This window comes from Paenibacillus tengchongensis, from assembly GCF_008973665.1.
In the GTDB taxonomy this organism is placed as follows: Bacteria; Bacillota; Bacilli; order Paenibacillales; family Paenibacillaceae; genus Paenibacillus_AQ; species Paenibacillus_AQ tengchongensis.
The window spans coordinates 56203-154985 of sequence record NZ_WACP01000017.1 but is presented as its reverse complement, the minus strand read 5'-3'; the positions used below and the strand labels follow the sequence as shown (position 1 = coordinate 154985).

Genomic DNA, 98783 nt, shown 5'->3' with positions numbered 1-98783 from the left:
TGAAACTGACGAGAATAAATTCTCATTTGTGGAATCACTTTATTGAAACCAATAAGGTGAATTCCGATACTCACTCGTTGTTCAGTTTTCAAAGATCAATGTCTCTTTTTCTTCACCGCCGTTTGTCAGCGGCGACTTTTATAATATATCATGTTACCCTCATTTTAGTCAACCCTTTTTTTAAATTTCTTTTTTAGGGCTGATTCCCGGCTGCTTCTCAGCAGTTCTCCGTACCGGAGGGACGAGTTATAATTTAACACAGCAATAACATTAGAGTCAACAACAAATATTGGATTGTTGCTGTCCGCTCCCCATCGGGACAAATAAAAAAAGAGAGTCCACGCCTCTCTCCAATTTCAATATTTGTTACACTGTATACCGAACTGCATGGCCGTCGCCGAGATCATCGGCCCATGAAGTAATCTCCCTAACCATTGAACGCGATACCAGCTTGCGTAACACCAGCGGCAACTCCGCTTCCAGAGGTCTCAATGCAGGGTGCTGCAGCAGTTCACCGATGCTCCACGAAGTTTTGCGGCTCCGCAGAATGCCCAGCAGCAAAGAACAGCAGTCCGATAACTTGGACATCAGTGCAAACTCACATGCCAGCATAATGAGTTCCACCCGCTGTTCCAGAGTCTCGGTGCTGACAGTCAATTCTTCATAAAGCTTATGCACCGGAGAATTCATGCTCTTGACTTGTTCCCAAACGGCGGGATCGGGAAAATATCCGGCCTCTCCGACTTCGATTCTAGCCCAATGGTACAACGCCATAAGTACGCAATTGTATGAGTCCATAATACAGCCCACTTCCAGATAGCGTCTGGACTTCACATACATATGCAAAAAGCGGGCATACTCTATAAACAAGATCCGTTCTTTGAGAGGTCCTTGAAACTCAATAATTTCCTGGCGCATTCCCGCCAGTATGCCTTGGGGGTCCCAAATCACATCACCGGCCACCAGGCTGGTAAGTAACTCGTTGTTGTCTCCGGCCATAACCGCCTTCTCCAGCTCAGACATGCGCACATGGACAGTCTGTGTACGTCTCTCGCCGGCTATCGTATGAGTGATGATGCGTGCCTGCTCTTGTTCCTCATGCAGCATCAATACCACCACATCAAAATCGTGAAGAAGCGCGCTTTGAAAAGGAGCATTGCCTTGCTGACGCACAGCTACGGCACCCAGCACATTTTCATCAAACGTCTCTCCGCTCATCAGGGTCAAATTGGACAGTTCCATACTTCCCTCCATCAAATTTGGCGATTTGCGTCCCTACAGTATTCCCTAAAATTCTTAATTACAAATATTCTACGCATGAATGACAGTTCCTTCTGGACAAGCGAACTATATTTTTTAATGGGAGTTAAAGCCCACCTAACCCGGCGCGCTTTGATAACAAAATAACGCCGGGGTAATTCCTCAAGCCATTATCCCGGACGGCACTGAAAGTTCTCTGAACATAAATGAAAGAGACTCCGTCAGGAGCCTCTTTCATTTATGGCTATTGTATAATATTTTGCAAAGCTTCCCAGGCTTCCTGATTGCCAAAGCTGCGGTTCCACGCAGCTACGCCGCCTAAACTATATTCCTTGGCAAGCGCCACTCTTGCGTCCAGGGACAGCTTGTCCTCAATCCAAATTTTGCGCAGAACACCATCCTCTTTGTACTCGACATAATGCTGCCCCGCAGTTGCGTCAAGCTTGGGGGTTAACTTCTTGTCAGCAATGATTTCCTGTACCGCATTCATACTGACAGCTTTAGAGCTTACTTTAGTCTTTCCGTTCTCCGTCGTTTCCGACCAGATTCGGGTATAGAGGGGCACGCCTAGGATCAGCTTCTCGGCAGGCACATCGTCCTCTTCTATAATTTTGCTGATGGAGGCCTCCACCCAAGGCAGCGAAGCCACCGAGCCGGCAGTCGGACTAGATGCCCAGTGCTCGTCATAAGCCATTACCATCATAAAATCCACTACCTCACCCAGAGCCCTCCGGTCCAGAAACAACGACCACATTTCACTGTTTGACTTCGGAGTGACATCAATGGAAACGATCAAATTCTTGGCCTGGGCCATCGGCTTAAGCTCCCGCATAAACTGCGTCACATTCGGACCGTCTTTGGTGTAGACATTCTCGAAGTCAATATTAATACCATCCAAATCATAAAGATCGGCATATTCCAGCATCTGTGCAATCGTATTGATACGTCTGTCATAGGTAGAGAGGGCCTCCGTTGTAAGATCCGCCTCAAAGCTGTTGCTCAGCAGCCCCCAGACTTCCATCCCCCGCTGATGAGCCCAATCCACATAGGCATTGTCCGCTTTTGCACGTACATTTCCATCCGTATCGATAATACTGAACCAGGTCGGGCTGGTGACATTAACCCCCGGCAGCTCTCCGAACGTGGAAGGATCAGGCTTACGCTCATATACAGCCTCCCAGAACATATTGACGGGCTTGCCCTTCCAGCTTCTCTCCGCCCTCGTCGGTTCACTCTTCGGGGGCTCGACTGTCTTCTGGCCGGCCGATAGAATGTCACCAGCTTTAACATATCCGGTGTACCCGCTGTCCATCTGCACATACAGCCAGTCCTCAAGCTCCGATTTCCAGATGCTCACGACCTCTCCCGGCGGCATATCAGCGACAATCGGCGCATGAATGGTAGGTTCGTTACGCAAGGCACGCGTCCGTTCTCCTTCATCGCCCTTAACCTTGCCGAGAGGAACGCTTTCGCCCGCTTTCATAAGCAAGACAGCGCCGGTAGCCGTATCCTCCTGAATCTCGAACCCGTACAGCTCCCTCAGCGTATCCGCAGGCAGATAAGTAACCCCTTCCTGCTCTTCGGGCGCGAGACGCAGTTGAAGCGGCTGGTTATTAAGGCTTGCTTCCGTCGTGTTCTCCTGCATATATAGCAGCTCGCTGGCCGTGGTCAAGATCACTGACTTTGTCTCTTCTTCGTAACGGATGGACTCATCCACATGCTCCTGCAGCAGCGGCAACGGCAGCAGAAGGTTGTCTCCGGTTCCCGAAGCCGAATAGCCGGTGAGTTCTCCCTGAACAAAAATCGGCTGCTTCAGCCCCTCCCAGTCCGGATCTATGTGTGAACGGTTCGGCAATACGTAAAATACAACCCAATAGACTGCCGCAGCGATAACGGCCAACAATACAAAACGGCGAAAACGGCTGCCGCGCTTCTTCGAACGCCTGTGACTTTGTAGTCTGCTCAAAATATATCCTCCAAAAATAGTAAAGTATAAAAGGATGGTCAATTGTAAGTATACGCGATGAAACCTGCTTAGGTTGCGCAAATCTGTTGGAAGGTTAGGGAGATTTTAGTGTCGGGCCTGGTAACAGTAAACAAAAGGATAAACAAAAAAAACGTGAGGACCCGCCAGCGGTCACCCCACGTTATTCCAGTGATATTCAGATTCACAAAATACACTTAGTGTTTCTTACTGCTGCAGCTTGGACAAACCCCGTGCAGTTCCATACGCAACCCATGAATTTTGAAGCCTGTCACCTGCTCTGCCCGTTCTTCCACCTCATGCAGCGAAGGATAGCTGAAATCTTCAATCTTACCGCACTCTTGGCAAATCACATGATAGTGATCCGATACATTGGCGTCAAAACGGCTGGAGCTGTCGCCATAGGTCAACTCGCGGACCATACCGGCTTCCATGAACATCTTGAGATTATTGTATACAGTTGCCACGCTCATACTTGGAAATTGCGGCTCAAGCGCACGGTAAATTTCATCCGCCGTCGGATGATTCAGCGAATCCATCAGATACGTAAGAATCGCATGACGCTGGGGCGTAATTCGGACACCGGTAGTCTTCAGTTGTTCCAATGCATGCTGTACGCCACTACCCATCATTTCCACCGCCTTTAAATAAACACACTAATTAAATTATACAGACATTGTAAGATCCAGCTTTTCCAGTTGTCAACGGAACCTATCGTTTATATTTATTATTATATAATAAATATTGTTTTTTTCAATATATCTTCACATCTAGGTTGCTGTTTCCTTCTACCTGGAGCTGGAATTCGCCGGTGCCGACGGTTCCGGAAATGGTTTTTTTGTCGATGGTCAGGGCCGGTATGTCCGAATAAATATTTCCGTAGCCGCTGGAGCCCTTCATCTCGTAATGCCCATCAGCGGGCAAATGCAGCTCAATGTCACCGACAGCACTGTAAATGTCCCAATCGCCTCCGAATTCGGATGAGCGGATGTCAATCGTACCATTCAACGATTCCGCTTGCAGCCCTGATCTTGCACCGTTAACCAGAAGATTGCCATTTTTGCTGGACAGATTTACTTCGGCTCCGCTGCCCGTAGCTGAGATGTTCCCTACGGCCGTCGTCAGTTTAAGCGAACCCTCTACATCCCAGGCATCCATACTTCCGCCGCTGGTCGCAAGCTCTACATTGCCATTAACCGCTCTTGCCCGTACCGCTCCGTTCAGTGTTTTGCCTTTTACATTGCCGAAGATGCGGTGGAGAATCAGTTCCCCGTTCCCCGTCTCCAAAGAGATATCCGCAATGGCCTCCACATTCTGCAGAGTGAGGTCTCCATTCATAGTCCGTACATCCAAATTAAACCGGCGGTCTTCCGGCAACGATATATCGAGGTCCATCCGCGGCTGGCGTTTGCCCGACTCGCCGTAGGCCTTGCCATGTGGGATGATTTTGATCGTCGCTCCTTCGGTCACTTCTACGAACGACTGCTCTGCTACGGCTTCGGAGAGCACCCCTTCCAGCTGATCGACCCATACGGTGGCTGTAATCTCTACATCCTCGACCGCTGCCCGGTGGATGAGGATATCGCCGTTGATAGCGTCAACGGTAATCTTGGAGGTATTCAGTTCAACCGGCACAATAAGGGGCGCCTTCTCGAAGCTGCTGCCCTCAGCTTCTCCATAATCCACTGTTGCTGCGGTCAAATTCAGGCTGACCTTATTCCATAGATGCAAATAATGCTCCTGTTCGGCAACCAGAAAAACGCTGGCGGCAATAACAATGGAGGACAGCAGGCCACGCAAATCCATCCGGGATCTCCGCTTTGACTGCCCTTTGACTCTGCGCCTTGCAAAAAAACCGATCAGCACATATTCGGCTCCCCACAATACAGGGATAAGCGGCCACCACTTCAACAGCTGCAGCATGCGTTCCGTTTCATACAGGGAGTCCAGCAGCAGTAAAGCGCCTACTCCGGCAAGAATGACTGCAGCGGTATATCTGCCTGCCCGGCGAACAGAGGATCCGCCGGAACGGTAGGTGATCCATCCTTTCGAAATCTCACGGACGGCAAGCAGCAGGCCGGCTGCTATGAGCACAACCGACGCAGCCAGCCCGGCATCATTCTCGATAAAGGTCTGCAGCCAGGGGGGTTTCAGGCGGAACAGAAACATCATCACGCCTCCAATGAGCAGCAGCAGGCCAAAAGCTATGCCAGGCTCGCTGATAAAGGAACGCTTGGGTTTTGATTTGGAGTGGTCTGCAGGAGCTGGGGTGTGCGTTCTGGATGCCAACAGAAGCCGGTCTGCCGATTGCAGCACATCATAAAGATTATAGAAATAGACCACCGGAATCAGAAACGCCAGCAAAATCAAAAGCGGTACATTGATTTGCATTCCGATGGATGAGAAATACAGCATGGCGGCGATATCCAGCAGGATAATAAAGATCACGGAAATTCCTTTGCGGAGAAGACCCAGATAGAGATGTCCTGTTCCGGGAATGAGGGCTGCCAGCAGTCCGGCGATAAATTTGCGTTTACGGAGACGGCGGCGTTTCTGACGCCGCGGAATAACCACAGGTGCCTCTTCTATGGCGTCGGCGTTCCCTCCGTCGTCCGGACCATTCTCCAGTGTCAGCCGTTGCAGAGCCTCATCCCGGGGTTCCGAATTCATGACGGTCTCCTCCTTTCGATACATATTTACATTGCAGCAGATTAATTCCGCCCGCTGCGGTGAAATTCGATAAGTTCCACACCCGGTGCTACCTCCTCGGCAGAGACAGGGATGAATCCGTATTTGGTATATAAGGCGACTGCAGGTGAATTAAGCTTGCCGGTAGATACGATAAACTGCTCCATCCCCGAGTAACGGTCAAAAAGATACTCAAGCAGGCTTCCGGCAACCCCTTGGCGAAAACACTCCGGATTCACCATCATACGGGTCACTGTCAGCCGGCCCGGTGTTTCTTCCATGACTGCAACCGCCCCCATCAATTCCTCGCGGTCGTCGAAACGGCCGAAAAAGGTTTCTTTGGAGCTTCTCAGCATCTCCCGGGTTTCGAGCAGCGGAGGGATCTCGCGGAAGCCAATCAGTTCAGCCTCAAGGCGGTAAGCCTTATGCTGCAGACTCCACAGTTCGTCCACCGTATAGCCGTCCTGCAGATCCAGCCTGGTTATTGTCGTTGTCATTCCCACAATCCCCTTGTATGCCGCATCAGGGCCTGCCGTTGCCGACAAGCCCTGAGCGTTGTTATTCCTGTTATTTATTACCCAAAAACCATATTTAGCCGTTCAAAAGTTCAGCCAGCAGCGAGTTCACCAGTCCCGGATTCGCCTTGCCCTTGCTTTCCTTCATAACTTGTCCGACCAGGAAGCCGATAGCCTTCTGCTTGCCGGCTTTGTAATCCTCAACCGATTGCGGGTTGGCTGCAACAACGGACTCGACAATCGCTTTAATGGCACCTTCGTCGCTGATCTGCACCAGCCCCTGTTCTTCCACAATGACGCCCGGCAATTTGCCGCTCTCCAGCATTTCTTTGAAGACAGTCTTGGCAATCTTGCTGCTGATTGTGCCGGCGGAGATCAGGCCAACCATCTCACCGAGGCCCTGAGGTGTAATCTTTACCTGGGATAACTCCAGGTTATTGCTGTTCAGATAGCCGAGCAAATCCCCCATCATCCAGTTGGCGACTGCCTTGGCATCCTTCGTAAAGGCCAGGCTGCCTTCAAAGAAATCCGCGAGCGGCTTCGCGGAGGTCAGCACGCCGGCATCATAGGCAGTCAGGCCGAATTCTTCGGCATACCGGACTTTACGGGCGTCGGGAAGCTCCGGAATTGTAGACCGGATCGACTCTTTCCACGCATCGTCGATGTGCAGAACGATCAGATCAGGATCGGGGAAATAACGGTAATCATGCGCTTCTTCCTTGCCGCGCATGGACAAGGTCTTGCCTTGCGTCTCATCCCAGCGGCGGGTCTCCTGCTCGACGACACCTCCGTCGTCCAGAATCTCTGCCTGGCGGATTTGCTCATACTCCAGACCGCGCAGCACGCCGCGGAAGGAGTTCATGTTCTTCAGCTCTGCACGGATGCCGAACTGCTGCTGGCCTGCCGGCCGCAGGCTGATATTTGCATCGCAGCGCATCGAGCCTTCTTCCATCTTCACATCGGAGACATCGCAGTATTGCATGATTGCCCGAATCTTCTCCAGGTAAGCGCGGGCTTCCTCCGGTGAACGCAGATCGGGCTCTGAGACAATTTCGATCAGCGGCGTGCCTACCCGGTTGAAGTCCACCAGCGAAGCAAAGCCGCCGTCTACGTGGGTCAGCTTGCCGGCATCCTCTTCCAGGTGCAGGCGGGTAATGCCGATCCGCTTCGTCTCGCCGTTCACTTCAATATCAATCCAGCCGTTCAAGCCGATCGGCTGGTCAAACTGCGAAATCTGATACGCCTTGGGCGAGTCAGGATAGAAGTAGTTCTTGCGGTCGAACTTGCTGACATCGCCGATAGTACAGTTCAGCGCCATGGCCGCCTTCATCGCATATTCCACCGCCTGGCGGTTCAGGACAGGCAGCACGCCGGGATGCCCGAGGCACACCGGACAGGTATGCGTATTGGGCGGCGCACCGAATTCCGTGGAGCAGCCGCAGAAGATTTTGGACTTGGTATGAAGCTCGACGTGAACCTCCAGCCCGATGACTGTTTCGTATTTAGACAATGTTCCTATTCCCTCCTTAAAAAGACCGCAAGTTATAGCTGTGGCCGGGCTTTGTGGTGTTCTGTATGCTGTTCATAAGCATGTGCTACACGCAACAGCGTAGTCTCGTCGAATTCTTTGCCGATGATCTGCAGTCCGACCGGCATGCCTTCGGCAAATCCGCATGGAACGCTGACCGCCGGAATCCCTGCCAGACTGACCGGGATGGTCAATATATCGTTCAAATACATGGTAAGCGGGTCTTCGGTTTGCGAACCGAGCTTGAATGCCGTCGTCGGAGCGGTCGGTCCGATTACCACGTCGTAGTTCTTGAACACGTCGTCGAAGTCCTGTTTGATCAGGGTGCGCACTTTCTGCGCCTTTAAATAATAGGCATCGTAATATCCGGAACTCAGGGCATACGTACCCAGCATAATCCGCCGTTTGACTTCAGGGCCGAAGCCGCGGCTGCGGGAGTTATGGTACAGATCAAGCAGACCGCCGCCCTCGTCGACACGGACGCCGTAGCGTACCCCGTCAAAGCGGGCCAGGTTGGAAGATGCCTCTGAAGAAGCCAGTAAATAATAGGCGGCCACTGCATATTCGGTATGCGGCAGGGAAACTTCCTCCCAAACGGCACCCAGGCCTTCCAGCACCTTGAGTGCGGCCAGCACAGATTCACGGACGGCAGGATCCACACCTTCTCCAATGTACTCCTTCGGCACTGCGATTCTCAGCCCTTGGATATCGCCGGTAAGCGCGCCGAGATAATCAGGAATGGCTAGTTTGGCCGAAGTGGAATCCTGCGGATCATATCCGGCGATGGCTTGCAGCACGTAGGCGGAATCTTCGACATTCCGCGTCAACGGACCGATCTGGTCCAGCGAAGAGGCAAAAGCGACCAGGCCAAAGCGCGAGACCAGGCCATAGGTTGGCTTAAGGCCGACTACACCGCAGTACGATGCCGGTTGACGAATCGAACCGCCAGTGTCGGAGCCCAGGGCAAAGAAGACTTCGCCGGAAGCCACCGCCGCAGCGGAACCGCCGCTGGAGCCCCCGGGAACGCGTTCCAGATCCCATGGGTTGCGTACGGGTCCGTAGCTGGAGTTCTCATTCGAGCCGCCCATGGCGAACTCATCCATATTCAGCTTGCCAATGGTCACGGCATCCGCCTGGCGGAGCTTCGTCATTACAGTCGCATCATAAATCGGCTGGAAATTGTCCAGGAACTGGCTGGCACAAGTCGTGCGGAGCCCCTTGGTGGAGATATTGTCTTTAATCCCCGCAGGCAGGCCAAACAACAGACCGCGGGCGGCACCGGAAGCCAGCTTGTCGTCCAGCGTACGCGCCGTCAGCTTTGCTTCCTCTTCATTCAGGGTCAGAAAAGCATGCACCCGGCCATCAAGTGCGGCGATATTCTTGAAGGCTTCTCCGGTCAGCTCGCTGACCGAAAGCTCCTTATTCTGCAGCAGTTTATGTACTTCAGGCAAACGATATTGAAACAAACTCAACATTCTTCCTCCTCTCAGGTGGGTTACTCCAGCACCGCAGGTACTTTGAATTGTCCTTCTTCATCCTCCGGAGCATTCAGGAGGGCGGCTTCCTGGGTAACGCTTTCCTTTACGATATCCTCACGCATCACATTGCTGACATGAAGCACATGTGTTGTGGGTTTAACATGATCCGTATCGAGCTCATTGAGTTTCTCGGCATATTGTAAAATAGCATTCATTTGTTCGGTAAAAACAGCCTCTTCTTCCGGGCTTAACTGCAGACGGGCCAGCTTGGCGACATGCTGCACATCTTTGACGGTAATGCTCATCGGAAATATCCCTCCTGTTTAAAGGGCTAAAGCGCCCGGATAATGTTTTTAATTATATTGTAGAAGCCTGGACAATTCAATGAGCTTGTACGTGAGCCGCTCGAAACAAAAAAGCCGGCATACGCCGGCCTGCTTTAATCGATCAGAGAATATATTGGGAGTCCCCGCAAATGACTTGAACAGCTTCTATGCAAGGGCTCCGCGATGTGGGGGTATTTTAAATCCAGGCGCGAAGGTTCACCTGCTTGATGAATTCCGCCTGGGACATATTCTCTTTGGCTACCGCTTCATTCTCCGCGGGCTCTGCCTCACCGTTCATCAGTTGATGAAACAGCTTCTCGTTATGCGTCGACAGCGCATAATCTATCAATGCAGCATGCGTCGCCTTCTCGGCTTCCACTACCAGTAATTGTTCTTCCGCCTCAATATCTTCTGCCGTAACATAGAAGTTACGGTTGGCCTGAGGTACACGAATGACATAATCAAACGCATTGTCAGGATTGCGGTCGTAAGCAATCAGGTAGCCGTAGTCTCCGACAGGAAGACTCTGCTCAAAAGCATCTGCGACAATGACAATCTTCTCACCTAAACGCAGCATCGTCCTACCTCCTGACCAAATCTATCATCGTTCTGCTTGATTCAACAGTCTACTAGAAAAAACTAGACCTGTCCAGCAGCAGGAGGAACGTTCATTGAAATGTCGCAGAAAGTTTCTGAAAAACGCAGAAAAAGACAGGGTTTTCAACGGCTGCTATGTTCCAAAAGGGGGCCAGCAGAACCTGTAGCCCCCTTAACGGCCAGTTTAACCCTGGTTACCTCATTCCTAACGGCCCCCCCGCTTCTTGCGGTCCGGAAGCATGACAAACAGCAAATAACAAATGGTGGGGCTCGGCGCACCGGTAAGGCCCCATATTCCCCAGAACCAGGCTGCCTTTCCCTTGTCTCTCTTCTGGGCATCCCGGAATAGACAGACAGCCTGTACAGAAAGAATGATCGCGACAAAGATCCACAGCCAGACAGGGACTTCCCGCAGCTCGTTCATTCATCCGCACCTTCTCTTCTTCTGGCCAGGCGCAAAGCCCCCAATCCAAGGAGCACGACGGCGGGAAATGCAATCTGCAGCAGCAAAAAAAGCACCGGCGCGTATCCCAATACGGCCAAGAAAATACTGAGCAGCACCAGAGCCGCCATGATGAAAAGCAGCAGTTCCCTGCGCTGGCGTCTCTGTCTGCGGAGAAGCTCCTCCGCCACAAAGCGTTCCATATCAGCCACTGGCGGTAAAGAAATCTCATCGTACAGCTCATCCAGCCGCTCAAGCTCCGTCTGCAGCTTCTGCAGCAGCTCAGCGTCACCGGGCTTCGTCATCGTCCCTCAGCTCCTTCCTTAGTCGGTCCAGTCCGGCAGCTACCCGCGATTTGACGGTACCAGCCGGTACCTGCAGCATAATTCCCGCTTCCTCATAGCTGTAGCCGTAATAATGTTTAAGCAGCACGGCCATCCGCTGCGGCGTTGACAGCCGGGACAGCGCGTCAAGCACATCGCTCCACTCCAGATTGCGGCTCTCGAATTGCCAGCGGATCGCCTGCCGTCCCTGCTCCTGCTTCCGCCACTGCGTCTCCAGCTTCCAGCGCCGCTTCCGGTCAATATAAAGCCGGGTTGCAATGGTAATCAGCCAGGAGGAAAAAGCAGACGAGCCGTTATAGGTGCCGATTCTCTCCATGCACCTGACCATCGTATCCTGGGCAAGCTCCTCCGCCAGCGAAGGATCCATCGTTGCTTTGATTAAATATTTGTACAGAAAAGGATAATGCTCCCGCAGCAGAGCGGCCAGCGCCGCAGTGTCCCCTTGCTGCGCCTGTCTGATCCTCCCCAGCGCAACCTCGCTCATCATGCTCCTCCCCCCGGTCTTTGATAAACCCGTCTGTAATACGGTTATGTATGCGGAATCGTTCAGTCGCGCCCGATTTTATTCTGCAAATCCCAGAGCTTCCGCCTCCAGGGCTGAACCGCCCGTTTGCCCTCGGTATCTCTCCAGAACAACGTTTGCCCGGAATCCGCCCTGGCATTTGCGGGTGCATGATCGCGTAAAGGTTCTTTGTTGGGTCCAAAGACAGGCATATGTCCGTAATCCAGCCGATACTTCAAGTCACTTTCCATTCATCATTCCTCCAGCGGTAATCTGTATTCAGACAAAAAAAGAACGCAAACCGGGATAAATTCCACAGTCTGCGTGCTTCGCGAGGTAAATGTTACATTTAATTAACGTTATTCTATCAACTTTGTAGTCTCTTGTCCAGCCGTATGAAGCAGTTTCTTGTCCGAAAATGTCATTGTGCCGGGACGTATGGATTATTCCGCTTCTCAAAACCGATGGATGTCCGCGGCCCATGGCCCGGGTACACCTTCACTTCCTCATCCAGCCGATACAGCTTGCCGCGGATGGAGTCAATCAGGTCACGCTCCCGTCCGCCCGAAAGATCGGTCCGCCCCACACCCAGCTTGAACAGCACGTCGCCGGAGAACAGGTCATTGCCGCACAGGAAGCTTACACTGCCCGGAGAGTGGCCGGGTGTATGAAAGACCTTAAAGCTCAGTCCCAGCAATTGCAGCACCTGCCCTTCGGCCAGATCATATTCCGCAGGTGCCGTACTGATCGGCGGCGATGTTTCCGGCCACATCAGGGAGCCGTTCAATTTGGGGCTGCCCAGCCAGTCGCTCTCCAGGGCATGGACATATACAGGGCATTGCTTGAGCTTGCGCAGCTCGTCCACTCCGCCGATGTGATCGAAATGGGCATGCGTCAACAGGATCGCCTCAATCTCCATGTCCTGTACCGCGCGCAGCAGCGGTCCGGGATTCATACCTGGATCGATAACAATTCCGCGCTTCGGGTCGGCTCCGGTCAGCAGATAGGCATTGGTCTGCAGCGGCCCGAGATTATAGGATCGTACATTCAGCATTGGTCTAAAATCCGGAAATCAGGCTGCGCAGCTCAGCTGCAATTACAGCATGTGATTCCGTTCCCTCTCCGTAGGCTTGCCCCATGGCCTTGCGCACTTCGGCCATATTAGCCTCATAATCGGGCGCTTCGCGGTCCGGGTTCTCTTTCTTGAAGGCGGTCATCAGCCCCTGCACATGTGCAGGCCGCGGGCCCCAGCGTCCAAGTACATAGCCGCCGGTATCCGCAAAGATGACGACCGGCACAGAACGGCCGCCGTTCGTCAGGAAGTGATCCATCAGATCCTGATGCTCCTCCAGAATCAGCACTTCGGTCTTGATGCCCGCCGTCTCCATGAGGCGAAACACGACCGGTACATTGCGGACCACATCACCGCACCAGTCGGCGGCCAGAATCAGGACCCGCAGGTCATCCCTGTGGTTCAGACTCTCGAAGAATTCACGGTCGCTCTCATTCTCCCAGGCAAACTTCTCGTACCAGCCCTCGAAAGCCTGCTGGTTCTTGGTCATACTCTCCACAAACTGGCGCGGAGTCAGGCCTTGGCCGAATTTGGCGGCTACATTCTGCATTATGCTGCACTACCTTTCTTTTTGGATTTGTACCATTTGAATACAAAATAAATGACAATTATGGCAATGGCGCCGAGAATCAGCTCATTCGTGTATTTAGCGGCAACTTCGTCGATGGTCTCCCAGCGGTCGCCGAGGGTGTATCCGAGGTATACAAAAAGCGCGCTCCATGGAATCACAGCCAGGGTAGTCAGCATTGTAAATTTGCCCAGCGGCATACGCGAGATCCCGGCCGGTACGGAAATGGCATGGCGGACTACCGGAATGAACCGGGCGGTAAAAATAACACCTGTTCCATATTTATTAAACCAGTCTTCCGCGTGATCAATATGGTGCTTCTTGATAAATATATATTTTCCGTATCTCTCCAGCACTGGCCGGCCGCCGTACCGTCCGATCCAATAGACGAATATCTGGGCGATCACCCCGCCTACAGTTCCGAAGACAACCGCTCCAAAAAAGTTGATATCGCCCTGCGATACCAGAAAACCGCCGTAGGCCAGTACAATTTCACTTGGTATTACCTCAATCATCAGTCCGATCATGATCCCGAAATAACCGAGGCTTTGAATCCACTCAAACAGCTGCGAGACCAGATCAGAAAAAAAGTGCACCTGCAGCTCCTCCTCCCGTTTAATGCGATATGCGCAGCAAAACGATTGCCCGGCGTTTGAACCGGTGCCGCTCTTCGCTCTATGTATCCAGCTTATCCTAGACTATTCTAGCATAAGCGGCCTTAATACTTCTACTTGGCCAAATATTATTAAGAAGAGAAGGAGATGCTGACTGTGATCACCTGAACAGGCAGAGGAATTGCTGCCGGGGCGCAGGAATAAAAGCCGATAAAGCGTCCGTAAGCTTATCCAGCCGGAGCTGGAGGGCTTCGGCCGGAGCGCCGGCGGTGAAGCGGCGGTCGTTATGCCGCAGCCCATGACCGGCCTCTGCTTCAGCCAATAAGCGGTATTGCCACATCAGTTCCCTGCTTGCGGCTATGCCGCCTGCAGCCCTCTCCAGTTCCTTCTCCGCCAGGTTCTGCTCACTCCGGGTCAGCATTGCAGCAATTGCCGCCTGCCATTTGGCGGCGTTGAACCGGTCAAGCGCCAGCGCTCGCCGGACCTCCATCATTCCCCGGCCCGGATAGCCTTCCTGCATATACCTCCCGGCCAGCTCCCACTGCAAAGCGGCATTCTCGGGTGAAGCGGCCAGCGCATCCTGGAGCAGGCGGATTCCTGCGGATGCCGGGAGCATCCCGGATAAGCTTAAAGCCGGACGCGGATCAAACGGATTGCGCTCCCGGGAGCTAAGCAGCAGTTCCAGACGCCGGACAGGTTCGTCTGTCCCTATCGCCTTGCTGTAATCACCGGCGGCCTGCAGAGCCCGTAAGCAGACCAGACTAAGCAGCAGACATATACAGCAGGAAAACACGGTAACTGTAATAAGCCGTCTTCTTACCGCCGCTCTGCTGGCATCCTGCAGGTGAAGCTTAATGGGCGAAAGTGCAGGACGCGGACGAACAGCGGCTGCCGCCGGATTATCAAAGGAGCCGGAAAGGGGCTGAATTCCCGATATATTGCAGGATGCCTGCGGTAAGTTCGCCTGAGTTACCGCAGGATCCGCCCTTCTCCGCTCCCGAAGGGGCAGGGAAGACGGAGGAGGCAATGAGCTGCCAGTGCCTGCGCTCTCCGCAAGGCCCCGGCTGCCCATCCGATCGGCCCGTGCCAGAGCAGGCAGCAAAAGCAGCAGCAGCCACATCAGCCCGTAGCTCCAATCGAAATCGACCGCCGCATGGAGCGCAATCACGAGCAGCGGGGCCAGCAGCCGCGGACCCGCTTGCGCACACAGCCACCCTGCAGCCAGCAGCATCAGCAGGGTCAGGGCCAACCCGACGATTCCAAGATTAAGCAGGGTATCGAGATAACCGCTGTGCACCTGGCTGCCTACATAGGGGCGGGACTGCGCGGCCAGGTACTGGCTCCGCCAGCTCCCGCCCCCGCGCCCCAGCCAGGGCGCTTCCCCCGCGAGGCGCCAGGCGTCGCGGTACAGCAGCCCGCGAGCAAGGGCCGTCGGGGACGGCCCGCTGATCCGCTCGCGGATCTGCCACAGGGCGGCGCCCCCCGCCGCCGCCCAGCCAGCTGCCGCCGCAGCAGTCACGGCGGCGCGGCCCCTTCCCGCCGCGCGCTGCCGGCGGCGGCACAGCCACAGGCCGGCGAACCATGCGCCGGCCCACAGCCCGGCCAGCTGCGCGAGGCCGGGCCAAGGCTCCGCCGCCAGCATGGCAAGGGCCAGCTGGCGGTACACCAGCGCCGCGGCCAGCAGCGGCGCGGCGCCTGCGGCCAGCAGCGGCGCGAAGAGCCGCGGCTGCCGCAGCAGGGCGGCCGCGCAGGCTGCGGCCGCGGCCAGCCACGCGCCGCGCGACTCGCTGAGGAGCAGCGCGGCGGCGTACGGGAACAGCGGCAGCAGGCGCAGCGCCGCAAGGCTGCGGACTGCAAATGCCGCCCCAGCATAGGTGGTACCCGGTCTTGCCGTAACGCCTGATCCTGCACCTGCACGGCTTTGGACTGCTGTGGCTTCGCTCACCCACTCTGCCTCTGTTCCCGCCGCCCCTGCATAGGCACCCGGCCCTGCCGTAACGCCTGACCCGGCGATCACCGCCGCTGCGGCGAATAGTCTCTCCAGCAGAAAGACGGCCATTACCGCACCGAAGGTGTTCGGATATTCCAGCAGCCCCGCCAGCCTGGCTCCTGTAGCGCTGACAGAAGAGGAAGAACTGTAAGCAACGGCATACGGCAGATTTAGCCCGCCGTATACAGCAAGTAAAGCGCTCAGGCTTAAGAGCATGCCGGTCAAATGCCAGAGTACAGCCAGCAGGCGGCCTCCCCGGAAGGTGCCTGCGCAGGAATACGCCAGAACAGCGAAGCTGCCGTACAATCCCCAGCGCAGCAGTTCATGCCAGGTGTCCTGCAGCGAAACCGGGCTGCGGAGCAGCTGCAGGACGTAAAGCAGCATAACGATAAAGGGACAGCACAGCATCAAGAATGAGATGCGGCCCTGCGCCCAGCGTGCACTGAACGGTCTGCGCAGGTCTGCAGGTTCTGCCGGTGCAGCGGCTGCCCGCCCTCCGAGCCACAGTGCAAATAAGATAAACCATACAGCCAACAGTGCGTACATTTCCTCGCTGAAAAACAAGCCCCGCTTCAAACAGGCCGCCAGCAGCATACTGCACAGCAGTACAGCCCCGCCCGTTTCCGGCATTATTTGTCTACACCGCACCTGCACACCCCCCTATGTTTGAATCTTCCGGATTCTACGGCCTATACTCATAGTCTTGCCAGATGCAGCCCGTGACAAAAGGAGCAGCACCAAACAAGGACAGCAGGCTTCCTGACGGAAGCCTGCTGTCCTGTTCGCTTTGCTCCATATGAAATTTACGAAAGACCTTATTCCGCCGGATCAGCGGAAGGCAGAAGATCACCGCATGCCCGTTCCAGATAAGGCTTCGCGCCCAAGAAATCGCGGAAGGCGCTATACTCCCGCCATTTGGCCGCCCGGTCGCCTCCTGGGCTGCGTACCGCGCGGATCAGAATGTTCTTGGGCGTATGCTCCATATCGATGAACTCCAGCAGCTGGCTGCGGTAGCCCATCAGATCAAGCAGCTTGGCACGGATCGCATCGGTGGCCAGCGCCGAGAAGCGCTCCTTCAGAATGCCGTGCGAGAGCAGCGGACTCAGCACATCGTTCTCAATCTGCCCGTACAGCTCATGCTGGCAGCAAGGAACGGACAGGATGACGGAGGCGCCCCAGCGGACCGCTTTTTCCAGCGCGGCATCGGTTGCCGTATCACAGGCATGCAGCGTGACGACCATATCGACAGCATCCAGCTCGTCATAATCGGCGATGTCGCCGACGAGAAAGCGCAGGTTGTCGTAGCCCAGCTTGGCGGCCAGCTCGCTGCAGTGCGCAATGACGTCAGCCTTGAGATCAAGACCGACAATATTCAGCTCTCTGGCTGCGCGGACGGCTAGATAATGGTATAGGGCAAAGGTTAAATAGGATTTGCCGCAGCCAAAATCTACAATGGTCAGCGGCCTGCCTGCCGGCAGATCGCCCAGCACATCCTCCACCATCTCCAGGAAGCGGTTGATCTGCCGGAACTTGTCGTATTTCTTGGCCAGCACCTTGCCCTCGGCGTTCATGATCCCCAGCTCCACCAGGAAGGGGACAGGTTCACCCTCATCCAGCACATACTGCTTCCGCCGGTTATGGGCCAGATCCGCGGCCTGCTGCTTGGTGGGGGATTTGGTCAGAATGGACACTTTATACTTCTTGCTGATCAGCACCTGATAGTCGGCATCAGTAGTACAGAGCAGCGCCTGGCGGAAGGTCTCCCGCAGCAGCTCCAGCATTTCCCCGGCAGCCTCTTCGGCCGGGATATTGCGGTGCTCTACCTTGGGGCCGACAGTATAAGCAAACTGATAATGCAGCCGCCCTTTCAGCTCCACCGGCTTGATCTGGACTTTCGTAAACGCCGCGCCCCCTTTGCTGCGCAGCTGGCTGAAGGTGGCCGTAATCAGCGTACGGCCACCGGTAATCTGTTCAAGTAAGGCTTTCAGGGATTCCACAGGGTACATCTCGCTTTCACTTATATGATAATTCAGGGTCAACCTGAAGCAGCCCGCTGACCACAGTTACGGCATTGCCAGAAAGGATCACTTGCTCCGGGCTAACCTGCAAATACAGTAAGCCTCCGCGCGCCGAGACCTGGTAAGCGGTAAGTTCACTGCGGCCGAGCCGCTCTGCCCAGTAAGGGGCGAGAGCCGTATGCAGCGAGCCGGTCACCGGGTCTTCGTTCACCCCGATTCCCGGAGCGAAGAAGCGCGATACAAAATCAATTCCGGGCGTGCCGCTCTTTGCGGTAACTCCCACCGCCCTTGGCTCCAGCGCCGCAAGCCGGATATAATCCGGGCGGAGGCCGCGCAGCAGCGCTTCATCGCCCAGCCGTACCAGCACATTGTCGGCATAGCGTACAGTCTCCAGCACCTGCTCCTCCGCAATGCCCAGCGCGGCGGCCAGTCCCGGAATTGGCGGGGATGCTGCGAGCCCGTAAGGCGGAAAGAACAGCGATATGCCTTGCGGTGTCTGTCTAGCCCGCAAGAGGCCGCTGCGGGTAAGAAATCTCGCCTCCTCCTGCGGATCAAGCCGTCCGGACTCCCACAGCACATGGGCGCTCGCCAGGGTAGCATGGCCGCACAGGTTAACCTCAACTGCCGGTGTAAACCACCGTAGCCGGTACCCGTCCTCTTCCGGCCACACAAAGGCCGTCTCGGATAAATTCATTTCTGCAGCCGTCCGGGCCATAAAGTCTTCATCCGCCGGCCGCTGCAGCAAGCATACGGCAGCCGGATTGCCCGCATAAGCCTGATCGGCAAAAGCATCCACAATATAAATAGGTGTATTCACCGCTGTCCCACCTCCTCATTCTGCAGCTGCTGCTGCACCTCCAAGGCAGCGGTCAGCCGGTTCCATTCCTCCTGGCCCTGCCGGACCTCCTCAAGCGGAAGAGCGCCGTGCTCCAGAGCTTCCGGCGGCTGGGCCAGCAGGCGCGCGTATAGCTCCCGTCCTTCATCCGCGACAGCCTCCCCCTGCTCCCATAGCCGGTAGAGGCTGTCTTCAGCTTTGGCATAGCGGCCCAGCGATTCCATATACGGCATTAGCAGCCGTTCGGTCTTGGCCGGAAGGCGGTACCCTTCTACTTCTCCGAGCAATTCGTCGACCGCCGCCGTCAACTCCAGCAATTCCCGGTCAGCGCCCTGCAGATCGGCGTACAGATACAGATGCAGCGAGCGCATCTCGCGGAACAATGCCTCATCAGTGCTGCCCGCAGTCCGGTATATATCGGCTTCTTCCTTCAGCAGACGGGCCACGCCCTGCAGCTTGTCCGATTCCACTACACCGCCCAGGCGAAACATATCAATAATATCCTCCACGGACAGAGAATTTAACAATCGCGAATTCAGCCGGAAATGCCGATTCAGCAGTTCATCCACTTCCCACAGGGCTTCGGTCGTCTTCCGTTCCTGCTTCAGCGTCAGCACTTTGGCCACCATCGCCGTCATATCCTCAATCATCCGCACGATATAATCCCTTCTGAACATCCGCCAAGCACTCCTCTCCCTTCCGCAGCCTGATCGGCGGCGGTTGCTAGCCTTGTGTAACCATCTTATACGATTCCTGCGCCAGGCGCCACCGTGGGGCTGCGTCGGCAGCTGAATGCCGCAAATTAATTCTTGACGGAAAAAGCAGCGTTCAACTATACTCTGTGTAACCAATCTGGATTCCAGATCGGCTGTGAGCTTATACATAACTGCTTAATAAATCTGCAAAGGAGTGAAATTCAATGAATGACACAAGGCCATCCGAAGACGCGCAGATTCCTCCGCAGCGGCTCGCTGCACCGCCAGAAGCGCTTCAGGTTACCCCCGCGCAGGGCAAGCTGCTGGAAAGTGCGCTGCGGATCAAAATCCTGCACACTCTGGCGGAAGAACCGCTGACCTCCAAGCAGGTTGCCGAGAAGCTGGGCAAGACACCCGGCAATGTTCATTATCATATGATGAAGCTGCTGGGTGGCGGACTGCTGGAGCTGGTACGTACAGATGTGAGCGGTGGCGTAGTCCAGAAGTTTTACCGGTCCGTGGCCACCCTGTTCCGCTTGGAGAGCTTTACCGGCTTTCAGTTTGCGGCGGAGCACAAGGTGGAGCATTTTAAGACAAGGCTGACACTGTCGCCCGAAGAGCTGGAAGATTTCCGCCGGGACATGCTGAAGCTGATCACCTTCTGGGAGAGCAAAGCGACAAGCGGCGGAGAATACGGTGTGGAAATGATTATCGGCCAGCTGCCCCAGGCGGACAGCGATTCGGACCGGGAGGTGAATTCCTAGATGATTCCTGCAGCTTCCTCCAAACGAAAGAGCCAGAGCCCCTTGGGAAGGTTTGCCGAGCCTTTTGCCCGGTCGAAAGCCTTCCCCTATCTGTGGCTGGGCCACATCATTTCCTTCCTCGGCAGCTCGGTAACCATGGTAATTCTGCCTGTGCTTGTCTATTCGCTCACCGGCTCCACAGCCACTATGGGCATGGTCATGGCGGTCTACATGCTGCCCAATGTCATTATGCTGCCTATATCAGGTTATATTGTTGACCGTTATGACCGGGTCAAAATTATGATAACCGCCGATGTAGCGCGCTTTGCCGTGATGGGAGCCATTGCTGCGCTCGCGTTATCCGGTGTCCTTACGATTCCCATGCTGTACGTTCTGGTCGGCCTCTACGGCCTGTTCGACGGACTGTTCCGTCCCGCATATTCGGCAGTGCAGGCATCCGTATTTACTCCCGAGATCCGGGTGGCCGCCAATTCGCTCTCGCAAATGAGCATTCAAACCATCCGCCTGATCGGGCCCTCGCTCGGAGGCCTGCTCGTCACGCATCTGTCGGCCGGCTTCGGCTTTGGCCTGGATGCCCTGACCTACCTTTTGTCGCTGGTATGCCTGATCTATCTGCGCAAGGCGCTGTTGTCGGCAACGCAGCCCCAGTCGCCGGCACCGCCCGTGCCGGACACGGCTTCCACCGACTGGAAAGCCGATTTCAAGGAAGGCATCGCCGTATTGCGCAGCCATCCTTGGCTGTGGATTACGATTCTGGCCTTCTGCTTCGTGAATATCTGTTATTCGGGAGTAAGCAGCATCCTGCTGCCCTGGCTGTTCAAGGTTCACCATGGCTGGGATTCTTATGTGTATGGCCTGGCCGTAACCTTCTCCGGCGTCGGAGCGATTCTGGCCGGCTTGCTGTACGGCATGCGGAAGCAATGGCGGAAGCGCGGGCTCATGGCCTATGGCGGAGCCCTGGTGAGCGGCGTTGCGCTGCTTCTGCTGCCTTTTGCCCCCGGCCCCGCCAGCGCTGTCGCGCTGTTCGCCCTGGAGGGCTTCGGGCTGATGATCTTCGGGCTGATCTGGGAGATCAGCCTCCAGGATCTCGTGCCGAAGGAAGCCTTCGGACGGGTGGCCAGCCTTGATCTGTTCGGCTCCTTCGCCCTGCTGCCGGTCGGATACATCGTGGTCGGCTGGCTCGCGGACTGGATCGGCGGCGTCGCGACTATCGCCATCTTCTCCAGTCTCGGCATAGCCTGCATTGCGCTGGTGCTGTGCGTACCGGCAATCCGTAAATTCCAATAGAACGCGTTCAGCACAAAATAGAAAAGAGGCAGCATTCCGCCGGACGGATGCTGCCTCTTATTTCACTTCAATACCCTTCTGGCAGGAATCAATGCTGCACCGGTACGGGTATGAAATCCTTGATAATTTCGGCTAAACGCTCCGGGGCTTCGAACATGCTCATATGCCCCGCCCCGGCTATGGTCGCCTTCGTTACATTGGCTTTATCGGAGGTGAATATCCGCCCGGGCGGCACCACTCCGTCCTCCGTGCCGGCAACGAGCAGCACCGGCAGCGGCGTTGCCGAGATGACGTCGCGGCGGTCCGGACGCTCCCGCATCGCCAGCGCTGCACCGGCCGCGCCTTGCGGCGGTGTCCGGTAGCCGATTTCCCTGGCGCGCTGCAGCAGCTGCGGCTCAGCTCCCGGTGCGAACAGGCCGGGAATCAGTCCATCGATAAAAGCCGTGATGCCTTCGCCCTGTATGGCGCTGACGCTCTTCAGACGCTTTTCTTTGGCCTCCTCGCTGTCGGGGTAGCCGGTGGAATGGATCAGTCCGAATCCCTTCAGCCTGGAAGGATACCGCTGCGCAAAGGAAAGGGCAATATAACCTCCCATCGAATGCCCGAGCAGATAGCACTGCGGAATCTCCAGATGATCCAGCAGGGAAAGCACGTCAGCGGCCATCTGATCGATGCTGTACGGCCCGAGCGGAGCATCCGAGGCTCCATGTCCGCGCAAGTCCGGAGCAACGATGCGGTAGCGCCCGCTCAAGTACGGAATCAGCCGCTCCCAGTAGTCGGAGCTTCCGCAGAAGCCGTGGAGCAGGACGAGCACTTCACCCTGGCCTTGGTCGGTATAACAAATATTGCTTCCCTCACATCGAATGCTTTCCATAGCGGTTCCCTTCTTTCTATGTATTGCCTGCATGTGTATTATTTAAGCAAACGGAGTCTTGTTGAAACGGCTTACGCAGGCATGCCGAAGCCGCTGGCCGCAGCGCGGGCGATCTCTTCCGCCATGATCATCACACGGTTGAGCGGCGTGGTCTGCAGGGTGCGGTAAGGACGCGGCCCGTGCACGTCCACAATCGCCGCGAGGCTGTAATTTCCCACGGCCGGCAGAGCCAGTCCGACCGATTGCGCCGGATGCAGCGGCTCTTTGGCGGCAAAGTAGCAGCCGAGCGCTGCCGGCGGCCCCAAACAAGCATCTATGGCAATAATCACCTGCTGCGGCGGAATTGCGGCAATCCGCTCCGCCAGATTGTTGGCGTCGCACGGGGAAGGCAATGTGCCGATCACGTTGGCAAAGCCCAGTCCGGCAAGCCTGCTTCCGGTCAGCGGGCCGAGCGCATCGCCGGTGGAACGGTCCGTTCCGATACACAGAAAGGTGATGGTCTCTTCCAGATGGGCAGCCGCGATCTCTGCAAAAAAGGCGGCCAGTCCGGCGGCATTCATTTTAATCCGTTTTCTGCTCTCCTGTTCCCTGATCGCCATATTCCCGCTCCTTTGCTTGTCTTCACAGCTGTCCGCTGATTGCCTTTAATTTACCACGATTCCCTTTCACCGGACAAATTCTGAAGACGATCCTGCGCGGCTTATTTCATTTACCGGCCGCTACATGATAAAATGTGTGAATCAAATGACAGAGAGGACGGGTTCGTTCTATGGATTTATCACAACCCAGTCAAGCCAATGTGGAATATATGATCGAAGGGATCAAAACGAAGCTCAAGATGGCAAGTGCGGCTGCTATGCAAGCCTCCGCTTTTTCGGTCGAGTATTATGAGGATATCCGCGATATTTATGAGGTCGCCATGGGAAGCGACAAGCTCAGCATCTCGCAGGTGGAGGCGCTCGTGTCCGAGCTGGGCCGCCTGCGCAAATAAGCGCCTGCCCTATAAGCATACAGGAGCCCGGAGTCTGCTGTCATCGTCATGATGACCGCAAGCTCCGGGCTTATGCTGCTGAAACGGTTCTTTTATAATTACGGCAGATCGATCAGCACCAGCTCAGCCTCGCCCTCGCTGCCGGTCCCTTTGAGCTTCAGCCCGCTGCATCCGCGAATCCGTGCGGCGTCGCCGGGCTTCAGGTGAAAGACGCCTTCCTCGCAGGTGAGCTCCAGGTTGCCGGAAATCAAATACAGATGGGTGCGCCGGTCTTCGCGCTGCTGGTATTGCAGCTCCCGGTTCGCCTCCAGCAGCGAAAGGTATACCGTAACATCCTCATGCAGGGTAAGCGCCCCGTCTACTCCGCTGCCGGAAGCAACCGGAAGCAGCGTATTCATTTTGAAATCGGCAGGAAAGTACTTCGCGTCCCACTTGGGCATGAGGCCCGGCCTGTCGGGCAGCAGCCACAGCTGCAGGAAGCGGGCTTGCTCGCTCGGCGACGGGTTGGTCTCGGAATGGTGGATGCCGGTCCCGGCCGTCATTACCTGCACGCTGCCTGCCTGCAGATCGGCGTGGTTGCCCAGGTCGTCCTGGTGCTTCAGCACCCCGGAGATTACATAGGTAATGATCTCCAGATCATGATGCGGATGCTCATGCATCCCCTGCTCCGGCTTCAATTCATTGTCATTATGGGCCAGCAGCGCGCCGAAATGCGCATTGCTGGGATCGTCGTAATCGGCGAAGGAAAAACTGAATTCGCTGTGAATCCACTCTCTATTCGATGTATGACGTTCCGCTGACGTAACGATTTTAATCATAGTCTTTGCACCTCCAAAGATGTTTGGGCCTTTCACCGTGCTGTACGGGGAACCTTACTCATCCATTTTTATTATTTTTATAAATGGGATAGGCGCTTGAATTATGTATTTTTTACCCGCTTCCTTTTGCTGTCAATCAGTACCAGGGGCAAGCCCCGCGCTTCATTCCCCCCTTGCTTCTTTCGGCGTCCGCATGATATGATGCTATCAAATTCAAAGGCAATGTAACCTAAGGGTTCAACCTCGTACTTATGGGGTTGGGCCTTTTTTGCGTTCCCGTTGCCGTGAAAGGATGGGTTAAACATGATTCAAAAGGAAAGTGTATATCACCGGATGGGCCAGAACTGGTCTTATGCTTACGACGAGAGCACACTGCATATCCGGCTGAGAACGGGCCGCGGCAATGTCGCACGGGTGGAGCTGATTCACGGGGACAAATACGGCTGGGAGCACACGCATGGCGTCCTGCCGATGGAGCTGCTCGCTTCCGATGCCCGGTTCGATTATTGGCAGGCCGCTGTACGTCCGCCGTACCGCAGACTCGCGTATTATTTTGCGCTGCACAATGAAGAGGAGTCCGTATATTTTCTCGAAAAAGGCTTCTTCGATGCTCCGCCGGCTGTCATTTATGAGGGGCTGTTCGATTTTCCTTTCCTGAACCGCGAAGATGTGCATCTGATCCCGGAATGGGCCAAAAATGCGGTGTTCTATCAGATCTTTCCGGAGCGGTTCGCGAACGGCGACCCGTCCATCAGCCCGGAGGATGCCCTTCCCTGGGGCGGAGTTCCCACCCCCCGCAATTTCTTCGGCGGCGACCTTCAGGGAGTGCTTGACCATCTGGATTACCTGAGCGCGCTTGGCATCAATGCGATTTATTTCACCCCGCTGTTCGAAGCAACCACCAACCACAAATACGATACCCGCGATTACTTCCGGGTCGATCCCCATTTCGGGACCAATGATTCGCTGAAAAAGCTGGTGGACGCCTGCCACGAGCGGGGGATCCGCGTACTGCTGGACGGTGTATTTAACCATTGCGGCTACACCTTCCCGCCCTATGTGGATGTGCTGGAGAACGGGCAACAATCGCGGTATGCCGACTGGTTCCATGTCCGGGATTGGCCGCCCCGTGTCGAGAATGGCATCCCCACCTATGACACTTTTGCCTTCGAGCCAATCATGCCCAAATTCAATACGGAGAATCCGGAGGTCCGGGAGTATCTGCTCAGTGTAGGCCGCTACTGGATCAAGGAAATCGGCGTCGACGGCTGGCGACTCGATGTGGCCAATGAAGTCTCCCACTCGTTCTGGCGGGAGTTCCGCAAAGCTGTGAAGGAAAGCAACCCGGAAGCGTTTCTGGTCGGCGAGATCATGCATGACGCCCTGCCATGGCTGACCGGAGACCAGTTCGATGCGGTGATGAACTATCCGCTGCTGAATCTGGCGCTGAATTTCTTCGCCCGTGGAACCGCAGATGCCGGACAGTTCGCCGAAGCGGTCTCGGGTATGCTGGCCCGCTATCCGCAGCAAATTACCGAAGCCGCCTTCAATCTGCTGGACAGCCACGACACCGAACGCTTCCTGACCCACTGCGGCGGCGATGTGCGGCGTCTGCGGCTCGCCCTCTTATATTTAATGACCTTCCAGGGCACGCCTTGCATCTATTACGGGGATGAGATCGGCCTGGAAGGCGCCTATGATCCTGACAACCGGCGGTGCATGCAGTGGGACCCCGCGCGGCAAAATCAGGAGCTGCTGGCGTTCTACCGGTGGGCGATTGCGTTGCGCAAGACGTACCCTGCGCTGCGCGGCAGCAAGATCCGCTTCCTGGAGCTGCCAGGCAAGCCCCTCCTGCTGGCCTACGAACGGTGGGATGAACAGGATCATTTACTCATTCTGCTGAACAGCTCGGAGACTGCAGCCGAAGGTGTTCTCCCGGCAGCAGAAACGGCAGAAGAGTGGATGGATGTGCAAACAGAGGAACGCTGCATTGTCGAGGCGGGGCAGCTCATCTTCCGTCTTCCGGCTTTCGGATTTACGGTCCTGCACCGCCCGGCAAAATCCATTCATTAATCTCATTACCAGGGGTTTGTAAAGTCCCGCTGTACGCCATTTCAACAAACTTTTAACAGGATTATTCCCGCTATCTATATATATCTCGCCCATTCTTTGCCATACACCTTCACTGTTTCAGGCTATACGCCGGAGTTTATATACGAAGTAAGATAGCTTCAGGCTTTCCTGAAACCCGTCACGACGGGGGCAACGGGGAATACACCTATTCGTATACCCATTCCCGTGGGGCCGCCCGTTAGTCCGGGACTATAATATCCATTTAAGGAGTGATTGGTGATGAATAAAGCAGAAACGGAACATCCGGTGGAAAGCAGCAACACTTTTCTAAAAGGTATTTTTATCGGAGGCTTGCTTGGCGCGGCTGCCGCTCTGTTGTTCGCACCTAAGCCCGGCCGTGAAATGCGCAGTGACTTGTCCGATAAGCTCTCCATGGCTACTGACAAGACGAAGGAAGTCGCAGGCGTCGTAACGGACAAGACGAAAACGCTGGCTACTACTGTAAGCGAGAAAGCAACAGACCTGGCCAGCACTGTCTCAGCTAAAGCATCCGACATCTTCAGCACGGTCAGTGACAGCAAACAGCAGATTGCGGCAACCCTGCAGGAGACCGGCAAAAAAATCGGCGACACGGTGAGCGAAACCTCGGGCGACGTGGCAAGCGACGTCAAGGACGCCTCCAAAGAGGTAGCTGATGAAGCCAAGGATGCTTCCAAAGAAGTTGCCGACGAAGCCAAGGACGCCAAGGACGAAGTCACTTCTTCCTACAAAAGCTCCTATTAAGCAGTATTAACGGCTTGAGCACAAAGCGTAACCGGACAGCCAGCTCACCGCAGCTGGCTGTCGCTATGAGGAGCGCCGTGAGCGGCCCCTCCTCCATAAAGGCCCGGTAACGGGCTGCAGAAAGCGGGGACATCTTATGGGAGAAGCCGGCGGAACGAAGAGCAAAGCTTATGAAGTGGATGAACATCCCTTTGAGCTGCGCCATGAAGTCAAACGATTAAATGAACGGCTCGACAAAATTGCCGATTCTTTGGAGAAATCCGAATTCAAAGACATTCTGGAGAATTACACTAATCCGAAGAAGCGGATTGTGACCAATCTGATGGCTGGCATTTCGCGGGGGCTCGGACTATCGCTGGGTACCTTCGTCATTCTCGGTCTCTTGGGGTACATTCTCAGCCTGTTCCTGGATGTCCCTGTGATCGGGGAATATCTCGGGGAGATTAAGCAATATATCGATGCCAACAGCTAAGATACTACATTAATTGCGGTGTATGGTTAACTATACACCGTTTCTTCATGCTTAATTGTATACAAAAGGACATGCCCTGCGTCAGTCAGGGCATGTCCTTTTGTATACGGGAATAATTCAGCATTAGTAGGAAGAGTTCGCCATAATCTGTTTGAGCTTCTCTGTCGCCCGCTTCTGGATGCGGGATACGCTCATCTGCGAAACGCCGAGCTTCTGAGCGATCGCCCGCTGTGACTGGCCATCCTGGAACGCAAGCAGCAGGACCTGCTGCTCCTGTTCCTTCAGCTGGCCCAGCGCCTGCTGGAGGTCCATCCGTTTCTCCACCGTTTCATAATCGTTCGCGTCGGAGCTGATCAACTCGCCGAGAGTGGCCCCTGTCTCCTCTTGGGACAGCGGTGAATCCAGCGAGACATAATGATAGCATTCCCTACCGGCCAGCACCTCCACCGTTTCTTCAACGGACAGGTCCAGGTATTCGGCGATTTCGTCCACCGCCGGAGAACGCTCAAGCTTAATCGTGAGCTCATCTATGGCTTGCTGGACGAGCGCACCCTTTTCCTTGATGCGTCTGGGGACCTGGATATACCAGGATTTATCGCGCAGGAAATTCTTCATATGTCCGATCATGCTCTTCATCGCATACGGCTCGAACGGAATGCCCAGGCTGATGTCATACTGCTGAAGCAGCCGGATCAGCGCCATCTGGCCAACCTGATACAGGTCTTCATAGAGATCCGGGCGGTTGCGGGCAATTTTGCCGGCCGCCATCTTAACCATCGGCTCGTAGCGGTGAATCAGCTCTGTGGCGATATCGTTATCCTTGGTTTGCTGGTATTCCCAAATCAGGCTTACTGCCTCGTTCATGGACTCTGGGGGAGTCACTTTGTCATTCATACCTTCTCCTCGCTGAAGTTCAGACGTTTCGTCAAAGTAACGACCGTCCCTTTACCTGCTTCGCTCACGACACTGACGTCATCCATGAGCGCCTGCATCAGGTAAAATCCCAGACCCCCCACCTGGACATCGGTCAGCTCTTTATCATGGAGCGTCAAACGATCATCGGGCGTGCCCAAGCCGTCAAAGCTCTCCCCTTCGTCTTTGACAGTGATGGACAAAGCATCTGAGCCGACTTCAAAAATCACATCTACCAATCCGTTCTCCTGCCCGTAAGCGTAAAGAACAGAGTTGTTACAGGCTTCCGACACAGCAACCTTCATATCCTCAATATCCTCATAAGTAAAGCCCATTTTTGAAGCAATACCATATAAGTTCAGTCTGACAATGTCGACATATTCTGCGTTGGCGGGTAATTGTAGAATTACTTTTTGCACATCATCACTCATCCTATTTCGATCCTTTCCTAGTGGGAATTCTCTTGGGAGGCAAAAAACTTGGAGATACCGGTCATATCAAACAGCTTCTGGATCTGTGCCGGAACTTCCGTTACGGTGAATTTGACATCCATACCGTGTCTGGCTTTAAGAATCGACAGCAGAATCCCGATACCGGTGCTGTCGATATATTTCAGATCCTTAAGATTAATCACCAGATCAAGCCCTGTATCTCCCACAAGCGGTTCCATCACCAGGCGGAAATCAGGAGCAACCGATAAATCAAGCTCCCCACTTAAGTAAACGGTGCATACATTGCCTTCTGTTTCAGTTTTTGCGTGGAACTTTTCGCTTTTATGTGTATTCATAGACAATCTCTCCTGATTAAATGTTTTCTTTACCAATACCCTTAAAGGTGCCCCGTTGAAACAAAAAACGCATGCAAAACTAAAGGTAATTCCTGGATTACGCTTCAAATGCCGAGGTAGTTCTCCCTGCAGCGGGAAGATCATGGCGTGTATACCTGGAAAGAATCTGCTTAATCGTGCCCAGCTTCAGCGGCTTGCTGATATAGCCGTCCATCCCGGCCGCCAAACAGCGGTTCTGGATGCCTTCCATTACATTTGCGGTCATGGCGATAATGACAGCCTTCTCCCCGGCCGCACTGCCGGCACGGATGCGGGAAGTAGCGGCAAGGCCGTCCAGAACAGGCATCTGCAAATCCATAAAGATAAAATCATACACTGAGCGCGCGGCCATTTCGACAGCCTGCTGCCCGTCGTCGGCCACATCCGAGCTGTAACCAAGCTTGTCCAGCATGCTGACCATCAGCCGTTGATTGACCGGGTGGTCATCGACGACTAACACCCGTCTGGAGGTCTGTCGGTTCGCCCCCTTCCCGGCAGGCTCCTCCTCGCAGCAGCCTCTTGCCAGTTCGTCTTCCGGCAATGATGCCTGGATGGTAAAGACAAATGTGGCCCCTCTCTCTTCCGTAGCCTCAACCCGGATCTCGCCGCCCATCATGCCTACCAGCGATTTGCAAATCGCCAGACCCAGACCCGTACCGCCGTATTTGCGGTTCATCGAGGAGTCCAGCTGGGAGAACGGCTTAAACAGTCTGTCGCATTTCTCCGGCGAGATGCCGATTCCTGTATCTTTTACTGTAAATTCGATCTTCAGCTTATTGTCCGAATACGCGACTCCCGACGCGACAAGATACACACCGCCCTGATTGGTGAATTTGACGGCGTTAGCCACCAGATTGATCAGCACCTGACGCAGCCGCGCCATGTCCCCATAGATCAGCCTGGGAAGCCTGTGGTCAATGAAATAAGCCAGCTCCAGGTTCTTCTTTGCCGCTTCCACCGAGAAGAGGCTGAATACCTCCTGGATGGTCGTCTGCAGCTCAAACAGCTGCTCCTCCATCTCCATTTTTCCGGATTCCATCTTGGTGAAGTCCAGAATGTCGTTGATGACGGTAATCAGCGTATCGGCGCTCTTGCGGATAATCTCGGTGTATTCCTTCTGCTCCGGCGCCAGCTCGGTTTCCATCAGAAGGTCGATCATTCCCACCACACCGTTCATCGGCGTGCGGATTTCATGGCTCATCATTGCCAAGAACTCTGTTTTGGCCTTGGCGGCAATCTCCGCTTCTTCCTTCGCTTTGACCAGTTCACCATTAATCCGCTCCAGCTCCTGGGTCTTTTGCTGCAAAAGCATGGATTGCATCTGGTGCTTCTTGTTGGTGAGATGCATATGGACAAAGCCCTCAATTTTGGACTTCAGGATTTGCGGGATAAACGGCTTCACCATATAATCGATCGCCCCGGCGGAGTAGCCGGCGAACAAGTGCTCAGCCTCTTTGCTGTTGGCAGAGATGAAGATAATCGGAATATCCTTCGTCTTCTCCCTGGCCTTGATCAGCTTGGCGGTCTCGATCCCGTCCATACCGGGCATCTGCACGTCCAGCACGATCACGGCAAAATCGTATTTCAGCAGACAACGCAACGCTTCTTCGCCGGAATTCGCTTTAATCAGCTTATAATGCTGGCTCTCCAGCACAGCCTCGAGCGCCAGCAGATTTTCAGGACGATCGTCAACCAGCAGTATATGAATCGGTTCTTGAACCCCCATAGGCTCCCTCCTATCCTGCTCACTCCGTTACTTATTCTTGCGGTAGATTTTCTCTACCCTGTCCAGGGGTTCGTAGCTGTCACTGTACCTGGTAAAATGGATCGACTCCTTCGAGCCGAGAACAAGCACTCCGAACCGGCTGAGGCTTTCATAAAACAAGCCGTGCACATGGTCGCGGAGCTCATCATTGAAATAGATCATTACATTGCGGCAAAAAATGACATTAAACTCATTGAATGAGGTATCTGTCGCTAAATTATGCTCGGCAAAAATAATATTCTTACGCAAATACGGCTGAAAGATCACCGAATTATATTTTGCCGTGTAATATTCCGAGAACGCCCGGGTCCCCCCGGCTTCGATATAGTTCTTGGTGTACTGCTTCATCTTGCTGATTTCATATACGCCTTCCTTGGCTTGCTGCAGCGAGCGCTCATTCATATCCGTAGCATAAATGCGGGCTTTGTCGTACAGCCCTTCCTCATGCAGCATAATGGCCATGGAATATACCTCTTCACCGGTTGAGCAGCCGGCATGCCAGATGCGGATGTACGGGTATGTCCGCAGCAGCGGAATGACTTTCTGGCGGAAGGTCAGGAAGAGTCCCGGGTCCCGGAACATCTCCGTGACAGGAATAGACAGGCTGTACACGAACCGTTCGAAGCACTCGCGGTCGTGCAGCACCTTTTCCTGCAATGCGGAGATGGTCGGAACATTCTCGGCGTGAACATGATGCCAAATCCGCCGCTTCAAGGAAGGCAGAGCATAGTTTCGGAAGTCGTATCCGTACAGACGGTGAACTCCGCTCAACAGCAGCTCGATTTCGATCTGCTCAAGCTCTTGCTCCTGCTTATTCCCTGTTTGGTTAGGCTGCCCCTGGTATCCCCGTTCGATTGCAGTCATTGTTCTTCTACTCCTTACTCCAAGTCGTTATTCCGGACAAAAATGTATTACTGTAAAGCTATTACCCCAAAATTACGGTTACGAATACAACCATACCCGCATGAGTGAAAGAAGCTGATCCGTGCTGATCGGTTTCTTCATATAATCAGAAGCGCCGGCTTCAATGCACTTGGAGCGGTCTTCCTTCATCGCCTTCGCGGTCAGTGCTATAATCGGCAGCTTCTGATACTCCGGCATCTGCCGGATCAGACGCATTGCTTCATAGCCGTCCATCTCCGGCATCATCATATCCATCAGAATCAGGTCGAAATCCTTGACTGTCTTCAGCATATCCAGGGCCTCACGGCCGTTCTCGGCAAACTTCACTTCCATATGGTACCCTTCCAGCACGCTGGAAAGGGCAAAGACATTGCGGATATCATCATCGACAAGCAGAATCTTCTTGCCGTCAAACAGCTCTTCCTTATTGTGCAGCTTTTGCAGAATTTTACGCTTGTCCTCGGGCAGATTGGCCTCCACCCGGTGCAGGAACAGCGTAGTCTCATCAAGCAGCCGCTCCGGCGAGCGGACATCTTTAATAATAATGGACTCTGCATATTTCCGCAGCCTCGTTTCTTCCTTGCTGTCCAAATCCTTGCCGGTGTAGATGATAATCGGCAGATCATTCAGTTCCTCATCGTCGCGGATCTGGTCCAGAAGCTCAAAGCCGTCCATATCATCCAGCATCAGATCCAGCACCATGCAGTCATATCTCTGCTTGCGCAGCTCAGCCAGCGCTTCTCCGCCGCTGGAGACAGCTGTAATTGCCACATCGTCGTGGCCGATCAGCTCCATAATGGAACGGCGCTGAATATCGTCGTCCTCAACGATCAGCAGATGCTTCAACGTGCTGTCCGTATAGTTCTCGATCTGCGAGAATGCCCGCTCCAGCGCTTCTTTGGTGGAAGGCTTGCGCAAGTAGGCCATTGCCCCCATCATCAGCCCTTGCTTCACTTCATCGTTGACGGAGATCACATGCACAGGAATATGACGGGTCTCCGAATCTCCCTTCAGTTCGCGGAGAATTGCCCAGCCGTCCATAACCGGCAGCTGGATATCGAGGATAATCGCATCCGGCAGATAGGCCTTGGCCATCTTCAGGCCGATATCTCCCTGAAGCGCCACCAGCCCCTTGAACCCGCGGCTGCGGGCCATGCCGAGCAGAATCTTGGCGAAGCTCTCATCATCCTCGACGATCAGCAGCACTTTGTCGCTAGACGACAAAGCCTCACGGTCATCGTCAACCGGTGCCGCAAGCGGCGTATGCTTCTCTTCCCTTGCCGGCGAGGATGGCAGAAGCTCCTCCACCTGCTCGGCAATCGCTGCTGCCTGCTGTGCCGCAGCCGCTTCCACAACGCCCGGAAGCAGACTGTAGTAGCCGTTGACCGGCAAATACAGGGTAAAGGTGCTTCCTTGCCCTTCACTGGATTCCAGCGTAATGGCGCCCCCGAGCAGCCGGGCCAGTTCACGGCTGATGGACAAGCCCAGGCCGGTACCGCCATATTTGCGGCTGGTCGTGCCGTCTACCTGCTGGAAGGCCTCAAAGATAATTTCCCGCTTGTCCTGCGGGATGCCGATCCCGCTGTCTCTGACAGCGATAGCGACATATTCGTAATCCTGCGGCAGATACGCCGGCAGCTTCTCCGGCTCCGCATGGCTGATATTAAACTCCACAAAGCCCTTGCTGGTAAACTTGAACGCATTGGAGAGCAGGTTGCGCAGAATCTGCTTGAGCCGGTGGCTGTCGGCATAGACATGATTCGGCAGCGGCTCGTCAAAGGTGAGACGGAGTGCGAGCCCTTTCTTCTGGGCCTGCGGCGCAAAGTTCTGCTTGACGAAGGTCTTCAGCTCGGTCAGCGGAATTTCCTCATAGGACAGCTCCATCTTACCGGATTCCACCTTGGACAGATCGAGAATTTCATCGATCATCTTCAGCAGGTCCGATCCCGACATATAAATCGTATGGGCGAATTCCACCTGTTTCTCGCTCAGATTGCCCTCTTTGTTCTCCGTGAGCAGCTGGGAGAGTATCAGCAGGCTGTTGAGCGGAGTCCGCAGCTCATGGGACATGTTGGCCAGAAATTCCGATTTGTATTTGCTGGTAACCGCAAGCTGGTGGGCCTGCTTCTCGAGCTGCTTCCGGGCCTCTTCGATCTCGTCCTTCTTCTCCTCGACCTCCTGCACCTGTTCTTCCAGCGCCTGAGTTTTGGCCATTAACTCGTTGTTGTAGTGCTCCAGTTCGCCCTGCTGCCGCTGCAGTAATTCTTCGGAGCGCTTGAGCGCATCCGTCTGCTCTTCCAGATTCTCATTGGAGCGCCGCAATTCTTCCTGCTGGGTCTGCAGTTCTTCCGACTGCACCTGCAGCTCCTCGGTCAGCGCCTGAGATTCACGCAGAAGCTCTTCGACAATCAATCTGCGGCTGATATTGTTCAGAATAACCCCGAGATTGACCGCGAGCTGATGGAACAATTCACTCTGCAGCGACGTGAACGGCTTGAAGGAAGCGAACTCCACCACGCCCAGCAGCTCGTCTTCAAATACCAGGGGATGAATGGATATATTGCCCGGACGGGAGTCACCCAGTCCCGAAGCAACCGCGATATAATCCTCGGGCGCTTCAAGCAGATGAATAGGCTGCATGTCCAGCGCGCTTTGGCCGATAAGGCCCTGTCCAAGGGTAAAACTCTGTTTCGGGTTGCTTACCCCCTCTTCACCGGCGTAAAATGCGCTTGCCGTCAACAGGCTGGGATTATTGCGGTCCTTCAAATAAATTGCTCCATATTGCGCGCCAAGCACCGGTGCGAACTCGTTGATGAACGTCTGTGTGACCTCATCCAGCGAATCCATGCCGCGCAGCAGTTCCGTTACGCGGGCCACGTTCGCATTCAGCCATGCCTGGTCGTTTTGCGCCTGGGCGTAGGCTTTTTCCATCTCCTGCTTCTGTTCAAGATCCTCGGCCATCTCCTTGAATACCCGGGCTACCTCGCCGATCTCATCCTTGGACGTAACCTTGATCCGGCGGATCGCCCGCATCTTGCCGTTGCCGAAGCTGGAGATCATCATCGATACGACATTGAGGCCGCGCGTAATGCTCGGAATTACCCAGAGAATGACACCAAGCCCCATGAGTAATCCCACGATCATAATTAAAGTAACCATCTGGATGGAACGCTCTGAGGCGGCTTGAGCTTGGGCAGTCTCCTCAGTCATCCGGAAGGCATTGTAATCCGACAATGCGTTCAGGCTGTCCAGCATCTCATTCTGGATGGCTTGCCCTTCAGTGTTGCGGTAGGCATTGGCATTCTGAAAATAACCCGCCGTCAGCATGCTGAGCGCTTTGTTCTGATAATTCATATAAGCGCTGTATGCCTTCTCGATCCGGCTGAGCAGCTGCATTTCTTCCGCGGTCACCATAGATGATTTGAGCGTCTTGATATAAGCGTCCGATTTGGTAACCTTAGTGTCAATCTCTTCCTGCTGTGCATCGACGGAAAGCGTGTCTGCATTTAGCATGAGCGTCGTCAAGATCCGGGCCATATCATTGACTTCTCCGCGGAGTCCCGAGGAAGCACGGCCCATGGAATAGCGTTCCTGGTAGCTGTCAAGCTGATCGTTCATATAATTAAGCCGATCGTACCCGATCAAGGTGAGCGCCAGCATAATCGCCAGCAGCGCACTGAAGCCGATCAGCAGTTTGGCTTTGATCTTCATTCCCTATCCGTTCCCTTCTTCAGCGATATCCACACCAGACACTTGTCGTCGTCGCGTTCCATAGCCGGCTGTTCCTTGAAGAACACCTCGCGCATCGGCTCTTCCTGCCATTCATGCCCCCCCCCCAGGTGGGAAACCATAAATGCCAGCTGCTCCTCCTGTCCGCCTTCGGCCAGCTCCATCAAACCGTCGGTATAGAGCACCAGATGGCCATCCTCACTGAAGGACAGGCTTTGCGGCTGAATGTCGATGCGGTCAAACAAACCGACCGGATGGCAGTTACTCTCCAGCAGAACAGGTTCTTTGGCCTCTCCCTGAAAAAAGAGCCCCGGCGGATGTCCGGCATTGACATAATCTATGCGGCTTAAGCGTGTATCAATCACCATATAGATGGCGGTAAAATAGTATTGGACCAGCTGTTTCTCGATATAAAGCTGGTTAAAGCGCCGGTTCAGTTCCTGAATAACTTTCTCCGGTTCTACATAAGTCGTTACGGTATCCTTGAGCACAGAAGCGAGGAACATGCAGAACAAAGACGAGGAAATACCGTGACCCATCATATCCAGCAATATTACGGCGTACCTGCCGTCGCCAAGCGGATACCAGGCGTACAGATCACCGGCCAATTCGAAAGAAGGCTGGTAAATCGCATGCACTTCAAAATCCGGCTCGGTAATCGGCAGACTGAGTACAGCATTCTGCACGAGCGCCGCCAGACGCAGCTCGTCCTTAATCCGCTGATCGCGTTCATTGTGCCAATCCTTCTCACGCTTCAGACGGAGCGCCAGCCGGATACGGGCCATCAGCTCTACCTTGTTGATCGGTTTCGTAACATAGTCGGACGCGCCGGCATCCAGGGCTTCGGCCAGCTTCTTGGAGTCTCCGACGGCGGTAACCATTATGATCGGGATATCCCGCAAATGTTCATATTGCTGCACGACACGGCAAGCTTCAATACCGTCCATCTCGGGCATCATCATATCCAGCAAAATGAGATCAATGCCGGAATAGGACGGGCGCTTGTCACCTTCGCCTGCGCCGATTCCAAGCAGATTCAGCATCTCCTTGGCGGACGACGCAGTCACAAAGTTGCGGTAGTTCTCCTTCTTCAGAATCTCACGGATGATGATTACATTGGTAGGGTTATCGTCAACGATTAAAATTCTCAAGCATCTTCACCTCGCACATCTAGAGTTTAATCCGCAAAATCCTGCAAAATTCTATCTCTTCTATCATACGATATTTAAAGAGGAGGTTTCCAACTCCAAAAAAAGTAACAGGGTATGAAAGATATATTCCCGCCAATAAAATCCATTATTTGTATTCACTAATATAATTGTTCAACAAAGTAACCTCCAGCCCCACTCTGAGTGCAGTGGGGCTGGAGGTTACGCTATTGAGTATAGCTTTATCATGCTTTTGCCATCTTTATCTCGCTAATCTGCGTGTAATTACCAGTACTTTACCTGTGTCCAGTTCCTTCTCATAGAAGTTCGCTTCCGCAGGACTGAACCCGAGGGATGTAATCTTGAACCGGAGCGCATTGCCCCGTGAACGGAACAGGTTGGCAATCGCGCCAAACAGCCCCTCTTCACTGAGATTGACTTCATTCACGTCCGCCGTATCGGCGATGCGGCTTTCACGGCTTATATCATGACTGAGGACATAAATATCCTCTTTGCTGTAGCCGCCGTCGCGCAGTCGGTTCACTTCCTCGATCGCCTGAATGCCGTTATCGACCAGCTTGGCATAAGCCATTGTACCGACTGAATTCATGAAATCACGCTCCTTGTCTTAAATAAGGGGACCCTTAAAAAGCGGCTGAATATTCATTACCCCCTTCAGCCTGCGTTGAAACATCTGCTAAGAAGAATACGCATCAAATAAATCGATGCCTTCCCATGTTCCGGTCGCAGGATTGCGGTAAATCTTCAGCGCCGCGTTTCCTCTTAAATAGACATCGCCGTCTTCGGCAACAAAATCGGGAGAGCCTAACAGATCATGGATGTTATTCTGCACAGGATCGAGCCGCACTCCGTTCAGCGTCAGCCCGTATTGCCCGGCTTGGGCGGGGTCAACATGCACGTATAGCACCGTTCCACCACATATGCCGGCTGACATATCAGCATATTGGTATTCCAGACATTCCTGCCAAGGGTCAGGTGCAATCTGAAGCGGCAGCCCTTTCCGCTGCAGCAATTCATCTTCAGTGGTGTACAATGGCACACCAGCCAGCGAGTCGAAGCGGCTCATGTACACTTTCTGTTCCTGCGCCGGTGACTGTTCAAACGCCAGCACAGCTCCAGGCTGCAGGGGCAGCAGGGCGGTATGGACCTCCTGCTGACTTGCAGACGGGGTGCTTATTGCGGATAGTAGGCCCAGCAGTAACCAGAGGATATTCATCGCAACAACCCGCCTTTCATAGGAGCCTCCCGCTGCCGTGCGCGCTTAGCGGCGGAATTTCTGCCAGATAGCTGCAGCAGTGTCTACACCTTTAAGCACCGTAGCCACCTTGCCTGAAGATTTTTGTTCATTAACAGCTTTATAGGAATTCACCGTGCGTTCTTCAGCAGGCGTCAGCTCGGCATTGTTAATCGAGACCGCTTCGGCCTTCTCTTTCAATTCACGCGATTTGCGGAATCTGTCGATCACCGTTACCGATACCTGTTTCACCGTTAATGTCAGTTCGTTCATTACATCGCCAAGGTTCTTGACGGAATCGACAATCGGATCGATCTTTTGTATTTTGCCCTGTACATCGGCGGTAATGTCATTGGCGTGTCTGACCGTGGTTTTGACTTCATAGGTAAGCTCATCAACGGTCTTCTGAACCTCCTGCAGAGTCTGGCTGACCTTATCGAGGGATACTTTCGCAGACTGCAGCGTTTTAATCAGGAAAAATACAAGTACTGCGAAGGCGATGGCTACGAGTGCAACGCTAAGTTCAATGATCATTTTGAAAAACCCCTTCCACTTCATAAATGTCGGCGTGCTCTGCCTTGATATTGCATAGTTACCCGGAGGCTCCTGGGCCGAAACAATCTGTCAAGCGTCTGCAAGCCTATCTCCGCACACTGTTGTTTCAACGGCAGGGTGTCCGTTTAAACATTGACTACATCACATACGGAAAGGGTGACACGATATGTTAAGATGGTCCGTAATTCTGCTGGTTATCGCACTGGTTGCCGGCATATTCGGTTTCTTTAATATCGTCTCTGCAGCTGTGGGAATCGCCAAAATTCTATTCTTTGTTTTCCTGGTGCTCTTTGTTATCTCTCTCTTTACAGAACGCCGCGGAAGATCAATGTAGTGCCGCTTGTCGAATATGCCCGAAAGAGCCAGCCTGGGCCCGGAGACTTGGATGCAGAGTCTCCGGGCCTGTTTTGTGCCTGCCGGAGACAGCCCGCACTACCTGCACTATATATATATTCAACCCGCATACGCCATAAGCCTTTCCATGCTTTAGAACCTCTTAAAGAAACAGGATTTTAACTTTTTTAGCGTTGCGGCGGAGCTGCCGGTTTCAGTTTATGCTCTTTTTGTTTACATGCTTATTAGCGCAGCGCTGTTATGGAACAATCCACATACCCAAACCACTATTTAGGAGGAATTATTCGATGAAGAAACTCGCCAGCCTCACCGTTGCATTAGGTCTTATGGCTTCGATCGCCGCGACTGCCTCGGCGGCCGAAGTGACTACTGTCGACGCCACAACAGTAACAGGAACCACTTATGCCGACCCGGCTGATCCAGTAATCACTCCTGAAGATATCAAGCCTGCGACTCCGCAAATCATTCTGACTCAAGCTACACCGTTCCATTTATCGATCAACAGTATGACACCGGTAGGCTGGCTGGGCGCACAGACCGTCGATACCACCGGCGCTGTGTTGACTGATGCCTTCGGCAACGAATGGCGGGAAATCTATACCTGGTTGGGTAAGGCGTGGGTCAAGATCCCTGTGTCCGCCTATGTAATCACACCATAAAAAAGCCCCACTAAGTGAAGCAATGCTATGGAGCTTATTCAGATACTTTGCGGGGACCCCGGTAAACAACATAGCCAGCCCCACTAAGTGAAGCAATGCTTCGAAGTCCCGGAAAACAGGAGGGGCTATCCCTTCAGTAGAATCGTCCACTGAAGGAATAGCCCCACAAAACATCCGCCCTAGTTCACCCGTCACAAACCTCGCGAAACAAACGCTTCCTGTTTCACTACTTCTATATTAGCGGATGACCGAACCTCCGTAAAGGAAACGGTTCATCCAAGAAGCGCTTAATTTATCCACTCTTACTCCGCCCGAAGATACGGAATACGTATGCAGAATCTGCCCATCCCCCATATACATGGCGACATGTGTAATTCTGGCCGTGGATTTGTTAATTCCGGCATAAGCCGAAGCCGAGCTCCCTTTGTAATCCATAAAGAACATCAGATCTCCGCGTTTGAGGGCCGAGATATCGGTAACTGCCGTACTGTTCTCTTTAACCCAGGTGCCTTGCTGCCGGGAATCGGCAGGCAGCTTCAGATTAGCCGCATCAATAAAGATCTGCCGGATGAAATCCGAGCAGTCAAAGGTGCTGGTGTTGCTGCGGCTGGAACCGAACTCATAAGGAGTCCCCAGATAGCCCATACCTGCGGCAATAACCTTGTCAATGATTGCGGATGAAGCCGGCGGCGCCGGAGTCGGCGTAGGTACCGGAGTTGGTGTTGGCGTCGGTGCTGGCGCAGGGACTGCACCTCCAACCGAAATGTACTGACTCGAAGAGCTGGTGTAGCCGACTGTACCTTGCGAAGTCTGAACCTTGTACCAATAGCTGTTGGTCTTCTCCAATATTACCACTTGATCGCCTTCATATAAATACCCCAGAGTTGTTCCACTGGTTGAAGGAGTCTCGCGCAGACGTACAGTAGATTCAATGACTGCCGTCTGTGCTGAAGATGGAGCCGCCGGAGCCGTAACAACGCTGATATACTGGTCGTCTGCACTGGTATACCCCACTTCACCCGATGCGGTTCTCACCTTGTACCAGTAGCTGTTTGTTTTTTCCAATATAATGACTTGGTCGCCTGTCTGCAGGTACTTAATTACACTGCTGCCTGTCGAAGGACTGGTGCGCAGACGAACCGAAGATTGAATGATTCCGGTTTGTGAGGCTGTTGCTGTAACTGATGCCCCGGCTGTTGCCGCGAACGCCTGCTGTGGTGCGGACACTCCCAATGATACTGCAAGCGTTGCCGAGACCAGTAACGTTGCAGCGACTTGCTTGTAAGTTGTGATCATAGCGTTCCCCCGCTTACTAGATTGAGAAATCCAACAACGGCGCGCGCTACGATTGTTGCTTTCTGCCCTCATTATAGGGGCAGTCCGGATTGGGAACATGCTCCAAATCTCACAAAAAAGCTTGCCAAGTTATGGCAAGCTCCGGGTCTATAGTCTTGATTTCTCCTTGAATTTGGTGGATATTACAGCTAATTAGGAGTTCTCGGGCCATTATTGGCCCTAGGCTCCACATGTACCTGCACATTCATAATATTATGAAGTTTACCCATGCGCTCCTCAATTGAATCACTGATTCGATGACCTTCCAAGACGGTGATTCCCGCATCCACTTCTACGACTACATCCACCAGGACATGATTGCCGTGGACACGGGCCTTTAGATCCTTAATTCCCTCCACTCCCGGCGTACGGGCGACGGTGCTGCGCAGGTCCAGCAGCCGGTCTTCCTCAAAGCCGTCGGTCAAGCGGTAAGTGGAATCACGGAAAATATCCCAGGCGGTCTTCATGATCAGCAGACCGACAACGACAGCCGCCGCCGAGTCAATCCAGGGCAGGCCGAACTGCGCGCCGACAATGCCGACCGTCGCCCCGATGCTGACCAGCGCATCCGAGAAATTATCTTTGGCCGCTGCCATTAACGCTGCGTTATTAATCCGTTTGGCCAGTCTTTTGTTATACACATAGACGCCGAGCATCGCCGCCGCACATACCAGCGCCACGGCGGCGGAACGGATATCCGGCACCGCCTTGCCGCCCTCAAACAAGGAGCGTACCGCTTCGACAATGACCTGGATGCCTACCGTCGCCATAATGAATGAGGCAAGAAGCGCAGCTACCGTCTCGGCCCGGAAGTGTCCGTAGGGATGGTCGGCATCGGGCGGCTTGCGCGAAATCCGCAGCCCGATCAGCACTGCGGCCGAGGCGACAATGTCTGTCAGATTATTGAAGCCGTCGGCAATCAGCGCACTGGAGGCAAACAGCGTGCCGCTGATCAGCTTAAAAGCCGAGAGCACCAGATAAGCGGCTATGCTGATGACAGCTCCCCGCTCTCCCTTGCGAATATCTTCATAAATATCGGCCATCGGCGCGAGCTCCCCTCATGCTATCTTATGTCTTCCTTCCCCGTTACGGGTAACCTTTACTTGAACTATTCTTGCCCTTGTGGCGGGATTTAAAAACCATTAGAATAAACCCATAGGACTTGCTTCTTAAGGGGGTAACACAATGAGCGAAAACAACGAACGACCAAAGGTCAACCTGGCGGACGCCATCCGCCAGAAACTGGAGCAGAAGAAGCAGCATTCTTCATCCAAACCGGGAGCCAGCTTCCAGGCCGGCTCCGCCAAGCCGCTGAAAAGCCAAAACAACAAAAAGCCCAACAATCAGCGCCGCCGTACCGGCGGGTCCTAGGACCTGCGGCAGGGCAGCGCTGCCGGCAGGCAAAGATAAACGGCTGCGTCGTTCCCCACGGGATGACGCAGCCGTTTTTTCATTATATCTTCGCGGTCCCCGCAAAGCACCTGAGTCTACTCCAGGCCAAGACTCCACTTGGTGGGGTTGTTTTACGCTTCTACAGGATACATGCGCTGGCGCAATTCTTTAATTTCCGGATTCTCCAGATACTCGTCGTAGCTCATGCTGCGGTCGATAATCCCTGTAGGCGTAATCTCCACAATACGGTTCGCGATCGTCTGGATGAACTGATGGTCATGCGAAGTGAACAGAATCGTGCCGTCGAAGTCGATCAATCCGTTGTTCAGCGCGGTAATGGACTCCAGATCCAAATGGTTCGTCGGTTCGTCGAAGACCAGCACGTTGGCGCCGTTAAGCATCATCTTGGCCAGCATGCAGCGGACCTTCTCGCCCCCGGACAATACGCTCGCCTTCTTCAGCGCTTCTTCGCCGGAGAACAGCATGCGGCCCAGGAAGCCGCGCAGGAAGGTTTCGTCCTGGTCCTTGGAATATTGGCGCAGCCACTCGACCAGATTCATCTCTACACCGTCAAAGTACTTGGAGTTATCTTTAGGGAAATAAGCCTGGGTCGTTGTTACACCCCAGGTATATTCGCCGGCATCCGCTTCCTGTTCGCCCATAATGACTTCAAAGAGCAGCGATTTCGGCTGGGAGTAAGGTCCCACGAAGGCGATTTTGTCGCCTTTGTTCACGACCAGGCTGAATTCGTCCAGCACCTTCTCACCGTCCACCGACTTGCTCAGGCCCGTAATGGTAAGCAGCTGCTTGCCCGCTTCGCGCTCCGGCTTGAAGTTGAGGAACGGATATTTACGGTTGGATGGACGGATGTCGTCCAGGGTGATTTTGTCCAGCTGCTTCTTACGCGAGGTTGCCTGCTTCGACTTGGAGGCATTCGCCGAGAAGCGCTGAATGAACGCCTGCAGCTCCTTGATCTTCTCTTCTTTCTTCTTGTTGGCATCGCGCTGCAATGTCTGAGCCAGCTGGCTGGACTCATACCAGAAGTCGTAGTTGCCGACGTACATCTGAATCTTACCGAAGTCGATGTCTGCAATATGCGTACATACTTTGTTCAGGAAGTGACGATCATGGGATACCACGATGACGGTGCCTTCATAATCCATGAGGAAGTTCTCCAGCCAGCCGATCGATTCCAGGTCCAAGTGGTTGGTAGGTTCGTCAAGCAGCAGGTTGTTCGGACGACCGAACAGGGCCTGGGCCAGCAGGACACGTACTTTCTCGTTGCCGCTGAGTTCGGCCATTTTCTTGTCGTGCATTTCACGCGTAATGCCCAGACCGATCAGGAGCGCAGCCGCATCCGGCTCGGCATCCCAGCCGTTCAGCTCGGCGAATTCGCCTTCCAGCTCGCCGGCGCGCAGACCGTCTGCTTCAGAGAAGTCGCTCTTGGCGTACAGTGCGTCCTTCTCCTTCATGATTTCATACAGGCGGGTGTGGCCCATGATGACCGTTTCCAGCACCTGATACTCATCGTATTCAAAATGGTTCTGCTTCAGGACCGCCATACGTTCGCCCGGGGTCATATGCACGTCGCCTGTGTTGGCTTCAATCTCTCCGGACAGAATCTTCAGGAAGGTCGACTTGCCGGCCCCGTTCGCTCCGATCAGGCCATAGCAGTTGCCGGGTGTGAATTTTATGTTTACGTCTTCAAAGAGTGCGCGCTTTCCGTAGCGGAGTGTTACGCCGCTTGTACTTATCATTTTCGCATTACCATCCTTTTCACTTAGGGTTCCGGCTCATTATAGCATAAAATGGGCGGTATTTCGCTTCTAAAACCAACTATTACCGCCTTCTTAGGCGAAGCGTCCCTTCTTGCCCGCTCACTTGTCGGCATAGCGCTCCTCGGGATGCACAATCAGCGTCTCGCCGTAGGCCAATGTACGTATCCGCTCCCCGGAAATCCCCTGCGCCAGGCGGGCCGCCTCCATGCGGTCAAGCGCTTCACGGGCCGTATCGTCGGCCAGCCGGAAAGTGCCGAAATGCATGGGAATCATCAGCTCTGCACCGACATCCAGAAATGCCTGCACAGCCTCCTCGGGATTGACATGCTGTGAGCTCATGAACCATTCCGGCTCATAGGCGCCGATCGGCATCATTGTAACATGTACTTTGTAGCGGCTGCCGATCTCCTTGAAGCCCGGGAAGAACCCGCTGTCTCCGGCAAAATAAAGATTCGGCGGCAGCTTCCGCTTGCCGTCCTCCCCGCGCGGATGCTGGTCCGGGTCGGACGGCTCCAGTACGAATCCGCCCCAGTGCGAGGTGTTCGTATCAAACGGCGTCCGCCGCGTCCAGTGCTGGGTTGGCACAAAGGACAGCTTCACCGGTCCTAGGACCTGTTCCTCCCACCACTTCATCTCCAGGCAGTTCGCGAAGCCTCTGCGCTGCATTTTCCGTTTCAGTCCGGCCGGAACAACGATGGTCGTTCCCGTCCGGTACAGCTTGCGGACCGAATTCAGGTGCAGATGGTCGTAATGGGAATGGGAGATAAGAATCAGGTCAATCGGAGGAACATCCTGGATCGCTATACCCGGCTCGCTGATCCGCTTCTCGAACCCGAGCCGCCGGGCCCAGATCGGGTCGGTAATGATATTCAGTCCTTCGTACTGAAGAAAAAAGGTGGAGTGCCCGATCCAGGTAATCGTCGTCTCCAGCCGGTTCCCGCCTAAGTATTCCAGCTGCGGCGGGTGGTTCGGCACTTTATAGGTATAATCCTTCTTCTTCCGGCGGCGCTCCTCGCGCCACTGGCGAAGGTCCTTGAGCGTCTTGTCGGTGCTGACGTTGTCGACATTGTTGTAGCGTAATCTGGCCATCTACGGCACCTCTCCTTAATGATCTAATACAAATTTTACCCAATTCCCTGGAGCCTTAAGCGAGTTGTACCCTCCGCTGCTTTGTGTTCCCCGGAGCAAATGATGTAAAATGCGGATATACTGTCATTGTGACAAGAGTCGTTGACAAAGGGGAAGCGAAACGTATGAAGATAACCTTTATTGAACCGACGCCGAGTCCAAATACGATGAAGCTTCATCTGGACGAGAGCCTGGAGCCTGGCATCCGCCGGACCTATACACCGGAAAGCCTGCGCAGCGCACCAAGCTGGGCGCGGGAAATGCTCGGCATTCCCGGGGTGACCAGCATCTACCATGCAGCGGATTTTGCCGCCCTGGAGCGCAAGAGCAGCGCAGACTGGGCAGCCATTCTCCGCGAGGTGCAGGCCCGCTTCGGCGCGGAAGGCCTCAGCGCCGATGTGCAGGCCGGCAGCGACGAGGGCGGCGCCCACTACGGTGAATCGCAGGTCTTCGTGCAAATGTTCCGCGGCATCCCGATGCAGGTCCGCGTGAAGACCGGCGGCGGCGAAGAGCGCATCGCCCTCGCCGCCCGTTTCACGCAGGCGGTGACGGATGTGGCCAGCGCCGTGCTGATCAAAGAGCGCAAGCTGACCGACTACGGCGTGCGTTACGGCGAGCCGGCCGAGATTGCGCGCGAGGTCGAACAGGAGCTGGAGGCGGCGTATCCGCAGGAGCGCCTCGATTCCCTCGTGCAGCAGGCCATTGCGCACGGCACCAGCGGCGAGTTCGTCGAGCAGCGACAGAAGAAGGAACACTCCGAGCTGCTGCAGGACCTGAGAAGCGAGGATTGGCGCGTGCGTTACGCCGCGCTGGAGAACCTTGGCGCGGAGCCGGAGCTGCTGCCGCAGCTGCGGGCGGCGCTGCACGACCCCAAGCTGCAGGTCCGCAGATTGGCCGTCGTGTATCTGGGCGACCTCCGCACGCCGGAAGCGATGGAGCTGCTTTATGAGGCGATGGCGGACAGCGCTCCGGCGGTGCGGCGCACGGCCGGGGATACGCTGTCGGACATCGGCGATCCGGCGGCGACTCCGGTAATGATGGAGGCGCTGGGCGATTCCAGCAAGCTCGTCCGCTGGCGGGCGGCCCGCTTCCTGTACGAGGTCGGGACTGCCGAAGCCGAAGAAGCGCTCCGGTCTGCCGCCGACGATCCGGAATTCGAGGTCGGCTTGCAGGCCCGCATGGCGCTCGAGCGGATCGCCGCCGGCGAAGAAGCGGCCGGAACCGTCTGGCAGCAAATGTCGGAGCGCCGGCGGACCTGACACCGATCTGCCGTATTTTGTTATTGCTCCGTTCGGCATGTATGCATTATACTAATCCCTGTCTATGTTCATAATTGTATAAAGATAGCCTCATCATACCAAAGATGAGGTAGAGGTCGCGAATAGGAAGAGTACATGCCGGGAGACGTTAAAGAGCCGTCGATGATCCGCATGGAAAGGTCTATTCGCCGAAGCCCGTGCCGCTGCTCCTACTTAAAGCCGCATGGACTGGGGCCGTTTCCGAAAGGGACGGAACTGTCACGATGCGTTTGTCCGGAGGCCGCCAGGCCCCCGCACCCGCCCCTCGTGTTGCGCTATCTTAACAGGGAGTATGATGCGGCAGCCGTATATACAGGAACCGCAGCAGCCGTCTGCGGTTTTTTTGCGTTCCATCGGCGCTTTACGCGCGCAGGCCACTCCCGCTCATGAACAAATCCATGACAACCTAACGAAGGAGTGTCTTTATTCATGCAAGCACAACAAGATAACGGAGCGCTGCACTCCGGCGGCAACGCCGGCGGACCCGCGCTGCGTAAAACCTTTAAGGCCCGGCATCTGACGATGATCGCCCTCGGCGGCTCCATCGGGACCGGCCTCTTCCTCGCCAGCGGCGGGGCCATTGCCTCCTCCGGTCCCGGCGGCGCATTGCTCGCCTATGTGGCGGTCGGAATCATGGTCTACTTCCTGATGACCAGTCTGGGCGAAATGGCGACGTATATGCCTGATTCCGGATCGTTCAGCACCTACGGCACCCGGTTTGTCAGCCCAGCTTTCGGCTTCGCCATCGGCTGGAACTTCTGGTACAACTGGGCCGTAACCATTGCCGCCGAGCTGGCAGCTGCCACGGTCATCATTAAGTACTGGTTCCCGGACAGCAACTCGGCGCTATGGAGCCTGCTCTTCCTGCTGCTGATGTTCGGGCTCAACGTCCTGTCTTCCCGCGGCTACGGCGAATCGGAATACTGGTTCGCAATCATCAAGATCGTCACGGTCATCATCTTCCTGGTTGTTGGCGTACTGATGATCTTCGGTATCATGGGCGGCGAAGCCGTCGGCTTCAGCAACTTCCAGCTCGGCGGAAGCTCCTTCCACGGCGGCTTCTTCGCCTTCGTCGGCGTATTTATGGCCGCCGGCTTCTCCTTCCAGGGCACCGAGCTGGTAGGCGTAGCCGCCGGCGAGAGCGAGAATCCGCGCCGCAACGTGCCGCGGGCGATCCGCCAGGTGTTCTGGCGCATCCTGATTTTTTACATTTTCGCCATTCTGGTCATCGGCATGCTGATTCCGTACACCAATCCGGATCTGCTGCGGGGCGGCATCGACGACATCGGCGTCAGCCCGTTCACCATTATCTTTAACAAAGCCGGGCTGGCCTTTGCTGCTTCGGTCATGAACGCCGTCATCCTCAGCTCCGTGCTGTCCGCAGGCAACTCAGGGATGTACGCCGCCACCCGCGTGCTCTACGCGATGGCTAAGGACGGTATGGCCCCGCGTGCGCTGGGCAAGCTGAACAGCCGGGGCGTCCCGGTCGGCGCATTGCTGGTTACTACAGCTGTAGGCATGCTCGCCTTCCTGGCCTCGTTCTTCGGCGACGGCGCCGTCTACAACTGGCTGCTCAACGCCTCAGGGATGTGCGGCTTCATCAACTGGCTCGGCATTGCCGTCTGCCATTACCGCTTCCGCCGCGCATTTGTGAAGCAGGGCCATTCGCTCGATGAGCTTCCGTACCGGGCCAGATGGTTCCCGTTCGGTCCGATCTTTGCCTTTGTACTCTGTCTCATTGCCGTCCTGGGCCAGAACATGGGGGCCTTCTCCGGCGGCTCGATCGACTGGTATGGCGTACTGGTGTCCTACATCAGTCTGCCGCTGTTCCTGCTCATCTGGTTCGGCTACCGCTGGATCAAGAAGACCAAGGTGGTACCTCTGGAGCAGTGTGATCTGAGCACCAACGAAGTTTAGTCCGCCCCGTCTCTTGGCGACCACGCCAGAACAAAAAGGAGCTGTCCCTACAGAGCCATAACAATGGCTGTGTTGGACAGCTTCTTTGACGTTCCGGGTGAACCCGCGGCACTTTTCCCCTTGCCAACGGACTTTGGTGCCCTTCATGCTCATTTCCGCGCAGCTGCCATGCTGTACGGCGCTTCATGTCCAGAGCGTATGCTTCAGTTCAGCAACGCAGCTATTGCCAGGTGATGTACACCTTCAGGTCGCCGGTATTATCAAAAGGGCTGCTGCTGTAGGACAACTGCTTCAGCCCCAGGCTGTACAGCTCCTGCAAGGCAATCTTCAGCGAGCTCTCAGTGCCGCGGTAGCGGAACAGCAGCGCTTGCTCCCCGGCCGAAACGGATTGCTGGACAAGCTGCTGCAGTCCGGCTGCGGATGTAACCACCTGCTCTTCCTCGTACAGATGGTAGTCCAGCGCTTCCTGCAGCTTCTGGTATACAACGGTACCCGTTCCCTCGCGGCTGACCAGATCCGCCAGCGTCTTGGCGTATAACGTGACAGCCGCGGGGTAGGGCTTGCTCCAGCTATGGTCACGGCGCATTTGAGCATCTGTGCGCATATAGTAAGCCGTGCTGATTTCATCAGCCATGCTGCCGGTCGTGGATGGATCGTCCCAGGTGGTATCGAGATGGTACCATGCTCCCTCAAGCTGCACAAGATTCCAGGCGTGGCTCTGCGCCGCCTTCCCCTCCGCCCGGGCCGTCCCCTCCACAATCTTGTTGGGGATTCCTGCGCCAAGCAGCAGCTTATAGGTCAGCAAGGAATAACCCTGGCATACGGTACTGCCGCTTTGGAGCCCTTCATAAGCCGTATATTTGCTGTACGTATTGTCATATTTGAGATGCAGCACCACCCAGTCATGGATAGCCTTAATCTTCTGGTGATTGTTCATGCCGGGTGTAATAATCTGCTGCAAAATCTGTTTGACCCGCTGATTCACATAAGCCGTCTGCTGGAGAGTCTCCCGGTATTCCACCTTCACCGTCACATTGACCGAACGCGAATTGCCCCGGTACGAAAACGCGTAGTTGTCGATGATGTAGTACAAATAAGGGTCACTGCCCATAGCTTTATCAATGGCGCTCTGCACCTGGGCCTTCAAGCCTGCCGTCTTGCCTGCATAGACAAATTCAATGGTCTCCCGGCGGTTGCTCATTGCCCCCGTCAGCTTCTGGGTCATTTCGCTCACCGATCCGAGCTTAACTGCACTGGCGGCGTAGGCCTGATCCCATCCCCAATACAGCAAAGGCGGCAAAGCCGCAAACACCAGCATGCCGCCAAGAACGGCCTTCATCAGCGATCTTTGTTTCTTTCCCATGGTCCCTCTGTTCCCCCTGCATGATTAAATCGCCCACAGGCGAAAGGTTCTTGTTATATTAAATGCTCCAGATCCATTACGTACAACCATTGCTTTCAATAAAAAAGCATCCGGCCGCTCCGGTGGAAACTGTTCACCTATACCTTATTATCGGCACCCCGGGGAATTCCTTACACTTTCGACTTTCGCAGACTGAAAAAAACAGGCCGGCCGGGAAATCCCCGGCCGGCCTGCGCTGCAACACCGTCTCTTTATAAGCTCACCGTAATGCTATAGACTTCTCCGGCCTTGAATGAAATCGGCTGCTCTGCCGCCAGCCCGCTGCCGTCCGGAAGCTGGACCTTCAGTCCGCGCACATAGCGCAGCCGGTACTCGCAATCATGTCCGGCGGCAATCCGCGCTGAGACCAGCGCATGCTCCCGCCATTCGATGTCAACCGTAAGCCCGCCGCGCGCTTTAAGACCTGTGACCTTGCCGTTCTGCCAGTCTGCCGGAAGGGCAGGCAGCAGGCTGATCTCGTCCAGGTGGCTTTGCAGCAGCATTTCGGCGATCCCTGCCGCTGCGCCGAAGTTGCCGTCAATCTGGAACGGCGGATGCGCATCGAACAGATTCGGATAGATCGAGCGCGTAAGCAGCGTACGGACAAAGCTGTGAGCCGTCTCCCCGTCCTGCAGCCGGGCATAGAAGTTAATCAGCCAGGCGCAGCTCCAGCCGGTATGGCCGCCGCCTGAAGAGATGCGGTGCTCCAGAGTACGCCGGCCGGCCTCCACCAGCTCCGGCGTATCCCGCTCATTGATGATTTTGCCGGGATACAGGCCGTATAAGTGGGAGACATGGCGGTGACCAGGCTCGGCTTCCGCGAAGGGCTCGCTCCATTCGAGCAGGCGGCCGTCTTCACCGATCTGCAGCGGTGTCAGACGGGGTAGCGTCTCTTCCAGCAGCCGCCGGAACTCCGCATCGGCGTCCAGCAGCCTCGCCGCCTCGATACAGTGGCCGAACAGCTCACGGATCAGCGTCATATCCATTGCTGTACCCTTCGATACGCTGCATGGCTTGCCGTCTGCATCCAGGAAACGGTTCTCCGGCGAGGTCGACGGGCTGGTAACCAAGAGACCGTCTTCCCGCTCTACCAGCCAATCCAGCGCAAACAGTGCTGCGCCTTTCATCAGCGGATAGGCGCGTTCTTCCAGATAAGTGCGGTCCGGCTCATACAGATAGTGTTCCCAGAGATGGCGGCTCAGCCACACGCCGCCCAGCGGCCAGAATGCCCAGCTGGCATCCCCGCCCGACGGCACGGTGCTGCGCCAGAGGTCCACGTTGTGATGGGCGACCCAGCCGCGGGCACCGTAATGTACCCGGGCGGTTCTGGCCCCCGTCTCGCTGGCTTCGCGGATGAAATCCATCAGCGGCTCATGGCATTCGTGCAGATTGCCGACTTCAGCCAGCCAGTAATTCATCTGGGTATTGATATTGGTCGTATAGTTGCTGTTCCACGGCGGGGTCACATGCTGATTCCAGATCCCCTGCAGATTGGCCGCCTGTGTACCCGGACGGGAGCTGGCGATCAGCAGATAACGCCCATACTGGAACAACAATGCCTCGAGCTGCGGATCTTTCCCGCCGGACTGGTAAGCGGCCAGCCGCTGATCGGTCGGCAGTTCCGCCTTCTCCTGTCCGCCGAGATCAAGCTCTACCCGGCGGAACAGCGCCTGGTGGTCGGCTACATGCCGCCCGCGGAGCTCATCATAGGAGCGGGCCGCTGCCGCTGCCAGCCGCCGCCGGCAATCTGCGGTAAGATCCGCAGTGCCACCTTCTTCCGTCACCGCCAGATGGCCCGCCCGCTGCTTCATTTCCTTGTAATTCGTCGCCGAAGCAAGCAGCAGCAGCGCTTCATCGGCACCGGAAATGACCAGCTTGCCGTCCGCATACTCCACACTTCCGCCCTGGGCTACGACTTGCAGGTGAAGCTCAAAGCGCATCCCCAAACCATCCTCATACAGAATGGCTCCTGGATGGTCCTGGTGATAATTGTCGGCGATATGCGTCGGTGCGACGCCCTGCAGCACCAAATATTCACCGTCATATTCGGCCGAAGCCTTCAAATCGCTGCGCAGCGACAGCTCCGCCTGCAGTCCACCTTTGGCCTCGCCGGTAAGCCTCACGACGGTTACATCGTCAGGGGCGCTGACAAAAGCCTCGCGGGTAAACGCTCCTGCTCCCGTCCGGTAAGCCACTCTGGCAATGCCGCTGTCGAGATCCAGCTCCCGTTCATAGGTGTCTGCATCCGCGGCCGCCAGGTGTCCGATATACAGATCGCCGAGCGGCATATAAGCCTGACAATTGACGCCCAGCATCTTTGCGTTAACCACTTCTTCCGCTTCCGCGTAGCGCCCCTCCGCCAGCATGGCCCGTACCCGCTTCAAATAGCGCAGCGCTTCATAATTATTGGTGTCACGCGGGAATCCGGACCACAGGGTGTCTTCATTAAGCTGCAGCCGTTCACGGACTGTTCCGCCGAAGACCATGGCTCCCATATGCCCGTTGCCCAGGGGCAGCGCCTCTTCCCATTCCACCGCCGGTTGACTGTATTTCAATTTCCAGCTGTAGCTAACATTCTCTCCGCTCATTGTCTTGTCCTCCGCAAGAGTGATTAGAATACAGCAAAGGCCCTGACCAAGGTCGGGCCTTTGCAATACTCGTTATAAATGGTCTATCTTGAATCTTACAGGTCTTTGCCAGTCCACAGCTCAACTCTTTGCTTCACGAGTCCGGTGTACTCGGCTTCCATGTCTTTCGCACCGGCTTTGTCGAGCTCAGCGAGGAAGGCGTCGTATACTTTGTCGAAGTCTTCCGGTTTGGACAGGATTGCTTCAGGAATACGTTTGCGGATAATATCCTCTGTCTTTTTGTAGATTACTTGATATTGGCCGTCAGTAGGAACCGGCATGTTGTACAGGGCGCCCCATTCTTTGGTCTCGAATTCATCTTCAGACGGGAACAGGTCCTTCCAGGTGGTTGCATTGTAAGCCGCCAGAGTTTCTTTCTCAACAGCGGAATAGGAAGCTACGATTTCTTCCGGGAAGCTTGTAGTATAGTAGTTGCCGGTGGAGTCCTTCACGCCGTCGCCGTATTTGGCACCGAATACACCGTACAGGCCGATACCGGATTCTTTGGTGAAGTTGTTCACATCGTTTACTTTTCTGTCCTTGATATCAGCAGGCACTTCACGGACACCGTCGGCGTTCACAGTGTAATGCTTGCCTTCAATACCCCAGTTTCTCAGCACTTGACCTTCTTCGGAAGCCATCCAGTCCAGGAATTTGATGATGCGGACCGGATCCTTGGCATCAGCCGAGATGGCCAGGCCATAGCCGTCAATACCTGCCTGCTGGAAGGAATGATCCTTATATTCCTCGGACATGGTTACTGGTAAGTGGCTATAAGTGTATTCATGCTTGCCGGCGGATTTCAGAGCATTCTCGGCATCTTGATATTCCCATTCCTGAGAGATCAGACCCAGTACGCGGCCGCTGGCAATCTTGGCTTTGTATTGGTCATCCTTCTGCACGAAGGTATCCTTGTCGAGCAAGCCTTGCGCATACAGACCGTTCAGCCAGCGGAAGTATTCTTTCTCCTCCGGACGTTTGTAGTGCAGTTGGGCTTCATAGGTTTCCGGATTGATGTAGTATTCACCGTCATCCGGCAGGCCTGTAGTAATAAACGCAGGGTTGGTAACCGTAATCATAATTTTCCAGTCATCTGCATTCAGCGTCAGCGGAATGGTCGGCTGGCCGTCAGTCTCAGGATGCAGAGCGACATAATCCTTGAGCGCTTTTTCGAAGTCAGCGGTAGTCTTTATTTCCGGATAGCCCAGTTCCTTCAGCACACGGTGCTGGAGTTCAAAACCGCCTGTAGCGTCAAAGCTCTGTTGGTCTACACCGGCGTTGGTAGGAATAGAGTAAATAGCCTGGTCCTCGTTGCTGTATTTCAGGCGGTTCATGTTTTCGCTGAACAGTTTCTTCATGTTCGGGGCATGTTCCTCGATCAGATCTGTCATATCCAGAACCATTCCCGCGTCGATCAGCTTGCCCAGATTGCCTTTGGCAAAGATAAGGTCAGGCATTTCACCGCTTGCCGCCATCAGGGCGATCTTGTCTTCGCCGCCGCCGCTGGCCACGTCATATTCGGCTTCAATGGTTACGCCAGTCTTCTCAGTGATGGCTTTACCCACATCGTCCTGCATGTTGTTCCAGTTCGGGCTGGTATCGGCACCGAAGAAGGTAATGGTTATTGGGCTTGTATCCTCAGCGGCGGCATTGTTGCCGGCTGCTTCGTTGCCTGTGTTGGTGCCTGTATTGCCGCTGTTCGCAGCATTGTTGGCCGCATTGTTATTGTTGCCGCCACATCCGGCGATCAGCATCGTGCTGAGAAGCATCAGTGTGAAGACTGTTTTTGTACTCTTGCGGTTCATTTGTTCTCCCCCTTGAATAATTGTGTAAAACATCTATGCATAATCAGGAAGGTCCTGAGTATACCATTGTTAGCGCTTGCAAAACCACTACAATAAGAAATTCCTATTATTTACTACTCACATCTGTTTAAGCGGATTAGGGCGGGAACGCTATTCCAACCCGGAGTTGCCGGATCAGCAATGCGTTCCCATGCCTAATATAGCTTGATTAATTAATAACAATCCTTAAGCCTTAACCGCACCCAGTGTCATCCCGCTTACAAAGTATCTCTGCAGGAACGGATATACGACGAGAATCGGTACTGTAACGACAATGGTAATGGCCATCTTGATCGATTCCGGCGATACCTGGGCCATCTGATTGGCCAGATCGTTAGAGTTGGTCATGCCGGCGCCCTGATTCGTTGTGGCCAGCACCTTCATCAATTCGTATTGCAGCGTAGTCAGATGCGCCTTGTTGCCGTTGTACAGGTAGGTTGTAAACCACTCGTTCCATTGGCCCACCGCCAGAAACAGCGCGATTGTGGCCAGCACCGGCTTACAGAGCGGCAGGATGATTTTGTAGAAAATCTTAAAGTCATTGGCGCCGTCCAGCTTTGCCGATTCCTGCAGGGCGAACGGCAGACCATCCATGAAGGAACGGATGACGAATACGTTGAATGCGGATACCGCACCTGGCAGAATGTAAATCCAGAAGGTACCAATGAGGTTCAGGTCTCTCATCAGGATATACACAGGAACCATACCGCCGGAGAAATACATCGTCAGAATCAGGAAATAAGAAACGAACTTTCTTGCTTTGAATTCCGGACGACTGAGGGTAAACGCCAGCATTGAGGAACTGACCAGTCCCAGCAGAGTACCGGATATTGTACGGAGCAGCGATACTTTAAAGCCTTGAACCAGGCCGGTGTAACTGAAGATTCTCTGATAATTTTCAAGCGTCCATTCTCTCGGCCAGATGGTAATGCCGCCGCGGACGGTATCCGTAGAATCATTAAAGGAAATTGCAAGCACGTTCAAGAAGGGATAGAGCGTCACAATCATGACAATTCCCAGGAAGATGTACAGAAAGATATCAAATGCCCGTTCGGAATTCTTTGTTTCGAAAGCTTTGGCTGCCACTTTAGGACCCCCCCTTTACATAATGCTCTCTTTAGTAATCTTCTTCGATACCCCGTTGGCGATAAGCAGCAGGATGATGCTGACCACCGAAGTAAACATACTGATTGCAGTACCATATGAGAATCGGCTGAGTGAAATACCGTAATTAAGCGCATACAAGTCCAGCACTTCCGAATAGTCGGTTAACAAGCTGTTGCTGAGCTGGAACTGCTTCTCGAAGCCGGTTCCGACCAGGTGACCGATCGACATAATGAGCAGAATCGTGATCGTGGAACGAATACCCGGCAAAGTGATATGAAACATCTGTTTGACTCTTCCGGCACCGTCGACTTTAGCGGCTTCATACAGCTCTTTATCGATGCCTGTAATCGCTGCCAAGTAGATGATGGCGTTCCAGCCTGTTTCCTTCCAGAGATCCGCTACCGTTACAATGCCCCAGAACATCTTCGGCTTGGCCATAAACTGTATGGGTTCATCAATGATGTTCAGCCATAGGAGAAGATCATTGACAGCCCCGCCTTCGATGGCAAGCATCTTATATACGATCCCGCCAACGACTACCCAGGATACAAAGTGGGGCAGATACGATACCGTCTGAACCGTTCTCTTAAACACACTGCCCTTCAGCTCGTTGAGCAGCACTGCGAACAAGACCGGTACCACAAACCCGAACACCAGTCCGAGTCCGCTCATCGCGAGCGTATTTCTTAATACGAGATAGAAACGTTCATCCTGAAACAGTTCTTTGAAGTTGTCCAGTCCAACCCACTTCTGTTCACCGAAGGACTTGGCCGGCTTATAATTTTGAAATGCCATCGTCCATCCCCACAAGGGCAGGTAACTGAAGATGAATACCCAGATTACAAATGGAAGCGACATCAGATACAAGTACTTTTGCTGTACTACGCTACTCCAAAATCCACTCTTCCGTTTTGTAGGTGGGACGGGGGTTACGCTTTCATTTGCTGTAACACCGTTTTCCGTGAGCGCTTTCACGTTGAATATTCCCCCTTCTTTTTTATATTCATATCATACTCCACCCGATTATTTGCGGATACCCGACAGATTTTACTCAAAATCATATACAAATTTGACATTGCCGAAATGCAGGCGGGTCAAGGAATGAAATCGCTATCAACCGGAATGGAAAATGAGATTGTCGTCCCGTGTCCGTCTCTGCTTTCGATGATAAGGCCATGCTCGGCTCCGTAATACATCACCAGACGCTGATGCACGTTACGCAGACCAATCCGGCTTTGCGGTTCTTCTTCCGGCTTATTGATCAGCTCGAGAATTTCAGCCAGGCGCTGCTTCCTGATTCCGATTCCGTCATCGCTTACCACGATCTGAAGCGTATTCCCCACATAGGCAATATCGACCTTCACATGGACTGTTCCTTCCTTGTTCTCCAGTCCATGAACTACCGAGTTCTCCACGAGCGGCTGGATAATCAGCGGCGGAAGCAGCACGTCGGCGGCCCGCGGATCGAAATTCACCTCATACATCAGGCGGTCCTCATAGCGGAATTTCTGGATTTCCAGATAGGAACGGATCATTTCGATTTCTTCCTTCATGGGCGCACGTTCGCGGCCGACCTCCAGATTCTTGCGCATCAGCTTGCCGAGCTGCCGGACGATATTGGCAATTTCCTTTTCCCCTTTGAGATGGGCGTTCATACGGATTGATTCCAGGGCGTTGAACAGAAAATGCGGATGAATCTGGCTGGCCATCATTTTCAGCTTGATTTCCCGCTGGGCGATTTCCAGCTTGTTGTTCCGTTCGTTGCTCTCTACCACCTGCTCAATCAGCTGGTTGATGCTGCGGACCATATAGTTGAACTGGCGCGACAGCTGGCCGATCTCATCCGTTCCGTCAATATGTGACACTACCTTCAGATTGCCAAGGGCAACCTGGTTCAGCTGGCGGCTCAGCCGGAGCAGCCGGTTCGTCGTTAACAGGGAAATGATATATACCATTACCAGAGCCACCAGCAGCACCCCGCTGATGATGAGCAGACCCAGTGTGCCTACTTTGTTGGCGTCGTCCAGAATGCTGCCCGTCTCAAAGATCGAGATGACCTTCAGCTTGCTGGCACTGCCTGCCGGCTTCATTTCATCAATAATGACATAGGAAGCGGCGCCTTTGACATTGGTCCGGATGACGCCCTTCGTCTGATTTTGCAGATCAATGTCGGAATCAATGTCCTCCTCAGTACTTCCCACAAGCTCCGGATTTTTGGCGGCCACGATCGTGCCCCACTCATCCATGACAATCGTTTCAAACGGCTCCTGCACCAGCATACCGTTAAGCTCATTCTGCACGACCTGTACCATCAGGATTCCGGTTGTCCCGTATTCGGGATAAGGCACTTGCCGGACAAGACTCAGTTTGTTGATGGATGCCCGTTCGCTGGTCAGGAAATTCTCGTTGTCGGATATATACATCCAGTAGATTCCGCTGCTCTCCATCACTTTTTTATACCAGTACCGGGTCTCCAAATCCTCCGTCAATGGAATAAGAGACATATTATCAACCAGCGTCTCATTCTCAATGTAGAAACGGATGTTGGAAATTTCCCGGTACTGGAGAATGAATTCCTGGAAGATCGTAGCCCCCCTGTAAGCCTGGGTCAGCTCCAGAATATTGGAATACTTGGTGTTGGCGAGTACCTCCAGCTCATCGGAGAAATAGAGCAAATCGGAAATATCTGTAGGGACACGAAGCTTGCTGGCTAATTGAGTCTTCACTTTCTCCACATTGTTGATAGCCTGTTCTTTCGCCCGTTCCAGCGCCACCTGCCGGAAATAGCTGGTCAGAATAATCCCCACGATCAGCACTGGGATCATCACCACCACAATGTAAAAAATGATCAGCTTGTTCTTAAACTTCATGTTATTAATGAGGTTATTGATTAAACGCACTGTTTTTTTAATGTGGACCCCCCCTCTCTTGAAATTTCCGGCTTATGCCAAGGAAAACAGGCCATCCCCGCCTGAAGCTCAGAACCCGGGAATAGCCTGTATATCATAATCGCTTGCTAAGCGTTGTGCAAGATTCAAAATAACCCCACATAGAACACAGGTTTATTGTTCCTTGCGGAAGGCGCTTGGCGACACCCCTACATACTTGCGGAACTTGGCGTTGAAGTAATCGGAGTTCATATACCCGACCTTTTCCGCCACTTCATAGACCTTCATGCCCTGGGCCAGGAACTGCTTCGCCTTCTCGATCCGCACCTTGTCCAAATACGTATTAAAGTGCTCGCCGACCTGCAGCTTAAACATCTTGCCCAGATAGGCGCTGTTGTAATTAAACAGCTCCGCCAGCGTTCCCAGCTTCAGGTTCTCGTTATACCGCCGCTGGATCAGATCGGTAATCCGTTTAATCTCATCGCCTCTGCCGCCGCTGCTCAGCTGCCGTGAAAGCTTGGATAAATATTCGACCAGCCTGTCCTCCACCTCGGTGAGATAGTAGCTGTTGAAAATATCGGCGGCCGGAGACGGGTTCACATCCGTCCAGGCGCGGATATCGGGATTGGCTGCCTCCAGCCGGGCGATGGTCGTGCTCAGCAGCCGGATCAGGCTGTCCTTGATCACCGTCTCGTCACGTTTGGCTTCTACCGTCTGCCGGATGATTTCGCTGATCAGCACAGGGATCGCTTCCTCGCTGCCCGTCTCCACCGCAAGCAGCAGCTCCATGGCTGCGTCGCGGTCCTGGTCTTCCGGGTCCGTCCCCTGACGGAGCGGCTGAACGTCTCTCGCCTCCGGCTCACCGTAGATGAGCATGTCCTTCCGGGCAAAAAAAGCCTCCCCGAGCCGTTCACGGGCAGCTGCGAAGGAGACGCCCGCCAGCTGCGGCCGCTCTACGGCCCCGCCTGCGGCAGCAACGAAGCCGATCTCTTCCTGGGAAACGATATCCTTCAGCTGCCGCCATAGCGCTGTGCGTGCAGCCTCGTCGCGCAGCGGCCGATTAAGGAGAATGCCCATATAAGGCGGCATCGTAAAGAACAGGCCTTGCTCCCCGCCGAGCCGCCGCTCCAGCAGCTGCCTGACCCGTTCATTCTTGTCTTCTTCCCCTTTGGCCGAATGCTTCAGCTCCAGCAGCACCACTTCGCAGCTGCGCTCCTCCAGTTCAAGCGCATCGACGATCTCGTCGGCAGACTCACCGCCCTCGCGCGGCTGCAGCAGCTCACGCAGCAGCGTCTCGCTGCTGCCGGACGGCATAGCATTGTGGAGCCGGTCCAGCTGCTCTTTGCGGCTAATCGTCACGCGCAGCTCCTGCAGGTAAGAGAGCAACTCTTCCTCATCTACAGGCTTCAGCAGGTAGCCGTCAATATGAAGGGAAATCGCCTTCTTGGCATATTCAAAATCGGCATAGCCGCTGAGAATCATAATGTGGCAGTCCGCTTTTTCTTTACGCAGCTCATTGATCAGCTCCAGGCCATCCATTCCCGGCATGCGGATATCGGCGATTACCAGCTTGGGAGCAAAGGTATGAAATTTCTCAAGCGCTTCGATTCCGTTCGCTGCCGTTGCTACCACGGTATACCCCTGCTCTTCCCAAGGAATCAGGGTGCGCAGTCCTTCTCTCAGCTTGGGCTCGTCATCGACAATCAGCACTTTAATCATGATGCACTCTCCCCCTTAATGCGCCAAATCCGGAGGAAATGATTCCTCCGGAAATATCGCTGTCAATCGGTTATACGGGCTGCAAGGTCCCGGTTATTGACGATAGGCCGCCAGTTTATCATTCAGTCCGCGTGTCTGGCCGTATACTTCCTGGTAAATGCCAAACAACCCGTCATACACTTTCACCTGCTCGGCATTCGGTTGGAACACTTCTGCCGGACGGATGAAGGCTGCGGCGCAATCGCCAAGCGAGTTGAACCAGCCGCTGCCGTATGCGGCCAGCATCGCTGCGCCCATAGCCGGGCCCTGCTCGCTTTCCAGCTTGACGATGGAAGCGTTGAAGATATCCGCCTGCATCTGCAGCCAGGTTTCGTTCTTCGCACCGCCGCCGATCGCGATAACCTCGGTAATCTCCTTGCCGGAATCGCGGACGATTTCGATGGACTCGCGCAGCGAGAAGGTGATGCCCTCCAGCACGGAGCGGGCAAAATGGTTCAGGGTATGTCCGGAATCCATCCCGATAAAGCTGCCGCGGATATTAGCATCCGGATGCGGCGTACGCTCACCGGAGATATACGGTGTGAACAGCAGCCCGCCGCTGCCGGCGGGAACGGCTCCTACACCCTGCAGCAGCTCATCGAAGCTCTTGTCCGCAGCGAAGGTCTCTTTGAACCAGGTGAGACTGTGGCCTGCAGCCAGGGTAACTCCCATAATATAGTAGGCGTCTTTCTCACCGTGATTGAAGAAATGCACTTTACCTTCCAGGTTGAGGTCTTTGTTGCTCTCATAGGAGAGTACAACGCCGGAGGTGCCGATGCTGCACATGGTCCGTCCTTCGCCCAGGATGCCCGCACCCAGTGCGCCGCAGGCATTGTCCGCACCGCCGGCGAACACCTTCGTCGACGTCAGCAGACCTGTCGCTTCCGCAATGTCCGGAAGCAGCGTACCTGTCTGGTCGAAGGATTCGACCAGCTTCGGACAAAGCGAGAGCGGCAGATTGAAGGCTTCCGCAATCTCGGCGCTCCACTCTTTGGCCGCCACATCCAGCAGCAGTGTGCCCGCCGCATCGGAGTAGTCCATCGCGTAATCACCGGTCAACCGGAGGCGGACATAATCCTTGGGCAGCAGGAACTGGTGGGCTTGAGCCAGCACCTCGGGTTCGTTCTCTTGAACCCATAAAATTTTGGGCAATGTAAAACCTTCCAGTGCGCGGTTGCGCGCAATGTCAATCAGTTTGCCGCTCAGTGTCTGCTCGATTCGGCGGCATTGTGCCGTCGTACGGGTGTCATTCCACAGAATGGCGGGACGCAGCACGTTACCTTCGCCGTCCACCAGCACCAGCCCGTGCATTTGGCCGGAGAAGCTGAGGCCGTCCACCTGCGACGGATCCACACCGGACTGCTCCATCAGGCGGCGCAGACTGACCAGCGTACCCTTAACCCAGTCCTCCGGATTCTGCTCGCTCCAATTTGGTTGGGGCCGGCTGAGCGGATAAGCTTCCGAATGCTCGAACGCCACCTTTCCCTGCGGGTCTACCAGCACGGTCTTGACCGCGCTGGTTCCAAGATCGACACCGATTACATAGTTCATGATTGGGCCTCCTAAAAGTTTTACAAGCTATTACTTCTTATGATAACACTTCGGGTAAAACTTGCTTCGTAAGCGTTCACTTTGTTTTACGAGCTATTACTTCTTATGATAACACTTCGGGTAAAACTTGCTTCGTAAGCGTTCACTTTTTTACGAATTTTGCGGTAAACGCGCGTTTATCAGTTAGAGGATTAATGCTTTGTCAGTTTCCTCTACGGATACAGTCCATGCTGATACTATACCTGATTTCCGGCTAAAATAAAGGCATTTTCTGCCTCTAATTTGAGGCTGCAGTCTAATTTCAGCAGATTAGCGGCATTTCCTGTCTCTAATTCAGTGGGTTTTAGCAAAATAGGCCTTTTACGAGAAAATAGAGGTGGTTTTTCCCATTATTCTTGCGAACCTGGATAGCAACATAAAATAGAGGCAGTTTTTACCCTTATTTTGCATATACCTTCCGCGTTAGAGTTGGAGAAAGGGTCCCTACAATATCCATACGTTGACATGCGCTGAGTCCGGAGCCTAAGCCGCCCAGCTCCATTGTGTCCCGGACCGGACCACAGTACGTAAAAAGGGGCTGCCGAAGAATGCTTTCTTCAGCAACCCCCGCTCAATCAGCGCCCGTTACCCGGGCGATGTCGCGTTAGACCCTATTCAGCCAGGATGTATTGGTTCAGAGTCGCCTTCAGCAGCTCTTGACGTCCGGATTGGTTAGGACGCGGATTGTGGTTGTTCAGAGCGTAGTCGGCCAGCGAAGCCAGGGTCGCCTTGCCGGACACGATGTCAGCGCCGATGCCTTCGCTGAAGCTGCTGTAACGCTTCTCGATTACGTCTTCGAAGACGCGGTCTTCGATCAGCTTGGCAGCCACTTTCAGGCCTTTGGCATAAGTGTCCATGCCGGCGATGTGTGCCAGGAAGAGATCTTCCGGCTCGAAGGACGGACGGCGTACCTTAGCGTCGAAGTTAATGCCGCCTTTGCCCAGACCGTCGTTCTTCAGTACTTCATACAGAGTCAGGGTAGCGTCATACAGGTTAACCGGGAATTCGTCGGTATCCCAGCCCAGCAGCACGTCGCCCTGGTTCGCGTCGAGCGAGCCCAGCATACCATTGATGCGGGCTACGCGCAGTTCGTGCTCGAACGTGTGGCCGGCCAGTGTAGCATGGTTGGCTTCCAGGTTCAGCTTGAAGTGCTTCTCAAGGCCGTACTTCTGCAGGAATGCAATCGTTGTAGCGGCATCGAAGTCATATTGGTGCTTGGTAGGCTCTTTCGGCTTAGGCTCGATCAGGAACTGGGCATCGAAGCCGATTTCCTTCGCGTAGTCAACAGCCATGGAGAACAGGCGGGCAATGTTGTCCTGCTCCAGCTGCATGTCGGTGTTCATCAGGTTCTCGTAGCCTTCGCGTCCGCCCCAGAATACATAGTTGGAGGCGCCCAGACGTTTGCCGACTTCCAGGCCCTTCTTCACTTGGGCAGCAGCATGAGCGTATACATCAGCATTGCAGGTAGAGCCTGCACCGTGCATGAAGCGCGGGTTGGTGAACATGTTGGCGGTGTTCCAGAGCAATTTCTTGCCGGAAGTCTTCATGCCTTGCTCGAGAATGTCAACGATAGTGTCGATGTTCTTGTAGAATTCGCTGAGCGAAGCGCCTTCCGGAGCGATGTCCACATCATGGAAACAGAAGTAAGGCAGGTCCATCTTCTCCATGAATTCAAAAGCGGCTTCGGCACGGGCTTTAGCCTTGTCCAGTCCGTCCAGCTTATCCCAGCTGCGTACTGCAGTTTCAGCGCCGAACGGGTCAGAACCGCCGGCAGTCAATGTATGCCAGTATGCCATTGCAAACTTCAGATGCTCTTCCATAGTTTTGCCGGCTACGATTTCTTTAGGATTGTAGAATTTGAATGCGTAAGGGTTGGTGGAACGGCTTCCCTCGTAAGAGATTTTGCCTACTGTTTCAAAATAAGCCATTATTAGAGTCCTCCTCGGTTTTGAGCTTTTGCCCGCAAGCGTTTACAGCATCATCTTAACACATCTTTCGGACTTTGTATATTGGTTAAACAAAGTTTTGGACAAATTTTTTTTGTCCTTGGTTTGTTCATGGTTGCGGTGAACCCGCTGCCTTATTCACAAGCTTGCACATCCGCAAGCCCGACGGTTCATACGCTCCATAAATTGCCCGCCTGCAGCGATCTCTATGCGCCTGTGAAGGAGCGGATCAGATTGCCATTCACCGGTATTGAGCTGCTCCCTTCCTCTTCCCCTTGCCGATTCGCGGTTGCAATTTACCGTCTCTCGCTCTAGACTAAATGGAATACTGTTTAATGAGAACGTTACCAATCAAAGGAAGTGTCTTGTGTGAAAGTTACGGGTGATCAGGCGCTGGTCAAAAAAATTAACAAATCGCTTGTGCTGCATACGATCCGCACCCACTCCCCGGTCTCGCGGGCCAAAGTCTCCGAAATGACCGGCCTGAACAAGGCCACGGTCTCGAACCTCGTGGCTGAGCTTTGCGGCCAGGAGCTGGTCACGGAAGCCGGGCCCGGAGAATCCAGCGGCGGCCGTAAGCCGCTGATGCTGCATTTTAACAGCATGGCCGGCACTGTCATTGGCCTGGAGCTGAGAATCCGCCAGCTGTCAGCCGTGCTGTGCGATCTAGGCGGGCATATTTTGCATGAGCTGGAAATTGAGCTGGATAAACATGAGCTGGCATATGTGGTGGAGCAGATGAAGGATATGATTGGCCAAATGATCGCTGCTGCGCCGCCTTCGCCGTATGGCATTGTCGGAATCGGAGTCGGTGTACCGGGAATGGTGGATGAGCACGGCGTGGTTCTGTTTGCGCCCAACCTCGGCTGGGAAATGGTAAATCTGCGGGGGATTCTGGAGGAAGCCTTCGCCGTACCGGTCACCATTGACAATGAAGCCAACGCCGGCGCACAGGGCGAGCTAAACTTCGGCGCAGCCCGGGGCGTACGCCATTTGCTGTATATCAGTGCGGGTTCAGGGATCGGTTCGGGCATCATTATCGGAGGGGAGCTGTACAAGGGAGCCCGCGGCTATGCCGGCGAGACCGGGCATATGACCATTGAGTCGGGCGGCAAGCCCTGCAGCTGCGGCAGCCGCGGCTGCTGGGAGCTGTATGCTTCCGAGCGGACCTATGACCAGCCCGGTCTTCCCCTGCCTTCCCGTACAACCCCGGAGCTGGTGCGTCATGCGCGCAGCGGCAACGAAGAGGCGCTGCGCCATTTTGCCACCATGGGTACTTATCTGGGAATCGGCGTGACCAATCTGATTAACAGCTTTAATCCGGAACTGATCGTCATCGGGGGAGCCTTGTCCGAAGCCGAACCGTGGCTGGGCGGACCGCTGAGGCATGTGGTCGCCGAACGGACGTTACCTTATCACAAGCAGCAGCTTGAAATTACCTTCTCCAAGCTAGGCGGCAAGGGAACGATGATCGGTGCCGCTTTCGCTGCGGTCATGCACTTTTTGGGAAATATCCGGGTAACCATATAGCAAATTGACGTAAAATTGCCGCATTTACAGCGCTGAACGCTGCGAAAAAGAGGTTACAATCCATTATAATAAATCCATGTCGTGTGACTTACATCACACAACTACCTCTTTTTTAGAAAGCGAGCGTGAGTTCATGGCCTTTCTGGAACCATCGGATATTTCCACCCGGATGTTCATCACTGTCCTGCTGCTCCTGCTCATCATCGCTCCACTGATCAGTCTTGGCGTGCTCCGTCTGTTCCAGGCAAGGAAGAAGTCGGGAGTCATGCTGATTATCAGCGGCCTGAGTGTATATGCGCTGTTTCAGGTTGTAATGACCATCACCCATGTATAGCGGCAATTCTGCCGCAAATTCTATTCTCCCGGGGGCGCATGCAGGCAGCACCGCTGCCGGCTGTTGCCTGCATGCGCGATACATTACCAGAGCTTACGCTTTCGTCAACAGCTAATAGCCTCGTCAGCTATAGCCAGAATACAATCATAGCGTTCTACGCCTGAATATTCATCGCCCAGGCTGACTACGGCGAAGCCTGCTCTCCGGTAAAATCCGGCCGCCTTGCGATCCGTCTCGGCCCGCAGCGCTGTAATTCCCGGGCAGCGGAGCAGCTCTTCGATAATGCTGCTGCCGATGCCTTTTCCGCGCCACTTGGCCTGAACGGCCAAATGCCTGATCTCCATTTCTCCACCGTCTGCTCTGATACCGACAATCGCAGCCAATTCTCCGGCAATGAACAATCCCAGCAGCTTACCCGACTCTTCGGCAGCGTATTGTTCCAATTCCTTCTCTATTTCGGCATCGTCTGCCGTCATACATTCGGCCAACAGCCGCTTCATAGACTCTTTATCCCAATAATTGTTTAACAGAATCAGCATATGAAGCCCCCCCCCGGCGGAATTATATTTTTCAATCTTTTATAGAACAGACACGACGAAACAGACCGCCTCCATCGGTGGAAGCGGCCGGTTGACATCAACCTATTTGAAGTCCTCAGCTTTGCTGCTGCAGAGCAGTCAGCGCCTTGGCGAACTGCGTTTTGTTCATGCCGACAATCTTGAAGCCGGCAATCAGCGTTACAGGCACAGCACGCATGCCCATATCCCATACCTGCTGGGCGTAATCATCATTCTGCTCAATATTGCGTTCCTCGTAGGCGATGCCCTTTTCACCCAGGAAGCTTTTGACTTGACGGCAATGCGGGCAATTCGTCGAGGTGTACACAATTACAGTCTCCATAGTAACCTCCCATACATTACTGGATTCGGCAATCAGTACAATATTACATGATAACTGCGCTATGCTCCAGGCTTTCGATATATTTCTCGGCGTCCATGGCCGCCATGCAGCCGCTGCCCGCAGCCGTGATCGCTTGTCTGTAACGGGTATCCTGCACATCGCCGCAAGCGAACACGCCGGGAAGGTTGGTCTCCGAAGTGCCTGGATTCGTTATGATATATCCGTTCGCATCCGTGGTAATCTGTCCGCCCAAGAATGCAGTGTTGGGATGATGGCCGATCGCTACAAAAACACCGCTGGCCGGAATAATCTCTTCCTGGCCGGTAACATTATTAAGCACCTTAAGTCCGGCCACCCCGGCATCGCCGGAGACGACTTCCAGCGGGGTACGGTCCAGCGCCCAGTCTACCTTCACATTGTCGCGGACCCGTTCCTGCATGATCTTGGAGCCGCGCAATTCCGGACGGCGGTGCACCAGCGTCACTTTGGAGGCAAAGCGGGTCAGGAAGCCGGCTTCCTCAAGCGCCGAATCCCCGCCGCCGACAACAACAATCTCTTTGCCGCGGAAGAAGAAGCCGTCGCAGGTTGCGCAAGTGCTGACCCCGCGGCCGATATTATCCTGCTCACCGGGAATGCCCAGGTATTTGGCGGTGGCGCCGGTAGAAATAATCAGGGTATCGGTCACGAGCGGCTCGCTCTTGCCTTCGATGTTCAGCTTATAGGGCCGTTCTCCCAGCTCAACGCTGTTCACCCAGCCTGTCATAAACTGGGCGCCGAACCGTTCGGCCTGTTTACGCATATTGTCCATCAGTTCAGGTCCCATAATGCCGTCCTGGAATCCGGGGAAATTCTCGATCTCCGTCGTTGTGGTCAGCTGGCCGCCAGGCTGCGGACCTTCGATGACAAGCGGATTAAGATTGGCGCGGGCCAAATAAATAGCGGCTGTCAGTCCAGCCGGTCCGGTACCTACGATAATGGATTTATACATGACAATATCCTCCTTGGAGTGGACGGCTGATACGTCTGTTCTACAAATATAAGAGTATATGAATGCTGCAGCTTAGCTGTTCTTATATTTAATGGCAGATGTGCGTACCGTTCATGCAGCTGCGGCTGTTGCCGCAAGACTACTTTAAAATAATTATAATGTAGTATTCATTATGCTGACCCCAAGGGAATATGTCAATATGCCAGACTCGGATTGCACCATATTTTTTGTGAACAATTTGATTTTAAGCAATCTAGTTTAAGTGCTGTTCCCTGTAGACTGCTCAAGCTCATATAGCGGCTGGAAAGAGGCCAACCGGAAGTTGCCGGCTGGCCTGGCACGCATAACGGCTGTCAGCGCAGTAATCTCAGCCCGTTAAGGATTACCAGAATCGTACTGCCCTCGTGTCCGACCACACCGAAGGGCAAGGCGATGCCCTGCCAGAAGTTGCCGATTAATAAAGCGCATATTACGGCCACTGCAAATATCATATTCTGCTTCACGATCCGCTGCGTGCGGCGGGCCAGAGCGACGGCGGCGGCGATTTCCTCGATATTGTCGTTCATCAGCACGACGTCGGCGATTTCCAGGGCAGCGCCGCTGCCCTTCATGCCCATCCCCATGCCGACCGTTGCCGTCGCCAGGGCCGGCGCGTCATTAACCCCGTCACCGACCATAATCACATGGCCGTACTGTTCGCGCAACGCACGAATATGCGCCACCTTATCCTCCGGCAGCAGATCGGCAAAGACCAGATCCACGCCTGTCTTCTGCGCCATCACTTCGGCCGTTGCCTGCCGGTCGCCCGTCAGCATGGCGACCTTAATGCCCAGCGCCTGCAGCCGGCGCACCGCTTCCGGAGCCTGCGGCCGCACCGTATCCTGCAGCGCGATCATACCGGCAATCCGGCTGCCGTCCAGCACCAGGGATACGGTCTTGCCCTCCGCTTCCAGCCGCCGGCGCAGCCCGGTCCAGAACTGAAGGGCTTCTTCTCCGTGCTTACGAGCCAGTTCCGAATCGTCCAGTGGATTCGTTTTGCCGATCCGCCACAATCTGCCGCCAATCACTCCTTCAATTCCCCAGCCGGTCACGGACATGCTTTCTTCAACCGGGAGCAGTTCTACCCCTTCAGCTTCCGCAAGGGCAACTACCGCTTCGGCCAGCGGGTGCCGCGAAAGCGCCTCGATAGAAGCGCTGACCGCAAGCAGCTCGTTCCGGCCGTAGCCTTCGCCGGCAATAAAATCGGTTACCTGCGGTACCCCGCCGGTCAGTGTACCGGTCTTGTCAAAAGCGACAACTGCCGTCTTCGCCATATTCTCCAGATGCACGCCGCCTTTGAAGAGAATACCTTTGCGGGCGCTCTTCGAGATAGCTGACAGCATCGCCGGCATGATAGAGGATACGAGCGCACAGGGAGAAGCGACAACCAGAAATACCATTGCTTTATAGAAGGTGCTGCTCCAGCTCCAGTCCAGCACAAACGGGGGGAGCGTAACCAGCAGAACTGTTGCAGCCACAACCACACGGGCATAAATCGACTCCAGCCGTTTGATGAACCGCTGTGAATCGGGGACTTCGGTTTCCGCCTCGGAGACCATCCGGATGATCTTGGCGAACAGGGTATCTTCTGCCGAGCGGGTGACTTCAATATGCAGCGGGCCTTCCCCGTTGACGGTGCCGGCGTAGACTTCACTGCCCGCCTTCTTCTCCACGGGCAGCGATTCTCCGGTGATGGAGGCCTGATTTACCGCCGATTCCCCCCGGTAGACCTTGCCGTCGGCCGGAATCAGCTCGCCCGGGCGGACCAGCAGCAGATCGCCGATCTGCAGGGAATCGATCGGAACTTCATTCATCCCGCCCTGCTCAATCCGCACAGCCGTGGCCGGCTTAAGCGCCATCAGCGAGGAAATGTCCTTCTTGCTGCGTTCCATCGTATAGCTCTCCAGCGCCCCGCTGAGCGCAAAGATGAAGATCAGCATCGCCCCTTCATTCCAATAGCCGATGGACGCCGCCCCCAGCGCTGCCGCGATCATCAGCAGGTTAACATCCAGATCGCGCTCCTGCAGAAGGGTCTGTACCCCCTCCTTCGCCTTGCTCCAGCCGCCCAGCGTGTAAGACACAATATACAGAATAATGGAGAGGCCCTCAGACCAGCCGCTCGTCAGCCAGGCTACAAGCATCAGGATGCCGCTGCCCAGCGCAGCCTGCATCTCGGTGTTGCCCAGCATGGCTGCGGGATCGAACCGCCGCGGCTTTGGAGCCTGCGGCGCTCCGGTTCCGCCCTCCCGGGACTGGACTGACTTAGGTATTGCCTTGGATGTAGCTTGCATATTTATCACCTTTCCTCTTGAGAATGAAATCCATTATTAAAGCCCTGAAAACGACACATGCTGCCCCGGCGGATGCCGGGACAGCATGTTAAATGAGAATGATAATCATTGTTTCCATTGTCCAAAAGTATTTCCTTGATGCAACTTAGATATAATATAACACTTTTCGCACAAAAGTAAACCCCGGTGACAGGCCATTTTTTATTTTTGCCGCATTCCCTGTTCTTTGACCGAGCTGAGTCCGGGAATACAGGCGAGGGTGCATCCCAAATCTTGCACCCTGTTAGACTGTGCATGGCAGCAACTGGACCGGGCAAGGTGTTGTATAAGCTGAACTTTTGAAATTCACCTGAGGTTTGGACGTCACTGTGGGAATGGCTTGGATTTCGGGCCGCTGCCCGCCCCAGATCTCCTGATTTGAACCGTTTTAAAGGTTGAAATCCGGTGACAGCTTGTGCTTACGCTGGAAGCTTTCCGGAGGAAAGCTTCCAGCCGGACACTATCGCTCCTGCAGTTCCAAACTCCCCCTCCGCCCCTCTCTTGTTTTGTCCTTTTGTTCAACTTATATAGTTAGATTTCCGCCATCTATTCTGACATATATTCGCTACGGTGCTCATTTCCTATACTTTTAAGTGGCGATTGTCACACTAGTCACTGTTAACCGGCACAAGGAGGCAATTAAAGTGGCGAAAATCAAATTAGTGCCTAGGCTGCTCACTTACAGCGAGCCGGGCTACTAATGTAGGAAGGTTAACTATCCAGCAGAGGTAAACGGGCCATGTAGGTACTGCGTTTATGCGGAATCACTGGCTAACCATGCGCTGTTGATCTTCGGCAGCTAAATCGGCAGGTACGTATGGTCCGGCAGCATAGCAGAAAAGCCCCGGATTCCGCAGCTTACTGCGAATCCGGGGCTTTTTATGGCTGCGGCACAAGCAAGCGCTGGCCGCTCAGGTCCTGCTCACTGCCACCCTTCGGCGGCAGCATCGATTCGCTCCTGGCGGGCCATCCAGGTCAGGCAGGCCGCCCGGAGCAGCGCCTCCGTCCGCTGGCCGGCGGCGCAAAAGACCCCGCTGATGCCGATCCGGTACAGATCGGCAAGCGCCGTCGCCGCAGGGGTCCCCGCGGCGAATATGGCCGCCGCCGGCTTGACGCTGCGCACGGCGGCGAGAATCTCGCCCGCCGCCAGCGCGAAGCAGGCGGCGGCCGCTTCCGGCGCGGCTTCGTCCGCCGCGCCGTCCAGCACGAGGAAATCGGCGGTACGCGCGATTTCCCCGGCGGCGGCGAGCCGCACTTCCGGGGCGAGAAGCGCCCCGGTGCGGCACGCCGCCGCAAAAGCGTGGCCGAGCGTCTGTTCGGCCACGTCCTCGATGAATTCGCGCACGGCGGCGAATTCAGAGGCGCTGGCGGGGTATACCGCCAGCAGGTCGACGCGGCTGTCCCCGCCCAGCCGCAAATGCTCGGCCACGGCGGCGAACAGCGCGCCGAGCTGCGCGTCCTGCAGCGCGGCCAGCCGGTCCGGGTCGGCCGCAAGCTCCGGCGGCTGGAGCAGCGTGACCGCCGCCCAGACGCCGTCCGCCGAGTCGAGCAGCTCGGCAGACACGGCCCGCAGGCGGTAATAGATGCGCTGCAGCGCCCGCGCCGCCTGCTCTTCATCTTCGCAGGACAGCCAGCTGCGGTAGACATGGGCGATGTCCGGCTCATGCAGCCAGGACTCGCTGCGGATCAGGCTCGGGCCGGCCGGGTATGCGCCGCCCTCTTCCCGGGGAGCCAGCGCTTCCCCGGTACAATCACGCAGCACCAGAAAGGCCGGGCCCTCACCCGGCCGCCGGGAATAGGTCCGGGCCGGGAACTCGGGCCGCTTGCTGTGCTCTTCTCCGGCCAGAAACTCCGCGGCAGCGGAAGCTACGGAAGCGGCCTGGCTCATTTCCACACCGATCGCCCGCTCGGCGGAACTGCTATACTTGAATGGGCGCTCCTCCTTGCTCCGATTATGGTCCTGCTGTCGTTCACCCTTCATCTCGCACCCACCTTTGGCTTAGGATAGCTGCCGGCCCTCCTCTCTTCTGTCGTGCAGGCACCGGCATACTGATGATGCTTCCATGTTATAAATACGGGTGCAACCCGTAATTTATGCAAGCGGTGTCAAATCAGTATAATTATGGTGACGCAGAACAAGCATAGGTAGAGCCGGGGCTGCTCTTGTTTTACAGGCATATGCCGGGAGGAAGGCGTTTATTCGGTAAAACGGGGAGAATCCGTAGGGCAAAAAAGACCCCCGCCGGAACACCGCCTCACCGGCAGCGTATCGGAGCAGAGGTCTATGCAAATCATTCAGGCGGGAAGGACCCGGCCTTTTTATTGCTGGCTGGCGGCTATCGCCTGCTCCAAATCATACAGGATGTCGTCAATGGCTTCCGTGCCGATAGACAGGCGCAGCAATTCAGGGGTTACACCTGCGGAAATCTGCTCATCAGCCGTAAGCTGCTGATGCGTTGTGCTGGCCGGATGGATGATCAATGACTTCGAATCCCCGACATTGGCCAGATGGGAGAACAGCTTCACATTCTCGATCAGCTTGACGCCTGCTGCGGCGCCGCCTTTGATCCCGAAAGTAAGAATGGCACCCTGGCCTTTAGGCAGATACTTCTGCGCCAGCTCATAAGAAGGATGGCTCGGCAGGCCGGCATAGCTGACCCACTCCACCGCATCATGCGCTTCCAGGTACTGGGCTACCTTCAGCGCATTCTCGCTGTGGCGTTCCAGGCGCAGATGCAATGTTTCCAGACCCTGCAGCAGCAGCCAGGAATTAAACGGCGAGATGGCCGCGCCCAGATCGCGCAGCAGCTGCACGCGGGCTTTGATGATGTAGGCGATTGGCCCTACGGCTTCCGTATACACTACGCCATGATAGCTCGGGTCCGGCTCGGTCAGCCCGGGGAACTTCCCGCTGGCTTTCCAGTCGAACTTGCCGCCGTCAACAATCACACCGCCGATAGAGGTGCCGTGTCCGCCGATAAATTTGGTGGCGGAATGGACGACGATGTCCGCTCCGAATTCAATGGGCCGCAGCAAGTACGGGCTCGGGAATGTATTGTCCACGATCAGCGGAATGCCATGCTCATGGGCAATGGCTGCGACAGCTTCGATGTCGAGCACATTCCCTTGGGGATTGCCGATCGTTTCGGCATACAGTGCTTTCGTCTTCGGTGTAATAGCGCTGCGGAAATTATCCGGATTGTCGGAATCCACGAAGTTCACCTTGATGCCCAGCTTCGGCAGGGTGGTCGAGAACAGGTTGTAGGTTCCCCCATACAGACTGGAGGCGGAGACGATGTCGTCGCCCGCACCGGCGATGTTCAGGATGGCAAAAGAAATCGCCGCCGCTCCCGACGCCGTCGCCAGCGCTCCCGCCCCGCCTTCCAGGGCGGCAATCCGCTGTTCAAATACATCCGTTGTCGGGTTCATCAGCCGGGTGTAGATGTTGCCGAACTCCTTCAGCGCGAACAAATTGGCGGCATGCTCGGCATCCCGGAAACCGTAAGAGGTGGTCTGGTAAAGCGGTACGGCACGGGACAACGTAGTAGGATCAATCTCCTGCCCGGCGTGAACGGCCAGGGTTTCAAAGGACAGCTTGCGGTCTTCGGACATCGGTATTCCTCCCCTGTAATTGAGAATGGCAATGTTTAACATCGGTAATTGCTACTATTCTCTCACAAACCGTGTTATTTGGGAAGGAAAAATTCTCATTAATCCGCTGTGTTTTATAAGATAGATTAACCAGCCATTCAAGCTTCACATCACGAATCAGGTATGCGCTTACATCGATAGCTGCCTGGAATCCCAAGCCAGTGGTCTGCCAGGAACTACTGCTGCCCTCTCCCTCCGATACGCCCAGGAGCCATTAACGAGTAATATACCAGCCCTCCCACAAGCTCTTCCCGCCGCTGAAAACCCAGGCCTTCAAGCACCCGTAGTGACCGCGCATTCTCCGGTTCCACCGTTGCTTCGATCATGCCGAGTCCCATCCGCTCAAAACCAAAGCCGATCACCGCCGCCAGCGCTTCCTTCATCAAGCCCTGCCCCCAGTAAGCCGCCGATAAATCATACCCGATCTCCGCTTTGGCCACGGGTTCCTGGCTCCAGCAGTGGTAGCCGCAGGTTCCGGCCAGACGACCGGCGGCTTTATCGAACAGTCCCCAGCGGCAGCCGGAGTCGTCCAGATGAAATTGGATAATCTCCAAGGCGTCATCAAGGCTGCCGCATGGCTCAATGTCCATGAACCGCACCACATCGGCATCGGCAAAATGCCTGAATACCTCCTCCCCGTCAGCCAAAGTCAGCGGCCTTAATACTAGCCGCTCTGTATCCAGCTCCGGATAGATAAATACTCCCATGCGGTTATCTCCTTCTCTTTATTATGCAATCCTATCAACGACACAGGGGAACGGCAGCCTGCCGTCCCCCTGTGTCTGTTCTCACGTGTGGTCATCTGCGGATTAATAGCCGCTTTGGTTCAGTTCGCCCTTGGCAATGGCAACACCGCCGCTGGTACCGATCCGGGTCGCTCCCGCCTCGACCATCACTTGCGCATCCTCGGCGCTGCGCACGCCCCCGGAAGCCTTCACACCGATGTCAGGACCGACCGCTGCGCGCATCAGAGCAATATCCTCTTTGGTGGCGCCGCCGGTGGAGAAGCCGGTCGAGGTCTTCACATAATCCGCTCCCGCTTCCACCGCAAGCTTGCAGGCGCGGGTCTTCTCTTCGTCCGTCAGCAGACAGGTCTCGATAATTACCTTGGTCAGCGCTTTGCCGCGGGCCGCATCCACGACTGCGGCGATATCGCGTTTCACCAGTGCGTCGTCGCCGTCTTTCAGGGCACCGATATTGATGACCATGTCGACTTCGCCTGCGCCGCCCGCAATGGCGTTCGCCGTTTCAAAGGCTTTGGTCTCCGGCGTAGAGGCTCCCAGCGGAAAGCCGATTACTGTACACACCTTGACCTCAGGCGTATCCTTCAGCACTTCATGTGCCACAGCCACCCAGGCAGGGTTGACGCAGACCGAAGCAAACTTATAGGTTTTGGCTTCTTCGGCAAGCTTGATGATATCTTGTTTACGGGCATCCGCCTTCAGCAGCGTGTGGTCGATAATCCCGGATAATGTGTTTTGACTCATTGTAAATTCCTCCATAGTAGCTAGTGTGCTCACTCGCTTTTAATCATACCAATACCGGGCGGCTTTGGAAAGCCGGACAGGCGGTTTGCGTATTTTACTCCCTATCCCCAGGCGGTAAAAGGGTATTTATTCCTATTTTTTAAAAATCAAAATAAAAAGTGTAATGCTGCAAAAAATTCATTTTTCAAAAGTTCGATAACAGGTTATAATTAACCTTGTTGATTTCCATTATTTTCTTTACATGATTTTTACACTAATAATTTATAAGGAGAGGTTGAGGCAGATGGGCAGTTTTAAATTCGCAACGGACACAACCGCAAAGGTACTGAATGTACAAGTGGAAGGTACCATGTCCGAAGAAGACGCAATACGTTTTATTACGGAGTACAACGAGACGGTTAGCAAATTCCAGCCCACCGAGTATGAAATCGACCTGGATTGCACCCAACTGAACGTTTCTTCTCCCGATGTGCTGCCTATGCTGGAGCAATGCTACCTCCTTTATCAGCAATCCGGATTTAAGAAGGTCATTTTCACTATCGAAAAAAGCCCAGTGCTCAAAATGCAGCTGAGCCGCGTTGCACGCACCACGAAACTGGAAAATTACGAAATCCGCGAAGTGTAGGTGAGCATATGGAGCAGACAGCAGAAAACATCCGCATCCGCAGCGCCGCTTATTATCATCCCGAGCATATTGTAGGCAATGAATATTACCTGGAACATTTCGCGAAGATCGGCAAGGATATCAAACGTTTTCTGGAAGTGATGGGCCGCGATAAGCGGTATATCGTTAACGGCGAAAGCGACAATTCATTAACCATGGGGCTGAAAGCGGCACAAAAGGCGCTGGAATCGGCCGGTATGTCCGGCGAGGCGCTCGATATGATCGTATTCGCTTCGCAGACACCGGAATACACTTATCCCACCAACGCTTTGCTCTTACATAATTACCTGAACTGCAAGAACCGGGCCGTCACTTTCGATTCCAACGCCAACTGCGCCGGAATGGTAACCGCAGTGGAACAGGCCAGCCGCTACATGCTCGCTAATCCTGCAATCCGCTATACACTCGTGGTCGGAAGCGACTACAGCTCGATCAATTGCAACACCTTCGACGAAATCACTTATCCCAACTTCGGAGATGCCGCTGCGGCGGTTATTCTCGAACGGAGCAGTGAACCCGGCGGTCTGCTGGATTCCCTGTATTTTACGGACTCCAGCGGTCATGCGGACATCGTATTTCCGGCTTGCGGGCTCTCGAACATTTACCGGGAAGATACTACGCCGGAGCAGATGCGTATCCGCTGGACTCCGTTTGACGGCACGGTATGCGTCGATGCGGCGATTAACGACATGAAGGAGCTGCTCCGCCGCAATGGTCTCACCACGGATGATATCTCCGCCTTCTGCCTGTCGCAGTTCTCGCTGAAGAATATCGAGCTGATTCAGGATGGCCTTGGCCTTGAGAGTAACGGGAAGTTCATTTATGTGGGCGATGAGTTTGGCTATACAGCCACCAGCAGTCCGTTTATCGCTTTTCAGCGCGGCGTCGAATCCGGAAGAATCCACCGCGGTGACTACATTTTCTTCTGGTCCGTAGGAGCCGGCTGGCAGATTCCGACGATGCTGTATCAATACTGATTTATCCGGTTTATCTGCACGGCGGAGTTACACTTCAGGCGCACAAAAACAGCCCTCCTCAAAGGAAGGCTGTAATAGAGCCACAGCTATTGCCGGCTTAATGGCCGCCGGAGAGTGACAGGCCGACACGTGCGACCAGTTTGGCGCTCTCTTCATTCAGTCCGGTGATGTCTGCCTGCTTGCCGCCGGCGGCGTACTTGGCAATAACTTTACCGACAGCTTCCACCGCCGACTGATCCCACACATGAGAATCGGCAAAATCGATGATGATCCGCTGCGGATCACTTTCGTAGTTAAATTCCTGCACAAAGTGACTGGTAGTGCCAAAGAACAACTGGCCCGACACCCGGTAGCTCACCTCTTGGCCATCTTCGGCTGTGCGGGAGGATACCCGGATTGAGGCTATTTTCCAGGCAAAGGACAACGCGCTGAGGAGCACCCCGAGCAGGACGCCGATGCCGAGATTATCAGTGGCCACTACGGCCACCACAGTTACAATCATGACCAGCGCATCGCTGAACGGCACCCGCGTCAGTCTCTTCAGCGAGCTCCATTCAAACGTGCTGATCGACACCATGAACATGACGCCGACCAGCGCCCCCATCGGAATCTGCTTCACAATGTCGCCGAGCGCCAGAATCAGGATCAGCAGAAAAATCCCGGATACAAACGTAGACAACCGTGTGCGCCCGCCCGATTTCATATTGACCATCGACTGTCCGATCATCGCGCAGCCGGCCATGCCGCCAAAGAAGCCGGTCACTACATTGGCCAGGCCCTGACCCTTCGCTTCCCGGTTCTTATCGCTTCCGGTGCCGGTGATTTCATCAATCAGCGTGGCGGTCATCAGCGATTCCAGCAGACCAACTACAGCCAGTGACAGGGAATACGGCAAAATAATCAGCAGCGTATCCAGCGAGAGCGGGATTTGCGGCAAATGGAACACCGGCAGCGAGGATGTAATGTTGCCCATATCGCCTACCGTTTTGACATCCAGCTTCAGCACAATGCTCAGCACCGAGACGATAATAATCGCGACGAGCGCCGAAGGAACCGCCTTGGTGAAGCGCGGCACGGTATATATAATCAGCAGCGTCAAGGCTACCAGCGCATACATCACCCAGCTCTGTCCATCAAAATGCGTGAGCTGGGCCATAAAGATCAGAATGGCCAGCGCATTGACGAAGCCGGTCATCACCGGCCGGGGCAGGAAGGTAATGAATCTGCCGAGCTTAAGCATCCCCATCAGGATCTGCAGAATGCCGGTCAGCACAGTGGCGGCGAACAGGTACTCGATGCCGTGCTCCGCTACCAGGCTCCCGACGAGCAGCGCCATTGCACCGGTGGCCGCCGAGATCATTCCCGGACGGCCCCCGGCAAGCGCGGTAACAATAGCGATGGTAAAGGACGCATATAAGCCTACCATCGGACTGACTCCGGCCAGAATCGAAAAGGCTATCGCCTCGGGAATGAGCGCGATCGCTACCGTCATTCCCGAAAGCACATCACTGCGGGTATTCGAGAACCAACTGTCTCTATTTAATTGTAATTGTCTCAAGCTGCAAGTTCCTCCTGTGTACATTAAGGTTAATCCGGGCCATCCGGAATGGCCCTTGTCCGGTGCAACGCCAATGCTTCACATTGTAACCGACAGCTTAACCTCTGTACAAAAGTGAAACTCGTCCATGTAAGCGTTTATTTCATCCTCAGGCTTACTTTTCCGGCAGTTTTCGCCTCTTTTTCTCTTTAGCTATTCACGGTACAGCCCGGAAGCCTTCACTTCATTGAAGAAGCTGTTGAACTCGTCGATGTTAAGCTGCTGTGCGGCATCGGACAGCGCTGTGGCCGGATCCGGATGCACCTCTACCATGATACCGTCCGCTCCGGCGGCCAGTGCGGCCTTGGCGCATGGAACCAGGATGTCCTTGCGCCCGGTGGAGTGGGTAACGTCCACTAGCACCGGCAGGTGGCTCTCCTGCTTCAGAATCGGCACCGCGGAGATATCCAGCGTATTGCGCGTCCATTTCTCATACGTGCGGATGCCGCGCTCGATCAGCATGACCTGCGTATTGCCCCGCGACATAATATATTCCGCCGCATGCAGGAATTCTTCCATCGTCGCCGCTAGGCCGCGCTTCAGCAGCACCGGCTTGTTCAGCTCACCGGCCGCCTTGAGCAGCTCGAAGTTCTGCATATTGCGGGCGCCGATTTGAATAATGTCCACATAATCAAGCGCCGGTTCCAGATGGGCAGGATCGACGATTTCGCTGATTGTGAGCAATCCGTATTCGTTAGCAGCTTCGCGGAGAATCCGCAGTCCGTCCATGCCCAGCCCCTGGAAGTCATAAGGCGATGTGCGCGGTTTGAAGGCTCCGCCGCGCATTACCTTGATGCCGGCTTCCTTCAGCGCCGCAGCTACGGTCCGCGTCTGCTGCTCACTCTCCACCGAGCAGGGCCCGGCCACCATCAGTGAGGAAAGTCCGCCTACCTTGACACCAAGCGGCAAGTCGATAACCGTGTCTTCCTTGTGGCTCTTACGGCTGACAAGCAGGCTCTTCTTGTGCTCGGCCGATTGCAGATCCAGCGATGCGGAGAAGATTTGCTTGAACAGGCTGCGGATCGTACTTCCGGTGAACGGTCCCTGATTTCCGGCAACCAGCTTTTCCAGCATCTGCTTTTCCCGTTCCGGATCAAACTTCGGTACTCCCTGCTTTTCTTTGATGGCACCAATCTGCTGCACCACCCGGGCGCGCTCGGAGATGAGCTCCAGAAGCTGCTCATTGATTCCATCCAGTCTACCTCTCAGTTCATCCAATTCAACATTGCTCATTGCCTTCCACTCCCTCTTTCAGAATTGTGTTATGAACGCAAAAAGGCCCTCGCCGCAAGGGACGAGGAGCCGTGGTACCACCCTAATTCGAACGGTCTTACACGCTGCTGCAGCAGCCGGCAAGGTGTGGCGGTGAACCACCCTTACAAATCCGTTCTTCTTATAGCCGTTAACGCGGGCCGCGGGCCTCCCTACCCATACACCAGTAGCCTGGAGCACTTCAGGGGCCGACTACGAAGTGAACTTCGGCGCAAAACGTCTCATGTGGCTGCTCTCAGTCTCCGGCACGCCTTCCCTGTTAAGATCCGTTCTATGCGCTTACTCTCTTCGTCATCGTCTTTGCTTGGAATATTCCGGAACAGCCTGCTGAACCAGTTGCTGCTATCTTAATCAAAAACCGCGGGAGATGCAAGATATTATTGCAACGCACTAAAGTCTCAACGAAAAACATCCTGCACCGCCGCATTTAAAAAAACTTCGCAATTACATGATTCAGGACCTCGCTGCGCAGCGGCTTGCTGATATATTCGTCCATGCCTGCCTCCAGACACTGCTCCCGGTCACCCTTGAGCGCATTGGCTGTTACGGCTATAATGACAGGCATTCTGTCCGGAGGCACAGTCTCCCTGATCTTCCGGGTGGCTTCCAGGCCGCTCATGCCTGGCATCTGCACATCCATAAAAATCAGGTCGTAGGCGCTGTCATCCAGCTTCCTCAGCACCTGCAGACCGTCGGCCGCCACATCCACCGTATAGCCCCGTTTTTCCAGAATTTTGCGCAGGACCAGCTGGTTGATCTCATTATCCTCAGCCACAAGCACCCGCAGCGGCCGGCCTTGCGCAGCAGGTCCGGTTTGCTCTGGATGAGTACCGCCGGCCTTATCCTCCACGCCAAGCGTTACCGTAAATACGAAGGTTGCTCCGGGCCCGGATGTCCTTGTATCGAGGGCAATGCTTCCGCCCATCAGCTCGACAAGCTGCTTGGTAATGGCCAGTCCCAGCCCCGTACCCTCGTGACGGCGGCTCATAAACTGGTCAATTTGAAAGAACGGCTCAAACAACCGGTCCCGGGCACTCTCGGGAATGCCTATTCCGGTGTCCGCCACGGTAAATTCGAGCGTCACGTTGTCTGCTGTTCTGGCTTTGGTCCGCGCATGAATCGAAACGCCCCCGGCATCGGTGAACTTAACGGCATTGCCGACCAGATTAAACAGGATCTGCTTGAGCCGGTCAGCATCGCCGATGACCCTCTGAGGCAGACCGGGTTCTACTTCCACCTGAATCGAAAGCTGCTTCGCTTCAGCCTTGAGCATCAGCAGCTCAAGGGCCGATTCCATGCAGGTTCCCAGCGTAAAGGGTTCCTCGTGCAGCGCTGTTTTGCCGGCCTCGTTCTTCGAGAAGTCCAGAATATCATTGATGATGTTCAGCAGAGTGTCGCCGCTCTGGCGGATAATCTCCAGGTATTCCCGCTGGACCGAACCCGGCTCGCTGATCTCCAGCAGCAGATCAGCCATACCGAGCACACCGTTCATCGGGGTGCGGATTTCATGGCTCATCATGGCCAGAAACTCACTCTTGGCGCGGGTTGTGCTTTCTGCCGCCTCCTTGGCAATCAGCAGGCTCTTCTGTTCGGTGATATCCTTGACGATAATGTAAAAGCCCACCTTGGTCTGATTGATAATGATCGGCGCAATGGTGGTCAGCACCTCAACGGTGTGGCCGTCCTTGTGCCAGATCTTATCAATATCCCGTTCACGGCAGTTCAATTCGGGAGTATAATCCAGTACATCCTGCACATGGGATTCCCCGATAATCAGCCCTACACTCACCCCGGCAAGCTCGGGAATCGTGTACCCGGTCAACTGGCAAGCCTGCTCATTTCCGTTAATGATTTTCCCTTCCAGATCAAGAGAAATGATAGCGTCATGGTTGTACTTCTTAAGCGAAGTGTACCGTTCCACCGATTCCTGCAGCTTCTGCTCCACAATTCTGCGTTCTGTCACATCGCGTCCCACGGCCAGAAGCCCGTGGTTACGGCTCTCCTGGATCAGGCGCAGGGTAAACTCCAGCCACAAATATCTGCCGTCTGCATGGAGGACACGCAGCTGCAACCGCTGCTCCTGCATGACTTGCGAGAGCTCTAAGAGCGAAAGGTCTTCGGGATGAATTAACCCGCGGATATCCCGGCCGATAAGCATGTCCGGTTCATAGCCCAGAACCTCCGTTACTGAAGGAGAGCAGTAGCGGCAAATGTTGTCGGGCGTTGCGTAATACACAACATCTTTGATGTTGGCGGCGATCAGCCGGTATAGCTCTCCTGCGGGAACAGCGGCTGCGCCAGTGTCCGTAAGTTCGGCCATGTGCACGACATAATGCAGTCCCGCACCCGTAGAGGGATCGCGGACCAGCAGAATATGCAGCAGCACCGGAACAGGGACGCCGGAAGCCTCCGCCAGATGGAGCCGGCATTCAAAAAAGGGGATTTCGCCGCCCCTCAAAGCCGCTATGTTGTCTGTAAACTGCTGAACGGAACCGCCGTGCACGAACTCCTTGAATTCCCGCCCGATCAGCTGTCCCTCCGTGTACCCGAGCAATCCGGCAACCGCCGGGTTAATGCTGGTCCATCTCTCCTCCATCGATAAGAAAGCCATCCCGACGTTTCCGGTTGCACCCATATATTCGAAGCGGGAGTAGCCTTCCGCATGCTGTTCGATCATCTGATCCACCGCCTGTTCGTGGAATATGCGTAAAATGTCCATATTTTAAATCTTAATAATAAATATCTTGTATAAACGAAGCAAAGTCAATTGTCAATCTGAATTTTGTCTGCTGCAGGCCGCAGGACACGAAACCGGCCACCAGACGGAGCCCTCCCCAGTTCTCCGGTCACCCTGAATGACTTCTATAATGTATCCCTTATTGTTACAAAATACTATCGGCCAGCAATGCCTCTACCGCTGCGGCAAGCACCCTTACCTGAAAAGGTTTGGTGATATATCCGGCAAAACCGTTTACCCTGGCCCGTTCAATATCCTCTCTTTGGGCAAAAGCGCTGACTCCCAGGACCGGAATGCGGCAGGTATCCTCCCTTGCGCTCAATGCCTCCATGACTGCATATCCGTCCAGGCCGGGCAAGCCGATATCAAGCATTATCAGATCCGGCAGCTCCTGCATGGCCATCTGCAATCCAAGCTCGGCCGTATCAGCTTCGAGAAGCAATACAGCGGGCATATATTTTCTGAAGATATACCGCATCAGCGTCATATTGACAGCGTCGTCTTCAATGTATAATACTGTCCGTCTGTATACTTCCACCCTCACGCCCCCTTTAACGGTAGTGTGCTCATGCTGTTCCCGGCGAAAAAAAAAGAAAAAGCCGAAGAAAGGGGGCTGCCCCTTCTCCGGCTCATGTTCGGCTCATTCGCATGTCCGACTCATTTCCGCCTTAAATATGTTGTTTAAAGAAAAGTATATGCAATCACGCTGGTATCCCGGTCAAAGTCCCAGTCCACATAAATGTCGGACAGCTCCTTGCCGAGCATCGGAGCAATGGTCGTTGTATCCTCGAGATAACGCTTCTCCATCTTGCGCTTGGTTGTCTTAAGCGTATTCTCATATCCCAGATTAATTAGTTCCTTCTCGAGAGGAATCAGAATACCTTCACGCTTAATAATCAAAGTGCGCGGCCCCAGCCACCAGGAGTCAATAAACTCAGGTTCCTTCTGCACCTTGCGGCTCACTTCGCTAATCTGGGCATGGACTTGATCCCGTCCGGCATAGGTATCGACGCTGCTCTCATCCGTCTGGATCAGCGCAACAATGATGCCTGAAGCATTATGTATCCCCCAGTCGTAAAATAGCTCGCCAACCTCAATAGCCATCTTGTCCTTTAAATAGGCTGATAGCTCCGGAAGCAGCGACTTCATCAGCAATTCCCTGGTATAGCGGAATGCCTGCTCCTCTTCCTTGTTTAACAGAAACCGTTCCACAGGTCCGATGAAATTGCGGATGTGCAGCGCGATGCACTGTTTCCCGATGGAAGCATATACCGATTCGGGCCCCTTCCCGAAACGCTCCCTCAGCAGTCTGCCCGTGTAACTGGAAAGTTGGCTAGTAAGTTCTGTAGTGCTCATTATTTTCCTCCAGCATAAATATTCTTTTGTCTGTGGTCGGAGTATGGGGAGACGTTCCGCCTGCTGAAAAAACGGTTCGTTCACTTAAGTATAATCGGATATCCCGGCTACGTACACATAAAAATTCATTCGGATAGACGAATGAAAAATTTACAAAAAAAGGGGCCTGAGGTATGCCGCTTCCGGGGGCCATCATAAGGAAACGGAGCTCCGGACTGCCGTCCGTCCGGGGCTCCGTTTCTGTATTCCGCAACACTTAGAGCTTGCGGTGAGTTTCGGTAAACACTTCAAAGAATGGCGTCGTGTCCCTCTCCGCCATGGATGCTTCCACCCCGGGCGTCCAGCCGATTTCCGCCCGCCAGCTGCCCAGCAGACCGGAGGCAATCAATTCCTGTTCATCGACGGACACCTGAATGTCGCCCAGCGGGGAGACATAAAGCGCATCCGCCGGGCAGTACGCTTCGCACATGAAGCACGTCTGACAGTCCTCCTGGCGGGCAATCACCGGCAGCTTCCCGGCCATTTCAAACACATGGGTCGGGCAGACCTTAACGCACAGCCTGCAGCCGATGCAGCGGTCGCTGCTGACCAGCTCAATCATATGATGGCCCTCCCTTCTTCCGGCACGCGGAGCTCCCGGGCATGCGGCACGCTCTCGGTACGGATATTGACCCGGGCAGTGCCGGAGAGGATAATCCGGTGAGTCTGACGGGGGTCAAGCTGCGGATATTCCGCAAGATGCGCAAGCCCGCGCGTCTCCTTGCGAAATAGCGCGGCGGTATAAATCCAGCGCCCGGCCATCAGCAGCGCCGCCGCCTCCCTGGACTGCACGATGCCCTGCACTGTGGGCGGAATCACCCCGCCGAGTTCGGGCAGCAGCGCGTCCAGCCGCTCCAGAGCGCCGCCCACTCCGGACTCGCTGCGGAAATAATTGATCTCAAGCGGCAGGACTTCACGCTGCACCGCCGTTATCAGCGGCTTCGCTTCAAACGCATGCGGCTGGTCGGACCCCGCCTGCAGGCCGTAACGCCCCGCCGCTGTCAGCCCGCGGCTGTCCGCCGTGCGCGCGCTGGACAGCGCAAAGTGCGCTGCCCCCTCCCCTGCCCAGCTCCCGCTGCAGATGGCCCATGAGGCGTTGTAGGCTCCGCCGCCGGAAATCGCGCCGGTGACCTTCTCGCGCGAGGCGGCATCCCCGGCCGCGTAAAGGCCGGGAACCGAGGTGCTGCAGTCGGCGCCGGTGAGGCGCAGGCCGCCGGTGCCGCGCATCGTCCCCTCATAGCGCAGCGTCAGCGGGAACTTGCCCTGGAACGGGTCAATGCCCGCACGCTCCAGCGGCATGAAGAAGATCGGATGGGCGCGGCGCAGGAACTCCCGCTTCTCGGGAGTGTCGGCCAAATCAAGCGAAGCATAGACCGGCCCTTTGGACAGCAGCTCGGGAATGCTGCCGAAGATGCGGTCGCCGCGCAGCAGCGGGCGTCCCGCGCCGTCGTACAGCGTAGCCCAGGCCAGCATCCGGCCGCGCGTCACGGTGCCGCCCGCGAAGCTCGGGGCGTACTGGCGGCTGAACTCCATGCCGGACAGCTCCGCTCCGGCCTCGGCCGCCATCAGAAGCCCTTCGCCGGTCAGAACGTTGCAGCCCAGGCCTTTGCTCAGGAAGGCGCACCCTCCGGTGGCGATGACCACAGCATTCGCCCGCACTTCCCAGGCTTCGCCGGTCAGCCGGTTCACCCCGCGGGCGCCGCCTACGCCGTGCCTGTCATGCAGCAGCTCCAGCGCAGGGGACTGGTCCCAGATTTTCACCCCCGCTTTGCGGACAACCCGCCGCATCAGCTTCATATACTCCGGTCCGTGCAGATGGGTCCGCAGCGGCCTTCCCGTTTCATCCTTTCGGAAAGGATAGCCCCACTGCTCGACCAGCTCCAGATTGCGCTCCACCTGGTCAAGCACACGGTGAATCCAGGCATTCTCCGAGAGGTAGCCGCCTGCCCGCAGCCTGGCGGTTACCGCCTGCTCCCGCAGCTCCGCCACCGGCGGAATGACCAGAAGCGTCGTTCCTCCCGGGGCGGTGGCGCCGCTTGTTCCGAGATAGCCTTTGTCGGCGAGAATGACCCGTGCACCGTTCCTGGCGGCGTTCCATGCCGCCCAGGCGCCGGCGGGGCCGCCGCCAAGGACGAGCACATCTGCCGTCGTATTTTGCTTTATGGGCTGCTGTCTTATATGCTGCGGCATTGCCTGTCCCCCTGTCTGCTCTTTCATATGATGAGTCTCTATCGATGATGTGCTATATCCTGCCCGGACACTCTTATCATCCGCACCTTAACTGGCAGCGCCTGCTATGCGCTCACTTCAGCTGCGCAAGCAGGAACGCCGCCGTCTCGGCAACGGCCGTATCGAGCACAGGCGTGGAGCCGGCATAAGGCTCGCCAGTATTAAAGATATGGTCTGCTCCGGGCACCGTAACATAACGGTGCTGGGGCGCCTGTTCACGGAAGCGCTCATTCTGCCTCAGCAGTTCCCCGCGGTCCGCATCGCCTTGGATAACCAGCGCCTTGGCGCTCAGCCGGCTGAGCGCCTGCTCCAGATTGTAGCGTCCGCCGCTTGCCGCGAGATCGGCCTGGATGGCCTGCTCAGCCAGGCTGGGGGTCTCCCCCGGCCCGTAGCGGCGCACCGGCGGGGAGCCGCCGTTCCACACCGCCAGCGCCTGCACCTCCGGGTGCTCGGCGGCGAAGACGATGACCGTGCCGCCTGCTCGGCTGTGTCCCAGCAGCGCGAGCCGCACAGGGTCAGCCAGCGGAGCCAGCGGCAGGCGCTTCTCCTGCAGAACGCGCAGCAGCTGCTCCAGAACGCGCAGCAGCTGCTCCAGATCCTGCAGCTCGCGGCTCTGCGTCTCCGCTGCCGCCGCCTCCTGCGGGCTGAGTCCGGCTGCGGCGCGGGCCGCGAGCCGCGAGAAGTTGAAGCTGACGACATAGAATCCGGCGGCGGCCAGCCGTCCGCTCACCTCGGGCCAGAACACCCAGTCCTTGTGGCCCCTGAAGCCGTGGGACCAGCAGAACCGGGAACGCCGCTTCTCCCGGAGGAACCCTGACCTCCCCCTCCAGATGCAATCCGCTCTCCAGCGGGAGGCGAAACTGTTCGATCAGAAGCGTATTTTCAGACATATTTGCCTCCTTAATTTATGCTTACTCCCGTGCCGGAACATTGTCCGGGGCAGCCGAGTCCGTCAGTACAGCAATTACAGGCCTTCTGTGAGGCAAATCCTGATGCCTGCTACTTCTGCTGCCAGTCGCTGATTTCAAAGTCCTTCTTGGCCAGCTTCTCCTGGACCAGAAAATCCTTGGTTCCCTGCAGCAGCTTCAGCCCCTCATCCGTAAACGCCGTATCCTTCAGGTCGCTGATCGGGCTCACCTGCTTCACCAGCTCAGGCGTCGTATCCCCGATATCCGCCAGGAATTCGTAATATTCCTCCTCATGCTGCTTCAGGTCAGCCAGCGCCTTCTCGCGGGCGGCGTTCCATACCTGCGGGAAATCCGGGAATTTCGCCAGATACTCCTCCGAGACCACAGTAACGCTGGAGCCGAGCAGATCCGGATGCACCGAGGAATCGTCCAGATGCGTATAGCCCTGCTCGATCAGCTTCAGCGCCGGAACGCCGGTATTGGTCAAGGCGTCGACATCCCCGCGGGCCAATGCCGCCGTGGCGTCCGGAATCAGCATATGGACCAGCTTATAGTCAGTCACACCTTCCTGCTGAAGCAGCCCCACGATATAACGGTGCATGAAGGAGCCCTTCTGGATGGCAATGGTCGCACCCTGCAGATCCTTGACGGTCTGCGGGCCGTCCTTCTTGCCGATCAGGTAGCCGACCGTATGTGCCGACGATTGCGAGATGAACCGCGTCTTCGCTCCCGAGGCGTAGGCGATAATCGCCGGCGTATCGCCCAGGCTGCCGAAGTCGAGCCGGCCGCTGATCAGCGATTCGGTCTGATCCGGTCCGTTCGGGAAGCCGGTCAGCTTCACCTCGGTGATGCCGTGCTTCTTCAGCTCCTCCTGGATGATGCCTTTATGAAAGCCCCAGCCTTCCGCGCCTCCCGGCACATTCAGCTTATTGGAGCCGATAAAGCCGTAATTAAGCACAGCCGGAACTTCGGACCCGGCTGCCGGAGCATTACCGGCCGCCTCCGCCGTATTTCCCGAAGCCGCGCTGTTGCTGCCGTTGTTGCCGCAAGCGGCAAGCACCAGCATGGTCAGCACGACGCCGGCGATAAGGGCAAGGCGTGGGCCTGGCCCGGCCCCTCTCCGGTTAGTTGCTCCTGCCGGAGCTTCTTGAATTGCCTGATAGGTCTTCTTCATCTCGCTGATCCCCCTTATCTTTGTTTGTCAGAAGCCCGCCCGGGCTGCCAGCTTAATCATATATTCATGGCTGGCAACCGGCTGGCGGCCTTTGCCCCAGCCGACCTTCTCCCGGTACCCGCCGATCAGGCCGGACCGCTCCAGCTCCGCCTCCGTCACACCCGCCACCCCTTCGGAATCGGGGGCAACGTACAGCGCGTCAACAGGGCAGTATAATTCGCACATAAAGCAGGTCTGGCAATCCTTCTGCCGGGCGATCATAGGGATTCCGCCCTCCACCCGGTCAAAGACGTTCGTCGGGCAGACCGCCACGCACTGGTTGCATTCCACACATCTTGCGGCACTGATGACTTCAATCACAGCAGCACACTCTCCTTCGCCACTTCTTCCCGGCCGGTCCAGACCTCATCCAGCCCGCCGGTGATCAGGCGATGATGCTGCCCGTTGTCCGTCTCCTTATAATCCTCGCGTTTATGCATACCGCGCGTCTCCGTGCGGGCCAGCGCAGAGTTATACATCCAGCGGGCCGTGGCCGTCATGGCCTGCGCTTCGCGGGCCTTGACGCCTTCCGGCGTACGCGTGATTTCCCGGCCGCGCTGCTCCTTCCACAGACCGTCCAGCCGCGACAGCGAAGACGTGAGCTTCTCCCCCGTGCGGAACAGATTGATGTCGTACGGCTTCACCTCGGCCTGCACCGCCGCCGTGAATTCGGCTGCAGCCACCGCCGCTCCCCGGGACACCTCGCCTTCCGCCAGCGGCGAGGTGGAGAGGCCCGACGGCGTACGCTGCGCGGCGCGGCTGCCGAGCGCAGCCGCATAAGCGGCGGCTCCTTCTCCGGCGAAGGAGCCGGAGGACATCGCCCAGGCGGCATTGTGGCTGCCGCCGCCGGTGAAGCCGCCGCAGATCAGTTCGCGGGTCGCCGCGTCGCCCGCGGCATACAGTCCGGGCACTCCGGTGCCGCACTGCTCATCCGTGATCCGGATGCCGCCTGTGCCGCGCACCGTTCCTTCCAGCCGCAGCGTCACCGGGAAGGCCTCCGTAAAGGGGTCAATCCCGCGGCGGTCGAAGGGCAGGAAGAAGTTGGTCTGCCCGACCCGCAGCAGCGGCCGGATATCCTCGGGAGCCTGATCCAGCTTGGCGAAGACCTGCCGCCCCGCCTGCAGATTACGGGCAATGACCGAGCGTCCCCGCTTGGAGCCGGCACCCTCCACTACACTGCCGTCCTCGTAATAGAAGCTGGCATAGCTGTAATAAGCCGTCTTCGTGATCGAAGAGAAGGTCGGGCAAATGGCGTAGGCATTGGAGAACTCCATGCCCGACAGGCTGGCCCCGGCTTCGGCGGCCAGCAGATAGCCGTCGCCGGTCAGCACATTGCAGCCCAGCGCCCTGCTGAGGAAGGCGCACCCGCCGGTGGCGATGACCACCGCGCCCGCCAGCACGCTCCAGGTCTCGCCGCCCTGCACGCGTACCCCGGAAGCGCCAGCCACGCCATGCTCATCGGCCAGCAGCTCGAGTGCCGGACTGTGATCGAGGATTTTTACGCCGGCCTTCTTGACCAGCTTCCGCATCAGCTTCATATATTCCGGTCCCTGGAGACTGCGGCGGTACTGGTTGCCGTATTCATCCAGCGGAAACGGATAGCCGGAGACGCCAAGCCGGTTCATATTGGCATAGGTGCGCTCCAGCACCCGGTTCATCCAGCGGTGCTCGGCAAGCTGCCCGCCCATCTGGTAGCGGCTGGCTTTGGCCTCCTCCCGCAGCCGCTCATCCGGCTGTACATACCATACGCCTGTGCCCGAAGGGGCCGTCGCCCCGCTGGAGCCGCAGTAGCCCTTATCGGCCAGAATTACCCTCACTCCTTTAGCTGCAGCGGTCAGCGCCGCCCATGTTCCGGCCGGCCCTCCGCCAAGCACCAGCACATCCGCCGATAAATGAACCGAACCTTGCCGTACCGTATTACTCATTGTTAATTCCCCCTTATAATTAGGAATGACTGCGGATTAACCCTGGTAGCTGTCCCGCCAGTGCAGCGCTTTGCGCTCAATCATGCGGAACAGGGAATCAATCAACTTGCCGACAACCGCGAAGATGATGATGCCGACGAAGATGACCGGCGTATTGGAATTCTGCTTCGCTTCATTAATCAGAAAGCCGACGCCGGACTGGGAGCCGATCAGTTCGGCGACAACCAGGCCGATCCAGGCGACAGCCATCGACAGCCGGAGGCCGAGCAGAATGCCGGGCAGCGCTGCCGGCAGCACCAGCCGCCGCAGCCGCTGCCACGGGCTGAAGCCGAGCACCCGCGCTACCTCGAACAGCTTGTTGTCCACCCCCCGGATGCCCATAAAGGTATTGACATAGAGCGGAAAAAAGGAGCCGCTCATAATGATGACGATTTTGGAGACTTCCCCGAATCCGAACCACAGTATAATGAGCGGCGCAATCGCCAGATGCGGAACAAGGCGCAGCACCTGTACTCCGGGATCCAGCATATATTCCGCCCGCCGGAACAGTCCGGTCAGCGTGCCCAGCAGCAGCCCCAGCACAGCACCGATCAGGAAGCCGATACCGGCCCGCCCGAAGCTTACCCCCAGGTGGTGGGCCAGCCCGCCGTGTACCGCCAGCTCCGTAAATGCCGCTGCAATCGACAGCGGTGCCGGCAGGAATTCCGCCGAGACCCATCCGGCGCTGCCGGCCAGCTGCCAGATGGCGATTACCGCCGCCGGAAGAAGGCCGCCGACCCACCACCCGGAGCGGAGCGCTTCCCGCACCGCTGACCAGTCCGTCTTGGCCCGGATATGTCCGGCCCCGGAATCCGCCGCCATACCGGCAGCGTCATCCGGCCCCTTCCTTGCCCCCTTTGCAGCCTTGATCAAGATGTCTGCTCCTTCAGCCATAATGCTTCTCTCCTCCTAACCCTGATAGCTGTCTTTCCAGCGCAGCAACCGCCGCTCCAGCAGGCGGACAGCCGTATCGCTGATCAGACCCGCAGCGGCAAAAACAATAATGCCTACGAAGACTACCGGCGTATCGGCAAACTGGCGGGCATCCGACATCATATAGCCGATGCCGGAGGTCGAAGCGATCAGTTCGGCAACGACCAGGCCGAGCCAGGACAGGCCGAGCGAGAGGCGGACTCCCAGCATAATATTGGGCACGGCTGCCGGAAGCACCAGCCTGAGGATCTGCTGACTGCGGCTGAAGCCGAGCACCCGCGCCACCTCAAACAGCTTGTTGTCGGTTCCGCGGATTCCCATAAACGTATTGATATACAGCGGAAAAAAAGCGCCCTTGGCGATCAGTAGCACCTTGGATTCCTCACCGATCCCGAACCACAGAATAAACAGCGGCACCACCGCCAGGCTTGGAATCATCCGGATCATCTGCAGCGAGGGATCAAGCAGCTTCTCCGTCTGCCGGAACAGCCCGACCAGAAGGCCGAACAGCAGCCCGAGCCCTCCGCCAAGCAGAAAACCGGAAGCCGCCCGTACCGCACTGATCCGGAAATGGTCCCATAGATCGCCGCCGGCTGCCAGTTGTGCAAAGGACTCCGCGATAGTGAGCGGCGTGGGAAACAGCATTTCCGAAATGATCCCGTAATGGCCCAGCGTCTGCCAGGCGATCAGCAGCGCTGCCGGCAGCAGCAGCCCATAACCGGCAATTGCCGCTTTACCCGGCTTCCCGGCGGCGTTCACCGCCACGGCCCGATTGCTCATGGTTCCATCCCCTTTCTTATAATATACCTTTCCAATTAGATAACTTGGTTTTATGATGACAAAAATCCAGCTTTCTAAGCACAGCCTAACATTCCGGCAACAACCTCTAATGATTCACGCGCCTTAAATCCCCGCCCCGTCTGTCAGCTCCAGCTCATCGACCTTCTCAAATACATTCAGCACCTTCAGCCGCAGCTCCTGAAACGAAGAAGTCGTCTTCTTGCGCGGAAACGGCAGGTCAATCGGCACAATCTTGCGGATGCGCCCGGGCCGCGGTTCCAGAATCACAACCCGGGTGCCCAGGAATACCGCTTCATCAATATCATGCGTCACGAAGATCATCGTCGTCTTGTTCCGGCGCCAAATATCCAGCAGCACACTCTGCATATGCGTCCGGGTGAAGGCGTCCAGTGCACCGAAAGGTTCATCCAGCAGCAGTATCCGCGGGTTGCGCAGAAGCGCCCGGGCTATTGCCACACGCTGGGCCATTCCGCCCGACAGCTCCCTGGGGTACGAATGCTCGAAGCCCTGCAGCTTCACCAGTTCAATCAGCTCATCGACCTTCCGGCGGATCTCCGGTTTGCGAAGCGGCAGATCAGAGGCAATGTTCTTCTCTACGGTCAGCCATGGAAACAGCCGATGCTCCTGAAAAATAAACCCCTTATCGATGCCCGGACCGCCAATCGGCTCCCCTCCGAGCGTAACCCTCCCGGTATAGCCGGTATCCAGACCGGCGACGATGCGCAGCAGCGTGCTTTTGCCGCAGCCGCTTGGACCGATTACTGTAATGAATTCTCCTTCTTCTACCTCCAGGTCCACCTCATGCAGCGCCTGCACCCGGCCTCCGGCTGTGCCGAAGCTCTTGTTCAGCTCAGTGATAGACAGTAAAGCTTCACCCATCAACGCTCCCCCTCCGAAATGATCTTTCCCGCCGCATACAAAAAACAGAGGTATCCCTTGCGCCACCCGGCACATGCGGACACCTCTGTCTGAACAGTCGGTATAATTAATTCAAAGTAAATCAATTAGAATTTGTGTAATTAAAATATCATCTATCCTGGACCTTGTCAACAAAAAGACACAACTTATTTCCGCCGCTTATTTCAGCTTCAGAGTCGCCGGTTCCTTGAATGCCGTCAGCTGACCGGCACTTTCTACAATCACCATCCCGTTCTCAAGCAGGGATGGACCATAGGAGCGCCCGGTAGTGCGCAGCTGCAGCAAAGCTTTACCGGAAATAATATCCACGGCCAAAATCCGGCCGTCGGTGCAGGCGATGTACATACCGTGTCCCAGCAGATCGAAGCGGGCGGTGCCGCCTCCGCCGTAATAGCTTACCAGCGACTGGTTGGCCACCTTGATGCCGTATATACTCTCCGCATTAATGAACAGAATTCGCCCGTCATATGGCCCGGCAGCGTAGCGCAGTCTCGCGTCCGAATTCTCGGGCGAGTAGTAGCGCGGCTTTACCGTTGCCGGATCGGCGGCCAGCGGATATCCGTAGACCCTAGCGCCCTGGCTGATATACAGATCGCCGCCGTCCGCCCAGGCCAGCCCGCCGCCGCTGGTCCCATCGCCGGGAACAATGCCGCGCGGGTTGTATTCCGTCGACTTTACTATTTTGCCGGTCTTCGTATCCAGTGTATCCAGCGTAGTCAATGGCAGCACTTCGAACAGCGTATCCTTCCTTTGCGAGAGCAGCGTCCCGTCGCCGCCTGCAATCGGGAGATTATGATCCGTTATTTCCCAGAGCTGCTTCCCGCTCTTGCGGTCGAAAGCATGAAGATAGTCAACCGTATAGGCGCCGGATATGGAATTCTCGGCCAGAATGATATCGCCATGAATCTGAAGCGACGGGTAAAGGCCCTCGCTGTAGTTCTCCTTCCACTGCAGCTTGCCTTCGCTTAGGCTATACGCCAGGATATCGCCGTTCTCAACGAACAGCTGTCCGCCCTCGGCGGTCAGCGCGTTGACCGCCGCTCCCGGAACCTTCACCCCCCACTTGCGCGTTCCGCTGGCCGCCTGCACCGCCCACACATTCCCCGCCGCCGAGCTTGCGTATACCGTACCTTCGTGATAGAGCAGCGGCAGCTTCAGACCAGTGCCGAATTTCCACATCTGCTTGCCGGTCTGCGCATTCAGAGCGATCAGTTGACCTTGCCGGAGGAAGAACACCTTCCCGCCGCCGTGGGCCACCGAGCCGTTGCGGCTTACTTCCATTCCATCCTGCTTGTCGATCGCAGCCGTCCATGATATTTTCGCTTCCGGAAGCTCATTGTAAATACCCGTCAAGTTATCACCTATGTACGACGTATGCGGATCATACGCAGTGGCCGCCCCTGCATAAGACGCTCCAGTGCCCAATACCAGGCTTATCCCCGCTGCAGCCAGTACCATCCTGCTGATCCATTTGTTCCGTCCCATTTCAAACCCCCTCCCAGTACAGATTTGCTAAGACAACTATAAGTATATGCTTTTCCGGATAAGTTCAAGAAAATACCATTTTGACAATGTATAATAACGAGTTTTACTCATAAACTTACATTTTGTAAGTTATCGTGATATAATAGCGCCAGACCGCTTGCACTGGATAAGCTAAGTGAATGTTATACTGCCTATTTCGATATATGAGGAGTCTGAAATGATGAACAATGAGTTGCAGCAAGAAGCCGGACCCGAATTTGAGTTCGGCATTTATACGCTGGGGGATATCGTGCAGGATTGCCTGAGCGGAGAGACAATCAGTCCGCGGCATCGCCTGCAGGAAGTGCTTGCAGCGGCGCAGCTCGCCGATCAGGCGGGGCTGGATGTATTCGGGGTGGGAGAGCATCACCGGCTTGATTTCGCCATTTCGGCGGTTCCCGTCGTGCTGGCCGCCATCGCCCAGACCACGAAGCGGATCAAGCTGACTAGCGCAACTACCGTACTCAGCACCACCGACCCGGTCAGAGTCTTTGAGGATTTCGCCACGCTTGACCTGCTGTCCGGCGGACGGGCGGAGATTATCGCCGGGCGGGGCGCATTCCTGGAATCCTTTCCGCTGTTCGGCTATGAAATGGAGGATTATAAGCAGCTCTTCGCCGAGAATCTCGATTTGCTGCTGGAGCTGAACCGGCATGAGGTGATGAACTGGGAAGGCCGCTTCCGCTCCCCGCTGAAGAATGCCGAGATCGCTCCGCGCCCGCTGCAGCAGAAGCTGCCGCTGTGGGTCGGCGTAGGCGGTTCGCCGGACAGTGCCGAGCGGGCAGGCAGTCTTGGCGTCGGCATGGCCATCGCTATTCTCAGCGGCAGTCCCGAGCCGTTCCGCAATTTGGCCGAGACCTACCGGAAGAGCGGAGCCGCAGCCGGACATGCGCCGCAGGATTTAAACATCGCCATTACCAGCCATGGCTATATAGCCAAGACCTCGCAGCAGGCGCTGGACGAGTATTATCCGTACTATTACGCCTACCGCAATGCCATCAGCCCGTCACGCGATCAGGTGTACCGCGTTGGCGCAGACGACTTCGCCCGCTTTGTCGCTCCCGATAACACGCTGGCCGTCGGCAGCCCGCAGCAGATCGTCGAGAAAATTCTGTATCAGCATGAACTGTTCGGACACAACCGGTTCATGGCCCAGCTCGATATCGGCGGATTGCCCTTCGGCAAAGTAGCCGCAGCCATTGAATTGCTGGCAACGGAAGTCGCGCCGGCAGTCCGCAAGGAACTGGCGAAGAAGCGCTGACGCCAGGCTCCCCGCATAACAAACTGGCATCGCCTGCCAGACCGTGTATTCCATGCTCGCTGCAGAATGAGCGAATACCAGTCCAGCACGGCGGTGCTTTTTTGGGGAAGTCTGATCCTCGGCACAGCGAGACAAAGGCACGCACAGAAACCCGGAAGCTGAAGGCTTAGGGCAACGGTACTGCTCCAAACGCAGAACGTACCGCTCCACAGAACTACGCCAAATATTGTCACAGAACGACAGAAAGAAATGGCGCGGGAATGGATTTAAATTTTAAACCGTTTTGTTTTCCGCACATGGATTCGGGGTATAAACCTTTATCCTGTCCATGAAACGAGGTTACACCATGAAACGCAAACTACATATCGCCCTGCTGGCTGCCTGCTTGTTCACGGGCGGCGCGCTGCCGCACGCCGGCAACATCGCCGCCGCCGCTTATACGGCCACCGTGTATGCCAGCTCACTGAATGTGCGCAGCGAGCCGGCCAAGAATGCTGCTGTCACCGGCTCGCTGAAACAAGGAGCCCGCGTTACCGTCACCGACGAGGCCTTCGGCTGGCTGAAGGTCAGCGGGGGAGGCGTATCCGGCTGGGTGGCCGGCTATTATCTGCAGCAGACGGGCGGCTCCGGCGGCGGAACACCTGCCGTCGTGCAATCATCCGCTACAGCATCTGCCGCCGTCCGTACCGCCACCGTCACAGCGAGCTCCCTGCGCATCCGCAGCGGCCCCGGCACCACTTATGAGGTGAAGGGTGCGCTGAAGGAAAGAGACACGATAACCGTGCTCAAGACGGAGAGCGGCTGGGCCCGTATACGGACAGCAGCCGGCGAGACCGGCTGGGTATCGGGCCAATACATCAGCGGCGGAAGCGCCGCCACGGCGGTCAAGAATACAGCGAGCCGCAACGGCGGCATCCGCGGCAAAATGATCGTGGTCGATCCGGGTCACGGCGGCAGCGATCCCGGCATGCTCGGCACAAGCTTTGACACTATGGAGAAGGATCTGACGCTGCAGACCTCCCTCTATCTCCGTGATTATCTGGCGGCCAAAGGAGCACAGGTCAGGCTGACGCGGTCAAACGACCAGAAGCCCTCTCTCGCACGGCGGGTGCAGATCGGGCGTGAGGCCGGGGCCGACGCTTTCGTCAGCGTTCATTATAATTCGTCTCCCAAGAACGTCTCGGGGACGCTGACCTTTTTTTATTCCGAGGATGACGACCTCCGCCTGGCCCGCGCCATTGAGAACCGGCTGGCCCAAGGCATCGGCCTGAAGAGCAACGGACTCTCCTTCGGCAATTACCACATCCTGCGGGAGAACACGCTGCCGGCGGTGCTGGTGGAGCTGGGATTCTTAAGCAACCGCAGCGACGAGTCGATTGTGCGCAAAGCCGCTTACCAGAAACGGGCCGCCCAGGCGATAGCCGAAGGGCTGGCGGATTATTTCAGCCGGTAACGGGTCTTACTCCACCGCGATGGAATGGATAGCAATCTGCCGGTTCTTACTGAGATCGATGTATTCGTCCTTGATACGCACGAGCGGTGTCTCGATGTTATGCGGATTGAGGTAGACAATCTCCCCGACCCGTCCGTCGGTCAGCACCACTCCCCGGCCGATCGACCGTTTGACGATATTGTCGAGGAAGACCGATACGATATGCGGATCCAGCACACCAAAGCTGCCCCTGCGCATCTGATCGACAATGATATGAAAAGGCATAGCCTCATGATAAGGACGCCGCGAAGACATCGCGTGAAAAATATCGGCGACGGCGACGATTTTGCTGAAAGGATCAATCTGCTCCTCGGTCAGTCTCAGCGGATAGCCGTTGCCGTCGTTGCGTTCGTGATGCTGCAGTGCGGCGAGCGCCATGCGCGAATTGGCTCCCACCGTCTCCTTCAGCATTTCATAGCCGTAAACCGTATGCTTCTTGACCATTTCATATTCCCCGGCGGTAAGCTTGCCAGGCTTCATCAGCAATTCTGCCGGCAGCTTTAATTTGCCGATATCGTGGAGTGTAGCCGCAAGGGACAATGCTGCAAGCTCCCCCTCGTCCATGTTCAGCCATCGGCCGATCAGCGTGGACAATACCCCGACGCCGATGTTGTGCTCGTATGTATAATCGTCCGTCCCCCGGATGGCCTGGAACAGGGAGAAAATATCGGGTGTCAGGGCAATGTCCAGCACAGCGGGAACGACCTCTTTGCGGATATCCGCGAGCGGAACCTTATGGGTCAGCCTGTAGGATTCAAACAGCTCCTTGGCCAGACCGACCGTCCGATCCACCTTCTCCCCGCAGCCAGGCTCCCTTTCCTCTGAACCGGCAAAAACAATGTCCAGCACATTGATCCTTTGTTTGCGGATCAGCTCCAGGTGTTCCTCATTCAGGACACTGCCTGCCGGAATTACCGTAACTCCGTATGCATTGTTTAAGTCATTTTTAATGATTTTCCCCAGATATCTGTCCATGAGACACCCTCCCGATAAAGCCAGCTATGTATGTAAATTTTTCCTTATGATTATTATCGGATGGAGTGGGGAAATTTTGAAATCATGTTGCAGATGTCCAGCCCTTACACACCCTTCTCGCACAAAAAGTAGCACAACATCTCTTGTTATACACGGTAATATTCAAAAAAAAAAGAGCCGGCGGTAAGCCGGCTTTTACATAAACATCTCCACAATCAGGAACACATTAAGCGACACGACCAGCGCCGAAATGATCCAGCCCAGCGCCGTTGTCACCTTGCGGTTGACCAGACCGTTCATAATCCGGCGGTTGCTGGTGAACAGCACCAGCGGAACCAGGGCAAAGGCGATGCCGAAGGAGAGAATGACCTGGCTCATCACCAAGGCATTCGTCGGATTCACGCCAGAGGCGATGATCGCCAGCGGCGGCACAATCGTAATCGCCCGGCGGACGTACAGATTAATTCTTTTATTAATAAAGCCTTGCATCACTACATCTCCGGCCATGGTTCCTACCGAGGAGCTGGACAGCCCGGCAATCAGCAGGCCCAGACCGAAGGCAACGGCTGTAACCGGTCCGGATAACTGGCGGAACTGCTCGAAGGCGACATCCAGGTCCTCCACGACCAATCCATTCTTGAAAAACAGCGCAGCGGAGACGATGACCATCGCCAGATTAACGGCCCCGGCAATCAGCATGGCAATCACGATATCGACCATTTCCAGCTTAAAAATCTTCTTCTTCTCCTGCTCATCCCGCCCGACAATCCGGCTCTGTGTCAGCGAAGAATGGAGATAAATTGCATGCGGCATAACGGTCGCGCCGAGAATGCCTGCCGCCAGCAGCACGCTGTCCGCGCCTTCAAACCGGGGTGTCACCATTCCTGCGGCGATGCTTCCGGCATCCGGATGCGCTACGATGACCTGAAAGGCAAAGGCCAGCACCACAATCAGCACCATACCCGAGATGCCCGCCTCCAGGGAACGGTACCCGCGCCGCTGCAGCTCCAGAATCGCGAACGAACCTGCC

Annotated in this window: 87 protein-coding genes and 1 riboswitch (1 of these 88 running past the window's edge); of the genes, 17 read left to right on the top strand and 70 right to left on the bottom strand. The window is 55.5% G+C overall.

Translation table 11 applies throughout. The annotated features are described in order from the left end of the window. Positions 1–366 precede the first annotated feature (366 nt). The 19 genes from F1381_RS24465 to F1381_RS24375 form a co-directional block, all read right to left on the bottom strand. Positions 367–1242 carry a nucleotidyltransferase-like protein gene (locus F1381_RS24465; RefSeq protein ID WP_187355544.1) on the bottom strand — a complete coding sequence of 292 codons (876 nt, stop codon included), beginning with the start codon at positions 1240–1242 and terminating at the stop codon, positions 367–369. A 262-nt stretch (positions 1243–1504) separates the two neighbouring features. After that, a complete protein-coding gene (locus F1381_RS24460) occupies positions 1505–3226 on the bottom strand; it encodes a glycosyl hydrolase family 18 protein (RefSeq protein WP_151737445.1) in 1722 nt (573 codons plus the stop codon). A 215-nt stretch (positions 3227–3441) separates the two neighbouring features. Continuing rightward, entirely contained in the window at positions 3442–3873 is a 432-nt protein-coding gene (perR, locus tag F1381_RS24455; RefSeq protein WP_151737459.1) for a peroxide-responsive transcriptional repressor PerR, read from the bottom strand. Between the two features lie 124 nt (positions 3874–3997). Beyond that, the gene (locus tag F1381_RS24450; RefSeq protein ID WP_246188183.1) at positions 3998–5914 is read right to left on the bottom strand and encodes a DUF4097 family beta strand repeat-containing protein; all 1917 of its coding nucleotides are present in this window, start codon (positions 5912–5914) and stop codon (positions 3998–4000) included. Positions 5915–5955: 41 nt separating this feature from the next. Further along, entirely contained in the window at positions 5956–6429 is a 474-nt protein-coding gene (locus F1381_RS24445) for a GNAT family N-acetyltransferase (RefSeq protein ID WP_151737444.1), read from the bottom strand. Between the two features lie 94 nt (positions 6430–6523). Further along, positions 6524–7966, bottom strand: a complete 1443-nt coding sequence (gene gatB, locus F1381_RS24440) for an Asp-tRNA(Asn)/Glu-tRNA(Gln) amidotransferase subunit GatB (RefSeq protein ID WP_425495293.1) — start codon at positions 7964–7966, stop codon at positions 6524–6526. Between the two features lie 23 nt (positions 7967–7989). Beyond that, complete coding sequence (gatA, locus tag F1381_RS24435) at positions 7990–9447, bottom strand: Asp-tRNA(Asn)/Glu-tRNA(Gln) amidotransferase subunit GatA (RefSeq protein WP_151737457.1); 1458 nt, start codon at positions 9445–9447, stop codon at positions 7990–7992. Positions 9448–9470: 23 nt separating this feature from the next. Beyond that, positions 9471–9758, bottom strand: a complete 288-nt coding sequence (gatC, locus tag F1381_RS24430; protein ID WP_151737442.1) for an Asp-tRNA(Asn)/Glu-tRNA(Gln) amidotransferase subunit GatC — start codon at positions 9756–9758, stop codon at positions 9471–9473. A 217-nt stretch (positions 9759–9975) separates the two neighbouring features. Next, positions 9976–10356, bottom strand: a complete 381-nt coding sequence (locus F1381_RS24425; protein WP_151737441.1) for an ATPase — start codon at positions 10354–10356, stop codon at positions 9976–9978. Positions 10357–10581: 225 nt separating this feature from the next. Continuing rightward, complete coding sequence (locus tag F1381_RS24420; RefSeq protein WP_151737440.1) at positions 10582–10800, bottom strand: hypothetical protein; 219 nt, start codon at positions 10798–10800, stop codon at positions 10582–10584. Then, positions 10797–11123 carry a DUF5345 family protein gene (locus F1381_RS24415; RefSeq protein WP_151737439.1) on the bottom strand — a complete coding sequence of 109 codons (327 nt, stop codon included), beginning with the start codon at positions 11121–11123 and terminating at the stop codon, positions 10797–10799. The genes F1381_RS24420 and F1381_RS24415 overlap by 4 nt, the downstream gene beginning before the upstream one ends. Continuing rightward, on the bottom strand, positions 11107–11646 hold the full coding sequence (sigY, locus tag F1381_RS24410) for an RNA polymerase sigma factor SigY (RefSeq protein WP_151737456.1): 540 nt from the start codon (positions 11644–11646) through the stop codon (positions 11107–11109). Before sigY ends, F1381_RS24415 begins: the two co-directional genes overlap by 17 nt. 439 nt (positions 11647–12085) lie before the next feature. Beyond that, the gene (locus F1381_RS24405) at positions 12086–12718 is read right to left on the bottom strand and encodes an MBL fold metallo-hydrolase (protein WP_151737438.1); all 633 of its coding nucleotides are present in this window, start codon (positions 12716–12718) and stop codon (positions 12086–12088) included. 4 nt (positions 12719–12722) lie between these two features. Then, positions 12723–13286 carry a thioredoxin family protein gene (locus tag F1381_RS24400; RefSeq protein ID WP_151737437.1) on the bottom strand — a complete coding sequence of 188 codons (564 nt, stop codon included), beginning with the start codon at positions 13284–13286 and terminating at the stop codon, positions 12723–12725. Next, positions 13286–13900 (bottom strand): undecaprenyl phosphate transporter UptA, encoded by a 615-nt coding sequence (gene uptA / locus F1381_RS24395; RefSeq protein WP_151737436.1) that lies wholly within the window; start codon positions 13898–13900, stop codon positions 13286–13288. Before uptA ends, F1381_RS24400 begins: the two co-directional genes overlap by 1 nt. Before the next feature lie 178 nt (positions 13901–14078). Further along, the gene (locus F1381_RS24390; RefSeq protein ID WP_151737435.1) at positions 14079–16556 is read right to left on the bottom strand and encodes an O-antigen ligase family protein; all 2478 of its coding nucleotides are present in this window, start codon (positions 16554–16556) and stop codon (positions 14079–14081) included. A gap of 167 nt (positions 16557–16723) precedes the next feature. Continuing rightward, positions 16724–17914 (bottom strand): class I SAM-dependent methyltransferase, encoded by a 1191-nt coding sequence (locus F1381_RS24385; RefSeq protein ID WP_187355543.1) that lies wholly within the window; start codon positions 17912–17914, stop codon positions 16724–16726. Positions 17915–17921: 7 nt separating this feature from the next. Continuing rightward, a complete protein-coding gene (locus tag F1381_RS24380; protein WP_151737434.1) occupies positions 17922–18743 on the bottom strand; it encodes a PhzF family phenazine biosynthesis protein in 822 nt (273 codons plus the stop codon). After that, a complete protein-coding gene (locus tag F1381_RS24375) occupies positions 18740–19438 on the bottom strand; it encodes a DUF6483 family protein (RefSeq protein ID WP_151737433.1) in 699 nt (232 codons plus the stop codon). Before F1381_RS24375 ends, F1381_RS24380 begins: the two co-directional genes overlap by 4 nt. A 242-nt stretch (positions 19439–19680) precedes the next feature. On the opposite strand from F1381_RS24375, the gene F1381_RS24370 reads away from it, so the two are divergent. Together F1381_RS24370 and F1381_RS24365 are read left to right on the top strand one after the other, a co-directional pair. Next, positions 19681–20220 carry a winged helix-turn-helix domain-containing protein gene (locus tag F1381_RS24370; RefSeq protein WP_151737432.1) on the top strand — a complete coding sequence of 180 codons (540 nt, stop codon included), beginning with the start codon at positions 19681–19683 and terminating at the stop codon, positions 20218–20220. After that, complete coding sequence (locus tag F1381_RS24365; RefSeq protein WP_151737431.1) at positions 20221–21507, top strand: MFS transporter; 1287 nt, start codon at positions 20221–20223, stop codon at positions 21505–21507. Between the two features lie 88 nt (positions 21508–21595). Here F1381_RS24365 and F1381_RS24360 read toward each other — a convergent pair whose 3' ends face one another. Together F1381_RS24360 and yyaC are read right to left on the bottom strand one after the other, a co-directional pair. Beyond that, complete coding sequence (locus F1381_RS24360) at positions 21596–22381, bottom strand: alpha/beta fold hydrolase (protein WP_151737430.1); 786 nt, start codon at positions 22379–22381, stop codon at positions 21596–21598. Positions 22382–22452: 71 nt separating this feature from the next. Then, positions 22453–22980 carry a spore protease YyaC gene (yyaC, locus tag F1381_RS24355; protein WP_151737429.1) on the bottom strand — a complete coding sequence of 176 codons (528 nt, stop codon included), beginning with the start codon at positions 22978–22980 and terminating at the stop codon, positions 22453–22455. Between the two features lie 170 nt (positions 22981–23150). Between yyaC and F1381_RS24350 the strand changes: the two genes are divergently transcribed. Then, positions 23151–23372 (top strand): DUF1128 domain-containing protein, encoded by a 222-nt coding sequence (locus tag F1381_RS24350; protein WP_151737428.1) that lies wholly within the window; start codon positions 23151–23153, stop codon positions 23370–23372. A 98-nt stretch (positions 23373–23470) separates the two neighbouring features. Here F1381_RS24350 and F1381_RS24345 read toward each other — a convergent pair whose 3' ends face one another. Beyond that, a complete protein-coding gene (locus F1381_RS24345) occupies positions 23471–24190 on the bottom strand; it encodes a pirin family protein (RefSeq protein ID WP_151737427.1) in 720 nt (239 codons plus the stop codon). A 303-nt stretch (positions 24191–24493) separates the two neighbouring features. Between F1381_RS24345 and F1381_RS24340 the strand changes: the two genes are divergently transcribed. The 3 genes from F1381_RS24340 (at position 24494) to F1381_RS24330 (ending at position 27518) form a co-directional block, all read left to right on the top strand. After that, positions 24494–26263, top strand: a complete 1770-nt coding sequence (locus tag F1381_RS24340; protein ID WP_151737426.1) for a glycoside hydrolase family 13 protein — start codon at positions 24494–24496, stop codon at positions 26261–26263. Between the two features lie 279 nt (positions 26264–26542). Next, entirely contained in the window at positions 26543–27046 is a 504-nt protein-coding gene (locus F1381_RS24335) for a YtxH domain-containing protein (RefSeq protein WP_151737425.1), read from the top strand. Positions 27047–27182: 136 nt separating this feature from the next. Further along, positions 27183–27518 (top strand): DUF5665 domain-containing protein, encoded by a 336-nt coding sequence (locus tag F1381_RS24330; protein WP_151737424.1) that lies wholly within the window; start codon positions 27183–27185, stop codon positions 27516–27518. Positions 27519–27641: 123 nt separating this feature from the next. On the opposite strand, the gene F1381_RS24325 is transcribed toward F1381_RS24330, so the two are convergent. From F1381_RS24325 to F1381_RS24280, 10 genes are all read right to left on the bottom strand, one after another. After that, the gene (locus F1381_RS24325) at positions 27642–28412 is read right to left on the bottom strand and encodes a sigma-70 family RNA polymerase sigma factor (RefSeq protein WP_151737423.1); all 771 of its coding nucleotides are present in this window, start codon (positions 28410–28412) and stop codon (positions 27642–27644) included. Further along, positions 28409–28861 (bottom strand): anti-sigma B factor RsbW, encoded by a 453-nt coding sequence (gene rsbW, locus F1381_RS24320; RefSeq protein WP_151737422.1) that lies wholly within the window; start codon positions 28859–28861, stop codon positions 28409–28411. Before rsbW ends, F1381_RS24325 begins: the two co-directional genes overlap by 4 nt. A gap of 17 nt (positions 28862–28878) precedes the next feature. After that, the gene (locus F1381_RS24315; RefSeq protein WP_151737421.1) at positions 28879–29217 is read right to left on the bottom strand and encodes an STAS domain-containing protein; all 339 of its coding nucleotides are present in this window, start codon (positions 29215–29217) and stop codon (positions 28879–28881) included. A 97-nt stretch (positions 29218–29314) separates the two neighbouring features. After that, the gene (locus F1381_RS24310; protein WP_151737420.1) at positions 29315–30982 is read right to left on the bottom strand and encodes a response regulator; all 1668 of its coding nucleotides are present in this window, start codon (positions 30980–30982) and stop codon (positions 29315–29317) included. Positions 30983–31009: 27 nt separating this feature from the next. Further along, positions 31010–31885, bottom strand: a complete 876-nt coding sequence (locus tag F1381_RS24305; RefSeq protein WP_151737419.1) for a CheR family methyltransferase — start codon at positions 31883–31885, stop codon at positions 31010–31012. Between the two features lie 78 nt (positions 31886–31963). Beyond that, positions 31964–35635, bottom strand: coding sequence for a response regulator (locus F1381_RS24300; RefSeq protein WP_151737418.1), 3672 nt, complete (start codon positions 35633–35635; stop codon positions 31964–31966). Next, positions 35632–36804: a SpoIIE family protein phosphatase gene (locus tag F1381_RS24295; RefSeq protein ID WP_151737417.1), complete on the bottom strand. Its 1173-nt coding sequence runs from the start codon at positions 36802–36804 to the stop codon at positions 35632–35634. The genes F1381_RS24300 and F1381_RS24295 overlap by 4 nt, the downstream gene beginning before the upstream one ends. A 259-nt stretch (positions 36805–37063) precedes the next feature. Further along, positions 37064–37411, bottom strand: a complete 348-nt coding sequence (locus tag F1381_RS24290; RefSeq protein ID WP_151737416.1) for a YflT domain-containing protein — start codon at positions 37409–37411, stop codon at positions 37064–37066. A gap of 87 nt (positions 37412–37498) precedes the next feature. Further along, a complete protein-coding gene (locus tag F1381_RS24285; RefSeq protein WP_151737415.1) occupies positions 37499–38038 on the bottom strand; it encodes a hypothetical protein in 540 nt (179 codons plus the stop codon). 45 nt (positions 38039–38083) lie between these two features. Continuing rightward, positions 38084–38590, bottom strand: coding sequence for a DUF948 domain-containing protein (locus tag F1381_RS24280; protein WP_151737414.1), 507 nt, complete (start codon positions 38588–38590; stop codon positions 38084–38086). A 187-nt stretch (positions 38591–38777) separates the two neighbouring features. Between F1381_RS24280 and F1381_RS24275 the strand changes: the two genes are divergently transcribed. Both F1381_RS24275 and F1381_RS24270 read left to right on the top strand, forming a co-directional pair. Further along, positions 38778–38945 (top strand): DUF1328 domain-containing protein, encoded by a 168-nt coding sequence (locus F1381_RS24275; RefSeq protein ID WP_151737413.1) that lies wholly within the window; start codon positions 38778–38780, stop codon positions 38943–38945. A 346-nt stretch (positions 38946–39291) separates the two neighbouring features. Next, positions 39292–39624, top strand: a complete 333-nt coding sequence (locus F1381_RS24270) for a hypothetical protein (protein ID WP_187355542.1) — start codon at positions 39292–39294, stop codon at positions 39622–39624. A 237-nt stretch (positions 39625–39861) separates the two neighbouring features. Here F1381_RS24270 and F1381_RS24265 read toward each other — a convergent pair whose 3' ends face one another. Next, entirely contained in the window at positions 39862–40920 is a 1059-nt protein-coding gene (locus tag F1381_RS24265; RefSeq protein WP_151737411.1) for a C40 family peptidase, read from the bottom strand. A gap of 188 nt (positions 40921–41108) precedes the next feature. Beyond that, a complete protein-coding gene (locus F1381_RS24260; RefSeq protein ID WP_151737410.1) occupies positions 41109–42002 on the bottom strand; it encodes a cation diffusion facilitator family transporter in 894 nt (297 codons plus the stop codon). 142 nt (positions 42003–42144) lie between these two features. Between F1381_RS24260 and F1381_RS24255 the strand changes: the two genes are divergently transcribed. Beyond that, entirely contained in the window at positions 42145–42330 is a 186-nt protein-coding gene (locus F1381_RS24255; RefSeq protein WP_151737409.1) for a hypothetical protein, read from the top strand. 152 nt (positions 42331–42482) lie between these two features. Here the strand turns inward: F1381_RS24255 and F1381_RS24250 are convergent, their stop codons facing one another. Together F1381_RS24250 and F1381_RS24245 are read right to left on the bottom strand one after the other, a co-directional pair. After that, a complete protein-coding gene (locus F1381_RS24250) occupies positions 42483–44108 on the bottom strand; it encodes an ABC-F family ATP-binding cassette domain-containing protein (RefSeq protein WP_151737408.1) in 1626 nt (541 codons plus the stop codon). A gap of 120 nt (positions 44109–44228) precedes the next feature. Then, complete coding sequence (locus F1381_RS24245) at positions 44229–45218, bottom strand: MBL fold metallo-hydrolase (RefSeq protein WP_151737407.1); 990 nt, start codon at positions 45216–45218, stop codon at positions 44229–44231. A gap of 164 nt (positions 45219–45382) precedes the next feature. Here F1381_RS24245 and F1381_RS24240 point away from each other — a divergent pair, with 164 nt between their 5' ends. Together F1381_RS24240 and F1381_RS24235 are read left to right on the top strand one after the other, a co-directional pair. Then, positions 45383–46516, top strand: coding sequence for a virulence factor (locus F1381_RS24240; RefSeq protein ID WP_151737406.1), 1134 nt, complete (start codon positions 45383–45385; stop codon positions 46514–46516). Positions 46517–46618: 102 nt separating this feature from the next. Next, positions 46619–46841, top strand: a riboswitch (Lysine riboswitch). 143 nt (positions 46842–46984) lie between these two features. Continuing rightward, positions 46985–48472 carry an amino acid permease gene (locus F1381_RS24235; protein WP_151737405.1) on the top strand — a complete coding sequence of 496 codons (1488 nt, stop codon included), beginning with the start codon at positions 46985–46987 and terminating at the stop codon, positions 48470–48472. A 220-nt stretch (positions 48473–48692) separates the two neighbouring features. Here F1381_RS24235 and F1381_RS24230 read toward each other — a convergent pair whose 3' ends face one another. From F1381_RS24230 to xylA, 9 genes are all read right to left on the bottom strand, one after another. Beyond that, positions 48693–49835, bottom strand: a complete 1143-nt coding sequence (locus tag F1381_RS24230; protein ID WP_151737404.1) for a transglutaminase domain-containing protein — start codon at positions 49833–49835, stop codon at positions 48693–48695. A 251-nt stretch (positions 49836–50086) separates the two neighbouring features. After that, on the bottom strand, positions 50087–52462 hold the full coding sequence (locus F1381_RS24225; protein ID WP_151737403.1) for a glycoside hydrolase family 95 protein: 2376 nt from the start codon (positions 52460–52462) through the stop codon (positions 50087–50089). Between the two features lie 95 nt (positions 52463–52557). Next, on the bottom strand, positions 52558–54306 hold the full coding sequence (locus F1381_RS24220) for an ABC transporter substrate-binding protein (RefSeq protein WP_151737402.1): 1749 nt from the start codon (positions 54304–54306) through the stop codon (positions 52558–52560). A gap of 225 nt (positions 54307–54531) precedes the next feature. Continuing rightward, positions 54532–55431, bottom strand: a complete 900-nt coding sequence (locus F1381_RS24215) for a carbohydrate ABC transporter permease (protein WP_151737401.1) — start codon at positions 55429–55431, stop codon at positions 54532–54534. A gap of 15 nt (positions 55432–55446) precedes the next feature. Further along, on the bottom strand, positions 55447–56427 hold the full coding sequence (locus F1381_RS24210; protein WP_246188182.1) for an ABC transporter permease: 981 nt from the start codon (positions 56425–56427) through the stop codon (positions 55447–55449). A 119-nt stretch (positions 56428–56546) separates the two neighbouring features. Beyond that, a complete protein-coding gene (locus F1381_RS24205) occupies positions 56547–58322 on the bottom strand; it encodes a sensor histidine kinase (RefSeq protein ID WP_151737399.1) in 1776 nt (591 codons plus the stop codon). A gap of 192 nt (positions 58323–58514) precedes the next feature. Continuing rightward, a complete protein-coding gene (locus tag F1381_RS24200; protein WP_151737398.1) occupies positions 58515–60059 on the bottom strand; it encodes a response regulator transcription factor in 1545 nt (514 codons plus the stop codon). A 93-nt stretch (positions 60060–60152) separates the two neighbouring features. Further along, the gene (gene xylB / locus F1381_RS24195) at positions 60153–61649 is read right to left on the bottom strand and encodes a xylulokinase (protein WP_151737397.1); all 1497 of its coding nucleotides are present in this window, start codon (positions 61647–61649) and stop codon (positions 60153–60155) included. A 650-nt stretch (positions 61650–62299) separates the two neighbouring features. After that, positions 62300–63616: a xylose isomerase gene (gene xylA / locus F1381_RS24190; protein WP_151737396.1), complete on the bottom strand. Its 1317-nt coding sequence runs from the start codon at positions 63614–63616 to the stop codon at positions 62300–62302. Positions 63617–64003: 387 nt separating this feature from the next. On the opposite strand from xylA, the gene F1381_RS24185 reads away from it, so the two are divergent. Then, the gene (locus tag F1381_RS24185; RefSeq protein WP_151737395.1) at positions 64004–65164 is read left to right on the top strand and encodes an ROK family transcriptional regulator; all 1161 of its coding nucleotides are present in this window, start codon (positions 64004–64006) and stop codon (positions 65162–65164) included. Positions 65165–65297: 133 nt separating this feature from the next. After that, positions 65298–65498 (top strand): hypothetical protein, encoded by a 201-nt coding sequence (locus F1381_RS24180; protein ID WP_151737394.1) that lies wholly within the window; start codon positions 65298–65300, stop codon positions 65496–65498. A 104-nt stretch (positions 65499–65602) separates the two neighbouring features. Here the strand turns inward: F1381_RS24180 and F1381_RS24175 are convergent, their stop codons facing one another. From F1381_RS24175 to deoC, 8 genes are all read right to left on the bottom strand, one after another. Then, positions 65603–66037: a GNAT family N-acetyltransferase gene (locus F1381_RS24175; RefSeq protein WP_151737393.1), complete on the bottom strand. Its 435-nt coding sequence runs from the start codon at positions 66035–66037 to the stop codon at positions 65603–65605. A 115-nt stretch (positions 66038–66152) separates the two neighbouring features. Further along, positions 66153–66398 (bottom strand): glutaredoxin family protein, encoded by a 246-nt coding sequence (locus F1381_RS24170; protein WP_151737392.1) that lies wholly within the window; start codon positions 66396–66398, stop codon positions 66153–66155. 43 nt (positions 66399–66441) lie between these two features. After that, positions 66442–67386, bottom strand: coding sequence for a thioredoxin-disulfide reductase (gene trxB, locus F1381_RS24165; protein WP_151737391.1), 945 nt, complete (start codon positions 67384–67386; stop codon positions 66442–66444). A 353-nt stretch (positions 67387–67739) separates the two neighbouring features. After that, positions 67740–69716, bottom strand: coding sequence for a heavy metal translocating P-type ATPase (locus F1381_RS24160; RefSeq protein WP_151737390.1), 1977 nt, complete (start codon positions 69714–69716; stop codon positions 67740–67742). A 961-nt stretch (positions 69717–70677) separates the two neighbouring features. After that, the gene (locus tag F1381_RS24155) at positions 70678–71736 is read right to left on the bottom strand and encodes a hypothetical protein (protein WP_151737389.1); all 1059 of its coding nucleotides are present in this window, start codon (positions 71734–71736) and stop codon (positions 70678–70680) included. Positions 71737–72074: 338 nt separating this feature from the next. Further along, positions 72075–73367: a homocysteine synthase gene (locus F1381_RS24150; protein WP_151737388.1), complete on the bottom strand. Its 1293-nt coding sequence runs from the start codon at positions 73365–73367 to the stop codon at positions 72075–72077. Between the two features lie 215 nt (positions 73368–73582). After that, positions 73583–74113, bottom strand: a complete 531-nt coding sequence (locus tag F1381_RS24145; RefSeq protein ID WP_151737387.1) for a GNAT family N-acetyltransferase — start codon at positions 74111–74113, stop codon at positions 73583–73585. A 102-nt stretch (positions 74114–74215) separates the two neighbouring features. After that, the gene (gene deoC / locus F1381_RS24140; protein ID WP_151737386.1) at positions 74216–74893 is read right to left on the bottom strand and encodes a deoxyribose-phosphate aldolase; all 678 of its coding nucleotides are present in this window, start codon (positions 74891–74893) and stop codon (positions 74216–74218) included. 283 nt (positions 74894–75176) lie between these two features. Between deoC and F1381_RS24135 the strand changes: the two genes are divergently transcribed. Together F1381_RS24135 and F1381_RS24130 are read left to right on the top strand one after the other, a co-directional pair. Next, the gene (locus tag F1381_RS24135; RefSeq protein WP_151737385.1) at positions 75177–75518 is read left to right on the top strand and encodes a hypothetical protein; all 342 of its coding nucleotides are present in this window, start codon (positions 75177–75179) and stop codon (positions 75516–75518) included. Between the two features lie 8 nt (positions 75519–75526). Beyond that, positions 75527–76534: a ketoacyl-ACP synthase III gene (locus F1381_RS24130; RefSeq protein ID WP_151737384.1), complete on the top strand. Its 1008-nt coding sequence runs from the start codon at positions 75527–75529 to the stop codon at positions 76532–76534. A gap of 97 nt (positions 76535–76631) precedes the next feature. Here the strand turns inward: F1381_RS24130 and F1381_RS24125 are convergent, their stop codons facing one another. From F1381_RS24125 to F1381_RS24055, 15 genes are all read right to left on the bottom strand, one after another. Next, positions 76632–78092, bottom strand: a complete 1461-nt coding sequence (locus F1381_RS24125; protein ID WP_425495292.1) for a SulP family inorganic anion transporter — start codon at positions 78090–78092, stop codon at positions 76632–76634. Between the two features lie 192 nt (positions 78093–78284). Continuing rightward, complete coding sequence (locus F1381_RS24120) at positions 78285–79364, bottom strand: bifunctional 3-deoxy-7-phosphoheptulonate synthase/chorismate mutase (protein ID WP_151737382.1); 1080 nt, start codon at positions 79362–79364, stop codon at positions 78285–78287. A gap of 466 nt (positions 79365–79830) precedes the next feature. Beyond that, on the bottom strand, positions 79831–82122 hold the full coding sequence (locus F1381_RS24115) for a PAS domain-containing hybrid sensor histidine kinase/response regulator (RefSeq protein WP_151737381.1): 2292 nt from the start codon (positions 82120–82122) through the stop codon (positions 79831–79833). Between the two features lie 163 nt (positions 82123–82285). Beyond that, on the bottom strand, positions 82286–82678 hold the full coding sequence (locus F1381_RS24110) for a response regulator (RefSeq protein ID WP_151737380.1): 393 nt from the start codon (positions 82676–82678) through the stop codon (positions 82286–82288). Positions 82679–82821: 143 nt separating this feature from the next. Further along, a complete protein-coding gene (locus F1381_RS24105; protein ID WP_151737379.1) occupies positions 82822–83496 on the bottom strand; it encodes a Na-translocating system protein MpsC family protein in 675 nt (224 codons plus the stop codon). 256 nt (positions 83497–83752) lie between these two features. Further along, positions 83753–84097, bottom strand: a complete 345-nt coding sequence (locus tag F1381_RS24100; RefSeq protein WP_151737378.1) for a 4Fe-4S dicluster domain-containing protein — start codon at positions 84095–84097, stop codon at positions 83753–83755. Then, on the bottom strand, positions 84094–85725 hold the full coding sequence (locus F1381_RS24095) for an FAD-dependent oxidoreductase (RefSeq protein WP_151737377.1): 1632 nt from the start codon (positions 85723–85725) through the stop codon (positions 84094–84096). Before F1381_RS24095 ends, F1381_RS24100 begins: the two co-directional genes overlap by 4 nt. A 112-nt stretch (positions 85726–85837) precedes the next feature. Then, the gene (locus tag F1381_RS24090; RefSeq protein ID WP_246188181.1) at positions 85838–86509 is read right to left on the bottom strand and encodes an alpha/beta hydrolase family protein; all 672 of its coding nucleotides are present in this window, start codon (positions 86507–86509) and stop codon (positions 85838–85840) included. 254 nt (positions 86510–86763) lie between these two features. Further along, on the bottom strand, positions 86764–87846 hold the full coding sequence (locus F1381_RS24085; RefSeq protein ID WP_246188180.1) for an ABC transporter substrate-binding protein: 1083 nt from the start codon (positions 87844–87846) through the stop codon (positions 86764–86766). A gap of 27 nt (positions 87847–87873) precedes the next feature. Continuing rightward, complete coding sequence (locus tag F1381_RS24080) at positions 87874–88206, bottom strand: 4Fe-4S dicluster domain-containing protein (protein WP_151737376.1); 333 nt, start codon at positions 88204–88206, stop codon at positions 87874–87876. Next, the gene (locus F1381_RS24075) at positions 88203–89810 is read right to left on the bottom strand and encodes an FAD-dependent oxidoreductase (protein WP_151737375.1); all 1608 of its coding nucleotides are present in this window, start codon (positions 89808–89810) and stop codon (positions 88203–88205) included. The genes F1381_RS24080 and F1381_RS24075 overlap by 4 nt, the downstream gene beginning before the upstream one ends. Positions 89811–89846: 36 nt before the next feature. Then, positions 89847–90671 (bottom strand): ABC transporter permease, encoded by an 825-nt coding sequence (locus F1381_RS24070; RefSeq protein WP_151737453.1) that lies wholly within the window; start codon positions 90669–90671, stop codon positions 89847–89849. A gap of 87 nt (positions 90672–90758) precedes the next feature. Continuing rightward, positions 90759–91562 (bottom strand): ABC transporter permease, encoded by an 804-nt coding sequence (locus tag F1381_RS24065; RefSeq protein ID WP_151737374.1) that lies wholly within the window; start codon positions 91560–91562, stop codon positions 90759–90761. Between the two features lie 123 nt (positions 91563–91685). Next, positions 91686–92462 carry an ABC transporter ATP-binding protein gene (locus F1381_RS24060; protein WP_151737373.1) on the bottom strand — a complete coding sequence of 259 codons (777 nt, stop codon included), beginning with the start codon at positions 92460–92462 and terminating at the stop codon, positions 91686–91688. 198 nt (positions 92463–92660) lie between these two features. Continuing rightward, positions 92661–93986: an outer membrane protein assembly factor BamB family protein gene (locus tag F1381_RS24055; protein WP_151737372.1), complete on the bottom strand. Its 1326-nt coding sequence runs from the start codon at positions 93984–93986 to the stop codon at positions 92661–92663. 220 nt (positions 93987–94206) lie between these two features. Between F1381_RS24055 and F1381_RS24050 the strand changes: the two genes are divergently transcribed. Both F1381_RS24050 and F1381_RS24045 read left to right on the top strand, forming a co-directional pair. After that, positions 94207–95286, top strand: coding sequence for an LLM class flavin-dependent oxidoreductase (locus F1381_RS24050; RefSeq protein ID WP_151737452.1), 1080 nt, complete (start codon positions 94207–94209; stop codon positions 95284–95286). Positions 95287–95632: 346 nt separating this feature from the next. Continuing rightward, complete coding sequence (locus F1381_RS24045) at positions 95633–96739, top strand: N-acetylmuramoyl-L-alanine amidase family protein (RefSeq protein ID WP_151737371.1); 1107 nt, start codon at positions 95633–95635, stop codon at positions 96737–96739. A 6-nt stretch (positions 96740–96745) separates the two neighbouring features. Here F1381_RS24045 and F1381_RS24040 read toward each other — a convergent pair whose 3' ends face one another. After that, the gene (locus F1381_RS24040) at positions 96746–97753 is read right to left on the bottom strand and encodes an HD-GYP domain-containing protein (RefSeq protein WP_151737370.1); all 1008 of its coding nucleotides are present in this window, start codon (positions 97751–97753) and stop codon (positions 96746–96748) included. Between the two features lie 195 nt (positions 97754–97948). Then, positions 97949–98783: the 3' portion of an Nramp family divalent metal transporter gene (locus F1381_RS24035; RefSeq protein WP_151737369.1), read on the bottom strand. 458 nt of this gene lie beyond the right edge of the window; 835 of the gene's 1293 nt are visible here — the last part of the coding sequence; the start codon falls outside the window, past its right edge; its stop codon occupies positions 97949–97951.

Excerpts from the sequence above, each read along its gene's own strand:
- F1381_RS24465 (WP_187355544.1), bottom strand. The coding sequence starts at position 1,242 with ATGGAACTGTCCAATTTGACCCTGATGAGCGGAGAGACGTTTGATGAA.
- perR (WP_151737459.1), bottom strand. The coding sequence starts at position 3,873 with ATGGGTAGTGGCGTACAGCATGCATTGGAACAACTGAAGACTACCGGT.
- F1381_RS24450 (WP_246188183.1), bottom strand. The coding sequence starts at position 5,914 with ATGAATTCGGAACCCCGGGATGAGGCTCTGCAACGGCTGACACTGGAG.
- F1381_RS24445 (WP_151737444.1), bottom strand. The coding sequence starts at position 6,429 with ATGACAACGACAATAACCAGGCTGGATCTGCAGGACGGCTATACGGTG.
- gatC (WP_151737442.1), bottom strand. The coding sequence starts at position 9,758 with ATGAGCATTACCGTCAAAGATGTGCAGCATGTCGCCAAGCTGGCCCGT.
- F1381_RS24425 (WP_151737441.1), bottom strand. The coding sequence starts at position 10,356 with ATGCTGCGTTTAGGTGAGAAGATTGTCATTGTCGCAGATGCTTTTGAG.
- F1381_RS24420 (WP_151737440.1), bottom strand. The coding sequence starts at position 10,800 with ATGAACGAGCTGCGGGAAGTCCCTGTCTGGCTGTGGATCTTTGTCGCG.
- F1381_RS24415 (WP_151737439.1), bottom strand. The coding sequence starts at position 11,123 with ATGACGAAGCCCGGTGACGCTGAGCTGCTGCAGAAGCTGCAGACGGAG.
- sigY (WP_151737456.1), bottom strand. The coding sequence starts at position 11,646 with ATGAGCGAGGTTGCGCTGGGGAGGATCAGACAGGCGCAGCAAGGGGAC.
- F1381_RS24405 (WP_151737438.1), bottom strand. The coding sequence starts at position 12,718 with ATGCTGAATGTACGATCCTATAATCTCGGGCCGCTGCAGACCAATGCC.
- F1381_RS24400 (WP_151737437.1), bottom strand. The coding sequence starts at position 13,286 with ATGCAGAATGTAGCCGCCAAATTCGGCCAAGGCCTGACTCCGCGCCAG.
- F1381_RS24385 (WP_187355543.1), bottom strand. The coding sequence starts at position 17,914 with ATGTACCCTGTGGAATCCCTGAAAGCCTTACTTGAACAGATTACCGGT.
- F1381_RS24375 (WP_151737433.1), bottom strand. The coding sequence starts at position 19,438 with ATGTTCAGAAGGGATTATATCGTGCGGATGATTGAGGATATGACGGCG.
- F1381_RS24370 (WP_151737432.1), top strand. The coding sequence starts at position 19,681 with ATGAATGACACAAGGCCATCCGAAGACGCGCAGATTCCTCCGCAGCGG.
- F1381_RS24365 (WP_151737431.1), top strand. The coding sequence starts at position 20,221 with ATGATTCCTGCAGCTTCCTCCAAACGAAAGAGCCAGAGCCCCTTGGGA.
- F1381_RS24360 (WP_151737430.1), bottom strand. The coding sequence starts at position 22,381 with ATGGAAAGCATTCGATGTGAGGGAAGCAATATTTGTTATACCGACCAA.
- yyaC (WP_151737429.1), bottom strand. The coding sequence starts at position 22,980 with ATGGCGATCAGGGAACAGGAGAGCAGAAAACGGATTAAAATGAATGCC.
- F1381_RS24350 (WP_151737428.1), top strand. The coding sequence starts at position 23,151 with ATGGATTTATCACAACCCAGTCAAGCCAATGTGGAATATATGATCGAA.
- F1381_RS24345 (WP_151737427.1), bottom strand. The coding sequence starts at position 24,190 with ATGATTAAAATCGTTACGTCAGCGGAACGTCATACATCGAATAGAGAG.
- F1381_RS24340 (WP_151737426.1), top strand. The coding sequence starts at position 24,494 with ATGATTCAAAAGGAAAGTGTATATCACCGGATGGGCCAGAACTGGTCT.
- F1381_RS24335 (WP_151737425.1), top strand. The coding sequence starts at position 26,543 with ATGAATAAAGCAGAAACGGAACATCCGGTGGAAAGCAGCAACACTTTT.
- F1381_RS24330 (WP_151737424.1), top strand. The coding sequence starts at position 27,183 with ATGGGAGAAGCCGGCGGAACGAAGAGCAAAGCTTATGAAGTGGATGAA.
- F1381_RS24325 (WP_151737423.1), bottom strand. The coding sequence starts at position 28,412 with ATGAATGACAAAGTGACTCCCCCAGAGTCCATGAACGAGGCAGTAAGC.
- rsbW (WP_151737422.1), bottom strand. The coding sequence starts at position 28,861 with ATGAGTGATGATGTGCAAAAAGTAATTCTACAATTACCCGCCAACGCA.
- F1381_RS24315 (WP_151737421.1), bottom strand. The coding sequence starts at position 29,217 with ATGAATACACATAAAAGCGAAAAGTTCCACGCAAAAACTGAAACAGAA.
- F1381_RS24310 (WP_151737420.1), bottom strand. The coding sequence starts at position 30,982 with ATGGGGGTTCAAGAACCGATTCATATACTGCTGGTTGACGATCGTCCT.
- F1381_RS24305 (WP_151737419.1), bottom strand. The coding sequence starts at position 31,885 with ATGACTGCAATCGAACGGGGATACCAGGGGCAGCCTAACCAAACAGGG.
- F1381_RS24300 (WP_151737418.1), bottom strand. The coding sequence starts at position 35,635 with ATGAAGATCAAAGCCAAACTGCTGATCGGCTTCAGTGCGCTGCTGGCG.
- F1381_RS24290 (WP_151737416.1), bottom strand. The coding sequence starts at position 37,411 with ATGAATTCAGTCGGTACAATGGCTTATGCCAAGCTGGTCGATAACGGC.
- F1381_RS24285 (WP_151737415.1), bottom strand. The coding sequence starts at position 38,038 with ATGAATATCCTCTGGTTACTGCTGGGCCTACTATCCGCAATAAGCACC.
- F1381_RS24280 (WP_151737414.1), bottom strand. The coding sequence starts at position 38,590 with ATGATCATTGAACTTAGCGTTGCACTCGTAGCCATCGCCTTCGCAGTA.
- F1381_RS24275 (WP_151737413.1), top strand. The coding sequence starts at position 38,778 with ATGTTAAGATGGTCCGTAATTCTGCTGGTTATCGCACTGGTTGCCGGC.
- F1381_RS24270 (WP_187355542.1), top strand. The coding sequence starts at position 39,292 with ATGGCTTCGATCGCCGCGACTGCCTCGGCGGCCGAAGTGACTACTGTC.
- F1381_RS24265 (WP_151737411.1), bottom strand. The coding sequence starts at position 40,920 with ATGATCACAACTTACAAGCAAGTCGCTGCAACGTTACTGGTCTCGGCA.
- F1381_RS24260 (WP_151737410.1), bottom strand. The coding sequence starts at position 42,002 with ATGGCCGATATTTATGAAGATATTCGCAAGGGAGAGCGGGGAGCTGTC.
- F1381_RS24255 (WP_151737409.1), top strand. The coding sequence starts at position 42,145 with ATGAGCGAAAACAACGAACGACCAAAGGTCAACCTGGCGGACGCCATC.
- F1381_RS24250 (WP_151737408.1), bottom strand. The coding sequence starts at position 44,108 with ATGATAAGTACAAGCGGCGTAACACTCCGCTACGGAAAGCGCGCACTC.
- F1381_RS24245 (WP_151737407.1), bottom strand. The coding sequence starts at position 45,218 with ATGGCCAGATTACGCTACAACAATGTCGACAACGTCAGCACCGACAAG.
- F1381_RS24240 (WP_151737406.1), top strand. The coding sequence starts at position 45,383 with ATGAAGATAACCTTTATTGAACCGACGCCGAGTCCAAATACGATGAAG.
- F1381_RS24235 (WP_151737405.1), top strand. The coding sequence starts at position 46,985 with ATGCAAGCACAACAAGATAACGGAGCGCTGCACTCCGGCGGCAACGCC.
- F1381_RS24230 (WP_151737404.1), bottom strand. The coding sequence starts at position 49,835 with ATGGGAAAGAAACAAAGATCGCTGATGAAGGCCGTTCTTGGCGGCATG.
- F1381_RS24225 (WP_151737403.1), bottom strand. The coding sequence starts at position 52,462 with ATGAGCGGAGAGAATGTTAGCTACAGCTGGAAATTGAAATACAGTCAA.
- F1381_RS24220 (WP_151737402.1), bottom strand. The coding sequence starts at position 54,306 with ATGAACCGCAAGAGTACAAAAACAGTCTTCACACTGATGCTTCTCAGC.
- F1381_RS24205 (WP_151737399.1), bottom strand. The coding sequence starts at position 58,322 with ATGAAGTTTAAGAACAAGCTGATCATTTTTTACATTGTGGTGGTGATG.
- F1381_RS24200 (WP_151737398.1), bottom strand. The coding sequence starts at position 60,059 with ATGATTAAAGTGCTGATTGTCGATGACGAGCCCAAGCTGAGAGAAGGA.
- xylB (WP_151737397.1), bottom strand. The coding sequence starts at position 61,649 with ATGAACTATGTAATCGGTGTCGATCTTGGAACCAGCGCGGTCAAGACC.
- xylA (WP_151737396.1), bottom strand. The coding sequence starts at position 63,616 with ATGGCTTATTTTGAAACAGTAGGCAAAATCTCTTACGAGGGAAGCCGT.
- F1381_RS24180 (WP_151737394.1), top strand. The coding sequence starts at position 65,298 with ATGGCCTTTCTGGAACCATCGGATATTTCCACCCGGATGTTCATCACT.
- F1381_RS24175 (WP_151737393.1), bottom strand. The coding sequence starts at position 66,037 with ATGCTGATTCTGTTAAACAATTATTGGGATAAAGAGTCTATGAAGCGG.
- F1381_RS24170 (WP_151737392.1), bottom strand. The coding sequence starts at position 66,398 with ATGGAGACTGTAATTGTGTACACCTCGACGAATTGCCCGCATTGCCGT.
- trxB (WP_151737391.1), bottom strand. The coding sequence starts at position 67,386 with ATGTATAAATCCATTATCGTAGGTACCGGACCGGCTGGACTGACAGCC.
- F1381_RS24160 (WP_151737390.1), bottom strand. The coding sequence starts at position 69,716 with ATGCAAGCTACATCCAAGGCAATACCTAAGTCAGTCCAGTCCCGGGAG.
- F1381_RS24155 (WP_151737389.1), bottom strand. The coding sequence starts at position 71,736 with ATGAAGGGTGAACGACAGCAGGACCATAATCGGAGCAAGGAGGAGCGC.
- F1381_RS24150 (WP_151737388.1), bottom strand. The coding sequence starts at position 73,367 with ATGTCCGAAGACCGCAAGCTGTCCTTTGAAACCCTGGCCGTTCACGCC.
- F1381_RS24145 (WP_151737387.1), bottom strand. The coding sequence starts at position 74,113 with ATGGGAGTATTTATCTATCCGGAGCTGGATACAGAGCGGCTAGTATTA.
- deoC (WP_151737386.1), bottom strand. The coding sequence starts at position 74,893 with ATGAGTCAAAACACATTATCCGGGATTATCGACCACACGCTGCTGAAG.
- F1381_RS24135 (WP_151737385.1), top strand. The coding sequence starts at position 75,177 with ATGGGCAGTTTTAAATTCGCAACGGACACAACCGCAAAGGTACTGAAT.
- F1381_RS24130 (WP_151737384.1), top strand. The coding sequence starts at position 75,527 with ATGGAGCAGACAGCAGAAAACATCCGCATCCGCAGCGCCGCTTATTAT.
- F1381_RS24120 (WP_151737382.1), bottom strand. The coding sequence starts at position 79,364 with ATGAGCAATGTTGAATTGGATGAACTGAGAGGTAGACTGGATGGAATC.
- F1381_RS24115 (WP_151737381.1), bottom strand. The coding sequence starts at position 82,122 with ATGGACATTTTACGCATATTCCACGAACAGGCGGTGGATCAGATGATC.
- F1381_RS24105 (WP_151737379.1), bottom strand. The coding sequence starts at position 83,496 with ATGAGCACTACAGAACTTACTAGCCAACTTTCCAGTTACACGGGCAGA.
- F1381_RS24100 (WP_151737378.1), bottom strand. The coding sequence starts at position 84,097 with ATGATTGAGCTGGTCAGCAGCGACCGCTGCATCGGCTGCAGGCTGTGC.
- F1381_RS24095 (WP_151737377.1), bottom strand. The coding sequence starts at position 85,725 with ATGCCGCAGCATATAAGACAGCAGCCCATAAAGCAAAATACGACGGCA.
- F1381_RS24085 (WP_246188180.1), bottom strand. The coding sequence starts at position 87,846 with ATGAAGAAGACCTATCAGGCAATTCAAGAAGCTCCGGCAGGAGCAACT.
- F1381_RS24075 (WP_151737375.1), bottom strand. The coding sequence starts at position 89,810 with ATGAGTAATACGGTACGGCAAGGTTCGGTTCATTTATCGGCGGATGTG.
- F1381_RS24070 (WP_151737453.1), bottom strand. The coding sequence starts at position 90,671 with ATGGCGGCGGATTCCGGGGCCGGACATATCCGGGCCAAGACGGACTGG.
- F1381_RS24065 (WP_151737374.1), bottom strand. The coding sequence starts at position 91,562 with ATGAGCAATCGGGCCGTGGCGGTGAACGCCGCCGGGAAGCCGGGTAAA.
- F1381_RS24060 (WP_151737373.1), bottom strand. The coding sequence starts at position 92,462 with ATGGGTGAAGCTTTACTGTCTATCACTGAGCTGAACAAGAGCTTCGGC.
- F1381_RS24055 (WP_151737372.1), bottom strand. The coding sequence starts at position 93,986 with ATGGGACGGAACAAATGGATCAGCAGGATGGTACTGGCTGCAGCGGGG.
- F1381_RS24050 (WP_151737452.1), top strand. The coding sequence starts at position 94,207 with ATGAACAATGAGTTGCAGCAAGAAGCCGGACCCGAATTTGAGTTCGGC.
- F1381_RS24045 (WP_151737371.1), top strand. The coding sequence starts at position 95,633 with ATGAAACGCAAACTACATATCGCCCTGCTGGCTGCCTGCTTGTTCACG.
- F1381_RS24040 (WP_151737370.1), bottom strand. The coding sequence starts at position 97,753 with ATGGACAGATATCTGGGGAAAATCATTAAAAATGACTTAAACAATGCA.